Source organism: Micromonospora parva, from assembly GCF_040649675.1.
GTDB classification, from domain to species: Bacteria; Actinomycetota; Actinomycetes; order Mycobacteriales; family Micromonosporaceae; genus Micromonospora; species Micromonospora parva.
Genome location: NZ_JBEZFX010000002.1, coordinates 543872 through 657527, shown reverse-complemented (window position 1 = coordinate 657527; position 113656 = coordinate 543872). Strand labels below are relative to the sequence as shown.

Annotated in this window: 104 protein-coding genes, 2 pseudogenes and 1 riboswitch (2 of these 107 cut by a window edge); of the genes and pseudogenes, 66 read left to right on the top strand and 40 right to left on the bottom strand. The window is 72.2% G+C overall.

The genetic code is table 11. The annotated features are described in order from the left end of the window. Nucleotides 1-244 carry the end of a Pup--protein ligase gene (pafA, locus tag AB0C03_RS08245; RefSeq protein ID WP_030332925.1) on the top strand. The gene continues 1115 nt to the left of window position 1, outside the view, so the window shows 244 of its 1359 coding nt (coding positions 1116-1359); its start codon lies beyond the left edge, outside the window; it ends in the stop codon at nt 242-244. A 79-nt stretch (nt 245-323) separates the two neighbouring features. After that, complete coding sequence (locus AB0C03_RS08240) at nt 324-527, top strand: hypothetical protein (protein WP_030332927.1); 204 nt, start codon at nt 324-326, stop codon at nt 525-527. Between the two features lie 109 nt (nt 528-636). Here AB0C03_RS08240 and AB0C03_RS08235 read toward each other — a convergent pair whose 3' ends face one another. Together AB0C03_RS08235 and AB0C03_RS08230 are read right to left on the bottom strand one after the other, a co-directional pair. After that, a complete protein-coding gene (locus AB0C03_RS08235) occupies nt 637-1722 on the bottom strand; it encodes a DUF3866 family protein (RefSeq protein WP_357635454.1) in 1086 nt (361 codons plus the stop codon). A 49-nt stretch (nt 1723-1771) separates the two neighbouring features. Further along, nucleotides 1772-2776 carry a cation diffusion facilitator family transporter gene (locus AB0C03_RS08230; protein ID WP_030332931.1) on the bottom strand — a complete coding sequence of 335 codons (1005 nt, stop codon included), beginning with the start codon at nt 2774-2776 and terminating at the stop codon, nt 1772-1774. A gap of 117 nt (nt 2777-2893) precedes the next feature. Here AB0C03_RS08230 and AB0C03_RS08225 point away from each other — a divergent pair, with 117 nt between their 5' ends. From AB0C03_RS08225 to AB0C03_RS08200, 6 genes are all read left to right on the top strand, one after another. Further along, complete coding sequence (locus AB0C03_RS08225; RefSeq protein WP_030332932.1) at nt 2894-3892, top strand: helix-turn-helix transcriptional regulator; 999 nt, start codon at nt 2894-2896, stop codon at nt 3890-3892. After that, nucleotides 3889-4944: a helix-turn-helix transcriptional regulator gene (locus AB0C03_RS08220; protein WP_210865937.1), complete on the top strand. Its 1056-nt coding sequence runs from the start codon at nt 3889-3891 to the stop codon at nt 4942-4944. Before AB0C03_RS08225 ends, AB0C03_RS08220 begins: the two co-directional genes overlap by 4 nt. Nucleotides 4945-4954: 10 nt before the next feature. Next, a complete protein-coding gene (locus AB0C03_RS08215) occupies nt 4955-5200 on the top strand; it encodes a hypothetical protein (protein WP_357635449.1) in 246 nt (81 codons plus the stop codon). 159 nt (nt 5201-5359) lie between these two features. Further along, nucleotides 5360-5674, top strand: a complete 315-nt coding sequence (gene tatA, locus AB0C03_RS08210) for a Sec-independent protein translocase subunit TatA (RefSeq protein ID WP_210860995.1) — start codon at nt 5360-5362, stop codon at nt 5672-5674. Nucleotides 5675-5692: 18 nt separating this feature from the next. Further along, entirely contained in the window at nt 5693-6643 is a 951-nt protein-coding gene (gene tatC / locus AB0C03_RS08205) for a twin-arginine translocase subunit TatC (RefSeq protein WP_030332936.1), read from the top strand. 279 nt (nt 6644-6922) lie between these two features. Continuing rightward, nucleotides 6923-7807 (top strand): diacylglycerol kinase family protein, encoded by an 885-nt coding sequence (locus AB0C03_RS08200; protein WP_357635552.1) that lies wholly within the window; start codon nt 6923-6925, stop codon nt 7805-7807. Here AB0C03_RS08200 and AB0C03_RS08195 read toward each other — a convergent pair. Both AB0C03_RS08195 and AB0C03_RS08190 read right to left on the bottom strand, forming a co-directional pair. Next, on the bottom strand, nt 7770-8681 hold the full coding sequence (locus AB0C03_RS08195; protein WP_400445903.1) for an EamA family transporter: 912 nt from the start codon (nt 8679-8681) through the stop codon (nt 7770-7772). The two genes, AB0C03_RS08200 and AB0C03_RS08195, sit on opposite strands and share 38 nt — an antisense overlap. 87 nt (nt 8682-8768) lie before the next feature. Then, nucleotides 8769-9527, bottom strand: a complete 759-nt coding sequence (locus AB0C03_RS08190; RefSeq protein ID WP_357635442.1) for an HAD family hydrolase — start codon at nt 9525-9527, stop codon at nt 8769-8771. An 86-nt stretch (nt 9528-9613) separates the two neighbouring features. Between AB0C03_RS08190 and AB0C03_RS08185 the strand changes: the two genes are divergently transcribed. Both AB0C03_RS08185 and AB0C03_RS08180 read left to right on the top strand, forming a co-directional pair. Further along, nucleotides 9614-12415, top strand: coding sequence for a DEAD/DEAH box helicase (locus AB0C03_RS08185; RefSeq protein WP_030332942.1), 2802 nt, complete (start codon nt 9614-9616; stop codon nt 12413-12415). 166 nt (nt 12416-12581) lie between these two features. Next, nucleotides 12582-13466 carry an MHYT domain-containing protein gene (locus AB0C03_RS08180; RefSeq protein ID WP_030332944.1) on the top strand — a complete coding sequence of 295 codons (885 nt, stop codon included), beginning with the start codon at nt 12582-12584 and terminating at the stop codon, nt 13464-13466. 101 nt (nt 13467-13567) lie between these two features. Here the strand turns inward: AB0C03_RS08180 and AB0C03_RS08175 are convergent, their stop codons facing one another. The 3 genes from AB0C03_RS08175 to AB0C03_RS08165 form a co-directional block, all read right to left on the bottom strand. Beyond that, a complete protein-coding gene (locus AB0C03_RS08175; RefSeq protein ID WP_210858103.1) occupies nt 13568-14443 on the bottom strand; it encodes an endonuclease/exonuclease/phosphatase family protein in 876 nt (291 codons plus the stop codon). Between the two features lie 131 nt (nt 14444-14574). Further along, nucleotides 14575-15513 (bottom strand): NHL repeat-containing protein, encoded by a 939-nt coding sequence (locus AB0C03_RS08170; RefSeq protein WP_357635438.1) that lies wholly within the window; start codon nt 15511-15513, stop codon nt 14575-14577. Nucleotides 15514-15672: 159 nt separating this feature from the next. Beyond that, complete coding sequence (locus AB0C03_RS08165) at nt 15673-18006, bottom strand: beta-L-arabinofuranosidase domain-containing protein (RefSeq protein ID WP_030332948.1); 2334 nt, start codon at nt 18004-18006, stop codon at nt 15673-15675. Between the two features lie 632 nt (nt 18007-18638). Here AB0C03_RS08165 and AB0C03_RS08160 point away from each other — a divergent pair. Together AB0C03_RS08160 and AB0C03_RS08155 are read left to right on the top strand one after the other, a co-directional pair. Beyond that, nucleotides 18639-20471, top strand: coding sequence for a family 43 glycosylhydrolase (locus AB0C03_RS08160; RefSeq protein WP_435823362.1), 1833 nt, complete (start codon nt 18639-18641; stop codon nt 20469-20471). A gap of 340 nt (nt 20472-20811) precedes the next feature. Further along, nucleotides 20812-22182: a glycoside hydrolase family 10 protein gene (locus AB0C03_RS08155; protein ID WP_357635434.1), complete on the top strand. Its 1371-nt coding sequence runs from the start codon at nt 20812-20814 to the stop codon at nt 22180-22182. 92 nt (nt 22183-22274) lie between these two features. Here the strand turns inward: AB0C03_RS08155 and AB0C03_RS08150 are convergent, their stop codons facing one another. The 3 genes from AB0C03_RS08150 to AB0C03_RS08140 form a co-directional block, all read right to left on the bottom strand. Then, complete coding sequence (locus AB0C03_RS08150; protein WP_357635431.1) at nt 22275-25142, bottom strand: glycosyl hydrolase; 2868 nt, start codon at nt 25140-25142, stop codon at nt 22275-22277. 157 nt (nt 25143-25299) lie between these two features. Continuing rightward, nucleotides 25300-25674, bottom strand: a complete 375-nt coding sequence (locus AB0C03_RS08145) for an MmcQ/YjbR family DNA-binding protein (protein WP_210862356.1) — start codon at nt 25672-25674, stop codon at nt 25300-25302. 40 nt (nt 25675-25714) lie between these two features. Next, entirely contained in the window at nt 25715-26410 is a 696-nt protein-coding gene (locus AB0C03_RS08140; protein ID WP_357635426.1) for a DUF1223 domain-containing protein, read from the bottom strand. Between the two features lie 166 nt (nt 26411-26576). Here AB0C03_RS08140 and AB0C03_RS08135 point away from each other — a divergent pair, with 166 nt between their 5' ends. From AB0C03_RS08135 to AB0C03_RS08125, 3 genes are read left to right on the top strand one after another with little or no spacing between them, the layout of a single operon-like run. Next, on the top strand, nt 26577-26879 hold the full coding sequence (locus tag AB0C03_RS08135) for a GNAT family N-acetyltransferase (protein WP_210865944.1): 303 nt from the start codon (nt 26577-26579) through the stop codon (nt 26877-26879). A 32-nt stretch (nt 26880-26911) separates the two neighbouring features. Beyond that, nucleotides 26912-27049, top strand: a complete 138-nt coding sequence (locus tag AB0C03_RS08130; protein ID WP_210862352.1) for an SDR family oxidoreductase — start codon at nt 26912-26914, stop codon at nt 27047-27049. 36 nt (nt 27050-27085) lie between these two features. Then, nucleotides 27086-27802 carry an isocitrate lyase/PEP mutase family protein gene (locus AB0C03_RS08125; RefSeq protein WP_210865945.1) on the top strand — a complete coding sequence of 239 codons (717 nt, stop codon included), beginning with the start codon at nt 27086-27088 and terminating at the stop codon, nt 27800-27802. A gap of 346 nt (nt 27803-28148) precedes the next feature. Here AB0C03_RS08125 and AB0C03_RS32295 read toward each other — a convergent pair whose 3' ends face one another. The 4 genes and pseudogenes from AB0C03_RS32295 to AB0C03_RS08105 all read right to left on the bottom strand — a co-directional run bounded on the left by AB0C03_RS32295 (nt 28149) and on the right by AB0C03_RS08105 (nt 32349). Continuing rightward, nucleotides 28149-29342, bottom strand: coding sequence for a helix-hairpin-helix domain-containing protein (locus tag AB0C03_RS32295; RefSeq protein ID WP_400445914.1), 1194 nt, complete (start codon nt 29340-29342; stop codon nt 28149-28151). A 294-nt stretch (nt 29343-29636) separates the two neighbouring features. Continuing rightward, complete coding sequence (locus AB0C03_RS08115; RefSeq protein WP_210865947.1) at nt 29637-30986, bottom strand: FAD-dependent oxidoreductase; 1350 nt, start codon at nt 30984-30986, stop codon at nt 29637-29639. Nucleotides 30987-31131: 145 nt separating this feature from the next. Continuing rightward, a pseudogene (locus AB0C03_RS08110) lies at nt 31132-31458 on the bottom strand (TcmI family type II polyketide cyclase); the annotation flags it as partial. A gap of 93 nt (nt 31459-31551) precedes the next feature. Beyond that, entirely contained in the window at nt 31552-32349 is a 798-nt protein-coding gene (locus AB0C03_RS08105) for an AfsR/SARP family transcriptional regulator (protein ID WP_030332963.1), read from the bottom strand. Between the two features lie 422 nt (nt 32350-32771). Here AB0C03_RS08105 and AB0C03_RS08100 point away from each other — a divergent pair, with 422 nt between their 5' ends. The 11 genes from AB0C03_RS08100 to AB0C03_RS08050 all read left to right on the top strand — a co-directional run bounded on the left by AB0C03_RS08100 (nt 32772) and on the right by AB0C03_RS08050 (nt 43519). Then, complete coding sequence (locus tag AB0C03_RS08100; RefSeq protein WP_210861690.1) at nt 32772-33110, top strand: TcmI family type II polyketide cyclase; 339 nt, start codon at nt 32772-32774, stop codon at nt 33108-33110. Beyond that, nucleotides 33107-34861 (top strand): acetyl-CoA carboxylase carboxyltransferase subunit alpha, encoded by a 1755-nt coding sequence (locus AB0C03_RS08095; RefSeq protein ID WP_357635421.1) that lies wholly within the window; start codon nt 33107-33109, stop codon nt 34859-34861. Before AB0C03_RS08100 ends, AB0C03_RS08095 begins: the two co-directional genes overlap by 4 nt. Continuing rightward, complete coding sequence (gene accB, locus AB0C03_RS08090; protein WP_210865950.1) at nt 34858-35391, top strand: acetyl-CoA carboxylase biotin carboxyl carrier protein; 534 nt, start codon at nt 34858-34860, stop codon at nt 35389-35391. The genes AB0C03_RS08095 and accB overlap by 4 nt, the downstream gene beginning before the upstream one ends. A gap of 19 nt (nt 35392-35410) precedes the next feature. After that, a complete protein-coding gene (locus AB0C03_RS08085; RefSeq protein ID WP_357635418.1) occupies nt 35411-36841 on the top strand; it encodes an acetyl-CoA carboxylase biotin carboxylase subunit in 1431 nt (476 codons plus the stop codon). Further along, nucleotides 36838-37590, top strand: coding sequence for an SRPBCC family protein (locus AB0C03_RS08080; RefSeq protein ID WP_210862849.1), 753 nt, complete (start codon nt 36838-36840; stop codon nt 37588-37590). Before AB0C03_RS08085 ends, AB0C03_RS08080 begins: the two co-directional genes overlap by 4 nt. After that, nucleotides 37583-37987 (top strand): cupin domain-containing protein, encoded by a 405-nt coding sequence (locus tag AB0C03_RS08075; protein ID WP_030332975.1) that lies wholly within the window; start codon nt 37583-37585, stop codon nt 37985-37987. The genes AB0C03_RS08080 and AB0C03_RS08075 overlap by 8 nt, the downstream gene beginning before the upstream one ends. After that, entirely contained in the window at nt 37984-39258 is a 1275-nt protein-coding gene (locus tag AB0C03_RS08070) for a beta-ketoacyl-[acyl-carrier-protein] synthase family protein (protein ID WP_030332977.1), read from the top strand. The genes AB0C03_RS08075 and AB0C03_RS08070 overlap by 4 nt, the downstream gene beginning before the upstream one ends. Then, nucleotides 39255-40502 carry a beta-ketoacyl synthase N-terminal-like domain-containing protein gene (locus tag AB0C03_RS08065; RefSeq protein ID WP_030332978.1) on the top strand — a complete coding sequence of 416 codons (1248 nt, stop codon included), beginning with the start codon at nt 39255-39257 and terminating at the stop codon, nt 40500-40502. Before AB0C03_RS08070 ends, AB0C03_RS08065 begins: the two co-directional genes overlap by 4 nt. Then, nucleotides 40499-40816 (top strand): antibiotic biosynthesis monooxygenase family protein, encoded by a 318-nt coding sequence (locus tag AB0C03_RS08060; RefSeq protein WP_030332980.1) that lies wholly within the window; start codon nt 40499-40501, stop codon nt 40814-40816. The genes AB0C03_RS08065 and AB0C03_RS08060 overlap by 4 nt, the downstream gene beginning before the upstream one ends. 142 nt (nt 40817-40958) lie before the next feature. Beyond that, complete coding sequence (locus tag AB0C03_RS08055) at nt 40959-41786, top strand: M55 family metallopeptidase (protein ID WP_357635414.1); 828 nt, start codon at nt 40959-40961, stop codon at nt 41784-41786. A gap of 383 nt (nt 41787-42169) precedes the next feature. Next, nucleotides 42170-43519 (top strand): class I adenylate-forming enzyme family protein, encoded by a 1350-nt coding sequence (locus AB0C03_RS08050; protein ID WP_357635411.1) that lies wholly within the window; start codon nt 42170-42172, stop codon nt 43517-43519. Here AB0C03_RS08050 and AB0C03_RS08045 read toward each other — a convergent pair. After that, complete coding sequence (locus AB0C03_RS08045; RefSeq protein WP_030332986.1) at nt 43447-44133, bottom strand: 4'-phosphopantetheinyl transferase family protein; 687 nt, start codon at nt 44131-44133, stop codon at nt 43447-43449. The two genes, AB0C03_RS08050 and AB0C03_RS08045, sit on opposite strands and share 73 nt — an antisense overlap. A 15-nt stretch (nt 44134-44148) precedes the next feature. Here AB0C03_RS08045 and AB0C03_RS08040 point away from each other — a divergent pair, with 15 nt between their 5' ends. The 12 genes from AB0C03_RS08040 to AB0C03_RS07985 all read left to right on the top strand — a co-directional run bounded on the left by AB0C03_RS08040 (nt 44149) and on the right by AB0C03_RS07985 (nt 55410). Beyond that, complete coding sequence (locus tag AB0C03_RS08040) at nt 44149-44415, top strand: acyl carrier protein (protein ID WP_030332988.1); 267 nt, start codon at nt 44149-44151, stop codon at nt 44413-44415. Beyond that, nucleotides 44415-44660 carry an acyl carrier protein gene (locus AB0C03_RS08035; protein ID WP_210860253.1) on the top strand — a complete coding sequence of 82 codons (246 nt, stop codon included), beginning with the start codon at nt 44415-44417 and terminating at the stop codon, nt 44658-44660. Before AB0C03_RS08040 ends, AB0C03_RS08035 begins: the two co-directional genes overlap by 1 nt. Next, nucleotides 44653-45759 (top strand): beta-ketoacyl synthase N-terminal-like domain-containing protein, encoded by a 1107-nt coding sequence (locus AB0C03_RS08030; RefSeq protein ID WP_357635406.1) that lies wholly within the window; start codon nt 44653-44655, stop codon nt 45757-45759. The genes AB0C03_RS08035 and AB0C03_RS08030 overlap by 8 nt, the downstream gene beginning before the upstream one ends. A gap of 179 nt (nt 45760-45938) precedes the next feature. Continuing rightward, nucleotides 45939-46385, top strand: a complete 447-nt coding sequence (locus tag AB0C03_RS08025; RefSeq protein ID WP_357635403.1) for a beta-ketoacyl synthase chain length factor — start codon at nt 45939-45941, stop codon at nt 46383-46385. Next, nucleotides 46382-47998, top strand: coding sequence for a class I adenylate-forming enzyme family protein (locus AB0C03_RS08020; protein WP_030332996.1), 1617 nt, complete (start codon nt 46382-46384; stop codon nt 47996-47998). Before AB0C03_RS08025 ends, AB0C03_RS08020 begins: the two co-directional genes overlap by 4 nt. After that, nucleotides 47995-49233, top strand: coding sequence for a beta-ketoacyl-[acyl-carrier-protein] synthase family protein (locus AB0C03_RS08015; RefSeq protein ID WP_357635400.1), 1239 nt, complete (start codon nt 47995-47997; stop codon nt 49231-49233). The genes AB0C03_RS08020 and AB0C03_RS08015 overlap by 4 nt, the downstream gene beginning before the upstream one ends. Before the next feature lie 73 nt (nt 49234-49306). After that, a complete protein-coding gene (gene hppD, locus AB0C03_RS08010; protein WP_036411597.1) occupies nt 49307-50398 on the top strand; it encodes a 4-hydroxyphenylpyruvate dioxygenase in 1092 nt (363 codons plus the stop codon). Then, nucleotides 50395-51324, top strand: a complete 930-nt coding sequence (locus AB0C03_RS08005) for a phytanoyl-CoA dioxygenase family protein (protein ID WP_030333001.1) — start codon at nt 50395-50397, stop codon at nt 51322-51324. The genes hppD and AB0C03_RS08005 overlap by 4 nt, the downstream gene beginning before the upstream one ends. Nucleotide 51325: 1 nt before the next feature. Next, nucleotides 51326-52117 carry a DUF3050 domain-containing protein gene (locus tag AB0C03_RS08000; protein ID WP_030333003.1) on the top strand — a complete coding sequence of 264 codons (792 nt, stop codon included), beginning with the start codon at nt 51326-51328 and terminating at the stop codon, nt 52115-52117. Then, nucleotides 52114-53085, top strand: coding sequence for a thiamine pyrophosphate-dependent dehydrogenase E1 component subunit alpha (locus AB0C03_RS07995; protein WP_357635395.1), 972 nt, complete (start codon nt 52114-52116; stop codon nt 53083-53085). Before AB0C03_RS08000 ends, AB0C03_RS07995 begins: the two co-directional genes overlap by 4 nt. 1 nt (nt 53086) lies before the next feature. Continuing rightward, complete coding sequence (locus AB0C03_RS07990) at nt 53087-54055, top strand: alpha-ketoacid dehydrogenase subunit beta (protein WP_210860164.1); 969 nt, start codon at nt 53087-53089, stop codon at nt 54053-54055. Continuing rightward, nucleotides 54052-55410 (top strand): ATP-grasp domain-containing protein, encoded by a 1359-nt coding sequence (locus AB0C03_RS07985; RefSeq protein WP_210860157.1) that lies wholly within the window; start codon nt 54052-54054, stop codon nt 55408-55410. The genes AB0C03_RS07990 and AB0C03_RS07985 overlap by 4 nt, the downstream gene beginning before the upstream one ends. Nucleotides 55411-55544: 134 nt before the next feature. On the opposite strand, the pseudogene AB0C03_RS07980 reads toward AB0C03_RS07985, so the two are convergent. The 5 genes and pseudogenes from AB0C03_RS07980 to AB0C03_RS07960 all read right to left on the bottom strand — a co-directional run. Next, nucleotides 55545-56204: pseudogene (locus AB0C03_RS07980) on the bottom strand (SGNH/GDSL hydrolase family protein); the annotation flags it as partial. Nucleotides 56205-56293: 89 nt separating this feature from the next. Further along, a complete protein-coding gene (locus AB0C03_RS07975) occupies nt 56294-56698 on the bottom strand; it encodes an MmcQ/YjbR family DNA-binding protein (protein ID WP_357635392.1) in 405 nt (134 codons plus the stop codon). 17 nt (nt 56699-56715) lie between these two features. Then, nucleotides 56716-57639, bottom strand: a complete 924-nt coding sequence (locus AB0C03_RS07970; RefSeq protein ID WP_357635389.1) for an aminoglycoside phosphotransferase family protein — start codon at nt 57637-57639, stop codon at nt 56716-56718. Nucleotides 57640-57680: 41 nt separating this feature from the next. After that, nucleotides 57681-58904, bottom strand: coding sequence for an MFS transporter (locus AB0C03_RS07965; RefSeq protein WP_210865966.1), 1224 nt, complete (start codon nt 58902-58904; stop codon nt 57681-57683). Then, entirely contained in the window at nt 58901-60460 is a 1560-nt protein-coding gene (locus tag AB0C03_RS07960) for an AMP-binding protein (protein WP_030333025.1), read from the bottom strand. The genes AB0C03_RS07965 and AB0C03_RS07960 overlap by 4 nt, the downstream gene beginning before the upstream one ends. A 314-nt stretch (nt 60461-60774) precedes the next feature. On the opposite strand from AB0C03_RS07960, the gene AB0C03_RS07955 reads away from it, so the two are divergent. The 6 genes from AB0C03_RS07955 (at nt 60775) to AB0C03_RS07930 (ending at nt 67083) form a co-directional block, all read left to right on the top strand. Beyond that, on the top strand, nt 60775-62052 hold the full coding sequence (locus AB0C03_RS07955; RefSeq protein ID WP_357635549.1) for an SGNH/GDSL hydrolase family protein: 1278 nt from the start codon (nt 60775-60777) through the stop codon (nt 62050-62052). Between the two features lie 66 nt (nt 62053-62118). Continuing rightward, nucleotides 62119-63330: a cytochrome P450 gene (locus tag AB0C03_RS07950; RefSeq protein WP_357635384.1), complete on the top strand. Its 1212-nt coding sequence runs from the start codon at nt 62119-62121 to the stop codon at nt 63328-63330. Between the two features lie 7 nt (nt 63331-63337). After that, the gene (gene lipP1, locus AB0C03_RS07945) at nt 63338-64327 is read left to right on the top strand and encodes a LipP1 family hormone-sensitive lipase (protein WP_357635381.1); all 990 of its coding nucleotides are present in this window, start codon (nt 63338-63340) and stop codon (nt 64325-64327) included. Further along, nucleotides 64320-65423, top strand: a complete 1104-nt coding sequence (locus AB0C03_RS07940) for an alpha-hydroxy acid oxidase (protein WP_357635379.1) — start codon at nt 64320-64322, stop codon at nt 65421-65423. The genes lipP1 and AB0C03_RS07940 overlap by 8 nt, the downstream gene beginning before the upstream one ends. Before the next feature lie 3 nt (nt 65424-65426). Continuing rightward, nucleotides 65427-66755 carry an aminotransferase-like domain-containing protein gene (locus AB0C03_RS07935; protein WP_357635376.1) on the top strand — a complete coding sequence of 443 codons (1329 nt, stop codon included), beginning with the start codon at nt 65427-65429 and terminating at the stop codon, nt 66753-66755. 76 nt (nt 66756-66831) lie between these two features. Then, entirely contained in the window at nt 66832-67083 is a 252-nt protein-coding gene (locus AB0C03_RS07930; protein ID WP_030333037.1) for a hypothetical protein, read from the top strand. Between the two features lie 77 nt (nt 67084-67160). Here AB0C03_RS07930 and AB0C03_RS07925 read toward each other — a convergent pair whose 3' ends face one another. Then, the gene (locus AB0C03_RS07925; RefSeq protein ID WP_210865972.1) at nt 67161-68597 is read right to left on the bottom strand and encodes a glycine hydroxymethyltransferase; all 1437 of its coding nucleotides are present in this window, start codon (nt 68595-68597) and stop codon (nt 67161-67163) included. An 18-nt stretch (nt 68598-68615) separates the two neighbouring features. Beyond that, nucleotides 68616-68705: riboswitch (ZMP/ZTP riboswitch) on the bottom strand. 150 nt (nt 68706-68855) lie between these two features. Between AB0C03_RS07925 and AB0C03_RS07920 the strand changes: the two genes are divergently transcribed. Next, a complete protein-coding gene (locus AB0C03_RS07920) occupies nt 68856-69662 on the top strand; it encodes an SDR family NAD(P)-dependent oxidoreductase (RefSeq protein ID WP_357635371.1) in 807 nt (268 codons plus the stop codon). Between the two features lie 253 nt (nt 69663-69915). On the opposite strand, the gene AB0C03_RS07915 is transcribed toward AB0C03_RS07920, so the two are convergent. The 4 genes from AB0C03_RS07915 to AB0C03_RS07900 all read right to left on the bottom strand — a co-directional run bounded on the left by AB0C03_RS07915 (nt 69916) and on the right by AB0C03_RS07900 (nt 74791). After that, entirely contained in the window at nt 69916-70416 is a 501-nt protein-coding gene (locus AB0C03_RS07915) for a hemerythrin domain-containing protein (protein ID WP_030337907.1), read from the bottom strand. Nucleotides 70417-70495: 79 nt separating this feature from the next. After that, nucleotides 70496-71365, bottom strand: coding sequence for an NAD(P)H-hydrate dehydratase (locus AB0C03_RS07910; RefSeq protein WP_030337906.1), 870 nt, complete (start codon nt 71363-71365; stop codon nt 70496-70498). Then, nucleotides 71349-72080, bottom strand: a complete 732-nt coding sequence (locus AB0C03_RS07905) for a histidine phosphatase family protein (RefSeq protein ID WP_030337905.1) — start codon at nt 72078-72080, stop codon at nt 71349-71351. Before AB0C03_RS07905 ends, AB0C03_RS07910 begins: the two co-directional genes overlap by 17 nt. A gap of 98 nt (nt 72081-72178) precedes the next feature. Beyond that, nucleotides 72179-74791: a glycoside hydrolase family 183 protein gene (locus AB0C03_RS07900; protein WP_030337904.1), complete on the bottom strand. Its 2613-nt coding sequence runs from the start codon at nt 74789-74791 to the stop codon at nt 72179-72181. 168 nt (nt 74792-74959) lie between these two features. Here AB0C03_RS07900 and AB0C03_RS07895 point away from each other — a divergent pair, with 168 nt between their 5' ends. Further along, nucleotides 74960-75931, top strand: coding sequence for a DNA polymerase domain-containing protein (locus AB0C03_RS07895; protein WP_030337903.1), 972 nt, complete (start codon nt 74960-74962; stop codon nt 75929-75931). Nucleotides 75932-75941: 10 nt separating this feature from the next. Here AB0C03_RS07895 and AB0C03_RS07890 read toward each other — a convergent pair whose 3' ends face one another. Then, the gene (locus AB0C03_RS07890; protein ID WP_030337902.1) at nt 75942-76448 is read right to left on the bottom strand and encodes an Lrp/AsnC family transcriptional regulator; all 507 of its coding nucleotides are present in this window, start codon (nt 76446-76448) and stop codon (nt 75942-75944) included. A 105-nt stretch (nt 76449-76553) separates the two neighbouring features. Here AB0C03_RS07890 and pdhA point away from each other — a divergent pair, with 105 nt between their 5' ends. The 4 genes from pdhA (at nt 76554) to AB0C03_RS07870 (ending at nt 81875) form a co-directional block, all read left to right on the top strand. After that, nucleotides 76554-77720: a pyruvate dehydrogenase (acetyl-transferring) E1 component subunit alpha gene (gene pdhA, locus AB0C03_RS07885; protein ID WP_036412688.1), complete on the top strand. Its 1167-nt coding sequence runs from the start codon at nt 76554-76556 to the stop codon at nt 77718-77720. After that, nucleotides 77717-78721, top strand: a complete 1005-nt coding sequence (locus AB0C03_RS07880; protein ID WP_210865900.1) for an alpha-ketoacid dehydrogenase subunit beta — start codon at nt 77717-77719, stop codon at nt 78719-78721. The genes pdhA and AB0C03_RS07880 overlap by 4 nt, the downstream gene beginning before the upstream one ends. Then, on the top strand, nt 78718-80061 hold the full coding sequence (locus AB0C03_RS07875; protein WP_425339861.1) for a dihydrolipoamide acetyltransferase family protein: 1344 nt from the start codon (nt 78718-78720) through the stop codon (nt 80059-80061). Before AB0C03_RS07880 ends, AB0C03_RS07875 begins: the two co-directional genes overlap by 4 nt. Nucleotides 80062-80195: 134 nt before the next feature. Beyond that, on the top strand, nt 80196-81875 hold the full coding sequence (locus AB0C03_RS07870; RefSeq protein ID WP_030337898.1) for a right-handed parallel beta-helix repeat-containing protein: 1680 nt from the start codon (nt 80196-80198) through the stop codon (nt 81873-81875). Between the two features lie 60 nt (nt 81876-81935). Here AB0C03_RS07870 and AB0C03_RS07865 read toward each other — a convergent pair whose 3' ends face one another. Both AB0C03_RS07865 and AB0C03_RS07860 read right to left on the bottom strand, forming a co-directional pair. Continuing rightward, nucleotides 81936-84035, bottom strand: a complete 2100-nt coding sequence (locus AB0C03_RS07865; protein WP_030337897.1) for a PQQ-dependent sugar dehydrogenase — start codon at nt 84033-84035, stop codon at nt 81936-81938. A gap of 23 nt (nt 84036-84058) precedes the next feature. After that, a complete protein-coding gene (locus AB0C03_RS07860) occupies nt 84059-85012 on the bottom strand; it encodes a sugar phosphate isomerase/epimerase family protein (protein WP_030337896.1) in 954 nt (317 codons plus the stop codon). 609 nt (nt 85013-85621) lie between these two features. Between AB0C03_RS07860 and AB0C03_RS07855 the strand changes: the two genes are divergently transcribed. Further along, nucleotides 85622-86890, top strand: a complete 1269-nt coding sequence (locus tag AB0C03_RS07855) for a L,D-transpeptidase (protein WP_030337895.1) — start codon at nt 85622-85624, stop codon at nt 86888-86890. A 59-nt stretch (nt 86891-86949) separates the two neighbouring features. Here AB0C03_RS07855 and AB0C03_RS07850 read toward each other — a convergent pair whose 3' ends face one another. After that, nucleotides 86950-87966: an SMP-30/gluconolactonase/LRE family protein gene (locus tag AB0C03_RS07850; RefSeq protein WP_030337894.1), complete on the bottom strand. Its 1017-nt coding sequence runs from the start codon at nt 87964-87966 to the stop codon at nt 86950-86952. 182 nt (nt 87967-88148) lie between these two features. Here AB0C03_RS07850 and AB0C03_RS07845 point away from each other — a divergent pair, with 182 nt between their 5' ends. Next, entirely contained in the window at nt 88149-88535 is a 387-nt protein-coding gene (locus AB0C03_RS07845) for an STAS domain-containing protein (protein WP_051708890.1), read from the top strand. Between the two features lie 87 nt (nt 88536-88622). Here AB0C03_RS07845 and AB0C03_RS07840 read toward each other — a convergent pair whose 3' ends face one another. Continuing rightward, the gene (locus AB0C03_RS07840) at nt 88623-89015 is read right to left on the bottom strand and encodes an FKBP-type peptidyl-prolyl cis-trans isomerase (RefSeq protein ID WP_030337892.1); all 393 of its coding nucleotides are present in this window, start codon (nt 89013-89015) and stop codon (nt 88623-88625) included. A gap of 206 nt (nt 89016-89221) precedes the next feature. Then, nucleotides 89222-89779: a DoxX family membrane protein gene (locus AB0C03_RS07835; protein WP_030337891.1), complete on the bottom strand. Its 558-nt coding sequence runs from the start codon at nt 89777-89779 to the stop codon at nt 89222-89224. Nucleotides 89780-89968: 189 nt separating this feature from the next. Here AB0C03_RS07835 and AB0C03_RS07830 point away from each other — a divergent pair, with 189 nt between their 5' ends. Together AB0C03_RS07830 and AB0C03_RS07825 are read left to right on the top strand one after the other, a co-directional pair. After that, a complete protein-coding gene (locus tag AB0C03_RS07830; RefSeq protein ID WP_030337890.1) occupies nt 89969-90658 on the top strand; it encodes a CBS domain-containing protein in 690 nt (229 codons plus the stop codon). 176 nt (nt 90659-90834) lie between these two features. Further along, nucleotides 90835-91791 carry a TerC/Alx family metal homeostasis membrane protein gene (locus AB0C03_RS07825; RefSeq protein WP_036412683.1) on the top strand — a complete coding sequence of 319 codons (957 nt, stop codon included), beginning with the start codon at nt 90835-90837 and terminating at the stop codon, nt 91789-91791. Nucleotides 91792-91830: 39 nt separating this feature from the next. On the opposite strand, the gene AB0C03_RS07820 is transcribed toward AB0C03_RS07825, so the two are convergent. From AB0C03_RS07820 to AB0C03_RS07805, 4 genes are read right to left on the bottom strand one after another with little or no spacing between them, the layout of a single operon-like run. Continuing rightward, nucleotides 91831-92391 (bottom strand): hypothetical protein, encoded by a 561-nt coding sequence (locus AB0C03_RS07820; RefSeq protein WP_357635360.1) that lies wholly within the window; start codon nt 92389-92391, stop codon nt 91831-91833. Continuing rightward, nucleotides 92388-92909 carry a DUF6286 domain-containing protein gene (locus tag AB0C03_RS07815; RefSeq protein WP_357635357.1) on the bottom strand — a complete coding sequence of 174 codons (522 nt, stop codon included), beginning with the start codon at nt 92907-92909 and terminating at the stop codon, nt 92388-92390. The genes AB0C03_RS07820 and AB0C03_RS07815 overlap by 4 nt, the downstream gene beginning before the upstream one ends. 1 nt (nt 92910) lies before the next feature. Continuing rightward, nucleotides 92911-93282, bottom strand: a complete 372-nt coding sequence (locus AB0C03_RS07810) for an Asp23/Gls24 family envelope stress response protein (protein ID WP_210865885.1) — start codon at nt 93280-93282, stop codon at nt 92911-92913. Continuing rightward, the gene (locus tag AB0C03_RS07805) at nt 93279-93470 is read right to left on the bottom strand and encodes a hypothetical protein (RefSeq protein ID WP_156058020.1); all 192 of its coding nucleotides are present in this window, start codon (nt 93468-93470) and stop codon (nt 93279-93281) included. Before AB0C03_RS07805 ends, AB0C03_RS07810 begins: the two co-directional genes overlap by 4 nt. Nucleotides 93471-93634: 164 nt before the next feature. Between AB0C03_RS07805 and AB0C03_RS07800 the strand changes: the two genes are divergently transcribed. Both AB0C03_RS07800 and AB0C03_RS07795 read left to right on the top strand, forming a co-directional pair. Next, the gene (locus AB0C03_RS07800) at nt 93635-94513 is read left to right on the top strand and encodes a PDDEXK family nuclease (RefSeq protein ID WP_357635352.1); all 879 of its coding nucleotides are present in this window, start codon (nt 93635-93637) and stop codon (nt 94511-94513) included. A 294-nt stretch (nt 94514-94807) separates the two neighbouring features. Then, nucleotides 94808-96082 (top strand): hypothetical protein, encoded by a 1275-nt coding sequence (locus AB0C03_RS07795; protein WP_030337883.1) that lies wholly within the window; start codon nt 94808-94810, stop codon nt 96080-96082. Nucleotides 96083-96208: 126 nt separating this feature from the next. Here AB0C03_RS07795 and AB0C03_RS07790 read toward each other — a convergent pair whose 3' ends face one another. Together AB0C03_RS07790 and AB0C03_RS07785 are read right to left on the bottom strand one after the other, a co-directional pair. Next, the gene (locus AB0C03_RS07790) at nt 96209-96556 is read right to left on the bottom strand and encodes a histone-like nucleoid-structuring protein Lsr2 (RefSeq protein ID WP_030337882.1); all 348 of its coding nucleotides are present in this window, start codon (nt 96554-96556) and stop codon (nt 96209-96211) included. A 144-nt stretch (nt 96557-96700) separates the two neighbouring features. Continuing rightward, nucleotides 96701-97309: a response regulator gene (locus AB0C03_RS07785; protein WP_245233783.1), complete on the bottom strand. Its 609-nt coding sequence runs from the start codon at nt 97307-97309 to the stop codon at nt 96701-96703. Nucleotides 97310-97407: 98 nt separating this feature from the next. Here AB0C03_RS07785 and AB0C03_RS07780 point away from each other — a divergent pair, with 98 nt between their 5' ends. The 5 genes from AB0C03_RS07780 (at nt 97408) to AB0C03_RS07760 (ending at nt 103441) form a co-directional block, all read left to right on the top strand. Further along, the gene (locus AB0C03_RS07780) at nt 97408-98139 is read left to right on the top strand and encodes a sensor histidine kinase (RefSeq protein WP_051708888.1); all 732 of its coding nucleotides are present in this window, start codon (nt 97408-97410) and stop codon (nt 98137-98139) included. 83 nt (nt 98140-98222) lie between these two features. Next, the gene (locus AB0C03_RS07775) at nt 98223-99092 is read left to right on the top strand and encodes a manganese catalase (RefSeq protein ID WP_030337879.1); all 870 of its coding nucleotides are present in this window, start codon (nt 98223-98225) and stop codon (nt 99090-99092) included. Nucleotides 99093-99229: 137 nt separating this feature from the next. Beyond that, the gene (lon, locus tag AB0C03_RS07770) at nt 99230-101560 is read left to right on the top strand and encodes an endopeptidase La (RefSeq protein WP_210865880.1); all 2331 of its coding nucleotides are present in this window, start codon (nt 99230-99232) and stop codon (nt 101558-101560) included. 144 nt (nt 101561-101704) lie between these two features. Beyond that, nucleotides 101705-102103 (top strand): DoxX family protein, encoded by a 399-nt coding sequence (locus AB0C03_RS07765; RefSeq protein WP_247676006.1) that lies wholly within the window; start codon nt 101705-101707, stop codon nt 102101-102103. Between the two features lie 141 nt (nt 102104-102244). Further along, a complete protein-coding gene (locus AB0C03_RS07760) occupies nt 102245-103441 on the top strand; it encodes a right-handed parallel beta-helix repeat-containing protein (protein WP_357635345.1) in 1197 nt (398 codons plus the stop codon). Nucleotides 103442-103535: 94 nt separating this feature from the next. Here the strand turns inward: AB0C03_RS07760 and AB0C03_RS07755 are convergent, their stop codons facing one another. Next, entirely contained in the window at nt 103536-105269 is a 1734-nt protein-coding gene (locus tag AB0C03_RS07755; protein ID WP_030337875.1) for a DEAD/DEAH box helicase, read from the bottom strand. Nucleotides 105270-105374: 105 nt separating this feature from the next. Then, nucleotides 105375-106289 carry a hypothetical protein gene (locus AB0C03_RS07750; protein WP_210860747.1) on the bottom strand — a complete coding sequence of 305 codons (915 nt, stop codon included), beginning with the start codon at nt 106287-106289 and terminating at the stop codon, nt 105375-105377. Nucleotides 106290-106421: 132 nt separating this feature from the next. Here AB0C03_RS07750 and AB0C03_RS07745 point away from each other — a divergent pair, with 132 nt between their 5' ends. Genes AB0C03_RS07745 through AB0C03_RS07730 form a run of 4 tightly spaced genes read left to right on the top strand, consistent with a single transcriptional unit; the run spans nt 106422 to nt 109984 of the window. Continuing rightward, entirely contained in the window at nt 106422-107576 is a 1155-nt protein-coding gene (locus AB0C03_RS07745) for a sensor histidine kinase (RefSeq protein WP_030337873.1), read from the top strand. Beyond that, nucleotides 107573-108178, top strand: coding sequence for a response regulator transcription factor (locus AB0C03_RS07740; protein WP_030337872.1), 606 nt, complete (start codon nt 107573-107575; stop codon nt 108176-108178). The genes AB0C03_RS07745 and AB0C03_RS07740 overlap by 4 nt, the downstream gene beginning before the upstream one ends. Before the next feature lie 27 nt (nt 108179-108205). Further along, nucleotides 108206-109405, top strand: a complete 1200-nt coding sequence (locus AB0C03_RS07735; protein WP_081884184.1) for a low temperature requirement protein A — start codon at nt 108206-108208, stop codon at nt 109403-109405. A 60-nt stretch (nt 109406-109465) separates the two neighbouring features. After that, complete coding sequence (locus tag AB0C03_RS07730) at nt 109466-109984, top strand: 2'-5' RNA ligase family protein (protein ID WP_030337870.1); 519 nt, start codon at nt 109466-109468, stop codon at nt 109982-109984. Nucleotides 109985-110012: 28 nt separating this feature from the next. Here the strand turns inward: AB0C03_RS07730 and AB0C03_RS07725 are convergent, their stop codons facing one another. Continuing rightward, nucleotides 110013-110690 carry a UCP032817 domain-containing protein gene (locus tag AB0C03_RS07725; RefSeq protein WP_357635336.1) on the bottom strand — a complete coding sequence of 226 codons (678 nt, stop codon included), beginning with the start codon at nt 110688-110690 and terminating at the stop codon, nt 110013-110015. 865 nt (nt 110691-111555) lie between these two features. Between AB0C03_RS07725 and AB0C03_RS07720 the strand changes: the two genes are divergently transcribed. Continuing rightward, a protein-coding gene (locus AB0C03_RS07720) for a polymorphic toxin-type HINT domain-containing protein (RefSeq protein WP_357635334.1) crosses the window boundary here: on the top strand, nt 111556-113656 show its 5' portion. It continues 7802 nt past the right edge of the window; only the first 2101 of its 9903 coding nucleotides appear in the window; it begins with the start codon at nt 111556-111558; its stop codon lies beyond the right edge, outside the window.

The window sequence follows — 113656 nt, the reverse complement described above, 5'->3', positions numbered from 1 at the left end:
CCGCGGTGACGTCGACCGGGTGGCCACCGACCCGGAGATCTTCGAGGCCAAGGAGACCCCGCCGCAGACCACCCGGGCCCGGCTGCGGGGCGAGTTCATCCGGCACGCCCAGGAGAAGCGCCGCGACTTCACCGTCGACTGGGTGCACCTGAAGCTCAACGACCAGGCGCAGCGCACCGTGTTGTGCAAGGACCCGTTCCGGGCGTACGACGAGCGGGTGGAGCGACTGATCGCCAGCATGTGACGGGTTACCGGCCCCGGCGGTGCGCTGCGCCGACGGGGCCGGTCGGCCCGGCGCGCCGAGCGGTTAAGCTGAGCGCGCCATGACGACTTCTGGACCTTCCGACCGTTCCGAGCGCCCCGAGCGCGGCACCGAGCGGCAGAACTGGGTCGAACGCCGGCGGGAGAAGATCCGCGCCGAGATCGACCGTAACCGGCGCGGTGACTACACGGTGCCGACCTGGGTGCTGGCCCTGGCCCTGGCCCTCATCGTGGGCGGCTGGCTGGCCCTGATCTTCCTCGCCTAACCCCCCAGCGCTCCGGCCCCGCGCCGTCGCCCGCGTTGATCATGAAGTTGTTGCCCCGACACGCCGAGGCGGCGGGCACTTCATGATCACCAGGGCCGGGCCGGGCCGATCAGGGGAGGAGGCTTGTGGCGTGGCGGCCGGCGGCGGCTGCGGACAGGAAGTAGGCGTGGTCGGCGTCGAGGCCACGGCCCATGGTGGACAGCGGCACGACGCTGGCCCGCAGCGCGGCGTCGAGACCGTCGGTGCCTACCCGCACGATCGTGTGCCGGGCCGCCAGGGGCGCCAGCGCCGCGTGCACCTCGGCCGCGAGCGACGGGGTCAGGTCCTCGGGCACCACCAGCTCCGCCGGGGCGAGCGCCACCCGGCCGTACGCGGTGAGGCTGTGGTGTGACACGCCCCGGTGCCGGGGACGGGGGTCGGCGTCGGAGATGCGCAACGACCCGACCGGCCGCCCGCCCAGCGTGGCGACCGCGTTGACCGCCTCGCCGACCGCGACGCCGGAGAAACCCCAGCGGGTGCCGGTGCCCAGGTTGCCGGGCCCCTGAGCCACGATCGCCAGGTCCGCGTGGAGCACGTGCCGGGCGGCGAGCAGACCGCCGTGCACTGTGGTGGCCTCCAGGTCGCCGCCGAACGCCTGCCCGACCGTGATCGTGCCGACCAGCTCGGACCGCAGCCCGGCGAGGGTGCGGGAGAACCAGGCGGGCAGCGCGCCACCGTCGGTGAGCAGGTACGCCACCCGCGCCCGCGGGGCGTCGGCCCGGATGCCGGCCAGGATCGCCGGCAGCGCCGAGTGCAGATCGGCGGTGACCACCGGCAGGCCGCCCAGGTCGTCCGCGTCGGCCAGCACGTCGCGGTGCGGGGACGCCTCCTCGTCGACACCGAGCAGGATCGGCTGCAACGGGGTGTAGCGGGCCTTCACCAGGTGCCCGGCGTCGCGGGTGTCGGCGACCTCCGGCGGGTCCGGGGGCAGCCGGTCCGGCAGGGCGACCACCAGGGCGTACCCGCCGGTGCCCAACCCCATCAGCAGCGCGCCGGCGTTGAGCAGCACCCGGTCGCCCGGCTCGGGCGTGCCGACCAGCTCCGGGTAGGCCAGCGCGCGCATCCGTGTGCCGTCGGGCAGGTCCACGTCCAGCTCCACCGCCCCGGTCCACTGCCGTCGCAGCGTCGCCACCGTCCCCGTACGCCATCGCACCATGACGGGCACGCTAGCCGCGCGGGCCCGGCGGCCCGCGCCCGGGTGCGGTTCAGGTGGACTCGGCGCCGCCGGCGTCCGGGCTCGGTCGGGCCTGGGTGTGCCGGGCGGTGCCGGTGGCCCCGGGCAGCGAGCGGGTGGGGTCGAGGAAGACGAACCGGATCTCCGGGTAGCGGCCGGTGAGCCGTCGTTCGGCCTCGTCGGCGGCGGTCTCGATCTGCGCGCCGGTGGCCTCGTCTCGGAAGTCGACCTTCGCGGCGACCAGGATGTCGTCCGGGCCGAGCTGCATGGTCAACAAGGTGTCGATGCGCTCCACCTCGGGCAGCCCGGCCAGCTCCTGCTCGATCTCGCGGCGCAGCCGTTCCGGCACGGCCCGGCCGACCAGCAGCGACAGGTTGTTGCTGGCGAGGATCCCGGCGACGGTCAGCAGCAGCAGGCCGATCAGGATCGACGCCACGCCGTCCCACACCTCGTCGCCGGTGGCGTGCGACAGACCGACGCCGAGCCCGGCCAGCACCAGACCGATCAGGGCCGCGCTGTCCTCCAGGAAGACCGCCTTGACGGTGGTGTCGGCGGTCAGCCGCAGAAACCGCCGAGGTGTGGTCCGCCAGCGTCGCGACTCGCGGCGGACCTGGCGCACCGCGCGGGCCAGGGAGATCGACTCGATGACGAACGACACCCCGAGCACGATGTACGAGATCAGGTAGTCGCCGCTGTGCTTGTGCACCAGGATCGTGGTGACGCCGTGGGTGACGGCGAAACCGGCGCCCGCGACGAACGTGAACATCGCCGCGAAGAACGCCCAGACGTAGCTCTCCTTGCCGTACCCGAAGGGGTGTCGCTGGTCGGCCGGGCGGGCGCCGCGGCGCAGCGCCTGGAAGAGCAGCACCTCGGTGGTGGTGTCGGCCACCGAGTGCGCCGCCTCGGAGAGCATCGCGGCGGATCCGGAGATCACCCCGGCGATCAGTTTGGCCACCGCGATGGCGAGGTTGGCGGCGCCGGCGACGACGACGGTGCCGACGCTCTCGCTCGCGGGCCTGGCCTCCGGTGCCGACATGAGGATCACCCTATGACCGCGGACGGCGACGCGCCGGGGGAGACCCGATCCGAACATGTGTGCGGCACGCCCGCGTGGGTGCACGGTGTGGGCGCGTCGGCTGCTAGCGTCTACCGCGTGTCGCGGACCCGCACCGAACGCCTGGTCAACCTGGTGATCTGCCTGCTGTCCACGCGACGGTTCCTGACCGCCGCGCAGATCGCCGCGACCGTGCCCGGTTACGAGCACGATCCTGACGACGCGCGCGACCACGAGGCGTTCCAGCGCAAGTTCGAACGGGACAAGGCCGAGCTGCGCGAGTTGGGTGTCCCACTGGAGACCGGCACGGCGAGCGCCTTCGACGCCGAGCCCGGCTACCGGATCGCCCACCGCGAGTACGCGCTGCCCGACATCCTCCTCGAACCGGACGAGGCCGCCGCGGTCGGCATCGCCGCACGGCTGTGGCAGCACGCCGGGCTGGCCGCCGCCGCGTCGTCCGGGCTGGCCAAGCTGCGCGCCGCCGGGGTGGACGTGGACCCGCAGGCGACCCTCGGCCTGGAGCCGATGGTCACCGTCGACCCGGCGTTCGCGCCGCTGACCGCCGCCGCGCGGGACCGCCGCGAGGTGGGGTTCGACTACCGGGTGCCCGACCGCGACGCGCCCAGTCGGCGGCGGCTGCAACCCTGGGGCGTCGTCTGCTGGCGCGGCCGGTGGTATGTGGTCGGCCACGACCAGGACCGGGAGGCGACCCGCTGCTTCCGGCTGTCCCGGGTCGTCGGCGCGGTCCGGGTGACCGGCGCCCCCGGCGCGTACGAGCCTCCCGCCAACGTCGACCTGATCAGCCACGTGGCCCGCTGGTCGGGTCCGGTGGAGCGCACCGGCCGGGCCACGGTGCTGGCCGCGCCGGGACGGGCCGCCGGGCTGCGCCGCTGGGCGCTGGAGGTGACCGCCGGTCCGGACGGCGACCGGCTGGTCCTGCCGTACGCGGAGCCGGACGGGTTGGCCGGTCATCTCGTCGGCTACGGCCCGGACGTGCGGGTGCTGGACCCACCGGAGGTCCGCGAGGCGGTCATCCAACGACTCAAGGAGATCGCCGTGCGCCACGACGAGCTGGCCGTGGGCGGAGGTGCCCGGTGACCCGCCCGGCCGCCCGCACCGGTTCCCGCGCGTCCGCCGACCGGCTGGCCCGACTGCTCAACCTGGTGCCCTACCTGCTGGCCCGGCCCGGCATCGAGATCGCCGAGGCGGCCGGTGACCTGGGCGTCACCGAGCGCCAGCTCCGGGAGGACCTGGAGCTGCTCTGGGTGTGCGGGCTGCCCGGGTACGGCCCCGGCGACCTCATCGACATGGCGTTCGACGGTGACCGGGTGACCATCACCTACGACGCCGGCATCGACCGGCCGTTGCGGCTGACGCCCGACGAGGCCCTCGCTCTGGTGGTGGCGCTGCGGATGCTGGCCGAGACGCCCGGGGTGGCCAACCGGGAGGCCGTCGAACGGGCTCTGGCCAAGATCGAGGCCGCAGGCGACCTGGTGGGCGCCCCGGTGGCGGTCCGGTTGCCCGGAGACACCCCGCGGGTCGAGGCGCTGCGCGCCGCCGTCGAGGGCGGGAAGGCCCTGCGGATCACCTACTACACGGCCGCCCGGGACGAGACCACCGAGCGCGTCATCGACCCGCTGCGGATGCTCATGGTCGGCGGCCGGGCGTACGTGGAGGCGTGGTGCCGGCGTGCGGAGGCCGTCCGGCTGTTCCGCGCCGACCGGATCGACGCGACCACCGAGTTGGACGAGCCGGCCATGGTGCCGCCGCAGGCCGTGCCGCACGACCTCACCGAGGGCGTGTTCCGCCCGACGGCCGACCTGCCGCTGATCACCCTGCGGATCGGCCGGGGCGAGCGGTGGATCACCGAGTACTACCCGTGCGAGCGGGTCGAGGCCGGCGACGGCGACCAGTGGCTCGTCTCCCTGCGGGTCACCGACCTGGGCTGGGCCCGCCGGTTCGTGCTGGGTCTCGGCCCGGAGGTGACGGTGGTCGCCCCGGTCGAGTTGGCCGAGCAGGTGCGGGCGACGGCCGCCGCCGCGTTGGACGCTTACGCCGTGCCCGCGCCCCCGGCGGTGCCCCGACCGTCCGAGGTCGACGCGGGGCGCGCGCCGGCGGGTGACCCGGCGGTGGCCGGCCGCACCCAGTAGGCTGACCGCCGTGCTGATCTGGATCGTCCTCGCGGTGGTGCTGCTGCCCCTCGTGGTGCTCGCGCTGGCCGTGCGCCCGGTGCTGGCCCGGTTGCCCCAGCTGCGCCGCGCGGCCGTGGCGTTGCAGCGGCGTGCCGCCGAGGCCGAGGCGCTGCGGGACACCGCCGAGGCGTTGCAACAACGCGCCGAGGACGTCCAAGGTCGGCTCGACACCACCTCCCGACGGCTCGCGGTGATCAAGGCCAAGCGCGGCTGATCGGGCCCGCACCTGGTGGTGGTTGACGGATCATCGTGGGTTGGTCAAGACTTCACCCTCCCGGCCAAACCACCACTACCCAACGGGTGGCGGGCAGCCGATCCGCACGTACGATGGGCTGCGTACCACCCCTCGGACACAGAGCGACTGGAGCTTCTCATGGGTGCCCTCAAGCCGTGGCACATCGCTGTTCTCGTGGTTGTGCTGATCCTGCTCTTCGGTGCGAAGCGGCTCCCTGACGCGGCCCGGTCGCTGGGTCGGTCGCTGCGGATCATCAAGGCCGAGACGAAGAGCCTGCAGGACGACGACCGCGACCTCGCCGAGAAGGCCGACGCGCAGGCCGCCTACCAGCCGCTGCCGCCGCACACCGGGCAGCAGGCGCCGTACGCCGGTCAGCCGCAGCAGGCCCCGTACCAGCAGGCCCCGCCGCAGCAGCCGGTCGTCGACCCGGTGCACCGCGTCCGCGACAACTGACCGAAGGGCCCCACTCCCGTGGCCTTCGCCCTGCGTAAGCGCGGCCCGAGCAGCTTCGAGCGGGCCGCCGACGGCTCGATGACGCTCATCGAGCACGTCCGCGAGCTGCGTAACCGTCTCTTCCGCGCGTCCGTGGCGATCCTCATCGGGTTCGGTCTCGGTGTGTGGTTGGCCAAGCCGGTGCTGCACCTGCTCCAGCAGCCCTACTGTGACCTCCCGCAGGCCAGATTCGTCGACGGCAAGTGCGAGTTCGTGCAGCTCGGCCCCGCCGACCTGTTCCTGCTCAACCTGAAGGTCGCGCTCTGGGTCGGGTTGATCGTGGCCGCACCGGTCTGGCTCTACCAGCTCTGGGCGTTCATCGCGCCCGGCCTGCACCGGCACGAGCGACGCTACGCGTACTTCTTCACCGCCCTCGCCGCGCCGCTGTTCGCGGCCGGTGCGGTGCTGGCGTACTTCGTCACGGCCAAGGGCCTGGAGTTCCTGCTCAGCATCTCCGACAGCGAGATCAGCACCACCCTGGAGATCACCAAGTACATCTCCTTCGTCACCAACCTGATCCTGTTGTTCGGGGTGGCGTTCGAGTTTCCGTTGATCGTGCTGATGCTCAACTTCGTGGGCATCGCCAGCGCGAAGCGGCTGCTCAGCTGGTGGCGGGTGGCGATCTTCGTGTTCTTCGCGTTCTCCGCCGTGGTCACCCCCACCCCGGACCCGTTCGGGATGACCGCGTTGGCGCTCTGCCTCTCCGCGCTCTACTTCGGCGCCGTCGGCGTCGCGTTCCTCAACGACAAGCGGCGTGGGCGGGGCAAGGAGATCTACGCCGGCATCGACGACGACGAGGTGTCGCCGTTGGAGTTCGACGCGGACCCGGTCGTGGCCGGGCAGCGGGTCGATTCGACCGCGCCGATCGGCGTGCCCGAACCGGTCGCCCCTCCCGCGCCGATCGAGCGCCGCTACGACGACATGACCTGACGGCCCCGCGCCGACCGGTCCACCGACGCCGTCCCCGGGTTCCCGGGGGCGGCGTCGCCGCGTCACCTCCCGCGTCGGCGGCGGGACTGAAGGTGACGGCGGCCGCCCCGGGGAAACGGCGGGTGTCCGACCGGTACGGTGCTGCCCGTGACCGCAGACGATCACCTACCCGCCGCCGGCGGACCGACCGACGGAGCCCTGGTCGCCGGTGGACCGACGACCGGCGGCGCCCCGCTCGCCGGTGGACCGGTCGACCGCGCCCCGCTCCCCGGTGGCCCGGTGGCCGTCCTCACGAACCCGACCGCGGGCCGGGGACGCTACCGGGCCCTGCTGCCCCGGCTGTTGGACGGGTTGGCCGTCGCCGGGCGGCCGATCCGGCTGCTGCCGGCGTCGAGCCCCGCCGAGGCGGAGGCGGCGTGCCGGGCCGCCGTGGCCGACGGCGCCGGCGCGTTGGTGGCGGTCGGTGGGGACGGCACCGTGCACCGGGCGTTGCAGGCGGTCGCCGGCACCGAGGTGCCGTTCGGCCCGATCCCGGCCGGCACCGGCAACGACTTCGCGCTGGACACCGGCTTCCCGGCGGACCCCCTCGCGGCGGCGGTGATGATCGGCGAGGCGCTGCGCGACGGCCGCAGTCGACCCGTCGACCTGGCCCGGATGGTCGGCGTCGACGGCGTCGAGCGGTGGTACGGGGCGGTCCTCGCGGCCGGGTTCGACGCGATCGTCAACGAGCGGGCCAACCGGATGCGCTGGCCACGCGGCCCACGCCGGTACGACCTGGCGATCCTGGTCGAGCTGGCCCGGCTGCGCCCCCGCCGCTACACGCTGCGCCTCGACGGGGTGCCGCACGACCTGGACGCGGTGCTCGTGGCGGTGGGCAACTGCCCGACGTACGGCGGTGGCATGCGGATCTGCCCGGACGCGGACCCGACCGACGGGCTGCTCGACGTGGTGGTGGCGGGTCGGGTCAACCGGCGGACCCTGGTCCGGGTGAAGCCGCGCATCTACCAGGGCACCCACGTCAGCCACCCGCTGGTGTGCAGTTTCCGGGCCCGCACCGTGGAGGTGGCCGCCGAGGGCATCACCTCGTACGCCGACGGGGAACGGTCACTGGCCCTGCCGGTGACGATCAGCGCGGTTCCGGCCGCCCTGCGGCTGCTGCGTTGACCCGGACCGCGCCGATGCTCGCCGCGATGACCAGCGCGATGGCGACGCACTCCAGCACTGTCAGCGCCTGCCGCAGCACCAGCCACCCGGCGAGCGTGGCGACGGCCGGGCCGAGGCTCATCAGCACCGCGAACGTGGCGGTGGGCATCCGCCGTAGCGCCAGCAGTTCCAGGGTGTAGGGCAGCCCGGAGGCGAGCACCGCGAGGGCGGCGCCGAGCGCCAGCACCGGCGGGTCGAGCAGCACCGCGCCGCCGTCGACGATGCCCAGCGGCAGGGTGACCACCGCGGCGACGGTCAGCGCCAGGGCCAGCCCGTCCGCGCCGGGAAAGCGGCCGCCGACCCGGGCGCTCAGCACGATGTACGCGGCCCACATGCCGCCCGCGCCGAACGCGAAGGCCACCCCGACCGGGTTCAGCCGGTCGAAGCCGCCCTGACCGAGCAGCGCCACCCCGGCCAGTGCCAGCCCCGCCCAGCCCCAGCTGGCCAGCCGTCGGGCCGAGAACACCGACAGGGCGAGGGGACCGAGCACCTCGAGCGTCACCGCCGGGCCCAGCGGGATGCGTTCGATAGCCTGGTAGAACAGCGAGTTCATGCCGGCCAGCGCGAGCCCGAACGCGCCGGCCGCGAGCCAGGCCGAGCGGTCGTGTCCGCGCAGTCGGGGCCGGCACACGGCGAGCAGCAGCACCGCGGAGATGGTCAGCCGCAGGGTCACCGCGCCGGCCACCCCGGTACGCGGGAAGAGCAACGCGGCCACGGCGGCGCCGAACTGCACCGACAGCGCCCCGCCGAGCACCAGCCCCACCGCGACGACGCCGCCGCGCCGGGCTGGTGGCGCGTCGGCCGGTGGTGGCGTGGGCAGCAGGATCTCGGTCACGGGCACGACGGTAGGCGTTGCGCCCAGGTCACAGTGCGGCGGTGTCCACCTCAGTGACCAGCGGGGCCCGGGTCGGGCCGGTGTCGCTCAGGCCGGCAGGGCGAGGTCGAGCACCGCGCCGAGGCCGTTCTCCCGACCCGGCTCGGCGGCCGGGAGGACCAGCACCGAGCAGCCGGCGGCCACCGCGCCGGCGTCCGCGGGGGTGTCACCGACCATCAGGGTCTGCTCCGGGTCGACGCCCAGCATCCCGCAGGCCCGCCAGAAGATCGCCGGGTCGGGTTTGCACCGCCCCACCTCGTACGAGAGGACGAACGCGTCGACGAGGTCGGTCAGCCCCCAGGTGTCGAAGTGTGGCCGCAGGTCGAAGCCGATGTTGCTGACCACCGCCACCGGCACCCCGGCGTCGCGCAGCGCGGTCAGCGTGGGGGCGGTGTCGGCGTACGGATGCCAGCCGTCGGCGGTCAGCAACCGCTCGTAGAGCGCGTCGGCGAAACCGTCGATGCCGGCGTCGACGGTTTCGGCCAGCCCGGTGTACGCGCCCCGGTGAGCGTGTTGGTAGAGGTCCCGGTCGGCCCACAGTTCGGCCAGTCGGGGTGGCACCCGCGCCGGCAGTGGCCCGCCGGCGCGCCCGGCGGTCAGCAGGCGGTCGGCCAGCGAGGTGGCGCGGACCCGGTCCAGGGTGACGCCGCACGCCGCCGCGGCCTCCAGCACCCACCGCTGGGGGTCCTCCACCTGGGCCAGGGTGCCGTGGAAGTCGAAGAGCACCGCCTTGACCGGGCGTCGGGACGCCCGGCGCTCGGCGGTGCCCGGCGGACTGGTCTGGGGCGGTTCGGCATGGTCCGGCACGCCGTGCACCCTACCGACCGCCCCCGACCGCCCCTCCGGACGGCCTTGTGGGGTGCTGTGACTCGGCACGCACTAATCTTGGTGCCATGTCGAGCCCCGCCGAGCGGTACGCAGCGGCGCGCCGCAAGGCCGCACAAGCCGCACAGTTTCCGGCGTTGGACGAGTTCGCCCTTGAGCTGGGGTTCGACCTCGACGACTTCCAGCGGGAGGCGTGTCAGTCGCTGGAGCGGGGCAGCGGTGTGCTGGTCTGCGCCCCCACCGGCGCCGGCAAGACGGTGGTCGGGGAGTTCGCCGTCCACCTGGCGTTGCGCGGGCGGCCCGACGACCCGGTGCCCGCCGCCGACGCGACGACCCCGCCGGCGCGGCGCAAGTGTTTCTACACCACGCCGATCAAGGCGTTGTCCAATCAGAAGTACCACGACCTGGTCGCCCGGTACGGCGCCGAGCAGGTGGGCCTGCTGACCGGCGACAACGCGATCAACGGCGACGCGCCGGTGATCGTGATGACCACCGAGGTGCTGCGCAACATGCTCTACGCGGGCTCCAGCACCCTGCAGGGCCTCGCGTACGTGGTGATGGACGAGGTGCACTACCTGGCCGACCGGTTCCGCGGCGGGGTGTGGGAAGAGGTGATCATCCACCTGCCGGCCTCGGTCACCCTGGTCTCGTTGTCGGCGACTGTCTCCAACGCCGAGGAGTTCGCCGACTGGCTGGTCACCGTGCGCGGCGAGACCGCAGTGGTGGTCAGCGAGCACCGACCGGTGCCGCTGTGGCAGCACATGCTGGTCGGCAAGCGGATGTTCGACCTGTTCCACGACGCCGACGCCGCCCGCAAGCACGACGTGCACCCGGAGTTGCTGCGCTACACCCGGGAGACCGTGCGGCGGCTGGAGTTGGGCGAGGGGCGCAGCGCTGGCCCCGGTGCAGGGCGTCGTGGCCCGCGCTGGCGTGGCCCGATGCGCCCCGACATCGTCGACCGGCTGGACCGGGAGGGTCTGCTGCCGGCGATCCTGTTCATCTTCAGCCGGGCCGGGTGCGCCGCCGCGGTGCAGCAGTGCCTCGCCGCCGGGTTGCGGCTCACCTCGGCGGAGGAGCGGGCCGAGATCCGCCGGGTCGTCGAGTCCCGGGTCACCGCCATTCCCGGGGAGGACCTGTCGGTCCTGGGCTACTGGGAGTGGCTGGACGGTCTGGAACGCGGCCTGGCCGCCCACCACGCGGGCATGCTGCCGGTGTTCAAGGAAGTCGTCGAGGAGCTGTTCGTCCGTGGCCTGGTCAAGGCGGTCTTCGCCACCGAGACCCTGGCGTTGGGCATCAACATGCCGGCCCGCTGCGTCGTCCTGGAACGGCTGGTGAAGTACAACGGCGAGGCGCACGTCGACCTGACCCCGGGGGAGTACACGCAGCTCACCGGGCGCGCCGGGCGCCGTGGCATCGACGTGGAGGGGCACGCCGTCGTGGTGTGGTCCCCGGAGACCGACCCGCGGCACGTGGCCGGGTTGGCGTCCACCCGCACCTACCCGCTGCGCTCCAGCTTCCGGCCGTCGTACAACATGGCCGTGAACCTGGTCGGCACTGTCGGCGCGGAGCCGGCCCGCGCTCTGCTGGAGTCGTCGTTCGCCCAGTTCCAGGCGGACCGGTCGGTGGTCGGTCTGGCCCGGCAGGTGCAGCGCAACACCGAGACCATCGAGGCGTACGGCGCGGAGGCCGCCTGCCACCACGGCGACTTCGACGAGTACTTCGCGCTGCGGGTGGCGATCGCCGAGCGGGAGAAGGCGATCGCCCGGCAGGGGCAGACCCAGCGCAAGGCCGCCGCGGTGGCCTCGTTGGAGCGGCTGCGCGTCGGTGACGTGATCCGGGTGCCGTCGGGCCGGCGGGCCGGTCTGGCGGTGGTGCTGGACCCGGCGACCGGCGGGTTCGGTGAGCCCCGGCCGCTGGTGCTCACCCAGGACCGTTGGGCCGGGCGGGTCAGCCCCGGCGACTTCACCACACCGGCCGAGGTGTTGGCCCGCATCCGGGTGCCCAAGCACTTCAACCACCGGTCACCGGCCGCCCGGCGGGATCTCGCCGCCGAGGTCAGCGGGACCGGCCTGGACCGGCACGGCGGTCGGCGCGGAGGGCGTTCGCGGCAGGTGACCGGCGAGGACCACCGGATCACCCAGCTGCGCACCGAGCTGCGCCACCACCCCTGCCACGCCTGCCCGGAGCGGGAGGAGCACGCCCGCTGGGCGGAGCGGCGTCGGCGGCTGGAGCGCGACACCGAGGAGCTGCGCCAGCGGGTCAGCGGCCGTACGGGGTCCCTCGCCCGGACGTTCGACCGGATCGTGGCGTTGCTGACCGAGCGGGGGTACCTCGCCCGCGACGGCGCGGTCACCGACGCCGGTCGGATGCTGGGCCGGATCTGGACCGAGGCGGACCTGCTGGTCGCCGAGTGCCTGCGCCGGGGGGTGTGGAACGGGCTGTCCCCGGCCGAGCTGGCCGCCGCGGTGTCCGTGGTGGTCTTCGAGGCGCGCCGTGATGTCGACGAGCGGGCGTCGCTGCCGCGCGGGCCGGTGGCCGACGCGGTCGACGAGACGCTGAAACTGTGGGGGGAGATCGAGGCCGACGAGGCGGCGCGCGGGCTGACCGCGACCCGGGAACCGGATCTCGGGTTCGCCTGGCCGGTCTACCGGTGGGCCCGGGGCGAGGCGCTGGCCAAGGTGCTCGGCAGCGGGCACGAGATCGATGGTGAGATGCCCGCTGGTGACTTCGTTCGGTGGGCCCGACAGGTCGTCGACCTGCTCGGTCAGATTGCCGACTCCGGTGGCGCCGCAAGTGAGCTGCGCTCCACGGCGCGACAGGCTATAGCGGCGGTCAATCGGGGCGTTCTCGCTTACCACACGTCCGCCTGACAATGACGATCCGTCATTTTTCGTCGGCGAATCGACGCAGCGGACAGTTACCGCGACGGCACCTTACGAATAGCCGCCAAGGCGCTGTTGCGCCTGATCACGGCACCCCTGATCATTGCCGAGGCGTCGTGTTGACGGGCCGGTAACGAATGGGGAGAAAGCCGCCGTGGCGGAAATCAATCATTTTGAGTACGGGTGGATCACGCCCGCGTTGAGTTACGCGCTGTCCGTGCTCGGATCGATCCTCGGTCTGGTCTGTGCCGGACGCATTCGCACGGCCCGGACCGGCGGTCAGCGGGCATGGTGGGGTCTGTTGTCGGCCTGGGCGCTGGGCGGCACCGCCATCTGGGCGATGCACTTCATGGCCATGCTCGGCTTCGCTGTCGAGAACACCCGGATCCGCTACGACGTGCCGCTGACCGCGGCCAGCACGGCCATCGCCGTGGTGGCGGTGGGTATCGGCCTGGCCATCGTGGGCACCGGCCGGCTCAATCCGGTACGCCTGATCGCCGGCGGCCTCTTCACCGGTGTCGGCGTGGCCTCCATGCACTACACCGGGATGGCCGCCATGCGCCTCAACGGCAGCCTCGGCTACGACACCGTCCGGGTGGTGCTCTCGGTGGTCATCGCGGTGGTGGCGGCCACCGTCGCCCTGTGGCTCGCGATGACCGTCCGGCGGGGGGTCGTGATCTTCGCGTCCGCGCTGGTCATGGGGATCGCCGTCAACGGGATGCACTTCACCGGCATGAGCGCCCTGTCGGTGCACCGCCACGAGGGGACCGGCGAGGTGACCGGCACCGGGGTGAGCACCCTGCTGGTGCCGATCGTGCTGGCGGTGATCTTCGGGGTGGTCGGTCTGCTCTACGCGCTGCTGGCCGCTCCGACCGACGACGACCGGGCCGCCACCGCGTACCTGGACGGGCGGCGGCTCGCCGCACCGGAGGCCCCGGCGCCCACCGCCGCTCCCGATCCGGTCGGGTTGCGGGCCCGCTCCACCCTCGGCCAGCCGGGTACGCCGTTCCCGTCCCGCCGGGACACACCGCCGCGCTGACGCCGCTCGGCCCGGCCCGGCCCGCGCTGACGCCGCACGGCTCGGCCCGCGCTGACGCCGCCCGGCTCGGCCCGCGCCGTCCACGCCGGTGCGGCGGCGGGTCAGGCCGGCCGGCGGCTGTGGCCGACGGTGAGGGTGGCCAGCAGCCCGGGGTGATCTGTCGCCTCGCGCATGGGCACCACGGTGCGACAGCAGATCGTGATGTCCGGGGTCGCCGTGATGTGTTGCAGCCGGCCGTCGTCGATGCGTTGATGGCCGGTAGGCGTGCAGGTCCGCACGTCGGGGTCGTGGCCGGCGCGCAGGTTGAGGTCGCCGGCCAGCACGGTGGGCAGGCTTCCGGCGTCGCGGCTGATCCCCGGCAGGATGACGTCGAGCAGGTGGTGGCACTGGGTGAGCGCGACGCGGTAGCCGGTGGCCGACAGGTGCGTGGTGCAGGCGAGCAGGGCGCCGTCGGCGTCGACGCAGAGCCAGGCCCGTTCCTCGGGGTCCGCGAGGTCCTGCGTCGGATGGGTTCCGGCGTACACGGTGCCCGGGCCGGCCGCTGCCCGCGCGTGGGCCAGCAGCCCGATGCCGAATCGTTGGCCGTTGCGGCAGCGGGTGTCGTCGCCGCTCGGTCGGTCACCGGCGGCCTGGAACGCGGCCACGACGGTCCGGCCGGGGTGGACGGTCTGGAACACGCGGCGCAGGACGGCAAGGTCGTTCGCGCAGATCTCGTTGAGGGTGACCAGGTCGGGCGTCTCGGCGGTGATCACCTCGGTGGCCCTGGCCAGCGCCCGGCCGGTGTAGCAACCGGCGCGGCCACTGTTGCAGAGGTTCATCTGCAGCATCCGCAGCACGGTGACCTGCGGGGCGTCGGCCGGTGCGGCGCGCAGTGCGGTCGGTCGTGCGGCTGGCGCCGCGGTCGGCAGAGCGGCGACGGCGAGGAGGCAGCCCACGGCCAGGGCGCGGCGCAGGAAACGGTTCGAACGGGCGGCCACACGGACTCCGGATGCACGAGGCGACAGTCATCGCCGAGGTGCCAGTGATCCTACTGGCGGTCCAGCCACGATGGAGATCCAGAGCGGCGGGCCGAGGGGGCACCCGCGTGGCGCGTACCCCCTCGGGTCGCTCAGTGGGCGCGGACCGCGACGACCGTGTACGGCGTGGTGGCGGTCGGTGGTGTGGTGAACCGGGCGTTGGGCAGGTAGAGCCGGCCCAACGCCGCGGCGACGGTGGTGGGCACGTCGAAGTTCGGGTCGGTGATGGTGCCGGTGAGGGTTCCGGCGGTGCCGGCGTGGTTGAGCCGGACCACAGCGATCAGGTTGAGGCGGTTCTGCACGACGTAGAGGGTGCGGCCGAGCAGCAACAGTCCGTCACCGTTGGTGAAGGTGTGCCCCGGCACGTCCACGACGGTGCTCGCGCCGGTCTCCGGGTCGACCCGGTACAGCGTGCCGGCGGTGGACTGGACGACGATCAGCGCCCGGCCGTCCGGTGTGGTGGTGATGCCGTTGAGGTTGACGCCGGTGCCGACCTGCTCGTACGCGCCGGTCAGGGTGATCGTGGTGACGGCGTCGGCGGGCGGCAGCGACCCACCGCGACCGAACGGCAGCCGGTAGAGCACCGGCCGGTTCGAGTCGGTGAAGTACGCGGCGTCGCGGGTCAGGATCACGTCGTTGACGAACGTCGGGGCGGTGGCGAGCTGATAGCGGGCCAGCACCTCGCCGGTGCGGGTGTCGAGCACGCGGGCGTCGCCGGCCGTGCCGCCGGAGACGAACAGCCGGCCACGGGCGTCGACCTTGAGACCGAGCGACGGGGTGCCGGTGGCCGCGCCGATCGTCGTGCTCCGGCCGGTGACCAGGTCGACGCGCTGGATGGCGCCGGTCGCGCGGGAGCCGAAGTAGGCGTACCGGCCGGCGGTGGCGATGCCCTCGGGCTGGAACCCGTCGGGGAGGGCGAGGACGGCCGGTGGCCGCCCGGCGGGGTGCGCCTGCGCCGGCGCGACGGCGACGGTGGCCAGCATGGCGGCGGTCAACGCGCCGACGAGTGTGGTGCGCAGGGGGCGGTTCACTGTGCTCCTTCCGGGCGGAAGCGGCACGAGCCGACACGTCCGCCACGTTCACTGGGGCCAGGACCCTCCCCACTGTACGGCCGCTGCCGGGCGCCCGCCCGGCGTCACCGGCGCGGCCTTCGGGTGACCGCGCCGGTGAGCCCGGGGGTGGGGCGGATGTCAGGCGTTGCGGACGAGCCTCCACCGGTTGTCCGCGCTGCCGTTGTCGGAATCCTGCACGGCCTGCGCTCCCCAGGCGGTCGACCCGTTCAGGATTCCCAGCAGCTTGTTGCTGTTGACGTTGCGGATCTTGTAGGAGCCGTCGCCGTTGTCCACGAGGATCCAGCGGTGGTCGGCGGTGCCGTTGTCGGCCCACTGCAGGACCCGGGCGTTGTCCGCTGTGGACATGTTCTCCACGCCCAGGACCTTGCCGCTGTGGACGTTGCGGAACCGCACCGCGTTGCCGTCGGTCACCATCACCCAGTTGTGGTCGGCGGTGCCGCTGTCGCCCCACTGCACGGCCAGCCCGCCGTCGGCGGTGGACATGTTCTGCACGCCGAGGACCAGGCCGGTGCCGACGTTCACCAGGCGGTAGCTGCCGCCGGTGCTGCCGCCGCCGTTGGTGTTCCAGTAGACCGTGTAGTTGTAGCCGTGGGCGTCGTAGAACGGGGCGAGGTTGACGGTGGACCCGTTGGCGCTGGCGGTGAACGCGAGCGAGCTGGTGCTGGTACGCGCGATCGAGGAGACGGTCAGTGCGGGCAGGGCGCTGAGCGCGGTGTTGCCGTAGTTGCCGGCCAGCACCGTCGGGCCGTACGTGACGGCGGCGACCGAGGCGTTGTCGTTGGCGGCCCGCATGGCGACCTGCATCGGCAGTCGCACGGTGAGGGTGTCGCCGGCGGCCCAGGTGCGGGTGACGGTGGCGTAGCTGCCGGGGGTGGTGGCGACGTTCTGCACAGTGCCGTTGACGGTGATCGTCGCGCCGCTGGTCCAGGACGGGATCCGCACCCGGATGCTCCACGAGCCGCTCATCGTCCCCGACAGGGTCAGGGTGCTGGTGTCGCTGACCGGGTAGCTGGTGCTCTGGGTGACGGTGATGCCGCGCTGCGTCCAGTTGAGCACCGACGGGGTGAACAGGTTCACGCTCAGGGTGGTGCCGTTGTAGAAGTAGATGGAGTCCATCAGCCTGGTGTTGATCTCCAGGCCGGTGCCCTGGCAGCACCAGAACGAGTTGTAGTCGGTGCTCCAGGTGCCGCCGCCCCAGGCCGGGCCCACCCCGCGACGCCCGCCCGGGCGCAGCGGGGTGAAGTAGGTGATGTGGCCGTGGCTGTCGGCCGGGTTCTGCCCGCCGATCAGGTGGTTGATCAGGGCGCGCTCGTAGAAGTCGAAGTAGTCGGTCCGGTTCGGGTCGAGCAGCCACAACTCCCTGGTCAGCTTGAGCATGTTGAACGTGTTGCACTGCTCGCAGGTGTCGTTGCTGAGGTAGCCGGCGATCGCGTTCGGCGCCCGGAAGTGCTCCGCCTGGCTGTTGCCGCCGATGGCGTAGGTGTGCGCGCCGACGGTGATGTTCCAGGCGTTGCTGGCGATGTCCCGGTACCGGGTGGTCCCGGTGGCCTTGTACTCGCGGGCCGCGCCGATCCACTTGGGCACCTGCGTGTTGGCGTGCAACCCGTTGAGCTGGTCCTGGTTGGCCGCGAGGGGGTTGAACACGGCGGCGTGGTCGAACCGCTGGGCGGTGGTGAGCCAGCGGGAGTCGCCGGTCTGCTGGTAGATGTCGGTGAGCACGTCGTTCATGCCACCGAACTCGGTGCCCAGCATCGACTGCATCTGGCTGGAGCTCAGTCGGCTCGTGCGGCTGTCGACCCAGCCGGCGAGGGCCAGCAGCACGGTTCGGGCCTGGGTGTTTCCGGTGTAGCGCCAGACGTCGAGCAGCCCGGCGAGGGTCTTGTGGATGCAGTAGTACGGCACGTTGCCGTTGGACAGCGTCCGGGCCTCGAGCGCGGTGAAGTCGGACTCCGGGAAGCCGGAGAGGTAACCCGCGCCGAACCCGGCGGCGGAGTTGTTGGCCTGGCACTTGGCCAGCTCGGCCACCATGTAGTTGGCCTTGTCCCGGCAGGTGGTGTCGCCCAGCACCGCGTACGCGTACGCCCAGGCGCTCAGGAAGTGCCCCTGCATGTGGGTCCGGAACGGGAAGTTCGGCGCGTCCCAGCCGCCGTTGGTGGCGGCGCCGTTGGTGGAGAGCCGGTGGTTGGCCCGGAAGTTGTAGAGCATCCGGTCGACGTCGACGAACCGGAGGTAGTTGAGCGTGCGGTTCTGGTTGTCCATCCACCGGCCTGCGGTGAGTCGGACCTGACCGGGGTCGAACGGGTACGCCGAGACGCCGATGTCGGAGCGGGCCGGGGGCACGATGGCGGCAGACGCGCTCCCGGGCGCGACGGCGGCGCCGGTCGCGGAGAGCACCACTGTGGCTCCGGCGGCCTGAAGCAGGTGGCGGCGGCTGAGGGGCGGGGGTGGCATGGGGAACCTCCAGGTGGCCGGTATGTCGGGGCCGCCATCGATGGCGGCGGGGTCGTCGGCGGTGAACTGCCGACGACGGGTGCGGTGCGGGTGGTGGGGACGCGGTCGCTGTGGACGCCGGGTGCCCACCCCTGACGCTTATCGCGGCACATCGATGTGATCGCTAACATAGTTCGTCGTTAACATGCCCGCAACCCCCGGATCGACCCGCCGGCCCGTCCGTGCGGCGACCTGGCCCGGAGGTGTCGGGCTGGAGGACCGCAAAGGTCCGAAACGGACACCGGCTGGGCGTCGGGCCAGCAAAATGTGACCCTGTGTGACGGATGACGATGGATGAGAGCGGATGCCCGGCCGTTGACGCCCGCCGTGTCGCTCAGTACGGTGCATCGTAAATCTTGGATGTCAACGTCGATACATCAATGCTGCGATGTGGTTACGACGGTCATCCCGCGTCTCGCAAAATTCCAGGTCAGACGGGGAGGGAGGCGTCCGACAACAGCTGTTAACGCTAACACGGCCGCCGGTCGTGCTGCTTGGCGTGCGGACAGCAGAGTCCGTTCGGGCGGCAGCCAGGACAGCGGTGGCGCGTCGAGGCGGACATCGCGCACGGCACACTCTCTGTGGGAGTAATCGTGAAGGTGCAAGATCGAACCACCACCCGGGGCAGGCGCGCCATCGCCTGGCTGGCGAGCATGGCCTGCGTCCTCGCCCTGACCCCGGGCACGGCCACTGCCGACAATCCCATCGTCCAGCACATCTACACCGCTGACCCGGCGCCGATGGTGCACGACGGTCGGGTGTACCTCTACACCGGCCACGACGAGGACGGCTCGACGTACTTCACCATGCGGGAGTGGCGGGTGTTCTCGTCGGCGGACATGGTGAACTGGACCGATCACGGCTCGCCGATGAGTTTGGCGACGTTCGCGTGGGCGGATGCCAACGCGTGGGCCGGGCAGGTCATCGCGCGTAACGGGAAGTTCTACTGGTACGTGCCGGTGCGCCAGCGCTCGAACGGGCAGATGGTCATCGGGGTGGCGGTGGCGGACAGCCCGACCGGGCCGTTCCGTGACGCGCTCGGCCGACCCCTGGTCGGCAACAACGAGATCGACCCGCACGCGTTCATCGACGACGACGGGCAGGCGTACCTGTACTGGGGAAACCCGGGATTGTGGTACGTGAGGTTGAACCCGGACATGATCTCGTTCTCCGGCAGCGCCACCCGGATTCCGTTGACGACGGCGGGGTTCGGTACCCGTACCGGCAACGCGAGTCGGCCGACGTTGTACGAGGAGGGGCCGTGGGTGTTCAAGCGCAACGGCCTGTACTACAACGTGTTCGCCGCGGAGTGCTGCTCGGAGTTCCTCGCGTACTCGACGGCGACCGGGCCGACCGGGCCGTGGACGTACCGGGGAACGATCATGCCGAGGCAGGGGGCGAGTTTCACCAACCACGCCGGGGTTATCGATTTCCAGGGCGGGTCGTACTTCTTCTATCACAACGGGGCCCTGCCCGGCGGTGGCGGTTACACCCGGTCGGTCGCGGTGGAGAAGTTCACCTACAACAGCAACGGCACGTTCCCGACGATCAACATGACCACCACCGGCGCGCCGCAGATCGGGACGTTGAACCCGTACGTGCGCCAGGAGGCCGAGACGATCGCCTGGGGTGCGGGGATCGAGACGGAGGCGTCCAGCGAGGGCGGGATGAACGTCGGCTGGATCGAGAACGGCGACTACATCAAGGTCAAAGGCGTCGCGTTCGGCGCCGGCGCGACAGCGTTCAGCGCCCGGGTCGCCTCGGCCACCAGCGGCGGCCGGATCGAGGTACGCCTCGACAGCGCCACCGGCCCGACCGTGGGCACCTGCACCGTCGGCGGCACCGGCGGCTGGCAAACCTGGACCACCACCACCTGCGCGGTCAGCGGCGCCACCGGCACCCACGACCTCTACCTCCGCTTCGCCGGCGGCAGCGGCAACCTCTTCAACATCAACTGGTGGCAGTTCAGCGGCACCGCGGGTAGCGCCAACCTGCTCACCAACGGCGACGTGGAGAACGGCACCACGGGCTGGGGTGTGCACGGCAGCGGAACGCTCGCCCGGAACACCACCGTCGCGCACGGCGGCGGCGGGTCGTTGTCGATCACCGGCCGCACCGGCGCGTGGAACGGTCCCGGTCAGGACGTGACCGCCCGGCTCACCAACGGCAAGAGCTACACCACCAACGTCTGGGTACGCGCACAGAGCGGCACCCCGTCGGCGAAGGCGACCCTGTCGCTGACCGCCGGCGGCACGACGAGCTACCTCCAGTTGACCCCGGCGGTGGGGGTGACCGTCAACGGCTGGACGCTGCTCACGGGCACCACGACCGTGTCGTGGAGCGGCACGCTGTCCAATGCCACCTTCTACGTGGAGACGGCGCAGGGCACCGACAGCTTCCTCGTCGACGACGCCTCGTTCCAGTGACCGGCGCTGCCGGAGCCGTGTTCCTGCGGCTCCGGCAGCACGCCGACGCGCCCCGCCGGCCCGACCGCGGTGACCCGGCCTCGGCCCGGCCCGTTACGACTTGACGAACGGCATGTTATCGCTCACAGTCGATGGTTGAGGGCTGCCGCACCTGTGGTTCACCGGGCGAACCTGCTGTGGCCCCTCGGAACGCGACGTCCGCCCAGGGCATGCCGGACGTCGGTTCAGGATTCCCCGCACTGCTTCCGCGACGGCGACCGTTGCTGTCGTCTCCGATGTCGCATGAGCAGATTCGGGCGCTGCGCTTCCATCACCGCACCACCACAGAGAAGGAATCCGGATGAATCACAAAAGAGCCCTGCGAGCGGCGGTGACCATCGCAGTCACCGGCGTGCTCGCCGCCGGGATGACGGTGGCACTGACCTCCACGGCCAGCGCCGGCACGACCCTGGGGGCCTCGGCGGCGGAGAAGGGTCGCTACTTCGGGGCCGCTGTCGCGACGGGCAAGCTGTCCACCAGCGTCTACACGACGATCCTGAACCGTGAGTTCAACAGTGTCGTGGCCGAGAACGAGATGAAGTGGGATGCCACCGAGCCGCAGCAGGGTCGGTTCAGCTACACCGGTGGTGATCGCCTGGTCAGTCACGCCCAGGCCAACGGCATGAGCGTTCGGGGTCACGCGTTGCTGTGGCACCAGCAGGAGCCGGGCTGGGCGCAGGGTATGTCGGGCAGCGCGTTGCGCAGCGCGATGATCAACCACGTGACCCAGGTGGCGACGCACTTCCGCGGCAAGATCTACGCCTGGGACGTGGTGAACGAGGCGTTCGCTGACGGTGGTTCGGGTGGGCGGCGTGACTCGAACCTGCAGCGTACGGGCAATGACTGGATCGAGGCGGCGTTCCGGGCGGCGCGGGCGGCGGATCCGGGTGCGAAGTTGTGTTACAACGACTACAACACCGACGGGATCAACGCGAAGTCGACGGGGATCTACAACATGGTGCGGGACTTCAAGTCCCGTGGTGTGCCGATCGACTGTGTGGGGTTCCAGTCGCACCTGGGCACCTCGCTGGCCGGTGACTACCAGGCCAACCTGCAGCGTTTCGCCGACCTCGGTGTGGACGTGCAGATCACCGAGCTGGACGTGATGACCGGCGGCAACCAGGCGAACATCTTCGGTGCGGTCACCCGCGCCTGCATGAACGTCTCCCGCTGCACCGGCATCACGGTGTGGGGTGTGCGCGACTGTGACTCGTGGCGTGGCTCGGACAACGCCCTGCTGTTCGACTGCAACGGCAACAAGAAGGCCGCGTACACCAACGTCCTGAACGCCCTCAACGCCGGGACCGGCATCCCGACGACCCCGCCGCCCACGACCCCGCCGCCCACCGACCCGCCGCCCACCACCCCGCCGCCGGGGACCGGGGGATGCTCGGCATCGGTGTCGCTGAACACGTGGACCGGTGGATTCGTGGCCACCGTGAAGGTCACCGCCGGCTCCGCCGGGACGAGCGGCTGGAACGTCAGCCTCACGCTTCCCAGTGGTGCGAGTGTCACCAACACCTGGAGCGCGACGGCCAGTGGCTCCGCCGGCACGGTGCGGTTCGCCAACGTGGACTACAACGGTCGGCTCGGCGCGGGCCAGGTCACCGAGTTCGGTTTCCAGGGCAACGGCAGTGGGGCCGGCATGACGCCCACCTGCACCGCGTCCTGAGACTGACTGACTGACCGCACGCGTCGGCCGGTGTGCGGGACCGATCCTGGTCCTGCGCACCGGCCAACGTCGTGTCCGGACGAACAGATCGATCAGGAGTACGGAAGCCGCAGCACCGACTGGTTGCCGATGCCCACGGTGCTCGGGTTGTTGCCGATCGCCGACCACACCTCCACCCGGACCGTGCCGTTGCTCAGCGTGCCCAACGTGCCGGTGGCCGAGGAGAGGCCCGCGTTCTGGGTGTAGTGCTCGTAGCCGGGGACCGGGTCGGTGGCGAAGTAGCGTGACGTCTCCACCCGCTCCCAGCTGCCGTTGCCGGTGAGGTCGTAGGAGATCCGCACCTGCACGCCGTTGCCGACCGCCGTCCCGGCGTCCACGAACAGGTCGAACGCCGTCTGCCCGCCGGTGTAGGCCAGGTTGAGACCGGTCGCCGTGAAGACCTGGGCGTTGGTGGGCGTACCGTCGTGGTTTCCGTTCGCCGCCGCGACCGTCGTGGTGGCCGCGCTACCGGCGCCACCCAACCCACCCCCGGGCAGCAGGTAGCGGGTCGGCCCGCCGGTGGACGGCGGCGGGGTCGTCGTCGGCGGGGGATCGGTGGGCGTCGTCGGGGGGACGCCGCCGGCCGCGTTGCCACCACTCCAGGTGTACGCCCCGGTGGTTGCCGTCTTGCCGGCTCCCACGGTGAGGGCGGTGCCGTTGGAGAACGTCACAGTGATCGGTGTCGCCGTCGGGTTCGACGCCACGTAGGTGCGGGCCCCGTTGCGGGAGAAGACCGCCGACAGCGGGTGGTTGCCGGTCACGGTCGTGTCGACATTGCCCAGGGCCGCGAGGTTGCGGATCCAGTGGAAGGTGTGTGCCCGGCTCTCGCCCTCCTCCGGGGTGTAGCCGGGGTTCGCGCGCAGGTTCGCCAGCGCCGCGTCGGGGTCGCCGAGGGCCTGGAACTGCCAGAGGATGTCCTGCCACACCGTCGGTTGTCCGCCGTTGTTGCGGACGAGTTCGGCGTAGTTGGTCCGCACGTAGGCCGGGTTGTTGCCCAGGTAGAGGTGGCCGCCGGTGACCGGGAGCAGGTTGATGCCCTGGATCATTTCCGGCTCGGCGCTGAACCAGGTGGCGTACGCGCCGCCGTCGCCCCAGACCATGCCGACCGTCGAGTGACCGAACGCGCTGGGGAAGTTCTGGTCGCTGACGTCGAACCAGTACTCCTGGATGGCCGCGGCCTGCGTGGTGTAGAGGAAGACGCCGGCGTCCCGGACGGCGGTGTTGCCGGTCGTCTGCCCCCACTGGATCAGGGCGCTGGCGAAGTTCATCCCCTCCGACGAGGACTCCTGGTTGTTGCCGGAGCCGAAGGAGCCGTGCCCGGACGCCCAGTCGTGACCGGCGTAGATGTCGAAGTCCCGCAGGTACGGGAACTGGGTGTCGCCGCGGCGGTAGTTGTTGGCGTCCCGGATCAGCAGGTCGACCATGCCGCCGTAGCGGCTGGTGGCCGCCCAGGCCGGGTCGAACTTCGCCAGGGTCGCGGCGGCGGCGATGTAGTAGCCGTAGTGGAAGTGATGGTCGTTGAGCTCCTGGTCGGAGCCGTACGACGCCGGGTACCCGATCAGGGTGCCCCAGTTGTTGTCGTAGTAGAAGACCCGGCTGGTCTTGCCGCTGGACGCGGTGAACCAGTCGGTGAGCGTGCTGCGGATCGCGTTCAGCGCGCTGTCGCGCGTCGTGATGTCGTTGACCTGGTCGGCGATCTCGGCGATCCGGGCGGCCCGGCCGAGCCCCTTGCCGGTCCAGTAGGTGTCGTTGCCGCGTTGGTCCATCGGGTTGGCGCGGGTGGCGGCCAGGTGCCCGGTGAGCGTCGACAGGTCACCGCCGCTGCCGTCACCGACGGCCGGCAACTCCGGCAGGATGCCCTGGAACTTCATGGCGGTGCGGAACTGGTTGACGCCGGTGAGCACCTTCATCCGGCCGCGCGCCGACGGGTAGGTCGGCGTGATCGCGGTGGAGCCGCTCAGCGACTTCCACTGGTGCGGGTAGAGGCTGACCACGGTCTGCGTGGCGGTGCCCTCCCGGGCGGTCGTGGTGAACGCGTACGTGGTGGTCAGGCCGCTGGTCGCCGGGTTGTACGCGTACGACACCTGGGTGCCGGTCACGTGGGCGTGCGCGTACTGGCCGTAGGTGGCGGCCAGGCTGGCGCGCTCGGTGGTGCTCGACGTCGGCGGCAGGAGGGCGACCGAGAAGTAACCGCGACCGGCCAGCGTGGATGAGATCCGGCCGGACGCCACTGTCCAGCTGGCGCCGCTGGGGGCGAACCCGACGTAGTCGTGGCCGTTGACCCGGAAGCCGATGGTGGCGCCGCTGTTGGACCAGACGTCGGGGGTGCCGGCCGTGCTGATCTGCGCGTTTCCGCCGGTGGTCTGGAAGTAGGCGAAGGGCAGGCCGTGGCCGATGGTCGCGCGCATGGTGCGCGTGCCGTCGCTCCAGTGCGGGCTGACCGTCCAGTCCGTCCAGCCGTCGACCTTGACCAGTGGCGCGGCGAGCCCGGCCACACCGACCCTGATGTCCTGCACGTACGGGTAGTGGAACTCGCCGACGCCGGTGGCGGTGCCGCTGATCGCGGGCGTGGAGTTGGCGGAGAAGCCGAGCCCGTCGCCGAAGGTGTCGTACGAGATCGGGTGGGCGTGCAGCGGCTCGCTGAAGGAACAGTCGGTGCGCTTCCACAGCAGCGAGGACCACCAGTCGTTGGTGGGTATCGGCCCGGCTGGCGCGTTCGCGGTGGCGAACTGGCGGGGGTTGCTGGTCATCGCGCCGCAGCCACTGGGGAGCGCGCCGACCGGGGTGGTGGTGTAGCTGCCGGCGCCGACGGGCGCGGCTTCGGCCGCGTCGGTGACCGGGATGGCGAGGCCGCCGACGGCCAGGGCCAGCGCGGTGGCGGCGGCCAGGGCCCACCGGCGGTGGGGGACGGGAGGTTTCATCGTGCCTCCATCGCGCGCGCCGGTTGCGGCCCTCGCCGAGTCCAGCGCGTTGCGTCTGAATTGGGGGAAAGGTGAGGTGAGAGAGCGCTCTCTCAGTCACGGTAGTGGAGCACTGAGATCCACGTCAATGTGTCGAACGCGTTGCGTGCTGATGTCGCTATTTGCCGGCGCCCGCGGTGTCGCCCAGTAACGAGTCCGGCACGCGCATCCGCCACGCGTCCGTCACCAACTCGGTCAACCGGTCGACGTCGACCGCCGCCAGACGCAGCAACACCAGGGGCAGACCGTCGTAGCCGGGCGTGGTGAAGAAGACCTCGGGCTCCCCGAGCAGGAGCGCCTGTTTCTCGGCCTCGTCACCCACGAACAGCACCGCGATGTCGAGCCGGATCACCCGTGGCTTCCCCGGTCTGCGCTCCGGATAGGACCAGACGAAGCCCTTGTCGGCCACCCGGAAGTCGAAACCGTCGCTGGCGATCTCCACAGTGTGCGGCAGGGCCAGCGCCACCCGGCGTACGTCGTCAGCGTCAGCCACCGGACCCCCTCGCACCGCCCACCATCCGCACGTGCCGAGATTACTCGGTGGGCAGCGCGACGGCCGTCGCCCCGACGATGGCCCGTTCGCCGCTCTCCTGGACATAGCCGACCACGCTGGCGTCGCGCGGATCGAGATCGGGCGGTGTCGCCAGCTCCACCTGCCCCCGCTCGGCGTCCAGGACCACCGACCTGAAGGCGCGGACGACGTTGTCCTGCCGCAGCGTCCGCCCGGCGTTCTCGCCCCGGGCGATGTCGCTGTCCAGGCCCCGCTGCACCACCGCCACGTTCACCACCGCGCCCGCCGGCGGCCGTTCGGTGCGGTAGTCCACCAGCACCCGGTCTCCGCCGAAGCCGGCGACGGAGAGCGTCAGCGCGGTGGTGGCCCTCGAGGACATGGCGGACATGATCGTGCTGGCCGCCCGGCGACGGTCCGAACCGACGAACTCGACGCTGCCGTTGACGACCATCTGCGGGGTGTAGAGACCCCTGGTGCCGAACGCCCGGGCGTAGGCCTCCTGGCGCGCGGTGTACGCCGGGTCCGCGAACTGGTCGGGCCACCCCAGGTTGTCCCAGTAGTCGACGTGGAACCCGAGGGCGAAGACGTTCTGTCCGTGCGCCCGGGCGTCGCGTTCGATCTCGCTCAGCAACTCCTCGGCCGGAGGGCAACTGTTGCAGCCCTGGGACGTGAACATCTCGACGACGGCGAAGCCGCCGTCCGTCGACGCGTTCGTCATGGTGGCGTGTCTCCTCCCACGGTGCTCCCGGCGGGCGTCGTGTCCCCGTTTCGGGGTGCTCCCGGCGGCGTCGTGTTCCCGTTTCGGGCGCGACGATGCGTGTGACGTCGCCCTTCGCTGCCGGCCTCGCGGCGAGGGCCGTCGGCTCGGGTGGTTGGATGGCACTGTGCAGTTCACCGTGACAGACGCGCCGACGCGGGAGCGTTTCGAGGCGCGCGACGAGGCGGGCGCGGTCGCCGGGTTCGTCACCTACCAGCTGACCGGCTCGATCATCGCCTACACCCACACCGAGGTCGATCCGGCGTACGAGGGCAGGGGCGTCGGGTCGACGCTGGCGCGGGCGGTGCTGGACGACGCGCGGAGCAAGGGCCGGACCGTTGTGCCGATCTGTCCGTTCCTCGCCGACTGGCTGGTCAAGCACCCGGGGTACGAGGACATCGTGGTCCGCACCACCCGCAAGATCAAATAGAACGCGCGCAGCGCGTGCCGCCGGACCCGGAGATGCTCACGGGCCTGGTGTCCAGCCTCGCGATCCAACGGGTCAGCGGTCCCGCCGAGGCCATCGCGTTCCTGGCCAGCCCCGCGGCCTCGTACATCACCGGCGCCGTGCTTGACTCCAACGGCGGATACACCGCCTGAGCCCGCCCCTTCGCAGCCCCGCCGGGAGACCGAACGATGACCACCGCCACCTTCCGTGCCCTGCACCACGACCGTGCCGCCGGTGACCCGCTCGTCCTGCCAGGCCCCTGGGACGCGGCCAGTGCCCGGGTACTCGCCGACGCCGGTTACCCGGCGCTCGCGACCCCGAGCGCGGGTGTCGCCGCGTCGCTCGGCTACGAGGACGGCGCGACCCCGCCGGACGAGATGTTCGCGGCGGTCGCGCGCATCGTCCGCGCCGTCTCCGTCCCCGTGTCCGCCGACGTCGAGGGTGGTTACGGCCTGGCCCCTCGTGAGTTGGTCGGGCGACTGGTGGAGGCCGGTGCCGTCGGCTGCAACCTGGAGGACTCGGACGGGCACGGCACCCTGAAGGATCCGCGGCGGCACGCGGACTGGCTGGCCGAGGTGCGGGCGGAGGCGGGGGAGGAGCTCTTCATCAACGCGCGCGTCGACACGTTCCTGGTCGGGACGGGTGACCCCGTCGAGGCGATGGAACGCGCCCGCCTCTACGTGGCGGCCGGAGCCGACTGCGTCTACCCGATCCTGGCCCCGCCGCAGCTGCTCCCGCAGCTGCGGGAGGGCATCTCCGGCCCGATCAACATGGTCGCCGGCCCGGACCGGGAGTCGGTGGCCGAGCTGGGCCGGCAGGGCGCGACCCGCATCACCTTCGGCCCGGCGATGCAGCGGTACGCGATGGCGTCGATCGGCGACCTCGCCGCCGAGCTGCGGGCCTGAGGCTCGACGCCACCCGCGCTCCGCCGGTCCGGCCCAGCCCGCCACCGCTCCGGCGCGGCTGCGCGACTCCTCACGCGCGGCCGTTCACGCGGCCGCTGCCGTTCGCAAGATCACGCAACATCCTGGATGTAGTCGCATCCGCCCGCGCCCGACACCCCTACATCCAGGATCGAGCACGATCTTGGGGTGGGCGACGTCGGTTGCCGGGGTCGGGCGGTTGGCGCGGTTCCCACGATGCCGAGTCGATCACCGGTGCGGCCGGCGTCGGAGGGTGGTTCGGCAGCTACGGCCGAGCCCCCGGCGCGCCGTCCTGGTGGACGGCTGCCGGGGGCTCGAATGCAGACGATCAGGCCTGGTTGCCGTTCGGCAGCACGGCGGCCATCTCGTCGACGGCTCCGGCGAGCACCCGGGCCTGCTGCGGCCAGGTGGCCAGACCAGGTGCGGCGCGCAGGCCGGCGGCCCGGATCAGGTCGCGCAGCGCCGGCTCGTCCAACTCGCCGAGCTGGCCGTACGTGCGCACGCCAGCGTCCTGCAACGCCGCCGCCATCTTCGGCCCGATCCCCTGGATCCGGCGGAAGTCGTCGGCCGGGCCCGTCGGGTCGGCGTCGACGCTGCTGACCGCCGTGTCGGAGGACGGCCGGACCGGCGGGGCCGCCGCGGTGGTCGGCCGGACCGGAGGCGTCGCCACCGCCGACCGCTCGGGTTCCTCACTGGCATCCGCCGGCCCGGCCACGGAGCCCGCGCTCACCGACTCGGCGTGCGTCGGCTCGGCGTGCAGGGAGTCGGCGTGCGTCGGCTCAGCAACCGAAGGGTCGGCCGGCACCGCTGCGGACGTCGGGTCGACCGCCGTGGCCTTGGTCGCCTCGTCGTCGGCCGGGGTGGCCGCAACCGGCGTGTCGTCGGCCGGGGTGGCCGCAACCGGTGCGTCGTCGGCCGGCGTCACATCGTTCGGCGTCGAGTCGATCGGCGCGTCGTCGGCTGGCGCGGCTGCCGGCGCACCATCGGTCCGGGTCGCGTCGAGCGGCGAGTCGGCGGACGGGAGGTCGTCCGCGGGCTGGCGCGGAGCGACCACTGCCGCCGGGGCCGGCTGCTCGTCGGCGCTGACCGGCTCGGCGGCCGCTTGCACGGCCGGCTCCGGTCGCGGCTCAGCGGCGTCGGGCTGCTCGGCGGCAGGTACGGACGGCGGGTCCTCGGTCAGCGCCATGTCCGCCGGGTCGACGCCGCTCGGGGCGTCCGCCGGCACGGGCACCGGGGTGGGACCGTCCGGTTCGGTCGTCGCTGCCGGCGCGCTGACCGTGTCGACCGGTACCGGCTCGTCGGCGACGGCGGTGGGTGCCGGGTCGACGGCGGCCGCCGGCACCGCCTCGTCGGTGGTGGCAGCCGGCGTGGGCGTGGAGATCACGGCCAGGCCGGCGACGGGGTCACCATCCACAATCGAATTGCCCGGTACGCCCCGCCGGCCGCGCAGCAGCCAACCGGCGGCCAGGCCCAGCAACAGTGCCAGTACCACTATCAGCGAGTGTCCGAAAGACCACGCCACGGCGAACCTCCCTCTCAGCTCGTTGGAAAAGTCACGAGAAAAACTCGCCGCAGCTTCGCACACGCGTATTGCCGACGACAGACAGGATCGGTCGTCAGCGTCGCGGGTGGGCCAGCCACCTCAGCCGGTGCCTGCCGGGTGACACAGAGTCGCCCGATCGCACCGGAACCGCAGCCGATGAGACCGGGGCGGGCGTGCGGCGGGCCACCCATCGGTCGGTCGGGTGGTGCGCGCCGGACACGACGAGACCCGGGCCCGGCGGGGAGGCCGAGCCCGGGTCGGGCAGAACCGGGTTCAGTCCCGGTCGCCCTCGTAGGTGTGGAAGTCGTCGACGAACCGGCGCCGCAGCCGTGGCACCCGGCTGGTCACTCCGAAGTAGCCGCGCGCGCCGAGCAGCGCGAGCCGGCCCACCACCGGCCGGTACATCCGGTCGTCGCCGTTGGTGCCGCTGCGGTTCAACGATTCGGCGACCCGCGCGAAGCCGTACGGCGCCATCACCGCCTCGTAGTCGGCGACCGCCTGGACCAGGGTCTTGTCGCCGGCGGTGGCGCGGCTGAGCTGCTCGCAGAGCAGCCGGGCGTCGCGCAGCGCGGTGTTCGCGCCCACACCGCGACCAGGGGTCATGGTGTGGATGGCGTCACCGAGCATGGTGACGGTGCTGCTCTTCCAGGGCGGCACCGGCTCGGACGTGGACACTTTGATGGGCAGGGCGCTGGCCGGGTCCGCGTGGGTGAGCAGTTCCCGCAGGTGCGGGTGCCAGTTCGCGGTGAGGTCCAGGGCGACCTGCACCAACTCCTGGCCGCGGCGTTGCATGACGTCGGCCGGGAACCGGTTGGCCGCGCTCCAGATGATCAGATTGATGTTGTCGGTGGTGGTGTCGTGGGCCAGGCCGGGCCAGGTGCGCAGCAGGGCGGCGTCGGCCTCGCTGACGCCGGGCTTGATCGCCCGTTCGGCGTCCCACTTGAACTCCATGACGTGCAGCACGCCCATCATCCCGCCGACTCCGAAGATCAGCGAGATGCCCTGCTGGACCCGCTCCGGAATGAGACTGCGGGTGTGCGGGGTCAGCGGAACCCGGGTGGCGATGTTGATCGTCCCGGCGTCGCGGGTGACGGCGTGCGGCAGGTACTGGCGGCGTACGGCGGAATGGGTGCCGTCGGCCGCCACCAGCAGGTCGCCGGTGGCGGTGCTGCCGTCGGCGAAGTGTGCGGTGACAGTGCCGTCGTCGCGCTGCTCGTACCGGGTGAAGGTCTTGTCGAAGTGCACCACGTCCTCCAGGCCGGTCAGCAGCACCTGGCGCAGCACCATCCGGGCCACCGAGTGTTCGGTGCGCACCGGGTCGTCGCTCGGCCGCAGCGCGAACGACGCGGTCTGGCGCAGCCCCTGGGTGACCACGTTGAAGTAGTGCGGCGGACGGGCGCAGGTGGCCAGGAAGGTGGCGAACAGCTCCGGGGGCAGACACTCCCGCAGCGCCCGGCTACCGGTGGGGCCGATGCCGACCCGGTAGCCGAGCAGCCCCTCGGCGCGGTCGCGGTGTCGTTCGTAGACGGCGACAGTGATCCCGGCGCGGCGCAGGCCGTGCGCCAGGCACAACCCGCCCGTGCCCGCGCCGATGATCAGGACATGCGGCGGCGCGGCGGACATGTCAGCCGGCCGGGTGCGCGGCGGGTGCCTCGGTGCTGGCTGGGCGCGCCGTCGGTGCGTCGGTGTTGGCTGGGCGCGCCGTTGGCGCGTCGGTGTTGGCTGGGCGCGCCGTTGGCGCGTCGGTGTTGGCTGGGCGCGCCGTTGGCGCGTCGGTGGCGTCCCAGCGGTAGAAGCAGCCCGCGATCGCGTCCCGGGGCGAGCGCCAGGTCGGCAGGTACGGCGACGTGTGCGCGGAGAGTCGTTCGTTGACCTGCTGGAAGAGCGGGTGGTTGCGGGCCGCCGCGAGCGCGTCCGGGTCGACGTCGTCCGAGGTCTCCAGCAGGTGTACGCACAGGTCGTGCAGGCAGTACAGGGATCGGTGCGTGACACCGGTCAGGCTGGGGAGTTCGGTGGCGTCGGATTCGGCGAAGATCTGCGCGACCCGCCCCTCCGCTCCCGGGATGATCCGACTGACGATCAGTAGACGACTCATGGGACCCCTTCCGCCGGTGGCCTGCCCGACCCTCCCGGGTCGGTGCCACGTGCTCTGTGCGCCCACCGTGCCGCAGCGCCTGTCACGTCACCGTCACGTCCGCCGACCGGCTGGTGACGGACGGTCGGTGACGGCGGCGCGGCTGGCCTGGCGGATCGGGGCGAGGGTGTCGTCGAGCAGGGCGCTCATGGCCGGGCTCGGTTCCAGCCGCAGTTCCCGGCGCAGCAGGTCCCGGTAGACGTAGAAGGCGTGCACGGCTTCGAACGCGTTGCCCTCGGCCAGGTGGATGCGCACCACCAGCCGGTGGGGCGTCTCCCGTAGCGGCTCGGCGGCCATCGCCTCCAGCGCGGCTTCGAGGGCCTCACCATGGCGTCCCGCGGCCAGGTGGTGCCCGGCCACCTGTTCCAGCATGTGCAGGCGGAGTTGGCGCAGGCGCTCCCGGTCCAGCAGCACCCAGTCGTCGTACCAGCCGGGGAGCAGGTCGTGCCGCCCGGCGGCGAGCGCCCCGGCCGCGGTGCGGGGGTCGTCGCCGTCGCGGACCCGGGCCGCGGTGCCGACCAGGTCGTCCACGTCGAGCCGGACCGCCGGGCCGAGGCGGACGGTGTCGCCGGCCACTGTCATCGGGCAGCACGGGTCCTGTCGGAGCCGCCACAGGGCGGTGCGCAGCGAGGACAGCGCCCGTTCCTCCGACGCGTCCGGCCAGAGCAGGCCGGCGAGCTGACTGCGGGTGGCACCGGGGCGGAGCCCGATCAGCGCTATCACCCGTTGCAGCCCGCGCGGCACCACGACCGGCACCGCCTCGCGGAGGAGTCGGAAGCCTCCGAGCAGGTGCAGGGACACGCCCTCCTCGGGCGGGTCTCCGGCGGTCGGCACGGACGGATCAGCGGCCACGGCGGCACCCCCTGCGGAACGCTCGTCCCGACTGTCTGCTGTGTCCCGGATCGGTTGCCCGCGACGCCACTGTCGACCCGCCGATCACGGCGCGGCCGGGCGCGGCCCCGCCCGCCGAGTCGCCGGGCTGACCAAGCTGAAGATTATCAATGATGGTCACGGTGGGTCAACGTCGCAATGGTCGTTCTATTCGCGACAGTCAACCCGAGATCGGTTCTGAACTGCACAAACATTGGCGGGCTACGCGTGGCGGACACATAGCTGATGCACAGGTTGCGTCAACGCAGCGTCACCGTCATGCGTCGATGGCCGGCCCGGCGCGGTGACGCCGCCGTGACGAGGATCGGCGCATCGTGTCGGCAGTCGTCCAGCGCGTCCGGGGCCACCCGTCGCCGGCCGGACGCTGTGGGGGGAGGCCCAGCATGGACCGATCGCTGATCATCGCGAAGGTCGATCCGACCGCCGAGGAGCGGGTCGCCGAGATCTTCGCCGAGTCGGACAGTACGGAACTGCCGCACCTGGTCGGCGTCCGGCACCGCTCGCTGTACCGACTGCACGACCTCTATGTGCACCTGCTCGAGACCGCGCAGCCGACGGAGGGTGCGGTGGAGGCCGCCCGTGGCCACCCCGAGTTCATCAGGGTCAGTGACCGGTTGCGTCCGTACGTGTCGCCGTACCTGCCGACGTGGCGCTCACCGCGCGACGCGATGGCCCGGTGCTTCTACCGGTTCGACGCCCCGGACACCGGGCGGCGGTCGTGACGGCCACCGCGCCGCGCGACGAGCAGCTCTGGTCCCGATGCGCCGGCTGCGCCAGCCTGCTCTACCGCAAACGGCTGCGGCGCAACCTCGACGTCTGCCCCGAGTGCGGGGAGCACGCCCGACTCGGCGCGCCGGAACGCCTGCGCCAACTGGTCGACCCGGGTTCGCTGCGCCCACTGCCCGACCAGCTGCCGGAGGCCGACCCCATCGACTTCGTCGACGTGCTGCCGTACCGGCACCGGCTCACCGGCGCCCGGGCCAGCACCGGCCTGGCCGAGGGGGTCGTCTGTGCCACGGCCACCATCGGTGGGCACCCGGTGGTCCTGGCGGTGATGGATTTCCGCTTCCTCGGCGGCAGCCTCGGGTGCGCGGTGGGCGAGCTGATCACCCGGGCGGCCGAACGGGCGCTGGACGACCGCATCCCACTCGTCCTGGTCACCGCCTCCGGTGGGGCGCGGATGCAGGAGGGTGCGCTGTCGTTGATGCAGATGGCCTCCGTCAGCCAGGCCATCGCCGCGCTGCGCGAGGCGGGGCTGCTCACCGTGAGCGTCCTCACCGACCCGACCTACGGCGGGGTGGCCGCCTCGTTCGCCACCAACACCGATCTGGTGCTCGCCGAGAGCGGCGCGCGGATGGGCTTCGCCGGCCCCCGGGTGATCCGCCAGACCACCGGGCGGGCCCTGCCGGAGGGCTTCCAGACGGCCGACTTCCTGCTGCGACACGGGCAGGTCGACATGGTGGTGCAGCGCCGGTCGCTGCGCGGACGGCTGGTGGCGCTGCTCGCCGCGACCCGCGCCGGGCGTCCGGCGCGCACGCCCGTACCCCGGCAGGAGCTGGCGTCGCGCCACGAGCGCCTCGCCGACGACGGCGCGGCCCACCCGCGGCCGGCGGGCCCGCCCGTCGCCACCCCGACCCCCGCCGACCCCCCGGCGGTACGCGACGCGTGGGACACCGTCCGGATGGCCCGGCACCCCGGACGACCCACCACACTCGATTACCTGGACTCCGTCTTCGACGGGTTCGTGGAGCTGCACGGCGATCGGCTCGGCGCGGACTGCCCGGCCATCGTGGGTGGGGTGGCGCGGCTGGCCGGTCGGCACGTGATGGTCATCGGCCACCAGAAGGGGCACACCACCGCCGAGCTGGTCGCCCGCAACTTCGGCATGGCCAGCCCGGCCGGGCACCGCAAGGCGCTGCGGCTGATGCGCCTCGCGGCCCGGCTCGGTCTGCCGGTGGTCACCCTGGTGGACACCCCCGGGGCCGACCCCGGGGTGAGCGCCGAGGAGCAGGGCCAGGCCGCCGCCATCGCCGAGAACATCCTCACCCTCACCGTGCTGCCCACCCCCGTGCTCGCGGTGATCACCGGGGAGGGCGGCAGTGGCGGCGCGCTGGCACTGGCGGTGGCCGACCGGGTCCTGATGCTGGAGAACGCCGTCTACTCGGTGATCAGCCCCGAGGGGTGTGCGGCGATCCTCTGGCCGGACCGGTCCGCGGCGCCGCAGGCCGCCCGCGCGTTGCGACTGACCGCACCCGACCTGTGCCGGCTCGGGGTGGTCGACGAGGTCGTGTCGGAGCCGCCGACCGCCGCTCACGACGACCCGGCGGAGACCGCCCACCGGTTGCGCGCCGCCCTGCTGGCCAACCTCCTGCCGTTGCTGGACGTGCCCCCCGCCATGCTGGTCCGCCTGCGCCGGCAACGCTTCCGGCGGTTCGGCGCGTACCGCACCGGTGCCCGGGCGGTTCGGCGATGAGCGCCAGGGAGCCGGCGGTGTCGACTGTCGAGGCGTCCGACGACGTCGGGGCGGACGGCGAGGAGGCGCTGGCCGGGCTGCGCCGGCAGGCGCAGCACCTGATCGCCGAGCTGGCCGGGCCGGTGCGCCGGATCCGGCTGCGCAGCGGGCCGGCGGTGCTGGAGGTCGAGTGGCATCCCGAAGACGTGCCCCGTGCGCAGGTGCCCGCGGTACCGGCCCAGGCGGCGGCACCGACGCCCGTGCCGGGGCCCGGCGCCCCGCCCGCGGTGATCCGGCCGCCGGTGCCGGGACGCGCCGCGGTGCGGGCCCCGATCGTCGGCACCTTCTACCGGTCGCCGGAGCCCGGCGCGCGGCCGTTCGTCGCGGTCGGCGATCTGGTCCGGCCCGGTCAGCCGGTCGCCATCGTCGAGGCGATGAAGTTGATGAACGAGGTGACCGCCGACCGGGCCGGCCGGGTGGCAGCGATCCTCGTCGAGGACGGCCAGCCGGTCGAGTACGACCAGCCGCTCGTCGAACTGGACCCGGCATGACGACGCGGGGTGGTTGACCATGTTCGAGACCGTGCTGATCGCCAACCGGGGCGAGATCGCGCTGCGGGTGCTGCGCGCCTGCAAGGAACTCGGCGTGCGAACGGCGGTGGTCTACTCCGCGGCCGACGTCGACTCGCCGGCGGTCCGCCTCGCCGACCAGGCCGTCCGCATCGGACCCGCGTCGAGTCGGCGCAGCTACCTCAACGCCGCCGCCATCGTGGAGGCGGCCCGGCAGGTGGGCGCGCAGGCGGTGCACCCCGGCTACGGGTTCCTCTCCGAGGACGCCGACTTCGCCGAGATCTGCGCCGACAACGGGCTGACGTTCATCGGACCGCCGCCGGCGGTGATGACCGCGCTGGCCGACAAGTCCTCGGCCCGGGCCCTGATGAGCCGCGCCGGCCTGCCGCTGTCGCCGGGCAGCGTCGCGCCGGTGCCGACCGCCGCCGCGGCGGCCGAGGTGGCCGAGGCCGTCGGCTACCCGGTGATCGTGAAGGCCGCCGCCGGTGGCGGGGGCCGTGGGATGACAGTGGTGCGCACCCCGGGTGAGCTGCGCCGGGCGTACGCCCGCACGAGGGCCGCCGCGCAGGCCGCCTTCGGCGACGACCGGGTGTACGTCGAGCGGTACCTCACCGAGGCGCGCCACGTCGAGGTGCAGGTGCTCTGCGACGCCCACGGCAATGGCGTGCACCTGGGCACCCGGGACTGCTCGGTGCAACGGCGTCACCAGAAACTGGTCGAGGAGGCGCCCGCCCCGGCGCTGCCCGCCGCCGTCCTCGACACCATCGCCGAGACCGCACTGCGGGGTGCGCTCCAGGTCGGCTTCGTCGGCGCCGGCACCCTGGAGTTCCTGGTCGACACCGAGGAGAAGTTCCACTTCCTGGAGATCAACTGCCGGATCCAGGTGGAACATCCGGTCACCGAGATGGTCACCGGAATCGACCTGGTGCACGAGCAACTGCACATCGCCGCCGGGGTGCCGCTGCGCTGGCGTCAGGAGGAGATCCGCCTGCACGGCGTCGCGGTGGAGTGCCGGGTCAACACCGAGGACCCCGGACGCGACTTCGCCCCCACCCCCGGGCGGTTGGAGCGGTTCACGCCACCCGGCGGCCCGTTCACCAGGGTGGACACCCACGCCAGCGCCGGCTACCTGGTCGGCCCCTGGTACGACTCCCTGCTCGCCAAGGTGATCGTCTGGGCGCCCGACCGGGAGTTGGCCCTCAACCGGCTGGAACGTGCCCTGGACGAGTTCGATGTCGCCGGCCCGGGCGTGCACACCACCATCCCGTTCGTCCGGCGGGTGCTCGACGACGCCGCATTCCGCAAGGGCCGCTACACCACCGGCCTGGTCGACCGTCTGCTCGCCAAGCCGACAGACCAGGCGACGGCCACCCCCGCACCGCGCACCGCGCCCGCCGCAGATCCCGACGCAACACACAGGAGGACCCGATGACCGTCACCCATGGTCGCCCGATGACCGCCGAGATCACCGACATCCTGGTGGCGCACTGCGGGCTGGACGCCGACGCCGCGGCCCGGGCGCCCGCGGCGTCTCTGGAGGAGTTGGGCATGGACTCACTCGCCCTGCTGGAGTTGTCCGCCGTGGTCGCCGACCGCTGGCAGGTGAGCATCCCCGAGCAGGCCGGGCAGTTGAGCATCCCGGCGGTCGCCGACCTGGTCGCCCGCCGCACCGACCCGCCCGGGCACACCGAGAACAGCGTGGTCATCGACGCGCCCCTCGGGCTGGTCTGGGAGGTCACCAACGACGTGGCGAACTGGACCGAGCTGTTCACCGAGTACGCCGTGGTGGACATCCTGCACCGTGAGGGTCACACGGTGCGGTTCCGGCTCACCATGTACCCCGACGAGAACGGGACGACCTGGAGCTGGGTCAGTGAACGCACCGCCGACCCGGTGAGCAGGCAGGTCCGGGCGCACCGGGTTGAGACCGGGCCGTTCGAGTACATGCGCATCCACTGGCGCTACACCGAGGAGGCCGGTGGCACCCGGATGACCTGGACGCAGGACTTCGCGATGAAGCCCACCGCGCCGGTCGACAACGCCGCGATGACCGAACGGATCAACACCAACAGCGTGATCCAACTCGCGGTGATCAAGGACCGGGTGGAGCGGATCGCCCGGCAGCGCGCCGACCAGGGCGTTTCGGTGGGCGACGGGTCGACGGAGGCCGACGATGAGTGACCTGAGCACCCGCCCGATCGCCGCCCGGGACGTCCCCGCCGACCGTCGGCGCGGCGGTGAGCTGCGGGTGCTGCTCGGCCCCCGCACCGTCGGCAGCACCTCGGGCTTCCTCGGGGTGGCCACCCTCGCGCCGGGGGAGCGGATCGCCGAGCACTACCACCCGTACAGCGAGGAGTTCCTCTACCTGGTGCGCGGCGCGATCACGGTGGACCTGGACGACCAACCGACGTTGCTGGCCGCCGGTGAAGGGCTGTTCGTTCCGGTCAATGTGCGGCACCGGCTGCGCAACACCGGCGTCGAACCGGCCGAGGTGGTCTTCCACCTGGGCCCGCTCGCCCCCCGCCCCGAGCTGGGCCACGTCGACACCGAACTGGTCGAACAGCGGGGCGGATCATGACTGGGCGCCGCACGGTGGTGACCGGGATCGGGGTGGTCGCCCCGGGCGGCGCCAGCCGGGACCGCTTCTGGAAGACCATCACCGAGGGGCGGACCGCCACCCGGCGGATCAGCTTCTTCGACCCGTCGGCGTTCCGGTCGCAGATCGCGGCGGAGTGCGACTTCGACCCGGTAGCGGCGGGGCTCAGCGAGACCGAGCGACGCCGGGCCGACCGGTACGTGCAGTTCGCGCTGGCCTGCTCCGCCGAGGCGGTGGCCGACGCCCAACTGGTGCTCACCGACGCGGAACGCGACCGGGCCGGGGTGGTGCTGGGCACCGCGGTGGGCGGCACGATGGCGTTGGAGCAGGAGTACGTCACAGTGAGCGAGCACGGCCGGCGCTGGCTGGTGGACGGGGCGCGCGGCGGCCCGTACCTCTATCAGGCGTTGGTGCCCAGCAGCCTTGCGGCGGACGTGGCCTGCCGGCACGGGTGGCACGGCCCGGCGCAGGTGGTGTCCACCGGTTGCACCTCCGGCATCGACGCCATCGGGTACGCCCATCAGATGATCGTGGACGGTGAGGCGGACGTGATGCTGGCCGGCGCGTCCGACTCGCCGATCTCGCCGGTCACCGTCGCCTCGTTCGACGCGATCAAGGCGACCAGTCCGGACAACGACGACCCGGCGCACGCCTCGCGCCCGTTCGACGCCGACCGGCACGGGTTCGTGCTGGCAGAGGGTGGGGCGGTGCTGGTGCTGGAGGAGGCCGGGCACGCCCGGCGGCGGGGGGCGCACATCTACTGCGAGGTGGCCGGCTACGCCAGCCGCAGCAACGGCTTCCACATGACCGGGCTGCGCCCGGACGGGTTGGAGATGGGCCTCGCCGTCACCGACGCGCTGCGGCAGGGTCGGATCCTGCCCGAGCAGGTCTCCTACATCAGCGCGCACGGCTCGGGCACCCGGCAGAACGACCGGCACGAGACGGCCGCGTTCAAGCGGGCGCTGGGCCAGGCCGCGTACCGGGTGCCGATCAGCTCGATCAAGTCGATGGTCGGGCACTCGCTCGGCGCGATCGGGTCGATCGAGATGGCCGCGTGCGCCCTCGCCATCGAGTTCGGTGTGGTGCCCCCGACGGCGAACTGGAGCACCCGGGACCCGGAGTGCGACCTGGACTACGTGCCCAACGAGGCCCGGGAGGTCCCGGTGGACGTGGCCCTTTCGGTGGGCAGCGGGTTCGGCGGTTTCCAGTCGGCGATGGTGTTCCGTCGGATGGTCGGCGCGGTGGCGGCGTGACGTCCCGGGCGGTGGTGACCGGCATCGGGGTGGTCGCGCCCAGCGGCATCGGCGCGGACGCGCACTGGCGTACGGTGCTCGCCGGCACCCGCCGGACCGGGCCGATCACCCTGTTCGACCCGTCCGGCTACCCGACCCGCTTCGGTGGGGAGGTGCCCGGGTTCACCGCCGACTCGTACGCCGACAGCCGGCAGCTGGTGCAGACCGACAGGTGGACCCACCTCGGGTTCGCCGCCACCCGGCTGGCGTTGGCCGACGCGGGCCTGCCCGAGCGGGCACCCGACCCGTACGGCTACGCGGTGACCCTGGCCAGCTCGTCCGGCGGCAACCTGTTCGGTCAGCGGGAGCTGCAGCGCCTGTGGGGCGGCACGTCACGCACGGTCGGGGCGTACCAGTCGATCGCCTGGTTCTACGCGGCCAGCGTCGGGCAGCTCTCCATCCACCACCAGTTCAAGGGCCCGAGCGGGGTGCTGGTCGCGGAGTCGGCCGGTGGGCTGGACAGCCTGGCGCACGCCGCCCGTGCGGTACGCCGGGGCACCCCGGTGGTGATCGCCGGGGCCACCGAGTGCCCGTTGAGCCCGTACGCGCTGGCCTGCCAGCTGCGTTCGGGGCTGCTCAGCGACGTCGCGGACCCGGAGCGGGCGTACCGGCCGTTCGACGCCACGGCCAGCGGCTATTTGCCGGCCGAGGGCGGAGCGGTGTTCGTGGTGGAGGAGCTGGGGCACGCCCTGGCCCGGGGTGCCCGGGTCTACGGCGAGGTGAGCGGGTGGGGGTCCACCCACGACGCCGCGCACACCACCGCCGACAGTGCCGGCAACCCGGCCCAGTACGCGCGCGCCATGCGCCTGGCCCTCGACCGGGCGGGTGTCGCCGCGGCCGGCATCGACGTGGTGCTGCCCGACGCGCTCGGGGTGCCCCGCTACGACCGCAGCGAGGCCGAGGCCCTGCGGGCCGTGTTCGCCGACCGGCCGCCGCCGGTGACCACCCATAAACCGCTGACCGGTCGGGCGTACCAGGGCGGTTCGGCGTTGGACGTGGCCACCGCGCTGCTCGCCTTCGCCCACGACACGCTGCCCGCGTCGGCCGGCCCGGACGAGGTGGCCGAGGGCTGCGAGCTGGACTTCCTCCGGGAGCACCGCCGGCCGCGCAGCCGGCTCGCGCTGGTGTGTGCGCGGGGCTTCGACGGATTCAACAGCGCGCTGGTCCTGCGCGGGGCCGCGCCGATGAGGGGAGAGCCGTCATGACCGAGCAGCGGGCCCGGGTGGTCTTCCTGGTACGGGTGCCGGTGCCGCGCACCGAGGCGTTCCTCGCCGCGTACGAGCAGGTGCGGCACCTGGTCGCCGGTGGCGTGCCGGGGCACCTCGTCGACCAGGTGTGCCGTTCGTCGACCGACCCGGAGCAGTGGTTGATCACCAGTGAGTGGGCGAGTCTCGCCGACTTCGAGAACTGGGAACGCAGCCCCGAACACCGGGACCTCGTCCGCCCGATGCGGGAGTGCTTCACCGACGCCCGTTCCCTGCGCTTCCACATCCACGCCCAAACCCCAGCCCTAACCTGACCGTCCGCGCCCCCACGGCTCGCCTCGCCGCGATCTTGCACTTGGTGTCGCGGCATAGGGGACATGCCACCCGTTTCGACAACCGAAAGTGCAAGATCGGCGCGGTGGGGCGGGGTCGCGCGGGGGCGTAGGTTCGGGATTTATGAAGGTGCTGGTCTCTGTGGACATGGAAGGCCTCTCGGGGGTTGTGCATCCCAGTGAGACGAACCCGGATCGGTACGACTATGAGCGCGGCCGGGCGTTGATGACGGCCGAGGCGAACGCGGCGATCGCCGGCGTTCTCGACGCTGAACCCGGCGCGGTGGTGTGGGTCGCCGACGCGCACGGAACGTTCCGGAACCTCCTGCCGGAGGACCTCGACCGGCGTGCCCACCTGGTGCGGGGCAGACCCCGCCCGCTGGGCATGCTCGCCGGGCTGGACGAGGGCACGGATGCCGTCCTGCTCATCGGCTATCACGCCCGGGCCGGTGCCGGGCCCGCCGTGCTGGCGCACACGATGAGCGACGCCATCCTCGACGTGCGGGTGGCCGGACGATCGCTGGGCGAGATCGGCCTCAACGTCGCCATGGCGGGGCACCTGGACGTGCCGGTGGTTCTGCTCAGCGGGGACGACACCGCCTGCGCGGAATTCAGTGAGCTGGTGCCCTCGGTGGTCACCGTCGCCGTCAAGCAGACAGTGGGCCAGGCCGCCGCGGTGGCGCTGCATCCGCAGGAGGCGCGGGAGCGGCTGCGTCACGCCGCCGCCGACGCGATCGCCCGGCGCGCCTCGATTCCCCCGGTGACGATGGCCGGGCCGTTGCACGTCGAGGTCGACCTCTACGGCCCGTACATGGTCGACCTCGCGGTGCTGGTGCCGGGTGTGGCCCGCGTCGGCGGCGGGCGGACGGTCGCCTTCCGCGCCGTTGACGTCGCCGAGGCCTACCGGCTCGTTCAGTTGCTGGTCCAACTCGCCAGCATCAAACCGGACTAGCGCGCGTACCCGCATCGCCGAACGCGCCCACGGCGGCCGGGCAGCAGCCGGCGGGGCGCGACGCACCACCCTCGTCGGGCCAGCCGGCGACCGACGCCATCGGCCGTCCGGTTGAGGGCGCGCGACGGTTGTACGAGGCGTCATGCCTCGGTGACGCTGTGCCGGGTCACCCGCCCGATTCTGTCCGCCGAACGGGCTGTCGGCAATCCGGCTGGCCGCTGCTTTTGATCCATCCATTTGCATCTAGCAATGGCAATGGTGGCGTCGTATGGTTCCCCGCAGCACCCCGACAAGCGTACCTGATGGGCGGATTCGCCCTCTTTCGTGCTGGGCGGTGAACGGCAGTGACGGCAGAAGATCCTACGGCGACAGACCCCGGCTGGGTGGACGAAGTCCTGTTCGCGGGCCGCCCGACCGACGTTTGTCTCCGACTGCCCGAGCCGATCGATCGGGCCACCCTGCACCGCCTGGTCACCGCCGCGCAGGACCGGCTCACCGCCGCCGGACTGCGCCCCGGTGGCGCCGCCGCGCTGCGGCTGCCACCGTCCCTGGCGTACGTGGTGAACCTGTTGGCCACCTGGCGGGCCGGGGGTCAGGCGATCCTGCTCGACCACCGGCTCACCGACCACGAGGTGGACCGCGCGCTGCTCCGGTTGACCCCGCAGGTGGTGATCGCTCCACTGCGGACCGGCGGCGGCGCGCTGAAGATCTTCGTCGACGTCACCGAGGGCGTCACCCGCTATGCCGACCGTCCGGCGGTCAGCGGTCACGCCGTGATCCAGCTCAGCTCCGGCTCCACCGGACCGTCCAAGGTGATCGGCCGCACTGCCGCCGACCTGGTCGCCGAGGTGCACCGCTACACCCGGATCGACGGGGTGGCGCTGCCCGGCGAGCGGATCATCCTGCTGCCCTCGATGGTGCACGTGCTCGGCCTGGTCGGTGGCCTGCTCTACGGGCTGCACGCCGGGGTCGAGCTGGTCCCGCCCGAGCGGCTCAGCGGCGACGCCGTGCTGGCCGCCATCAGTGCCGGCACCACACCGGCCACCGTGCTGGGCGTGCCGTTCCACATCGGACTGCTCGCCTCCACCCGACCGGCCGGGCCCCTGCCGCAGCTGCGGCGGATGACCACCGGGGGTGAACTCGTGCCCGCCGCCGTCGCCCGGGCGTTCACCGACCGGTACGGGGTGCCCCTGGGCAACATGTACGGGATGACCGAGGTCGGGGTGATCGGCACCGACCTGCACGGCGCACACCGACCGTCGATCGCCCCCGCGCCCGGCATCGAGGTCCGCGAGCGCGGCGGTGAGCTGTGGGTGTCCTGCCCCGCGTCGCCGTACGTCGGGCTGAGCGACCCGACCCGCTGGTCCGACGGCTGGCTGCACACCCGCGACGCCGGCACCGTCGACGAGGACACCGGCCTGGTCACCGTACGCGGTCGACTCGACTCGCAGGTCTCCGTGGGCGGGATGAAGGTCGACCTGACCGAGGTGGAGGCCACCGTCACCGAGCTGACCGGGGTGGCCGCCGCGGTGGTGGTCTGGGACGACGGCATCACCGCGTACGTCCAACCCGACGGCCCGCTGTCGGAGGAGACGCTGGACAAGCTCCTCGCCGAACGGTTGGCCGGCTACAAACGGCCCCGGACGCTGCACCTGCTCGATCAGTTGCCCCGCACCACCACCGGCAAGCTGGTCCGCTCGACCGACGCGCTGCGCTCGGCGGTCAGCCCGTGACCGGGCCCCTGCACCACCTCGACGTCGACCCGCGTGGCCGCGTACCCGGCGACCGCCAGGACCAGGCCCTCGCCCAGCGGCGGGTGACCGACCCGTACGGGCTCGACGCCGGGCACCAGCCGCAACGACAGCCCCGGCGTCGGCATCAACCGGCGCAGCCCGCCGTCGCGCAACCCCCGCCCGAGCGCCTTACCGACCGCTTCCTTCGCGGTCCACAACCGCAGGAAGTCCACCGTCCGGCCAGCCTCGGGCCGATCGCCCAACCAGGCCAGCTCGGCGGGCGGGAACCAGCGGTGGGCCAGCGCGAGCGCCGGCAGCGGGCGGATCCGTTCCACGTCCACCCCGACCGCGCCGCCCCGACGGGCGGCGACCACCACCAGCCCGGCGGTGCGGCTGACGCTGACCGCCAGCTCGACCGGTCCGGTCACCTCGTCGACCCGGACCACCGGCCGTCCCGCGCTGTCGTGCGTCAGCACCACGGCGGTCTCCGCGCGGCCGAGCAGCAGAGCACCCGCCCGCCGCAACAGCACAGCGGCCGGATCCGGCTGACCGCCGGTGTCCCGGCCGACCCACACGTAGGCGGTGTCCCGACCGGACACCGTCAGCTGGCCCACGCAGAGAGGGTATCCATGAGAGCCGAGGTCCGCGCCTTCGTCGTCGAGCAGCTCGCCGACATGAACTACGACGTCGAGGGGCTCGACGACGACACCACACTCGGCCCGTCCGGCGTCGACCTGGAATCTCTCGCCCTGGCCGACCTGTCCGTCCGAGTCGAGGACCGCTACGGCGTGACGTTCGCCGACGACGAGTCCGAGCAGCTGGCCCTGATGACTGTCGGCGAGTTCACCACAATGGTCGCCAAGCGTGTCGCCGAGGCCACGAGCGACCCGGTCTGATGAGCGGTCAGCCCGATCTGGGGCGAGCTGACCTGCTGAGCATGCTCGCCGAACTCACCGCGAAACCAGCCGCCGAGGTGTCCGACCGGATCGGCTCGATGGAGCTCGCCTGGCTGGTGCACCTCGTCGAGCAGCGCTACGAACGCCGACTCGACCTGGCCGACGACGAGCTGGCCGGCATCCGTACCGTCGACGACGCCCTGGCGGTGTTCCGGGCGTCGCTGACCGCCCCCACAGATGGTTGAGGCGCGCGTCGCCCAGCTCACCGGTGTGTACGCCGTCAGCGCCCTCGGTCGGGGCGCCGACGCGCAGCTTGCCGGCGTGCTGGCCGGTGTGCCGGCCTTCGGCCCGGTACGCCGGTTCGACACCGCCGCCCGTCGGGTCACCGTGGCGGCCACAGTGCCCGAGGTCGGCACGCTGCCCGACGAGCTGGCCGCCGCGATCGACGAGGCCTGCCGGGCGGCCGGCCTGGACCGCGAGGGCCGCACCGGGTGCGCCCTGCTGCTCGCCGTCCACGGCGGACCGGCCACCGGCCCGGCCCCGGCCGTGCTCGCCGGTCAGCTCGCCGCCCGATGTGGCCTTTCCGGGCACACCCGGGTCTACACCAGCGCCTGCGTGTCGGCGAGCACGGCGGTGGCCGACGCCGCCGCTCAGATCACCCGCGGTGACGTCGAACGGGTGGTCGTCGCCGCCGGCTACCTGGTGGAGCCGGACCAGTTCGCGCTCTTCGACGCCGGTCGCGCCCTCGCGGTCGACGGGGCGGTCCGCCCGTTCAGCGCCGGCCGGCGGGGGCTGTTGCTCGGCGACGGCGTGGCCGCGGTCGTGCTGGAGTCGAGCAGCGGGCGACGACCCGGTGGCGCCGATCCGGTGGCCACCGTGGCCGGTTGGGGACGGGCCGGTGACGCGTTCCACCCCTGCCAGCCGGAGCCCGGCGGCACCGGGCTGGCCCGCGCGGTCGGCGGCGCGCTGCGCCGGGCCGGGCTGACACCGCAGGCCGTCGGTTACGTCAACGCCAACGCCACCGGCACCGCGCAGAGCGACGCCGCCGAGGCGGCCGCACTGCGCCGGGCCCTCGGCGGGCGCGCCACCGAGGTCCCGGTCAGCTCCACGAAGTCGGTGCACGGGCACGCGCTGGAGGCGTCCGGGCTGCTCGAACTGGTGGTCACCGCCCTCGCGCTGCGCCACGGTGAGCTGCCGGTCAACGCCGGCTGGCGGGGCCCCGACGAGGCGTGCCCACTCAACGTCATCACCACCGCTCCACGCCGCACGACGGCAACCCACGCCCTCACCCTCAACGCCGCCTTCGGTGGCGCCAACACCGCGCTCCTGGTCGGCGTCGGATGACCGCCGCCAACTCCCCGCGATCGTGCACTTTCTGTCCCGACGAATCCGACCAAGCGCCCGAAACGACGACCGAAACTTCAAGATCGCCGGGGGAGAGGGAGAGGGAGAGGGAGAGGGCGAGGGCGGGGGCGGGGGAGCGGGCGAGGGCCTGGTGGCCGGAGGTCGGGGACGAGGGCGGCGTGGCGGGGGTGCCGGGGTTCGTGCACTCGGACTTCGCACCGGTGGTGGTGGCCGTCGCCGAACGGTGCCTACGGCGGGGGTACGGCACCCAGCAGGTGCCACCCGAGGTGCGCACGGGGATCGTGCTGGTCAGCGCCAGCGGCGACCTGGCCAGCGCCCGACACGTACGGGCGACCGTCGAGGCCGGCGGGCAGGTCGGCCCGCTGTTCTTCTTCCAGTCCGTGCCCAACAGCGTCGCCGGGCACATCGCCGCCCGGTGGGGCCTGCGCGGTCCGGTGGTCTGTCTCAGCCCGACCGGCGACCCGTACACCGACGGTGTCGCCGAGGCCGACCTGCTACGCGACGACGGTGACGCCGACGAGGTGTTGCTGATCCTGATCGAACAGGCACCCGACGGGCCGACCGAGGCGGTCGCGGTGCTGCTGGGGGGAGGAGCACGACCATGAGGAAACGGGGACTGCGCGGCGCACTGGCCGCCGACACCGAACTGGGGGCGGGCAACGTCCTGGCCCGGGTGCTGGCGCACGGCGCCGACCCGGACGGGCCCGGCCTGACCTTCGACACCGCCGTCGACGGGCACCCCGCCGAGACGCCACTGACGCTGGGGCAGCTCGACGAACGGGTCGCCGCCCGCGCCGCCTGGCTGCACGAACACGGGGTACGCCCCCGCGACCCGGTCGCCGTCTGGGCCACCGCCGCCGCCGACATGGTGCTCAGCTTCCTGGCGCTGGCCCGCCTCGGCGCGATCCCGGCGCTGATGAACGGCAAGCTCCGCCCGGAGATCGCCGCCGAGTACATCCGCCGCCTGCGGGGCGTCGGGGTGTTGGCCGACGACGCGCACACCGCGCTGCTGGCCGGGCACGACCTGGGCGTGCCGCTGCTCGGCACCCCCGCGCAGGCCGGCACGGGCGACCCGGCCGCCGCGCCGGCGCACTACCGGCACCACCCGGACGACCCGATCGTCATCACCCACACCTCCGGGACGACCGGGGTGCCCAAGGCGGTGCTGCACTCACACGCCAGCCTCTTCGCGGCCACCCGGCACCTGCTCACCATGCCGCAGGCGCAGGGCACCACCCGGATCCTCAACGCGTTGCCCGCACCGCACACCGCGACGGTGCTGATGGTCAACCAGGCGCTGGGCAACCGCGCGCAGATGTTCCTGCTGTCCGAGCAGGGCGGCGAGCAGGTGCTGGACGCGATCCAACGCTGGCGCCCCGACGGGGTGTTCGGCTTCTCGGTCACCTGGGCGGAGCTGGCCCGCTTCGACCTGTCCGGGTACGACCTGGACTCGGTGCGGCTGTGGTTCAACACCGGAGACGCCTCGCACGAGCCGCACATCCGCCGCCTCGTGGCGGTCGGTTGGCACGACACCGTCACCCGTGACGGGGTGGCGAAGGTGCCCGGGTCGGTCTTCATCGACGGGCTGGGTTCCAGCGAGATGGGGCACTCGATGTTCCACATCACCCACCGCGCCGACACCGACCGGTACGGCCGGTGCATCGGCCGCCCGTACCAGTTCGCCACAGTCGCGGTGCTCGACGCCGACGGTGAGCCGGTGCCGGTCGGCGAGGTGGGTTTCCTGGGCATCGACTCGCCGTCGCTGTTCCGGGGCTACTGGAACGACTCGGTCACCACCTACCGCTTCCGCCAGCGCGGCTGGTACCTCACCGGTGACCTGGTCCGCGCCGACGCCGACGGCCGCTACTACCACCTGGACCGGGCGGTGGACTCGGTCGACGCGGGTGACGGGCGGCGCTTCTACACGGCGCTGTCCGAGGAGCGGATCCTCGCCGCCTGCCCGGACGTCACCGACTGCACAGTGGTGATCGTCGCCGAGGCCGGGGTGGTGGTCACCGACGTGCTGCTGGAGTTGGCCGCCGGCGCGGACGAGGCGCAGGACCGCACCGAGCGGGTCCGCGCCGCCCTCGGTGCCGACGTCGGCGCCACCCTGCGCCGGGTCGTGCCGGTACGCTCCGCCGACATCCCGGTCACCGTGACCGGCAAGGTCCGCAAGGTGGTCCTGCGGGAGCGCTACCTCACCGAGGCGCGTTCGTGACCGCGCTGATCACCGGGATGGGGCTGTTCACCCCGGTCGGGCGGGGGGTCGAGGAGACCTTCGACGCCCTGACCACCGGCCGGTCCGGGCTGACCCGTCCGGCCGAGGGGCACCCGGCGCGGGAGTCGCTGGATGTCGCCGGCGTGCTGCCCGACATCGACCCGCGTACCGTCGCGTCCGGGCCGGAGGCCCGGGTCCTGGACCGGATCGTCGTGCTCGCCCTGATCGCCGCCGCCGACGCCCTCGCCGACGCCGGCATCGAGGTGGGCCGCGACGTCGATCCCGACCGGATCGGTGTGATCGTCGGCGGGGTCGGCGGGATGGCCACCCTGGAGTCGCAGGTGCTGGCCCGCGCGGCCCGGGGGCGGGCGGCGGTCAGCCCGTACCTGCTCACCGGGATCCTGCCGAACATGCCGGCGGCGCGGATCGCCATCGCCCACGGCATCCGGGGTTACAGCTCGTCGGTCGGCACCGCCTGCGCCTCCGGCGCCCAGGCGATCGCCGACGGGGTCCGGCTCATCGCGACCGGGGAAGCCGACCTGGTGCTGTGCGGGGCCAGCGAGGCACCGCTGTTCCCGACCTTCGCCGACACCTTCGGCAACGCGCGGGCGTTGGCGCGCGCCGGCACCGACCCGGGCCGGGCGAGCCGACCGTTCGACACCTCCCGCAGCGGTTTCGTCCTGTCCGAGGGCGCCGCGCTGCTGGTGCTGGAGCGCGCCGAGCACGCCGCGGCGCGCGGCGTCACCGGGTACGCCGAGGTGGCCGGGCACGGCGCGACGACTGACGCGTACCACCCGACCGCCCCCCGACCGGACGGTGCCGGCGCGGCGGCGTGCATCCGCCGGGCCCTGCGCAGCGCCGGTGTGCCGGCGGCGGTGGTCGGTTACGTCAACGCGCACGGCACCGGCACGAAGCTCGGTGACATCGCGGAGACCACCGCACTGGCGGACGTCTTCGGCGTCGGCGGCGTGCCGGTCAGCTCCACCAAGGCGCTCACCGGTCACCTGCTCGGCGCCTCCGGGGTGGTGGAGGCGGCGGTCACCGCTGTGGCGCTCGGTCGGGGGCTGCTGCCGCCGACGTACCACCTCGACGACCCGGACCCGGCCTGCCCGGCGGACCACATCCGTGGCGCGCCCCGCAAGGCCGACCCGGAGTACGCGGTCACCAACTCGTTCGGGTTCGGCGGCCAGAACGTGAGCCTGGTGCTGGCGCGCGTCGCCGAGCCGAGGGGGTGATCGAGGCGGCATCCCGGGCGGGCGCGCCCGGACGGCAACGCGGGGGGAACTGTGTGGGAGGGGTTTCAGGGGCATGGACATCAGTGGTATCGACCACATCGAACTCTACGTGGGGGACGCCCGGCAGGCGGCCTTCTACTTCAGCACCGCCGTCGGCTTCGAGATCTGTGGCCAGGGTGGCCCGGAGACCGGGCTGGAAGGGCAGCGTTCACTGCTGCTCTGCCACGGCGACATCCGACTGCTGCTCACCTCCGGCCTGAGCGCAGAGCATCCGGCGGCCCGGTACGTGCAGCGCCACGGTGACGGCATCGCTGTCGTCGCGGTCGGGGTCGACGACGTGTCGGCCGCGTACGCCGAGCTGGTGGGTCGGGGCGCGACCGGCGTGACGCCGCCGACCACCCGCACCGGCGCGGACGCCGAGGTGGTGATCGCCGAGGTGGACGGCTTCGCCGACGTGCGGCACCGGCTGGTGCAGCGCCGGGGCGACAAGGCTGAGTTCCTGCCCGGCGCCATCACCCCGGCGGCCTCGGCGAACGACAACCACCCGCCGGTGCTCGCCGAGATCGACCACCTGGCGGTCTGCGTGCCGCCCGGTCAGCTCGACGAGACGGTCCGGCACTTCGAGGCGCTGTTCGACTTCGCGCAGATCTTCGAGGAGCACATCGAGGTCGACGGGCAGGGGATGAACTCCAAGGTGGTGCAGAGCCCGTCCGGGCGGGTCACCGTGGTCCTGCTCGAACCGGACCGCACCCGGCGGCCGGGGCAGATCGACGCGTTCCTCGACCAGCACGCCGGTGGGGGAGTGCAGCACCTGGGGTTGCGCACCGAGGACATCGTCGCCGCCGTGGAGGCGCTGGGCCGGCGCGGGGTGCGCTTCGCCGGCACCCCGGCCAGCTACTACGACGCCCTGGAGGCGCGGGTCGGCCGGGTGGACGCCCCGCTGGACCGACTGCGCGAGCTGGGTGTGCTTGTCGACTCCGACCACGACGGTCAGCTGTTGCAGATCTTCGCCGAGTCGATGCACGTGCGCCGCACGCTCTTCCTGGAGCTGATCGAGCGGCGCGGCGCGCGGGGCTTCGGCAGCGGCAACATCAAGGCGCTCTACGAGGCCAAGGAGCGGGAACTGGCCGCCGTGGCGGCCACCCCACAGGGGGTGGGGGCATGACCGCTACGGAGTACGAGCCCACGCTGACCGCCGAGGAGCGGGAGCTGCTGCCGTCCGACGATGACGTGCGGCACTACGCCGAGCACGGCTGGTACCTGTCGAAGAAGATCTTCACCGACGACGAGGTGGACGCCCTCGCCGCCGCGGCGGCGCGCTACTACGACGGTGAGCGGGACCGCCGGCTTCCGGTACGCCCACCGAAGCTCGCCTACTGGGACCCGTCCAGGGGGCCGGTGCAGCGGCACAACGACTACGTCCACCACGAGCACGACGGGCTCGGCGCGATCCTGCGCAAACCGTTGATCGGCGCGGTCGCCGCCCGGCTGGCCCAGGCCGACGAGATCCGGGTCTTCCAGTCCACCCTGATCTACAAGCCGCCGATCGACGGGGAGCCCAGCAACATCGTGCCCTGGCACTTCGACAAGCACTACTGGGCGTCCTCGTCGTCGGAGAAGATGCTCACCGCGTTCATCCCCTTCCACGACTGCGGGGAGGAGATGGGCACCATCACCATGGTCGACGGCTCGCACCGGTGGAAGGAGATCGGCGCGGACGACACGGTGGTACGACACTTCGCCGACCGGGACCGCAGCCAGCTGGAGGAGATGCTGGCCGAGAACGCCGCGTACAACGGCGCGGAGATCCGCAAGATCCCGATGGTGATCCCCAAGGGACACGTGAGTTTCCACCACTGCCGCACCTACCACGGCAGCGGCCCCAACGTCAGCGGTCGCCCCCGACAGGCGATCTCGCTGCACCTGCAGGACGGCGACAACGCCTGGCGGGAGTACCCGCTCTCCGACGGCACGCTCGCCGCGTACAACCACGACGTGCTGGTCCGCCGCACCCACGACGGGCGGCCGGACTACGCGGACCCCGACTACTGCCCGGTCATCTGGCGCCACCGCGCCCAGCAGGGAGGCTGACATGTCACGGTACGACTGGGGTAGGACGCACCCGGGCATCGAGCGGTTGGAGCGGGCGGTGACCGACCGCCGCGACGCCGTGGTCAAGCACCCGCTCTACACCAACCTCGACACCCACCAGGCGCTCGTCACCTTCATGGAGCACCACGTCTTCGCGGTCTGGGACTTCATGTCCCTGCTGAAGTCCTTGCAGCGGCAGCTGACCTGCGTCAGCGTGCCGTGGATCCCCACCGGCCCGACCGGCAGTCGTCGCCTCATCAACGACATCGTCATGGTCGAGGAGAGCGACGAGCTGGGCGGCGGCTACATCAGCCACTTCGAGCTGTACGTGCGGGGCATGGCCGAGGCGGGCGCGGACACCACGGCGGTGAACGCCCTCATCGAGCTGCTGCGCGCCGGTCGTCCGGTCACCGAGGCGCTCACCGAGGCGGGGGTGCCCGCCGCGTCGGCGAGGTTCGCGGCGACCACCTGGCAGATCATCGAGTCGACCCCGGTGCACTGTCAGGCGGCGGCCTTCGCGTTCGGCCGGGAGGACCTGATCCCGGACATGTTCACCCAGGTCGTCTCGGTCAACGAGGTCAGCAACCGGCTGCACACGTTCGTCGACTACCTGGAACGCCACATCGAGGTCGACGGCGAACAGCACACCCCGATGGCCATGCAGATGCTCGCCGACCTGTGCGGCGACGACGACAGCAAGTGGCAGGAGTGCGCCGACACCGTCAACACCGCGCTGGCCGCTCGGGCCCGGCTCTGGGACGACATCCTCGCCGCCATCAAGGGGCCGGCGTGACCGACGCCGACAGGGTCCGGCTCTACCGCACGGTCCGGCTGATCCGCCGGTTCGAGGAACGGGCGGTGGAGCTGGTCCACGGCGGGCAGATCGTCGGCGGCATCCACCCGTACCTCGGCCAGGAGGGGGTCGCCGCCGGCGTCTGCGCGGCGCTGGGTGCCGACGACGTGCTCGCCGGCACCCACCGGGGGCACGGGCACGTGCTGGCGCGCGGCGCCGACCCGGCCCGGATGCTCGCCGAGCTGTGCGGCCGGGTCACCGGCCTCAACGCCGGCCGGGGCGGTTCGATGCACGCCGCCGACCTGAGCATCGGCGTGCTCGGCGCCAACGCGATCGTCGGCGCCTCCGGGGCGATCATCACCGGCGCGGTCTGGGCCCGGCGACGGCAGGGCCACGACACCGTCGGGGTGAGCTTCTTCGGCGACGGCGCGGTCAACGAGGGGATGCTGCTGGAGGCGTTCAACCTGGCGGCGCTCTGGCGGGTGCCGGTGCTGTTCGTCTGCGAGAACAACGGCTACGCCACCACCATGCCGGTCGCCGGCGCGGTGGCCGGCAGCATCGCCGGCCGGGCCGCCGCGTTCGACATCCCGGCCGTCGAGGTCGACGGCCAGGACCCCGAGACGGTACGCGCCGCCGCGGCCGCCGCCGTCGACCGGATGCGCGCCGGCGGTGGCCCCGAGCTGATCGAGGCCCGGACCTACCGTTTCGACGCCCACCACACCTTCGAACACGCGGTACGCCTCGACTACCGGCCGCCGGACGAGGTGACCCGGGGCCGGGCCCGGGACCCGGTGGACATTCAGGGCTCACGGCTTGCCGACGCCGACCGGGCAGCAGTGGACGCCGAGGTCGAGGCGACAGTCGACGCGGCGGTGCGGTTCGCCCTGGACAGCCCCGAACCCGACCCGGCCGACGCGTTGGCCTACCTGTACGCCAGTGGCCTGACCGTACGCACCGGAGGTGGGTGAGGTGCCGCGACTGTCGTACCGGCGGGCGTTGACCCGGGCGCTCGCCGACGAGTTGGCCCACGACGAGGCGGTGTTCCTGCTCGGCGAGGACATCCAGGTCGGCGCGTCGCTGGTGACCACCGGGCTGGCCAAGCGGTTCGGGACCGAACGGGTCCGCGACACCCCGCTGTCCGAGCAGGCGTTCACCAGCTTCGCCACCGGGGCGGCGCTGGCCGGGCTGCGGCCGGTGATCGAGTTTCAGATCCCGTCGCTGCTGTTCCTCGTCTTCGAGCAGATCGTCAACCACGCGCACAAGTTCCCGCTGATGACCGGTGGGCAGTGCCGTGTCCCCGTCACCTACCTGGTGCCCGGCTCCGGCTCGCGGACCGGGTGGGCCGGGCAGCACTCCGACCACCCGTACAGCCTCTTCGCGCACGTCGGCGTGGTCACCGTCGTGCCGGCCACCCCGGCCGACGCGTACGGGTTGCTGGTCACCGCGATCCGCCACGACGACCCGGTGGTGGTGTTCGCGCCGGCCGCGGCGATGGACGTGCGCGACGACGTCGACGACCTGGCGCCGGTGCCGTTGGGCCGGGGCCGGATCCACCGCAACGGCTGCGACGTCACAGTGGTCGCGATCGGGCACCTGGTGCACGACGCGCTCGCGGTCGCCGAGGAGATGGCCGATCAGGTCTCGGTGGAGGTGTTCGACCCGCGCACCCTGTACCCGTTCGACATCGACGGTCTCGTCGAGTCGGTCACCCGCACCGGGCGACTCGTGGTGTTCGACGACGGCAACCGTTCCTGCGGCATGGCCGCCGAGATCATCGCCTCGGTGGTGGAGCGGGTCCGGCTGCTCGCCCCGCCGCGCCGGGTCACCCGACCGGACGGGGCGGTGCTGCCGTTCGCCCCGGCGCTGGACCGCGCCGTGCAACCCGGCCGGGACCACCTCGTCACCGCCATCCACCTGACCGTGAAGGACTCATCATGATCGACCCGAACTATCAGTGGCCGGCGGTCGGCCGGGCCTGGGCCGAGCTGCCGGAGCCGGCCCGTCGGGCCATGGTGGCCAGTGGGGCGGCGGCCTGGGAGCAGGTCTTCCACGGCCGGGCCACCTACAACAAGCAGTGGCGGTTGGCCCGGCCCCCGGTGCTCACCGCGGACGCCTGGCGGGAGCTCAACGAGGTCTGCGACCGGTTGGCGCAGCTCATCCTCGACGCCTGCCGTCGTCGCGCCGGTACCGCCGGGGAGCTGCGCCGGCTGCTCGGCGTGCCGGCGGGGGAGACCCGGTTGCTGGACGAGGCCGAGCCGCTGACCGAGGCACTGCTGGCCGCGTACCGACCGGATGTGATCTTCTCCGGCGGGGTGCCGAAGTTCGTCGAGTACAACATCGACAGCAGCCTCGGCGGCGGGTTCGACGCCGACACCGTCATCCAGCGGTACGCGCGCCTCTACCAGGACCAGGGCATCCTCGACGAGCTGCCGGTGCGGGCCGCCCCGTCCCTGCTGGACCAGCGGTTCGTGGCGATCCGCGACGAGCTGCGGCTGCCCGAGGGCGCCCGGGTGGCGCTGCTGATGGACTTCGACGCCGACTACCCCGGCCTGGACGACCCGCAGACGTTCATCCGGATCCTCGACCCCCTCGCCGTACGGGCCCGGGACTTCGGCATCGACCTGGTCATCGCCCCGGTCTCCACCGCCACGGTGGACGCCGATCACCGCCTGGTCGTCGACGGCGCGCCGGTCGACGCGCTGTTCCGGCTCTTCGTGCCCAACCGGGTCACTCCGACCGCCGGCCTGGACGCGGTGGCCCGGGCCCTCGCCGCCGGCACGCTACCGATGTTCGTGTCGGCGGCGGCCTGGCTGCTCGGCAACAAGGTCACCTTCGCCTGGCTGTGGGAGGACGTGGCCGGGCTGCCCGCCGACGACCAGGCGCTGATCCGCCGGCACGTGCCGTACACGGTGCCGTTGACCGCCGCGGTGCTCGACCGGGCCATCGCCGAGCAGGCCACCGTGGTGGCGAAGCCGGCCGACGGTTCGGCCGGGCACGGGGTGCTGCTCGGTCCGGAGCTGAGCGCGACGGACTGGGCCGACGGTGTGCGGGCCGCCGTCGGCCAGGGCGGCGCGATCCTTCAGGAGTACCTGCCGACCGACCGGGTGTCGATGGACTTCGTCCAGATCGAGACCGGTGAGACGGTCACCGCCGACGTCCCGTACTCCCTGGCCCCGTACCTGTTCGGCCGCAGGGCCTCCGGCGGCCTGGCGCGGGTCGGTTACCCCGGCTGCGACGGAGTCCTCAACCTCGCCCACGGCGTCCTCCTGACCGGAGTCCTCCTGAAAACCTGACCCCCCTCCTCCCGGTGATCAAGAGGTTTCGGTCACGACACGCCGGGCTCGGTGACCGAAACCTCTTGATCACCGGTGACGGGCGCGGGTCCGGGGCGGTGGGGGGAGTGGGAGCGGGAATGGGAGAGGGAGAGGGAGAGGGCGCGGAGGGTTTCGGTTGTTGCTATGGCGTCGCTGCGGGCGCTGCCGTGGCGGCCGTCGGTGCTGTAGAGGGTGGGGTCGGCCGTCAGGGGATGGTCGGTCAGGTGGACGTGGACCGTGCCGAGGCGCTCGGCCAGGGTGGCCGTGTGGGCGGAGAGGCGGCGCATTCGTTCCCTGAGGCCGGCCCGCAGGTGCTCGGGCACCGCCGGGCTGTGCGAGACGTCGAACATGCCCACCGTGATCACGTCGGCGCCCACGTCGCGCAACGCGGTGATCATCGCGGTCAGCTCGACGTCCACCGCCGCCGCGTCGTACGCCGGGTGGAAGGCGTCGTTGCCCCCGCAGACGACCAGGGCCAGATCCGGTGCGAAGGCCAACGCCGGGGCGAGCTGGGTGGCCCGCACCTGGTGGGCGCGCAGCCCCCGTCGACCCAGATTCCGGTACGCCAACTCGGGGCGCACGGCGGTCAGCTCGGCGGCGACCCGGTCGACCCACTGCACGTCCGGGTAACCCGGGGTCGGCTCACACATGCCCTCCACGACGCTGTCGCCGAGCGCCACGAACCGCCGCCACGGGTGCCCGTGCAGCAGTTGGGCGGCCTCCCCGGGGCGCAGACAGTACGGGTCCGTCGATTCGGTGAGCGTCGATGGCATGCCGGCACGCTAACCGACCATTGGGCGGCCCGGCCAGCCTGACCTCGATCCGGTGACGCGGGCCCGCCAGTGGTGGGCGCAGCGGCAGCTCACCCGGGCCTGGTCGGCTCCTGGTCGGCGCGGTGGGCGGCGGCCAGCCGTTTCGGGGCCCGCGCGTACCACGCGTCGGTGATGACCTCGACCAGCTCGGACGGGCTGATCCGGTCGAGTCTGACCAGCACCGCCGGGTAGCCGTCGAAGTGCGGGGTGGTCAGGTAGACCGACGGATCGTCGGCGAGCAGGGCCTCCTTGACGCCGAGGTCGGCCACTCGGACGCCGAGCAGCGGGCCGTCAGGTGCGGCCCCGAGCGCGTCGAGATCAGGCCGCCGCAGCGGTCGCTCCCAGACGAACGGTTTGTCGCGCACCCGCCAGGCCGGCAGCCCATCGTACGAGGCCCGCTCGGTGGCCTCGGGCAGCGCGAGCGCGATCCGACGGACGTCGTCCCAACTGGCCATGGCCACACCGTACGGGTTCAGCGGGCCACCGTGTGTTCGGCGAGGAGTTCGCCGAGTACGTGCCCGGCCCGCTCGGCCTTGGCCGGGTCGTGATCGTCCAGGGTGATCAGCGCCTTCCACAGCGCCCAGCCCCGTCCGCGCGCCCAGGTGCCGTCGTCCAGACCGAGCGCCGCCCGGAAGGCCGCCCGGCTGGGGCCGCGCAGCAGGGTCCAGGCGATCACGGTGTCGCAGGCCGGGTCGCCCACACCGCAGCAGCCGAAGTCGATGACCGCGGCGAGCCGACCGTCGCGGACCAGCAGGTTGCCCTCCGCGACGTCGCCGTGGAACCAGAGCGCCGGGCCGGTCCAGGTGGCGTCGAGGGCGGCCTGCCAGATGCCGGTGACGACGTCGGCGGGCAACCGGTCGCGGTGCGCCTCGATGGCGGCCCGGGTTTCGCTGTCGTACGTGGACAGCGGGCCGCCCCGCCAGGCGCTGTGCGGGCCGGCCTGCGGGCCGTCGGTGGCGTCGATGCCACGCAGGGCGCGCAGGAAGGCGGCGAGGTCGGTAGCGAACCGGGTCAGGTCGTCGATCCGCTCAGCTGCGGCGGTCTGCCCGTCGATCCACCGGTAGACCGACCACGGGTACGGGTAACCGGCCCCGGGTCGGCCCTGAGCCAGCGGAACGGGGATCCGCACCGGTAGCTGTGGCCCGAGCACCGGCAGCCAGCGCTGTTCCTTGTCGACCTGCAGGGCGTACCCCGCGCCGCTGGGCAGCCGCACTGTCATCTCCGCGCCCAGGTGGAAGGTGCGGTTGTCCCAACCGTCGACAGCGACAGGGCGGACCGGAAGCGACGCCCACCGCGGGAACTGCTCGGCCACCAGTCGGCGGACCAGTGCCACGTCGATCCGGTCGGCCACGGCGGCGTCGGTCACCGGGACGCCGGGTGTCGGTTGCGTGTTCATCAGCCCGAGCCTGCGGCAGCCGGCCAGCCCCCGCAACGCGTTTACCGGGTGGCGACGGGGGCGGGCCGCGCCGGGGTTTCCGGGCCGGACGCCCTGTTCACCAGCGGGTACGCGGTGATCACCAGGCACGCCGCCGCCATGGTCAGCAGGGCTGGGGTGAGCCCCAGAGCGTCCACCGACCAGCCGCCGAGCAGCGCGCCGACCGGCAACCCGACGAACGCCAACGAGCCGGCGATGCCGATCACCCGGGTCTGCAACTCCGGCGGCACCCGCTCGTAGAGGGCCACCCCGAGCAGCGGGTTGACCGCCGCGATGCCGATCCCGGACAGGAACGTCACCACGAGCACGACCGGCAGTTCGTCGCTGATCGCGAGCGCCACCAGCCGGGGTGTGCCGGCGACCAGCGCGCCGATCAGGAACGTCAGCCGCCGCGGCAGCCGGGGTCCGAGCGCGGTGAACACCAGGTTGCCCAGCAGCGCGCCCGCCGAGAACGCCGCCAGCACCAGACCGAGACCGCTCGGCCCGGGTAGCTCGCGGGCGACCCAGACCGGGATGTAGACGGCCACGCTGGCGTTGGCCACCATGTTCAGCGCCGAGATGACGGCGAGCATGCCGAGCAGCGGCCGGTCCCGACCCAGGTAGCTGAACCCACCCCGTAGCGCGCTCAGGTAGCTCTCCGGCTGGGCCGGTGGGGTCGGGGCGGCCGGTGGGCGGACCAGGACACCGATGAGCAGCGCGCAGACGCCGAAGCTTGCCGCGTCGATGAGGATCGCCTCGGTCACCCCGAACACGGCGATCAGCAGACCGCCCACCGCGGCACCGAAGAGGGTCACCACCCGACTGAGCCCGTCGTAGGCGGAGGTCAGCCGGATCAGCGGCACCCCGGCGGCCTCCGCGACCGGCCGGAACATCACGTGTTTCACCCGGTCCCCGATGCCCCGCAGCGCGCCGGCCACCGCGACGAGCGCCACCAGCGGGGCGAAGCCCAACCACGGGGTCAACGCGACGACGACCATCGCCACCGCGCTGCCCGCGTCGCAGAGGATCGAGGTACGACGCAGGCCGATCCGGTCCGCCCAGGGCGTGCCCAACGCGCTGGACAGCAGGTACGGCAGGGTCTCGGCGAACGCGACGAGGCCCATCTTGGTGGGGCTGCCGGTGGTGACCAGCACCAGCCACGGGATGGTCACCACCGAGATGCGGGTGCCCAGGTTCGAGATCAGGTCGGCGCTGACCAGGACGACCAGTTGCCGGCGGGGGGTCACGCCCCGACCGCCGCCGCCCGACCGGCCGCGTGGCGGGCGCGCAACGCCCGCTTGTCCACCTTCATCGACCGGTTCACCGGCAACCGGTCGACGAACTCCACGGCGGCCGGTGCCCACATCTTGTTGAGTTCGGTGGTCACCAGGTCGATCAGCTCCGCCCCGGTGACCGTCGCGTCCGGCCCGAGCACCACGTACGCGTACGGCACCTCGCCGACCGTCTCGTCCGGTACGCCGATCACGGCGGCGGCGCGGACCTGCGGGTGCCCGACCAGCGCATCCTCGATGGGACGGCAGAAGATCGCCCAGTTCCGCCGATGCGTGACGATCATGTCGTGCGCCCGGTCGACCAGGTAGAGGTAGCCGTCGTCGTCGAGGTGGCCGATGTCGCGGGTCCGCACCCACCCGTCGACGAGCGTCTGTGCGGTCAGCTCCGGCTGGCCGTGGTAACCGGCGAAGCTCAGTCGGGTCCGCACCCACACCTCGCCGTCGCGGCCCGTCGGCAGCACCACCCCGTCGTCGTCGCGGATCTCGATGCGCACGTCGCCGTAGGGCCGCCCGCAGGAGCGCAGCCGCTCCGGGTGGTCCGGGTCGTCGGTCAGCCCGGGCAGCGCGGTGATCACGACCGCCTCGCTGAGGCCGTACACGATGCGCAGCACCGGGCCGAAGCGCGCGATGGCCTGGCGCAGCCGGGCGGGCGCGGCGGGCCCGGCGCCCACGTTGAACATGAACATGGCGGAGAAGTCCGCGCCGACCAGCGCCGGGTGGTCCAGCACCTCGTAGAGCATCGGCGGGGTGACGAAGGTCGAGTTGATCCGCTCCCGCTGCACGGTGTCCACGAAGGCCACCGGGTCCCAATCGTCACGCAGGAACAGCACCCCGCCGGTGAACAGGTTGAACAGTGTGGTGATCTGGCCGCTGGCCAGCCACATCGGCGAGTGCGACAGGTGCCGCAGCAGCGGGAACCCGGCGGCGCGGAAGTCGGCGGCCAGGGTGAGGATCTGGGCGTAGAAGCTCTCCCGGTGGTGCACGAGCTTGGGACTTCCGGTGGTGCCACTGGTTTGCAGGAACGACTCGGGTGCCGGCACTGACGCCGGCAGCTCCGTCGCGTCGGCGTCGGCGGTGAGGTCGGGTCCGGCGCCGCCCGCGCCCAGGCAGCACACCGGTGTGCCGGGCAGCGCGGCGGCCAGTTCCGGGCCCAGGCTGGCCCGGTCCCGGGCGTCGTAGACCAGGGCGTCGGGGCGGGCCAACCTGATGAACTCGTCGACCTCCCGGCGCGCGGTCACCGGGGCGACCCACATCGTCCGGCAGCCGAGCAGGTGCAGGGCGAGTTGGAGCAGCGGACCCTCCACCGCGTTCGCGACGGTCACCAGCACCGCCGACCCGGGCCGTACGCCGTGCCGGGTCAACGTCGCGGCCATCGCCCGGACCCGGGCGGCGGCTTCGGTGTAGGTGAGTCGCCGATCGGCGCCGACCAGCGCCTCCCGATCGCCGAATCCGGCGAAGAGGTCCAACACAGTGTGCACGTACGTCGTGGTGTGCTCGGGTCCGTCAGTCATCCGGCAGCCCCCATCCGAGAAAGCGGCGGTCCCCGGGCAGCTCCCGGTGACGACGCGACGGTGGCGCGCTTGGGCGACCGCACCGCCGCCGCCTGGAAGCCTAGGCCGGAAACGACTGGTCGGAACCGTGCCGAGTGGGCGATCCGGGCGGCCCGCCGGACATTTGATCGCGTCGATCAGGTTGATTGACGCCCGTCAACGGCGGCGGCTAGGTTTCTGGACCATCGTCCAGGCGGGCGCCGTCAGCGGACGGCCCTGGGCTGCCACACGATGGAGGTTCCATGGCAACGGCAACCCCGAAGAGATGGCCTGTCATCGCCGCCGCGGCCGCGCTGTTGGTCGCCGGCGCACCCGCCGTCGTCGCCAGCGCCGGCCCGTCCGGCACCACCGCCAGCCGACCCGACCGCGCCGAGTGGGCGGGCAGCTGGGCCACCGCTGTCACCCGGGGCAACTCGGTCGGTTTGACCAACACCGGCCTCAACAACCAGAGCGTCCGGATGATCGTGCACGTGTCGGTGGGCGGCCCGGCGCTGCGGGTCCGGTTGAGCAACCTCTACGGCGAGCAGGCGGTCCAGGTCGGCCGCGCCACCGTCGCCCGGCCGAACACCGCGACCCCCGACGACCTCTCCGACATCGACGCGGCGTCGGTGCGCCCGCTGACCTTCACCGGCGCCACCACGGCGACCATGAACCGCGGCGCGGAACTGCTCAGCGACCCGTTGCCCTTCCCGGTCGCCGACGACAGCGACCTGGTGCTCACCGTGCACTTCCCGACGCCGACCGGCCCGACCACCTTCCACGGGCAGTCCCAGCAGGCCAACTTCATCGGCGCCGGCGACCTGACCGGGGCGGCCGAGGGCGCCGGGTTCACCACCCGTCCCACCTGCTGCTGGTTCTTCCTCTCCGGCGTCGACGTGCAACGCAAGGGCAGCCCCGGCGCGCTCGTCGTGCTCAGCGACTCCATCGGTGACGGCAACGGCAGCACCGTCAACGCCAACCGGCGCTGGCCCGACCTGCTCGCCGACCGGCTGCTGGCGGACCGGCCGGACAAGCGCACCCCGGGCGTGCTCAACCTGAGCCTGGCCGGCAACCGGCTCAACCACGAGGGCACCGAGCCGGGCGACGGCGACTACCCCGGCTACTACCAGCTCGGCCCGAACGCGGCGGCCCGGCTCAACGAGGACGTCTTCGGCCAGACCGGGGTGCGGACCGTCGTCACCCACCTGGGCATCAACGACATCTGGATGTCGAACGACACACCCGAGGCGATCATCGCCACCCTGCGTCAGATCAACCAGCAACTCCAGCAGCGCGGGCTGACCAGCCTGGTGGCCACGCTGACGCCGTACGAGGGGCACGGCGCGCCGGGCGTGTGGACGCCGCAGAAGGAGGCCACCCGGCAGGCGGTGAACGCGTACCTGCGTGGCAGCCGGGAGTTCGACGGGCTGTTCGACTTCGACCGGGTGCTACGTGACCCGGCCCGGCCCAGCCAGTTGCTGGCCGCGTACGACTCGGGGGACCACATCCACCCGAACGACGCCGGCAACCAGGCACTGGCCAACGCGGTGCCGCTGCGGCTGCTCGACCTGTGACACCGGCCGGGGGCGGCGGGTGATCCCCGCCGCCCCGGCCATCGACATCCTGGGGAGGAGTTGGCCGTGGACGTGGCGGAGATACTGACCGGCCTGTACAGCGAACAGGGCAGACAGGACCCGTACCCGTGGTACGCGCAGCTGCACCAGCTCGGCCCGATCAGCGCGGTGCCGCCGCGCGCCGAGCACCGCACGGTGGCCGCGGTGGCCGTCGGCTACGACCTCGTCGACGAGTTGCTGCGCGATCCGCAGTGGACGAAACAGCCGCCGCCGGGCTGGGAGGAACAGGAGATCCTGCGCACCTTCCAGACCTCGATGATGTTCGTCAACCCGCCCGATCACACCCGGATGCGGCACGTCTTCTCCCGCACCTTCACGCCGCGCCGGCTCGGCGCGCTGGAACCGGTGATCCTGCGGGTGGTCGACGAGCTGCTGGACCGGATGGCGGACGCCGGCCCGGGCGTCGTCGACTTCGTGGCCGACTTCGCGTACCCGATCCCGGCCCTGGTGATGGCCGAGTTCATCGGCATCCCGGCCGCCGAGTTGCCGTGGTACCGCGAGCGGGTGGAGTGGATCGACGAGTTCCTGGACGTGGCGGGCAAGACCCCGCAGCGGCTGGCCGCGGCCAACACCGCCGCGCGGGAGTTGCGGGGCTTCTACCGGGAGCTGCTGGCACACCGCCGCCGGGCACCCGGGGACGACCTGCTCAGTGGGTTGGTCGAGGCGCTCGACTCCGGGGAGGTGGAGCTGACCGAGGACGAGTTGATCAGCAACCTGATCGTGCTGTTCAACGCCAGCTTCGTCACCACCGTCTACATGTTCAGCAACGGGCTGCCGTTGCTGCTGGCGCAGCCGGAGACGGTCGCGGCGCTGCCCAGCGACGCCACACTGGCGCAGGGCTGCGTCGACGAGGTGTTGCGGTTGGCGAGCCCGGTGCACTTCCTGGCCCGCGCCGCGCCGGCCGACACCGTGTTGCACGGCGTGCCGGTCGCCGCCGACGACAACGTGCTGATCATGATCGGGGCGGCCAACCGGGACCCGGCCCGCTTCCCGGCCCCGGACGCCTTCGACCCGACCCGTGCCGGCCCACCGTCGCTGGCCTTCGGTGTCGGCCTGCACTTCTGCCTGGGCGCGGCGGTGTCGCGGTTGGAGGGTCGCCTCGCGCTGCCCCGGCTGTTCGCCCGGTTCCCCGCGCTGACCGTCACCGAGACGCCGACGTACAGCGGCAGCCTGTTCCTGCGCGGTATCGACAAGCTGCTGGTCAGCACCGGTGGATAGGAGCGACATGACGCTGCATCCGGAGGTGGCGGCGTACCGGGCGGCCCGTGCCGCGGCCGGCACCCCGCCGCTGTACACGCAGACCCTCGCCGAGGCGCGCGCCGCGGACCTGGCCGCGATCCGCGCCGGCGGCGGCCCGGTCGAGCCGGTGACCGAGGTACGCGACGAGCGCATCCCCGGCCCCGCCGGGGAGCTGCCGCTGCGGGTGTACCGGCCGAGCGGGCCGGGTCCGTTGCCCACGGTGCTGTACTTCTTCGGCGGCGGCTGGACGCTCGGCAGCATCGACACCGCCGACGGCATCTGCCGGCGCCTGGCCAACGCCGTGCCCTGTCAGGTGATCACCGTCGGCTACCGCCTCGCACCGGAGCACCCCTTTCCGGCGGCGGTGCACGACTGCCACGCCGCCACCTCGTGGATCGCCCGGCACGCCGACCCGCTGGGTGTGGACCTGACCCGGCTGGCGGTGGGTGGGGACAGCGCCGGCGGGAACCTGGCCGCGGCGGTCACCCTGCTCAGCCGGACGGACGGGCCGCCGCTCGCCGCGCAACTGCTGATCTACCCGAACACCGACCAGAGCGGCGACCCGGCCGGCGACGACGACCCGGCGCTGTTCAACAGGCATTCGGTCGCCTGGTACCGGAGGCACTACCTCTCCGACCCGGAGCACGCCCGGGATCCGCTGGCCTCGCCACTGCTCGCCGACGACCTGTCCGGGTTGCCGCCGGCGTTGGTGATCACCGCCGAACTGGACCCCCTGCGCGCCGAGGGGCAGCGGTACGCCGAGCGGCTGCGCGACGCCGGTGTGTCCACCCGCCTGGCGCACTACCCGGGCATGATCCACGGGTTCTTCGCCATGCCGGGAACCTTCACCGACGGGCGGCGGGCGCAGGAGAACGCGGCCGCCTTTCTCCGGGAGCGCTTCGGGCTGTCGGCCGGGCCGGAAGCCGCCCAGGTGGACGAGCCGGCCGTGACGGGCCCGGGGATGGCCGATGGCTGAGCGGGTGCTGACCGACCTGCCGGCCGTCTCGCTCGCCGACTACGCCGAGCGGGCCCGGACCGTGCTGGCGCCGGACGTGTGGGACTACCTGGCCGGCGGCAGCGCGGCCGAGGTGACCCTCGCCGCGAACCGGCACGCGCTGGACCGGATCGCGGTGCTGCCCCGGGTGCTGCGTGGCGTGGACACCGTCGACCTCGGCGCCGGCCTGCTCGGCAGCCGGTACGCCATGCCGGTCGCAGTGGCGCCGATGGCGTACCAGCGGCTGGTGCACCCGGACGGGGAGCTGGGGCTCGCGGCGGCGGCCGGCGCGGCCGGCATCCCGTACCTGGCGAGCACGCTGGGCAGCACGCCGATCGAGCAGGTGGCCGGCGTGGGCGCGGACGTCTGGTTCCAGCTCTACTGGCTGCGCGACCGGGCTCTCGTCCGTGACCTGCTGGACCGGGTCGTCGCGGCCGGGTGCCGGGCACTGGTGGTCACCGTGGACGTCCCGGTGCTCGGCCGACGTCCCCGGGACCTGCGCAACGCGTTCCGGCTGCCGGCTGAGGTGGTCGCCGCGAACCTCCCCGAGGGTCGGGACGCGCTGGCGCACTCCGGTGCTCCCGGGGTGTCCGCGATCGCGGCGCACACCGCCGCGTCGTTCGCGCCGGCGCTGCGCTGGGCGGACCTGGCGTGGCTGCGCGAGCAGATCGACCTGCCGCTGGTGGTCAAAGGGCTGCTGGATCCGCGGGACGCGACCGAGGCGGTACGGGTCGGCGCGAACGCGGTGGTCGTCTCCAACCACGGTGGGCGGCAACTGGACGGTGCACCGCCGAGCGTCACCATGCTGCCGGAGGTCGTCGACGCGATCGGGGGCAGCTGCCAGGTGCTGCTGGACAGCGGCATCCGCAGCGGCACCGACGTGCTGCGGGCGCTGGCGTTGGGTGCGTCCGGGGTGCTGGTCGGCCGGCCGCTGCTCTGGGCGCTGGCCGTCGGCGGCGAACCGGCGGCCCGGGACGCGTTGGCGCTGCTCGCCGCCGAGCTGACCGACGCGCTGACCCTGGCCGGCTGCGCCGATCCGGTGGCGGCCGGCGAGCTGCGTACCCTCCGGGTGGGTTGAGCGGTGACCGCCACCGAACCTGTCGACCTGGCCGTCGCCGACCTGCACCCCGCGCTGGGCGATCCGGCGTTGACGTCGATGAACTTCCTCAACGAGGTGTCCGAGCGGTACCCGGCGGCGGTGTCCCTCGCGGCCGGCCGGCCGTACGAGGAGTTCTTCGACCTCGCGGCGGTGCACCGGCACCTGGACACCTTCCACCGGCACCTCGTCGACGACCTGGGGCACCGACCCGAACAGGCCCGGCGGCTGCTGCTGCAGTACGGCCGGACCAAGGGCATCGTGCACCACCTGATCGCCCGTAACCTCGCCGTCGACGAGGGGATCACCGTCGACGGCGAGGACATCGTGGTGACCGTCGGCTGCCAGGAGGCCATGTTCCTGGTGCTGCGGGCGTTGCGGGCCGGGCCGACGGACGTGCTGCTGGCGGTCGCACCGACCTACGTCGGGCTGACCGGCGCGGCCCGGCTGGTGGACCTGCCGGTCTGGCCGGTGGCCGGTGGGCCGTCCGGGATCGACCTGGCCGACCTGGCCGCCCAGGTGCGCCGGGCCCGGGCGGCGGGGCTGCGGCCGCGCGCCTGTTACCTGATGCCGGACTTCGCCAACCCGTCCGGGGTCAGCATCGACACCGCCCACCGGCGGCGGTTGCTGGAACTGGCCGGGCAGGAGGAGCTGCTGCTGCTGGAGGACAACCCCTACGGCCTGTTCCCCGTCGACGACGGATCGCGCCCGCCCACCCTCAAGGCGTTGGACACCGGGCGGCGGGTCGTCTACCTCGGCTCGTTCGCCAAGACCGTGCTCCCCGGGGCGCGGGTCGGGTACGTGGTCGCCGACCAGCGGGTGGCCGGCCCGGACGGGCGGGTCGGTCCGTTCGCCGATCAACTCGCCATGATCAAGAGCATGGTCACTGTGAACACGTCGCCGATCGCGCAGGCGGTGATCGGTGGCCGGCTGCTGGAGCACGGTTGCAGTCTGGTGGCCGCGAACACCCGGGAGCGGTCCGCGTACACCAGGAACCTGCGCCACCTGGTGGCCGGCCTGGCCCGGCGGTTCCCGCCCGGGGCGGACGGCGCGGCGGCCGTGCGGTGGACAGTGCCGGCTGGCGGGTTCTTCGTGGTGGTGACAGTGCCGTTCCCGGTCGACGACGCGTTGCTGGACCGCTCGGCGCGCGACCACGGGGTGCTGTGGACGCCGATGGCGCACTTCTACGACGACACCGCGCCGGTCCACGCGTTGCGGTTGTCGGTCAGCGCGGTCACGCCGGAGCAGATCGACGTCGGGTTGGACCGGCTGGCGGCACTGATCACCGACGAGCGGGCCCGGCGGGCGGGTTGACGCACCGCGTTCACCTGATGGCAATGCGCGACGACCCGTGTGCCGCCGTCCTGGTTGGACGGACATAATAAGGCCCATGGTTGCCTGGGAGTACGCCCTGCTCGTCCGTCGCTATCAGGGACAGGGCCGCAATTTTCACGTCTCGTTCGTCTGGTACGCGCCGGACGGCTCACGCAAGGACATCACCGCGTACGGCGACACGGCCATCGCGCACCTCAACCGCGCCGGCCGGGAGGGGTGGGAGCTGGTCTCCGCCGCCGAGGACGTCAACAACGTCCAGGGCAGCACCGAAGTCCACCGCTACCACCTGAAGCGCCCCATCGTCTGAGGGTGTCGGCCCGCCGCCGGTGCCGCTCACCGTGAGTGAGCGGCACCGGCGGCGGTGCCGTCGGCGGGTGCCGCCGCTCAGGCCAGGTCGATGCCGGGGTAGAGCGGGTGGGTGGCCAGCAGGTCGGTGGCCTGACGGGCGACCTTGTCGGCCAGGCCCGGGTCCAGGGTGTACTTCGCCTTCGACGGGGTGCCGTCGGCGTTGGCGCCGGCGGTGGTCTGGGTCAGCACGGTGTGGATCAACTCGGCGGTCTGGTCCATCTCGGCGGTGCCGAGGCCCCGGGTGGTCAGCGCCGGGGTGCCGATCCGGATGCCGGACGTGTACCAGGCTCCGTTCGGGTCCTGCGGGACCGAGTTGCGGTTGGTGACGATGCCCGAGTCGAGCAGGGCCTGCTCGGCCTGCCGGCCGGTGAGCCCGTAACCGGACACGTCGATCAGCACCAGGTGGTTGTCGGTGCCACCGGTGACCAGCTTCGCGCCCCGGCGCAGCAGGCCCTCGGCGAGCGCCTGCGCGTTGTCCACGATCCGCTGGGCGTAGTCGGCGAAGTCGGGCCGGCGGGCCTCGGCGAGCGCGACCGCCTTGGCGGCCATCACGTGCGGAAGCGGGCCGCCGAGCACCATCGGGCAGCCCCGGTCCACCTGGTCGGCGAGCTCCGGCTGGCAGAGCACCATGCCGCCGCGCGGGCCACGCAACGACTTGTGCGTGGTGGTCGTGACGATGTGCGCGTGCGGCACCGGATCGAAGTCACCGGTGAAGACCTTGCCGGCCACCAGGCCCGCGAAGTGCGCCATGTCGACCATGAAGGTGGCGCCGACCGAGTCGGCGATCTCGCGCAGGATCCGGAAGTTCACCTTCCGGGGGTACGCCGAGTAGCCGCCCACCAGGATCAACGGCTTGAACTCCCGGGCGGCCTCGGCCACCCGGTCGTAGTCGATCAGGCCGGTCGCCGGGTCGGTGCCGTAGCTGCGCTGGTCGAACATCTTGCCGGAGATGTTCGGCCGGAAGCCGTGGGTGAGGTGGCCACCGGCGTCCAGCGACATGCCGAGCATCCGCTGGTTGCCCAGCTCGCGGCGCAGCGCGAACCAGTCGGCCTCGGTGAGGTCGTTGACCTGGCGGACCTGGGCCTTCTTCAGGGCGGGGGACTCCACCCGGTCGGCCAGCACCGCCCAGAAGGCGACCAGGTTGGCGTCGATGCCCGAGTGCGGCTGCACGTACGCGTGCGCGGCGCCGAACAGCTCCCGGGCGTGCTCGGCGGCGAGCGCCTCGACGGTGTCGACGTTCTGGCAGCCGGCGTAGAAACGGCGGCCGACGGTGCCCTCGGCGTACTTGTCGCTGAACCAGTTGCCCATCGCCAGCAGGGTCGCCGGGGAGGCGTAGTTCTCGCTGGCGATCAGCTTGAGTGACTCCCGCTGGTCGGTCAGCTCGGCGCCGATGGCGTCGGCGACCCGCGGCTCGACAGCCCGGATCACCTCAAGGGCGCTGCGGAATGCGGTGGACTCGGCGTTGCGGGACATGCGACCTCCTACAGACGTGCGGAAGGCCCAGGCGCTCGGCAGACGTCCTCATGACGGGGCCGCTCCCCGATGGTTATCCATCCCCACGCGCCAGTAACGGCCCGCGACGATCGTACCGGGCCGGGCCCGGTCGTTCGGGCCGCCCTCCGGGAGGCGACCCCCGCCGATGTGGTTGGGCGCTGCGTCGCGGGGCACACGGTAGGGGACCACCGCACCGTCACGGGTGCGGCCAGGGTTCGCACAGAAGGAGTCGAGAACATGACCACACCCACCTCCGACCGGCCGCTCGCCCTGGTGACCGGGGCCTCCAGCGGGATCGGGTACGAACTGGCGGCGCAGTTCGGTGAGCACGGCTTCGACCTGGTCATCGCCGCCGAGGACGAGGGCATCGAGTTGGCGGCACAGCAGCTGCGCCGGGACGGCGGACCGCAGATCTGGTCGGTCCGCGTCGACCTGGCCCGCGAGCAGGGCGTGACGGAGTTGGTGGCCGCCGTCACCGCGACCGGACGACCGCTGGACGCGCTGGCGCTCAACGCCGGCCGGGGTGCCGGCGGCGCCTTCGTGGGCGGCACCGACCTCGCCGACGAGCCGGAGATCGTCGACCTCAACGTGCGCTCGACGGTGCACCTGGCGAAGCGACTGCTGCCGGGGATGGTCGAGCGGGGTGCGGGCCGGGTGCTCTTCACCTCGTCGATCGCCTCGACCATGCCGGGGCCGTTCCAGGCGGTCTACAACGCGTCGAAGTCGTTCGTGCAGTCCTTCGCCGAGGCGCTGCGCAACGAGTTGAAGGACACCGGCGTCACGGTGACCTCGCTCATGCCTGGACCAACCGACACGGAGTTCTTCGACCGCGCCGAGATGGAGGACACCCGGGTCGGCTCGGGTAAGAAGGACGACCCGGCGAAGGTCGCCGCCCAGGGCTTCGAGGCGATGATGAGGGGCGATCAGACGGTCACCGCCGGGTCGCTGCTGAACAAGGTGCAGACCGCCGCCGGCAAGATCATCCCGGACAAGCTCAAGTCCGAGCAGCACCGCCGGATGGCCGAGCCAGGATCAGGAAACTGACCCCCCCGCCCGCACTGACCCCCCCCGCCCCCCGCCCCCCGCCTCCGCGATCTTGCACTTTCTGTCGCGACAAAACCCACCAAACATCGCTAACCAGCAACAGAAACTGCAAGATCGCGTGGGCGTGGGCGTGGGCGTGGGCGTGGGCGTGGGCGTGGGCGTGGGCGTGGTGTGGGCTTGTGCGGGCGGTGCACGACGAAGGGCCCGGCGTGAGCCGGGCCCTTCGTCGTGAGCTTCGTGGTGAGTGGCGGCCTCAGGCGGTCACCGCGTCCATCGCCTTCTTGATCGCCTTCGGCGCGGTGGGGGTACGCGGCGCGTCCGCCCGCAACGCGATCATCTTCTCGCCGATCTCCTGCAACTGCTTGCGGCCCAGCGCGTCGCGGACCTTGGGGAACCACTCCTGCTCTTCCTCCTCGACGTGGTGGGTGACGTTCTCGATCAGCACTGTCGTCTTGGCGGTGAACCGCTCGTCGTCGGCGTCCATGGCGGCCAGTTCGGCGCAGAGCACGTCGGCGACGTGGTGTTCCTCGTACGACTCGAGAATGTCGTCCTCCAGGTCGGGCAGCAGCCGGCGGACCTCCGGATACATCACCTCGTTCTCCAGATAGGTGTGCACCGTCAGCGCCTCCAGGATCTGGTCCACCAGCTTCTGCCGCTGGCTCGCCGGCCCCTCCTCGGCGTCCTGGAAGGCCTTGAACAGGCGGCGCATTTCCTTGTGGTCCTCTTTGAGCAGGACGATGGCATCGGTCGACACCGGTATGACCTCCCTGAAAAGTCTCCGCTGGTGGGTTTTCGGTACCCCCACGCCGACTGCGGAAACAGATGAAACCGTCTCAGACCATCGCCAGGGTGCGGGGGATCTCGTCGAGCAACTCCCGAGCCAGAAAGCCGATCCGGCCGTAGCGGGGAATCAGCCGCTGGCCGCTCACCGAGTGCGCGAACGAGCCCCAGCAGGCCGCCTGCGCAGGGTCGGCACCCCGGGACAGCAGCCCCGCCAGCAACCCGGCGAGCACGTCCCCGCTGCCGGAGGTGCCCAGCCCGGCGTCGCCGCTCTCCTCCCGCCAACCCCGCCCGTCCGGGGCGGCCACGTGCCCGTACAGCGACACGACCGCCTCGTACCGGGCGGCCAGCTCGGCCGCCTCGGCGTCCAGGTCGTCGCCCGGGTCCCGCCCGAGCAGGTGCCCCGCCTCGGTGACGTTGGGGGTGAGCACCACCGGTCGACCGGAGCCGACCAGCAGGTCCGGTGCGTGGCTGAGCGCGCCGAGGGCGTACGCGTCGAGCACCAGCGACGTGTCCGGGCGGGCCGCCTCCAGGACCAGGCCCAGCAGGCGGTTGGTCTCTTCGATGGCCTTCAGACCCGGGCCGAGCGTCACCACATCGGCCTGCGCGACCAGGTCGCCGAGTTGTCCGTCCCGGTCGGCGGCCACCGCGCCGTCGGCGGTCTCCGGCAGCCCGACCACCAGCGCCTCAGGCACCTGGATGCTCAGCGCGGCGGCGCTGGACTCGGCGGCGGCCAGCTGGAGCACCCCGGCGCCGGCGCGCAACGCGGCCACCCCGGCGAGCAGCACCGCGCCCGGCGTGAAGCGGGAACCGCCGACCACCAGCACGGTGCCCCGGCTCTCTTTCCCACCGACCGGCACCGGCAGCGCCCAGTCCCGCAGCAACGCCGGGGTGATCACCTTCACCTCAGACCGGCTCGGCATGGATCTCGTCCTCCCTGGTGGGCTGGGCGCCCTGCTGACGCAGGTGCGCGACATCGTTGAAGGCGGTGAGCGCCAGGCGGTCGTCACCGTCCGCCGACCACTCGGTGATCGAACAGTTGGCGATGACGTCCTGCCGCGTGAGCGCCATCAGTTCGTCCTCGGTCAACCCCTCCACCAGATAACGAAGCAGGAAGACCAGCGCGTCGTGGCCGAAGAGCAGCACCCGGCAACCCTCGTGATCACGGCGCAGGTCGCCCAGCAGCGTCCGCAGCCGCAACGCCACGTCGGTCCAGGACTCCCCACCCGGCGGCCGGTAGTAGAACTTGCCCAACCGCTCCCGACGCTCGGCCTCGTCCGGGTAGCGCCGGCGCACCCCGTGCCCGGTCAACCCGTCGAGGATGCCCAGCTCCCGGTCGCGCAGCCGCTCGTCGCGGTGCACGGGAATGTCGGTGCCGTCCAGCGCCAGCCGCGAGGTCTGCACCGCGCGCAGGTAGGGCGACACCACCGCCACGTTCGGGCGCTTCGCGTCCGGCAGCTCGGCCAGCCAACGGCCGGTCGCCCGAGCCTGGTCCTCGCCGGTCGCGGAGAGCGGCACGTCCGCGTCGCGGTGGGTGAGGTCGATCAGCTCCGCGCCCGACGCCTCGGCCTGCGTCGCCGCGACGTTCGCGGTGCTCTCGCCGTGCCGGACGATCCAGAGGGTTGCCAGTTCCGCCATGCGGCCCCCCTACCCGGGCGCCGCCGACGGTAACCGTGTCCGGCTCGCCGGCCCTCAGTCGAGGGCCGGTGGGGTAGGAGGGCCGGTGGGGCGGAGCCTCACGGCTGATATGCGATCTTCGGCACCCAGTTGGTCGTGTCGTAGGCGCTCGTGCCGTTCTGGTGTTGGTGGAAGCGCAGGGTGTCACCCGCGGCCACGCTCAGCTCGATCATCGGGAACGGGACCCGGTCCACCGGACCGACCTTCTGCCTACCGGTGGATGGCCAGACGTTCGTCCCGTTCCGGGTCAACCGGACCAGCACGCCGTCGGCCCCCGAGCCGTTGTCGGTGTAGAGGTCGCCCAGCGCCGAGGTGATCCGAACCCTGCCGGCACGCGGAGCGACCCAGGCCCGCACCGACTCACGGTTGCCGTCGGCGTGCTGCGAGACCGGCCCGATCTGTAGGTACGGCGCTGTGCCGTGCCACAGCTGTTGGGCGGCGTCCCACGTCATCGGGGTGCCGCCGGCACCCTCGTCGTACTCCTCGTACGACCACTGGGCCGCGCCCTGAACGCCGCCGAAGTCGCCGTTACCGGACCAGCTGACCCGGCTACCCCCGGTGTAGGTCAGGGTCGGGAGCCAGAGGGTGGTGTCATAGGCGGAGGTGACGTTCTGGTTGACGTGGAAGGCGATCCGGTCGCCGGCGGCCACCGTCATGTCCACGGGTTCGAAGGGCAGGGTGCTGGCTGGCTCGACCGCCGCGTAGCCGGTGGCCGGCCAGACGGGCAGCCCATTCTTGACGATCTTCACACGGACGCCGTCGGCGCCGGAGCCGCCGCCGGCGCGAATGCCGTCGAGGTCGGCGCCGACGCGCACCGTGCCGGCTCGTGGCGCCGTCCAGACCCGCACCGAGTCGCGGTTGCCATCCGGATGCCAGCCGATGGAGTCCAGCAGTGAGAACGCCGAGGTGCCGTGCCAGCGCTGGTCGCTGTCCGACCACGTCATGTCGGTGTACGCGGTGCCGTCGTACTCCTGGTAGCGCACTCCGTTCTCACCCTGCTTCTTGCTGGCATCGGTGCTCAGGCTGACGGTGTTGCGGTCGAATCCGGCGGCGTTCAGGGTCACCTTCTGCCGGTACAACCAGCGCATGTGCTTCGGGAGGTCGACTCCGTCGTGCGGCCAGCGGAAGAAGTAGCCGTAGTAGACGTAGAACTGCTGGCCCACGACGCCATTGGTGGAACCGTCGACCCCGACGATGGTCTCGTAGGGCTGAAGGGTGGCCTTGCTGTTCGCGTTGCTGCTCAGGAGCCACGACGGGGTGTCGAAGCGTGCCGGGTCGTCGCCGAACGCGAGGAAGATGCCCTGGCCCTGGCCGCCGCTGCCACCGGTGAGCAGGTACTTGCCGAGGTAGGTGCTGTAGGCGGCGCCGGCGTGGGAGTCGTAGGAGTTCGTCGGGCTGGCAGCGACGACCTCGGTGGCCTGTCCGTGCATGCCGGGCTCGTTCCAGGCGCCTCCGTGGTATTTGGTCCACGGGCTGACCGTGCCGCGTTTGGCGGCGTCGATCACCTCGGCGACCGGGGCGCGGGCGACGACCGGCATGCCGAACTCGGTGAAGTACACGTGGAAGAAGCCGTCCTTGAGCACGAATGGCATTCCGCCGATGTTGTCGGTCGAACCGTCGGGTGCCTTTTTACGGGCGGCGAGTGTCTTGCCCAGCAGGGTGAAGTGCTCCCCGTTGTCGGTGGAGTACGCCAACCCGCCGGCCCACCACCCCGACGTCTGCGGGTCGGCGTTCTCGATGTGGCAGAACGCGAGTAGGTGACCCTCCTCGGTGCGGTACACGCTCGCGATCCACCACTGCCCGTCGAGGCCGTGCGGATTGCGGAACCGGTTGGCCGTCGTGTCGGCGTACACCCTTACCTGCGCGGGACGGGCGAGGTCCCCGCGGAACTTCTGCACCTGCCGGCCAAAATCCGAGGAGTGGTAGAAGTCGAACTGGCTGCCGTTGGGGACGACCGACAGGCTGGCATCCAGGGCGGTGCGCTCACCGATCCGGTCGAAGTCGGCGGGATTCATGACCAGTTCGGCCTGGTCGAGAGTGAACTTCGGCTCGTAGTCGTAACTGATCCGCGGATTCCACGAGAGCCCGTCGTGCAGCCCCGTCCCTGCCCGGTTCGCGTGGAACAGGAGCGTGTCGCCGGCGTTGACGGCGGTGGTGAAGACGTGTTGGGCCATGAAGGCGGGTCGCAGGTGCTGGAAGTCGGCCGACGGCCACACCTTGCTCGTCGTGCCGCCGCTACGCTTGCGGACGAAGGTCCGGACACCGTCGACGTTCGTGATGTCGGGGTCGATGTAGGTCTGGTGGTCCATGGTGCCGCGCACCGTGACCGCGCCACCCCGTGGCGCCGTCCAGGCGATGACCGCGTCATTGGTGTCCGGGTGAAGCCCGCTGCGGCTGATGACGCAGAACTCGCAGTTGCCCCGCCACCGGTCCCGCGTCGGCTCCCACACCATCGGTGTGTAGGCGACACCGTCCCACTGCAGGTAGGACCACTGGTTCGCGCCCTGCGTGTTGGAAAATCCCAGAGCGAACTGGTAGTCGTCCGGCACGACGGTCGGCGCGGCCTCGGCGGGTGTCGGGCGCAGCGCAGGTGTGCCGACGAGGTTCGCGGCGGCGAGCACCAGCGCCAGCGCCAAGACCCCGTGACGCAGTGGGTTCCGAAGCATGATCACGTGGTCTCCAGCGGCTCGTGGACAGTCCGGCACACGCTAGAGGATCACCCCGCTCCGCGGTGGCCCATGCCCGGAGCGAGGGGGCGCACGCGGCGACAGGGTGTCGCCGCGAACCCGCGGGCCGTCAAGTGCGGCACCGACACCCCACCTCGTCGTACGGTGTGTGGCGTGGCCACGGCGGCGGAGGAGATCCAGGTTGGCGAGCGGCTGGTCCGCGTCTCCAGCCCCGACAAGCCCTACTTCCCGGAGCGTGGGCTGACCAAGCTGGACGTGGTCCGCTACTTCCTGGCGGTGGGTGACGGCATCCTGCGCGCGCTGCGGGATCGGCCGACCATGCTCGAACGCTGGCCCCGTGGGGTCTTCGAGGGCGCGACGATCGCCACCCGGCAGACCAACCGGGGCGACGCGTTCTACCAGAAGCGGCTGCCGGCGGGCGCTCCCGAGTGGGTGCGGACCGCGCACATCACCTTCCCCAGTGGCCGTACCGCCGACGAGGTGGCGCCGAGCGAGCTGGCGGTGGTCATCTGGGCCGCCAACCTGGGCACCCTGCGGTTCCACCCGTGGCCGGTCACCGCCGCCGACGTGGAACGCCCCGACCAGCTGCGCATCGACCTGGACCCGATGCCCGGCGTCGGCTTCGAGCAGGTGGTACCGGTGGCGCACGAGGTGCGGGCGTTCCTCGCCGAGCTGGGCATGACCGGCTACCCGAAGACGACCGGCGGCCGGGGCCTGCACGTCTACCTGTCGATCGAGCCGCGGTGGAGCTTCGGTGACTGCCGTCGGGCGGTGCTCGCGTTGGGTCGGGAGATGCAGCGCCGGCTGCCGGACCTGGTCACCACGACCTGGTGGCGCGAGCAGCGGGACCGGCCGGTCTTCGTCGACTACAACCAGATGGCCCGGGACCACACGGTGACCTCGGCGTACTCGATCCGGCCCACGCCGGCCGCGCTGGTCTCCGCGCCGCTGGACTGGTCGGAGCTGGACCGGGTCCGCCCGGAGGACTTCGACGTGCTCAGCATGCCGGCCCGGTTCGCCGAGCGCGGCGACCCGCACGCCGGCCTGGACGGTGACCGGCACTCGCTGGAGCCGTTGCTGGAGTTGGCCGACCGCGACGGGCTGGAGGCCCCGCCGGAGCGGTGAGCCCAGCCGGTCACGCCCAGGGGCTGCCGGCCCCGTCGAACTCCTCGAAGACCAGCCAGGTGCGGGTGGACAGCACCCCGGGAATGCTCTGCACCCGGCCCAGCACCACGTCGCGCAGCGCGGCGTTGTCCGGTGCGCGCACCAGCGCGAGCACGTCGTGGTCACCGCCGAGCAGTGCGGCGTGCTCGATGTAGCGCACCCGGGCCAGCTCGGCCGACACCTCCCGCCAGGTGTTCTGCTCGATGGTCAGGGCGATGTACGCCGACGTGCCCAACCCGGCCGCCTCGGGCGCCACCTGGGCCCGGAACCCGGTGATCACCCCGTCGCGCAGCAACCGCTCCACCCGCGCGTACGCGTTGGTGCGGGAGATGTGGATGCGTTCGGCGAGGGTGCGCACCGACGTTCTACCGTCGCGGACCAGCTCGTCGAGGATCCGCCGGTCGACCTCGTCCAACGCTCGGGCCGATCGTCCCGATCCCGCGCCCCCGCTCGCTTCGTCGGCGGTCTCCTGGCTCACTACTGGGCCCTCCGCATGCCAACCGTCCCGCCTTCTGTGTCGATCTTGAGTCAATCATCCACAAGCGGAAGCATAGGCTCACCACACGTCCCAGGAGGTTCCGCCGTGACGACCACTCCCCAGGCGGTCCGCAGGGCATCCCCGCGCGCCCGTCGAACGGTCACCCCGCCCGACCCGGCCCGCTCGTTGCTGCCGGACGCCGAGCCGGTCCGCCTGCTCGCCCAGGACGGCATGCCGCTGCCCGCCCGCGCCGACTACCCCGAACCAGCCGCCGAGGTGCTGCACGAGCTGTACCGCCGGATGGTGCTCGGCCGGCGATTCGACACCCAGGCGACCGCCCTGACCAAGCAGGGCCGGCTCGCCGTCTACCCGTCCTCGCGAGGCCAGGAGGCGTGCCAGGTCGGCGCGGTCCTCGCAGTCCGCGACACCGACTGGGTCTTCCCCACGTACCGCGAGTCGATGGCGCTGGTTGCCCGGGGCATCGACCCGGTCGAGGTGCTCACCCTGCTGCGCGGCGACTGGCACTGCGGCTACGACCCGACCGAGGTACGCACCGCACCGCAGTGCACCCCGCTCGCCACCCAGTGCGTGCACGCCGCCGGGCTGGCCCACGGTGAGGCGTACCAGGGTCGCGACACCGTGGCGCTGGCCTTCATCGGCGACGGCGCCACCAGCGAGGGCGACTTCCACGAGGGGGTCAACTTCGCCGCCGTGTTCAAGGCGCCGGTGGTCTACTTCGTGCAGAACAACAAGTACGCGATCAGCGTCCCGCTGTCCCGGCAGACCGCCGCGCCGTCGCTGGCCTACAAGGGCGTCGGCTACGGCGTACCCAGCGAGCAGGTCGACGGCAACGACCCGGTAGCGGTGCTCGCCGTGCTCACCCGCGCGGTCGCCCACGCCCGGGCCGGCAAGGGACCGTTCCTGGTCGAGGCGCACACCTACCGGATGGAACCGCACACGAACGCCGACGACGCCAGCCGCTACCGCGACGGCGCCGAGGTCGACGCCTGGCGGGACCGGGACCCGATCGCCCGGCTGGAGACCTACCTGCGCGCCCGCGGCGTGCTCGACGACGCGGCGGTCGCCGAGATCGCCGAGCAGGCCGAGGCGTACGCGGCGGACCTGCGGACCCGGATGAACGCGCAGCCCGCTGTCGACCCGCTGAGCCTCTTCGACCACGTCTACGCCGAACCCACCCCGCAGCTGATCGAACAGCGTGAGCAGGTCCGCGCCGAACTGGCCGCCGCCCGCGCCGAGGAGGGTGACGCCTGATGGCCACCACCATGGCGAAGGCGCTCAACACCGCGCTCGCCGACGCGCTCGCCGCCGACGACCGGGTCGTCGTCTTCGGCGAGGACGTCGGCGCGCTCGGCGGCGTCTTCCGGATCACCGACGGCCTGCAGGCCCGCTTCGGCGACAAGCGCTGCTTCGACACCCCCCTCGCCGAGGCCGGCATCGTCGGCTTCGCCGTCGGCCTGGCCATGTCCGGCCTGCGCCCGGTGGTCGAGATGCAGTTCGACGCGTTCGCGTACCCGGCGTTCGAGCAGATCGCCTCGCACGTGGCGAAGCTGCGCAACCGCACCCGGGGCGCGCTGAGCGTGCCGATCGTCATCCGGGTGCCGTACGCGGGCGGGATCGGCGGGGTCGAGCACCACTGCGACTCGTCCGAGGCGTACTACGCGCACACCCCAGGGCTGAAGGTGGTCACGCCGGCCACCGTCGACGACGCGTACTCGCTGCTGCGCGAGGCGATCGACGACCCCGACCCGGTGGTCTTCATGGAGCCCAAGAAGCTCTACTTCGCCAGCGCCGACGCGTCTCTCCCGGCCCGCACCGAGCCGTTCGGCCGGGCCGTCGTGCGCCGCCCCGGTCGGGACGCCACGCTGGTGGCGTACGGGCCGGCGGTGCCGGTCGCGCTGGAGGCCGCCGAGGCCGCCCGCGAGGAGGGGTGGGACCTGGAGGTCGTCGACGTGCGCACGATCGTGCCGTTCGACGACGCCACCATCACCGCCTCGGTCCGGCGGACCGGCCGGTGCGTGGTGATCCAGGAGGCGCCCGGCTTCGCGGGCGTCGGCGCGGAGATCGCCGCCCGGGTGCAGGAGCGCTGCTTCCACGCGCTGCACGCCCCGGTGCTGCGGGTCGCCGGGCTGGACATCCCGTACCCGGCGCCGATGCTGGAGCACACCCACCTGCCCGGCGTGGACCGGGTGCTCGACGCGGTGGCCCGCCTGCAGTGGGACGACCAGCCGGACGCGCGTTGGGCGGCGGCATGACCACCGTCGAACGGACGCAGGTCTTCCTCCTGCCCGACCTGGGCGAAGGGCTGAGCGAGGCCGAGATCGTCGAGTGGCGGGTCGCCGTGGGAGACATCGTCACCGTCGACCAGAGCGTGGTCGAGGTGGAGACCGCCAAGGCCGTCGTCGACGTGCCCTGCCCGTACGCCGGGCGGGTGGTCACCCTGCACGGCGCGGCCGGTGAGGTACGCCCGGTCGGCCAGCCGCTGATCACCATCGCGCCGTTGGACGGGGGCGACGAGCCCGCCGGGCACGCCACCTACCGCGAGGAGGAGCGGGCCGGGTCTGGCAACGTGCTGATCGGGTACGGCACGGGCCACGGCACCACCACCCGCCGTCGGCGTCGGCCCCGCCTGACGGTCGCCCCCGAACCGGCCGACACCGCACCGACCGGCGCGGTTGCCGGTGGCCCGACCGGCGACCCGGCACCATCGCCCTCCGCTCTGGTCATCTCGCCGATCGTGCGGCGGCTGGCCCGCGAGCACGGCGTCGACCTCGGCACCGTGCGGGGCACCGGGCCCGGCGGGGTGATCCGCCGCGCCGACGTGGAGGCCGCGCTGGCCGCCCCCGCCGCCCGGCTCGCCGCCGTGCCCGACCCGCACGTCGCCCTCGCGCCGACCGGGGACGGCGACGTGATCGTGCCGCTCACCGGCGTGCGCAAGGTGATCGCCGACAAGCTCTCCCGCAGCCGGCGGGAGATCCCCGAGGTGACCATCTGGGTCGACGTGGACGCCACCGGGCTGCTGGAGACCCGCGCGGCGATCAACGCGGCGACGCCCGACGCGCCGGTCAGCATCCTGGCCCTGCTGGCCCGGATCTGCCTCAGCGGGCTGCGCCGGTTCCCGCAGCTCAACGCCCGGGTCGACACCGAGGGGCAGCGGATCGTCCAGTCCGCCGGGGTGCACCTCGGCATCGCCGCGCAGACCGACCGGGGGCTGCTGGTGCCGGTGCTGCGCGACGCCCAGCGGCTCACCACCGCCGAACTGGCCGCCGAACTGGCGGCGACCACCGCCGCCGCGCGGGCCGGCAGCCTGCCCCCGGCCCGGCTGACCGGTGGCACCTTCACGCTGAACAACTACGGGGTGTTCGGCGTCGACGGCTCCACGCCGATCATCAACCACCCCGAGGCGGCCCTGCTCGGGGTCGGGCGGATCGTGGACAAGCCGTGGGTGGTCGACGGGCAGCTCGCCGTCCGCAAGGTGACCCAGCTCAGCCTCACCTTCGATCACCGGGTCTGCGACGGCGGGGTGGCCGGTGGCTTCCTGCGCCACGTCGCCGACTGTGTGGAGCGCCCGGTGCTGCTGATCGCCGCCGTCTGACGCGTACCCCTGGCCCCGGTGTCGCCCGTGCGGCGCCGGGGCCGGCGCACGCCCGGGGGTTTCCCGGCGGTGTCAGGGGGAAGTCGGCCCCGCCGGAGCGCACCGAACGCGTCGAAGGGAGCCGGCCTGTGGCCGTGGCGAACGAGCTGCTACTGAACTCGGTCCGGGTGCGACGGCCCGCCGCGGCCGGCGCGCCGCTCTACTGCGACGCCCTGGAGTACGGGCTGACCGGCGACGGCTCCACCAACGACCAGCCGGCGCTGGCCGCCCTGGTGGACCGGCTCGGCGCCGGGTACGCCTCCGACGGGCGGGCCCGGGTGATCTACTGCCCGCCGGGCATCTACTCGATCCGCGACGCCGGCACGGTGTGGCGCAGCGGGGTGTCGCTGATCGGGGCCGGCCCGGCGGCGACCCGGTTCATGCTCAGCAACGAGGGCAACCGGGCCGACCCGACCCCGTTGGCCTTCTGGACCACGGTGCAGCACGGCGCCGACCGGGACCGGCACATCGCGGACTGCACCTTCGCCGACTTCCAGATCGACGGCTCCGCCGTCGCCATGGCCGAGTACAACTACCTGGCCAAGGGCCTCGGCCTGCAGTACGTGGTGCGCGGCGTCTTCCGCAACCTCTACATCCACCACACCGCGGCCAGCGGCCTGGGCTGCGACTTCCTCCAGGACTCCCTGATCGACGGGGTGGTGGTGGTCGGCTGTGGCCGACTGGACAACGGCGAGCAGATGGGCGGCGCCGGCATCGGGATCGGCATCGGTGGCTGGGGACCGGTGGAGCGGTTGACCATCGCCAACTGCACCGCCCTGGCCAACGGCACCAACGGCATCTTCCTGGAGCTGCAGAAGGACTACTGGACCCCACCGCGCGGCTACCGCATCATCGGCTGCCACAGCCAGGGCAACCGCTTCGGCATCTCCGACTGGGGCGCCGACGGCCTGATCGTCTCCGCCTGCACGATGACCGGAAACCTGGAGGCCGGCTTCGACGTGTCGTCGCAGGGCACCTCCACGGTGGCCGGGCGGGGCGGACTCGTCACCGACTGCGTCATCGACGGCAACCTGCGCGACGGGATCAGCATCGGCAACAGCCCCGGACCGTACCTCGTCCGGGGCAACCGGATCAGCGGCAACGGCCAGCACGGTTACCACTCCCGCGATCTCGGGCGCGGTTACCAGGGCCCGGTCCGGGACGTGGTGATCGAGAGCAACGAGTTCTGGGGCAACGGCCTCGACGCGGTCCGGATCGACCACCAGATGAGCGACGCGGTGCTGCTCAACAACCGGATCCGCAACAACGGGCGGCAGTACGGCCGGGCCGCCGGCGGCGCGGGCGAGGCCGTCCGCTACAGCGAGCGGAGCCTGGTGGACCGCACCGCCGACTGGCCGCACGACGGGCACCGCGGCAAGATCCTGCGGGTCGGTCGGTCGGTGGCCACTGTCGCCGCCAACACCGGCGACGAACTCACCCTGGCCCCGGTCCGCCCGGACGCGTTCAGCGCGTGGAGCGGAGACGTGCCGCCGCCGGGCTGTGCGTACGAACTCGACCCCGCACCCGGGCAGCGGGCCGGCATCACCATCAACGCGCCGTTCGACTCGGCCACCATCCGCGGAAACCGGATCTGGGACAACCACGACAACCAGACCCAGACGCACGGGCTGTGGATCACCGATCGGGGCAGTTGCGTGGACTGCCGGGTCGAGGACAACGACCTCGCCGGCAACGCCGAGGAGGGGATGCGGCTGGACACCCCGCCAGTGGGTGGACGCTGGCGTGACAACCACGTCGACAGCGACTGGAGCTGACCGACGGGCGGCGGCGGCCGGAACGCTCCGACCGCCGCCGCTGTCACGCTGTGGAACTGGTCAGCCGGCCAGGCCGGCCACCGGGGTCGGGTCCAGCACGACCGTCGCCGAGCCGGACTGCGGGGGTACACCCGGGTCGGTCGGCGCGTCGGTGTACTCCGCGACGAACACCGCGGTCAGGTTGTCAGCGCCGCTGTGCCCACCGTCCAGGAAGGTGGGGATGGTCCCACTGCAACCCGTCGAGGTGGAGAGCGGGTGCCCGTGCTCGTCGTGCCCGAGCACGTAGGTGACCTTCACCCGGGAGCAGTCCACCGGCAGGTCGTCGGTGACCTTCACCTCGTAGGCGACCGTCTGCCCGAACTCGAACGGCTGACCGGCCACCGGGGCGACGAACTCGACGATCGGCGCGGTCGGCCCGACCACCAGGGGCAGGGTGGCCGAGGCGGAACGGCCGGTGCGGTCGGTCACCTTCAGCGTCGGCGTGTACGAGCCGTTCTCCGGGAACGTCCAGCTCGCGTTCGGCGCGGTGCTGTCCACCGAGCCGTCCGCGTTGAAGTCCCACGCGTAGCTCAGCTTGTCGCCGTCCGGGTCGGTCGTGCCGGCGCTGGAGAACGCGACGGTCAGCGGGGCCTGGCCCACGGTCGGCGTACCACTGATCTTCGGGATCGGGGTCCGGTTGCCCCGGACGAAGTCGATCCGGGACAGCTGCGCGTCCGGGTTCTCGGCGAAGTAGCCGTCGCCGTACTCGAGCACGTAGAGCGCGCCGTCCGGGCCGAACTCCATGTCCATCGGGTTGTCCACCACCAGCGACGGCACCACCGGGCGGATGTCGGTGACGTCGCCGTCGGAGTCGAGGCGGAACTCCTTGATGTAGTCGCGGGTCCACTCGTAGAACAGCGGAACCCCGTCGTAGTAGGCCGGCCAGCGGGTCCGTGAGGTGCTGGTCCCGTCGTAGTCGTACGCCGGGCCGCCCATCGGACCGATACCGCCGGTGCCCAGCTGCGGGAACTCAGCCGAGGCCGTGGACGGGTACCAGACCTGCGGCTGCTCGACCGGCGGCAGCTGCCGCTTGCCGGTGTTGTGCGGTGAGTCGTTGACCGGGCGCGCGCAGTTGAACTTCTTGCCGGACTGGCCGGTGGCGAAGTCGTAGTCGCGGTAGGCGATCGTCGGCGTCACGCAGTACGGCCAGCCGTAGTTCGCCGGCTTGTCGATCATCATCCACCGGCCGTGTCCGGCCGGCCCGCGCTCCGGGTTCGGGTTGGAGGCGTCGGGGGAGTAGTCGCCCAGGTACACGTTGTCGGTGCGCCTGTCGACGGCGAACCGGAACGCGTTGCGCAGCCCCATCGCGTAGATCTCCGGGCGGGTCTGCGCCGTGCCGGGCTTGAACAGGTTGCCGGCCGGGACCGTGTAACCACCACCGGCCTTCGGCTTGATGCGCAGCAACTTGCCGCGCAGGTCGTTGGTGTTGGCGGAGGTGCGCTGGGCGTCGTACGCCGGGTTACGGTCGGCCCGCTCGTCGATCGGGATGTAGCCGTCGGAGGCGAACGGGTTGGTGTCGTCGCCGGTCGACAGGTACAGGTTGCCCTTGCTGTCGAAGTCGATCTGACCACCGACGTGGCAGCAGATGCCCCGGTCGGTCGGCACCTCGATGATCTGCTGCTCGCTGGCGAGGTTCAGCCGCATCCCGTCCAGCTTGAACCGGGACAACCGCAGCGCGCCCTTGAACCGCTGCCAGTCCGCCGCGGTGCCGGTCTCCGGCGCGTCCCCCTCGTTGACGTCGGGGGTCGCCGGGTCGTCCACCGGGGTGTCCATCGGCGGCGAGTAGTAGAGGTACACCCACTTGTTCTGGGCGAAGTTCGGGTCGATGGCGACCCCCTGCAACCCCTCCTCGTCGTGCTCGTACACCGGGATGTCGGCGGCGAGGGTGTTCAGCCCGGTGCGCGGGTCGTGGATGCGGACCTCACCGGTGCGGGAGGTGTGCAGCACCCGCAGGTCGGGCAGCACGGCGAGGCTGATCGGCTCGCCCGGGAAGTCGTTGAGTGTCACTTTCTGGAAGCTGCTGTCCGGCGGCGCGGCCGGCGCGGCGGCCGCCGCCGACGGCGGCACGGCCAGGCCGGCCGTCACCAGCAGCAGGGCGGACGCGAGTGCGGTCCTGTTCATCAGGTGTGTCCCCCGAGGTGTTTTCAGTACCGGAGTGAGGCGAGGTAGTCGAAGCCGACGCGGGCGGTGTCCAGGGCGTCGGCGGGGGAGCGCGGCGCGGTGCCCGCGTCGTCACGCTCCACGATGTACTCCTCGATGCCGGCCTCCCGCTCGTGGGCGAAGATCCGGCCGAAGTCGATGACGCCGTCACCGAGGTCGGCGAAGCCGGCCTCGACGTCGAGGTCCTTGACGTGCACCTGGCGGATCCGGCCGCGGTTGGCCCGGATCACGTCGACCGGGTCGTGGGCGCCCCGCCACGTCCAGTAGAGGTCGAGCTCGAAGTGGACGAGCCGGGGATCGGTCTGGGAGCTGAGGATGTCGAACCCGGTCGAGCCCCCGGTCAGCGGCACGAACTCGAGTTGGTGGTTGTGGTAGCCGAATTCGAGCCCGGCGCGCTCGGCGAGCCGTCCGGCCTTGTTCAGGTCGCGAGCCAGGGCCCGGTACACGGCGGGGTCGCGGATCGGCTGACCGGCCGCGTCCCGACCGAAGTACGGGTGGACGATCTTCTTGCAGCCCACCACGTTGGCGTCGGCGAGGGCCTGCTCCCAGGTGGCGGCGTCGAACGGCTGTGGGATGCCGACGTGCCCGGAGGTGGAACGCAGCCCGGCGTCGTCGAGCGCCGCCCGGAACTGCGCCGCGGTGCGGCCGACGAAACCGGCGTGCTCCACCCGCCGGTAGCCGATCCGGCGCAGCGCGTCCAGGGTGCCGGGCAGGTCGATGGCGAGTTGGTCACGCAGGGTGTAGAGCTGAATGCTGATCCGGTCCACCGGCACCCGACGGCGGCCCTGGGCCTGCGCCCCGGATGCGCCGGGTGCGGCGGTGGCCGGGCCGGCGAGCAGACCGGCGGCGCCGACGGCAGCCGCGGAGACGGTCGCGGCACGCAGCACGCCACGGCGGCTGACCGGCTCGGATGCCGGTGTGTTGAGTTGTTGATCCATGGTGGTGGTCCCTTCCTGACGGCTGGTACGCCGTCGACGGAGGTCGACCTGACTGCCGTCTGCCGGGCGCGCCGAACCGGCCGCGGTGGGCTTCGGCGGGACGGTGAGGGACGGCTCGTGGGTGCGGCCCGGACCCATCGGGGGCGGATCGCGGCGACCCGGCACAGGTGGCGGCAAGTTGATCGACGAATGGGCAACCCTCTATCTGGATCGTGACCTTACCCTTGCCTTCGGACGAAGGCAAAGCTTTGTCGCGTTCGGCAGAAGCTTCGCTCCAATTGACAAAAGTCCGCCCCCGAGGTGCGCCACCGGCCGTGACCTCCTGCCTCCCGCGCCCCGCACCCGATGGCCGCGCCCGGTCCCGGCCGGCCGTGCCGCGAGGCCGCCCTCGGGGACCGGCGCCCGCGGGCATCCGGACAGTCGACGTCGCGTCGCTCAAGCGGCGCGAAGCGCACGACACCGGTCGGTTGCGCCCCTGTTCCGGCCAACTGGAGCATTGTCGGAAAATGCGTCGATAAATGCGCGGCCAATTATTTCCGAATGCCGCTAATGGCTCACTCGGGCAAGCGAGAATGTGACGGAGGGAAGTCGAAACGGGGGGACTGAAACATGACGTCTAGGCGGCGATTGACGCTGTTGGCCGTAACCATCGCAGCCGCACCACTCGTCCTGGGTGCGTGCACCGCAGAGCGGGAGTCGGCGACCGGCTCGGCCAAGAAGCACGCCGCCCCACCGGAACTCGCCGTGACACCGGGGGACAAGGCCCGGGACGTCCCGGTCAGCGCCGAGGTGGGCACCGTGGTCAAGGGCGGGCGGGTCACCGCCGTACGCCTCACCGACGACAAGGGCAAGCAGGTCAACGCCGAGCCGCGCGAGGACGGCTCCGGCTGGGTGCCGAACGCTCCGCTGCAGCCGAAGCGGACCTACACCGCCGAGGTGACCGCGACCGGTGACTCCGGTGCCACCACCACGCGCAGCACCACCTTCACCACGATGGCCAAATCGACCAAACCGCAGATCACCAGCACACTCTATTTCAACGGTAATCGGACGTACGGCACCGCGATGCCGGTAACGGTGGCGTTCGACCCGGGAATTCCGAAAGAGGCCAGAGCGGATGTGCAGCGGCGGTTGTTCGTAAAGACCAATCCGCCGCAGCCGGGCACCTGGTCGTGGCTGGCCGACGGCACTCAGGTCTATTACCGGGCGCCCGATTTCTGGAAGCCGGGAACCACCATCAGCGTCCGGGCAGGTCTGGAGGGTCTGCCGATCGGCAAGGACAAGGTCGGTGACGCCGAGCGGACCGCGACCTCCAAGATCGGGCGACAGGTCTCGCTGGAGATCGACAATGCCACCAAGCAGATGACGGTGCTGCGCGACGGCAAGCAGATCCGCCGGATCCCGGTCAGCCTGGGCAAGCCGAGCACGCCGAGTTCCAGCGGCAAGATGGTGATCATGGAGAAGCACGAGCGGACCACCTTCGACACCCGGGGCGAGCCGAACGGTGGCTACGTGGTCGACGTCGACGACGCCCAGCGCTACACCTGGGGCGGCGAGTTCATCCACTCCGCCCCCTGGTCGGAGGGGGACCAGGGCAACACCAACGTGTCGCACGGTTGCGCGAACGTCTCCGCTGCGGCGGCCGACTGGCTGATGGGGGTCACGCAGGTCGGTGACCTGATCACCGTCAAGGGCACCGAGGTGGAGCTGCAGCCGGGCAACGGTTGGACCGCCTGGAACGTGAGCTGGGACGAGTTCGCCCGGGGCAGCGCCCTGCCGGTGCCGCCGGGCCTCAAGCCCGCGCCGGTCGCCCCGGCGCACCCGGGCGCGGTGGCCGGCGGATCGCCCGCACCGGCGCCCTCGGTCAGCGGTCGCTGAGTCACCGATCGGCAGCACAGGGCCGGCCCGCCACCATGGCGGGCCGGCCCTGTCGGCCATCACCCCAGGGGTACGCGGGCCACCGCGGACCCGGTCAGGCTGCCCAGCCAGAGCTGGTCGCCGTGCTGGCGTACTCCGGTGATCATCGAGTAGTGCCCGCTCGGGCCGTGCAGCGTCCGGCGGACCGCGCCCGCGCCGTCGACGAGCGCGACCAGCCCGTAGCGGCGGGGCTGCGGTTGCAGGGCGTCGGGCAGCAGAGCGGCGATCTGCCGTAGCCGCGGATGGGGCAGCAGCCGCTCGGCGATCGGCACCCGAGGGCTGGGCAGCGCGATCCAGTACGTCCCGTCACCCACCGAGGCGAGATTGTCCGGGTACGCGGGCAGGTCGGCGAGCACCCGCACGCCGCCGCTCAGCTCGACGCGCAGCAGCCGGTGGGTGCTGGTCTCCACGACCATCAGCGCCGACTCGTCCGGGGTCAGCGCGATCCCGTTGGGGAAGTACAGCCCGTCGGTCACCACCTCGGTGCGGCCGCTGCCCGGCTGGTGGGCCAGCACCCGACCGTTGGGGCGGTGCTCCAGCAGGTCCCGCTTCCAGTGCGAAACCGGAAACCGGTCGGAGCTGTCGGTGAAGTAGATGGTGCCGTCCCGGCCCACCGTCGCGTTGTTGGCCAGGTGCACCGGCGGTGCCGTTCCGGTGAGTTCGCGTACCGCGCCGTCCGGCGTGACCCGCAGCAACCCGCGGTACGCGTCACAGACCACCAGGGCCTCGCCGGACGGGTCCAGCTCGATGCCGAGCGGACGGCCACCGGTCTCGGCCAGCAGGTGGGGTCGGGTGCCGGCGCGCGCGTCGACCGGCCACCACCAGAGCCGACCGTCCTCGTCACCACTGATCACCCGCCCGCCGCCGTCGACCAGGACGTCCTCGGGGCCGACGGCCCCGGCGGGGAGGGGGAGCAACTCGGCCTGGTCGAGCCGCCGGTCGGTGGGGGCCCAGGCGCCGGCCAGCGCCGGAGGGCTGGTCGCCGGTTCGCGGACCGGGCGGATCAGCCGGGGCGGCCGGGGCCGGGGGATCAGCATCGACCTATTCTCCACCCGCGTGCCTGCCGACCCGCGAACTCCGCGTCCGGGCGGCGCGCCGCCCGAGCCCCTGACTCCACCCCGAGAGGGAGACGGTGCAGCTCGGGGTATGCCCCTGGGCGTACCCGGAATCACTGCGTGGAGGGACGAAAGTGTCGGTGGTGGCGGCTAGATTTCACTGCATGGAAGAGCACAGCGACCGGTTCGACGTGCAGGTCAGCGTGGGTGACGAGCGGGTCCTCATGCGGGTGGCCGGCGAGATCGACATCGCCACGGTGGCCGCGTTCCGGTCCGCGCTGTGGTCCGCGCCGGCCCGCCCGGTGCTTCACGTCGAGTTGTCGCAGCTGCGGCTGCTCTCGGCGGCTGGCGTTCGCACGCTGCTTGCCGCGCATCTGCGCGTCCGGGCCCGCGGTGGCGAGCTGGTGCTGGTCGACCCGAGCCCGGTGGTGGCGCGGGTGCTGCGGGTCAGCGGGCTGCACCGCGTGATGACGATCCTGGAGCCGGCCACGGTGATCGAGGCCGCGCGCCGCCCGGTGGTCGCGACCACCGACCTGCAACTGGCCGCCTGACCCCGCCCGACGAGGCGTGCTCCCACCCGCCGCGCCCGAGGTCGGCGCGGGGCCGCCGGCGGGTGGGCCGGCGACCCCGACAACGACTCAGCGCACGTCGAGCAGGTCGACGACGAAGATCAGCGTCTCACCCGGCTTGATCACGCCGGCCGCGCCGCGGTCGCCGTACCCCAGGTGCGGCGGGATGGTCAGCCGGCGGCGACCGCCGACCCGCATGCCGGCGACGCCCTGGTCCCAGCCGGCGATGACCTGACCGCCGCCGAGCGGGAAGTCGAACGCCTCGCCCCGGTTCCAGGACGAGTCGAACTCGCCGCCGGTGGAGTGCGACACGCCGACGTAGTGCACGCTGACCAGCTGGCCCGGCTCGGCCTGCGGGCCGTCGCCCACGGTGATGTCCTCGATCACGAGGTCGGCCGGCGGTGCACCCTCGATCGGACCAACCTCGGGCTTACCCGATCGGGCGCCTGCTGCCTGGTTCATGCGGGGATCTCCTGCCGTGTTGGGTGATGTGTCCGGTCACCGTCGATCCTGCCGGATCACCCCCCACCGATGTGCGGCGGACCCGCCACCTGCTCCGCAGCCCATCCGTCGATCGGGAGGCCGACGGTCCCGCTGGTGCTGGCTGACCCGACGGAGCGGCGGGCGTCACCGGTATCGGTGACGCCCGCCGAGGGGTGTGCGTTGGTTCACCGGAGCCAGGGCATCCGCCGGACGATCGGCAGGGCCGCCCACACCCGGCCGAGGCCCACCGTGTCGCCGGCGTTGACCAGGGCCAGCACCGCCAGCACCGCGGCGTAGATCAGGTGGTCGTCCATGAAGGGGTTGTTCTCCGGAGGCAGCACGGCGGTCCACATCAGGACCAGCAGCAGCCCACCGGCCACGGCGGCGATCCGCATTCCGATGCCGAGCAGCAGGGCGACACCGATCCCGGCCAGGCCGATCATGAAGAGCCAGTCCGCCCAGGCGGCACCGGCGATCGAGGTGTAGACGTCCTTGAACGGCCCGGCCACGCCGAAGGTCAGGAAGCCCTTGGTGGGGCTGCCCCCGTTGATCCAGGCGTTCTTCTGCTCGGTGCCCATCCCGAAGCCGAACAGCTTGTCGACGAAGGCCCAGAGGAAGATCCAGCCGAGCGCCAGCCGGGTGCCGGCCAGGATGTACCGGACGGCCCGGTCGTGCACGGTGCCGGCCTTCGCAGCGGTGTTCTCGGCGGTGACCCGCTCGATCGTCGCGGTCATGGTCTCCACGTCCCTTCTCAGCTTCGCACCGCGCTTCCCGGTGGCATCTCCAGTGGACGCCCACGGCGCTTTCGGCGGCAGGGCCGACAGACCGCAACGGCCCGGGACGTTCGACCCCCTCCGGTCCGGTCCGGCGACCCTGACGACCGTCGACACCCCGCCGTAGCGTCCGAGATGGACCAGGAGAGGGAGGCCGTGATGAGGACCTGGCAGGTGGGTGACGTGATGACCCGGGAGGTCGAGACGGTGGTTGCCGACACCCCGTACCGGGAGGTCGTCGACGTGCTGTTGCGCCGCGGGGTCAGCGCGGTGCCGGTGATCGACGATTTCCGTCGGGTGCTGGGGGTGGTGTCCGAGGCCGATCTGCTGCACCGGGTCGAACGCGCCGGTGAGCCGGCGCTGCGACGGGTCTTCGAGAGCCGCCGACGGCGCGGTGCCCGGGGCAAGAGCGCGGCAGTGCTGGCCGGTGACCTGATGACCGCGCCGGCGATCACCACGAATCCGCAGGCGGCGCTGTCCGCCGCCGCCCGGCTGATGGACCGCGAACAGGTCAAGCGGCTGCCCGTGCTGGACGACCTCGGTCGGTTGGTCGGCATCGTCAGCCGTGCTGATCTGCTGCGGGTGCACCTGCGGTCGGACGCCGAGATCCGCGAGGACGTGGTGCAGGAGGTGCTCCGCCGGGTGCTCGCCGTACGGGACGGACTGGTGACCGTGGAGGTCCGTCACGGTGACGTGACGCTGGCCGGTAGGCTGGACCGCCGCTCCGCCGTGGACCTCGCCGGTCGGCTCGCGGGGCAGGTCAGTGGCGTCGTGCGGGTGATCAACGCAATCGCCTACGACGCCGACGACACGGTTCTCGACCCCGGCCAGGTGATGCCGGTCGCCTGAGCGCGGGTCGCGCGCCCGACCCCGACCGCGCGCACCGACTCCCGCTGCCGGTCGCCGCCCGGGTCGAGCGGGCCGGCCCGGCGACCCGGACTTCGTCGGACCGCCCGATGCCGGGTCGGGCGGTCACCTAGGCTCGAAAGAGGGCCGGCCTAGTGACGGGCGGTGCGCGGTGGTCGATGCGGAGGGCGTCGGTGGCTGAGGCGACGGTCGCGGTTCCGCTGTGGGCCTGGGCGGCGGTCGGCGTGGTGATCGCGGTGATGCTCGCCGTGGATGTGCTCCTGCACCGGGACAACCACGTCATCGAGCTCCGCGAGGCGGTGCTGTGGAGCGCCGTCTGGATCGGCGCGGGTCTGCTGTTCGGGCTGGTCGTCTGGTGGGGCCTCGGCGGTGACCCGGCCATCGCGTACTTCTCCGGCTACCTGCTGGAGAAGGCGCTCTCGGTGGACAACGTGTTCGTCTTCGCGCTGCTCTTCGGCTACTTCCAGGTGCCGCCGGGCTACCAGCACAAGGTGCTGTTCTGGGGTGTCGTGGGCGCGCTCGTCTTCCGGCTGCTGTTCATCCTCGCCGGTGCCGAGCTGCTGGACCGGCTCACCTGGGCCGGGTTCGTGCTGGGCGGGTTCCTGGTCTGGACCGGCTGGCGGCTGGCCGTACGCGGAAAGCCGGACGTCGACCCGGAACGCAACGTCGTGGTCCGGCTGTTCCGCAGGTTGGTGCCCACCGACGCCCGCTACCACGGCGACCGGTTCACCGCCCGGGTGGCCGGCCGGCGGGTGGCGACGCTGCTGCTGGTGGCGCTCGTCTCCATCGAGGCCACCGACGTGGTCTTCGCCATCGACTCGGTGGCGGCGATCCTCGCCATCACCACGAACACCTTCCTGGTCTGGACGGCCACCGCGTTCGCCGTCCTGGGTCTGCGCAGCCTCTACTTCTGCCTCGCCGGCCTCCTGCGGCACTTCGGCTACCTGCGGTACGGGCTCGCGCTGCTGCTGGCCTTCGCCGGGCTGAAGCTGATTCTCGCCGAGACGCCGGTGGGCAAGCTGCCGGTCTGGCTGACCCTCGCCGTGGTGGTGCTGACCCTGGCGGTCTCCATGGGCGCCAGCGTCCTGGCCGCCCGCCGCCGCGCCGACGGCTGACCCGCCGGCACCGATCCGGCCGGTCGGTGCGGCGGCGGGTCACTGAGGGGCGGGCTCGATGCGGGCGGTCACGTCGAGGTGCGCGGGCTGGCAGTGGGTCGTCGCCGCGAATCGGCGGACCGCCGCGTGCACGTGCTCGCGTACGCCGGCGGCCGGCGCGTCGGCGGTGAGGTCCACCCGGATCCACACGTCGGGGTGCGGTGCCGGGCCGGTGAGCACCACCCGGGCCCGGCGTACCCCGGGGTTGCCGCTCAGGTCGCGTACCAACGCGTCGGTGAGAACGTCGGCGGGCAGCCGGGTCCGGCCCGGCCGGCGTCCGGGATGGCTCAGCGTGCCGCGCAGCGTGCCGCCGGGGCCCCGCAGCTCCCGGGCCAGCAGGCGCTGCCCGGCCAGGGCGAACAGCGCCCCGACCACGGCCACCGCCAGGGTGCTCCACGGCGCGGCCGTCCGCCACCGGTCGACCAGATCGGCGCTGAGCAGCGCCGCCGCCGGGTCGACGCCGGGCAGGGTGCCGAGGCTGGCCGCCAGCGCCACCGCGCCGCCCGCCACCAGCAGCAGCGCGATGACGGTCCACAGCAGTCGGTGCGCGGCGTTGGTCACGCCGGCCGCCGTCGGGGCAGCAGCCGGACGTCGACCCGGGCGGGGCGGGGCGCGGTGAGCCGGTGCAACTCTTGGTGCACGGCGAACTCGATCTCCGTCCGGGCCGCCGGGTCGCCGCTCGCGCGGACCCGGGGGCGCCACTGGCCGTGGTGCCGTCGGAGCCGGGCGCGGGCGCGGCGGACGCCCGGCACCGCGGCGGCGGCGTCGGCGAGCCGGCGTTCCACACAGCGCCGGTGCAGGTACCAGCCGTCGTGCTCGTCGGCGCGCAGGCGGACCGGCGCCCAGCGGCGCAGCTGGGCGGCGAGCAGCGCCAGGCCCAGCAGGAGGCTTGCAGTGGCCACGGTGCGGACCGTGGGATCGCGCCACCGGGTGGCGCTCAGCGCGTCCCACCAGCCGGTGGTGTCCAGCGGTGCGCGGCGGTGCAGGGTGAGGAGCACCGCCTGCACGGCCGTCACCGCGCCGCCGATGAGCAGCGCGGCGCCCAGCAGCACCGACGCGATCCGGTTGGCGGTGCGCATCTCAGCCGTCCTCGGGCGCGGCGGCGCCGGCTGCGGAGGAGTCGACGCCGGGGACGAGCAGGTCGTCCACGGTGACGGTCACCACCGCCACGGTGAGCCCGGTCTGGGCGGCTACCTGGTCGGCGACCACCGTTCGGACGGTTTCGGCGATCGTCGGCACGCTGTGCCCGTACCAGGTGATCAGGTGCAGGTCGAGTCCGACGGACCGGTCATCCAGGCGGACCGCCGCCGGGCGGACCACGGACACGCCCGGCACGAGGCTGGCCGCCTGCGCCGCGATCCGCGCGACATCGGCCGCGTCGCCCGGCAAACCGGTCGTCCCGGCGGCCATCCCGGTGCCGGGGTTCGGCCCGGTGGACGGACGGGTGGTCATGGGCGTCGCCGAGCGTCGCCGCGACGGTCACCGAGCCCGGTCACCGCGAGGTCGCCGTCGAGCACCCGGACGACCAGCCAGCCGAGCAGGCCGGCGAGCACGGCGAGGGCGGCCGCGCCGGCGCCGGCGAGCGCCCAGACCGCCACGGCGAGGAACCCGGCGAGGAAGCCGAACTGCTGTCGCGACATGCGCACCTCCGGGCCGGTCCGGTACCGGCGGTCGCTGGATACACCCGGCGGCCACCCCTGGAACATCGGCACTGCTGTGATCCCGGTCACATCAGAAGTCGGTGGCCCATGATCGACCACCTAGACTCGGCCCGGCTCGACCGACCGGCGGATGGATCAGGCAGATGACGAGCACCGGGAGCGACGACCGCGGCTGGCTGCGGGCGATGCCCGCCGAGGCGGGGCACGACGCCCTGCTCAGCCGTGCCGGCCACCTGGCCCTGCCGGCACGTCGGCTCAGTGATCTGGTCCAGGGCCGGCCGGCCGGTGTCACCGGCAGCCAGTGGACCTCGGCGAGCCGCGCCAGCTTCGACTTCGTGGTCTACGCCGCCGACACCGGCCGCCCAGTCGTCGCCGTGGAGATCGGCCCGGTGCCGAGCGCCGCCTCGGCGGAACAGCGCGTGCAGCGACTCACGGACGCGGTGAGCGCCGCCGCCGGCCTGCCCGTGCTGCGGATCGGTTCGCCGACGCTACGGGCCGCCAAACACGGCCGCCGCCTGGTCGAGTACGTGATCGACGCGCGCGCGTACGCCGCGGGCGCCGGGGCCACCGTCGCCGGCACCGAGCCCGCGCCGGTGGGCTTCCGGGACATCCTGGGCCGACTGCCCGACGGGCGTACCGGGTCGGTCAACGACCTCGGCGCGCTGACCCGCGCGGCGGCCGTCGAGGCGTACGTGGCTGGGCAGGTGACCGACCCGATCGTGCGAGGGCTGCACGTGCGCTGGCTGGACGGGCCGGCCCAGGGGTGGAGCTGGGTGCAGGTACGCCCCGACGCGTGCCTCGTCGAGATGGTCTCGGTGACCGAACACCGCTTCTCCTGCGGCATCGACGCGGCCCGGCTGGCCGAGGATCTCGCCGCCGTCGCCGTGGGGGAGCGACTGCGGGAGAACGCGGTGGCGAACCTGCTGCCGCGCGCCGAGTGGACCGCGCGGATCGCCGCGCTGAGCGAGCGCCGCCACGAACTGGTCGGCGGTTTCGCCTTCGACCATCTCTGCGCCGACTGACCGCACCCGTTTCACCTGCTCTTCCCCGCCGCGTACCGGCTCCGTGTCGGGTCGCGGCAATTTCCTGTGCGTCAGTTGAACCTTCCCGGCACCCGCCCCGTACTCCTGCGCGAATGAACAGGATCTCCCCATCCGCGTCGACCGGCGCGGGAGACGGTGCGGAAAGGGCATCGTCGGCCATCGACGCATTACCGGGTGGGTCACGGTGGGTCCCTGCCGCGGCCGTGCCCCCACACATCCGTCGGTCCGCCGAGGGCAGAAATCCACTACCGGATCGAGAAGGAGAGCAATTCGATGCGCAGGTCCACTCGGGCGCGCCGGCCTTCCGGCAACGCGCGGAGCAAGCGTCTGCTGGCAGTTGTCGGCACGCTCGCGGTCTTCGGCGGAGTTGTCGCCGTGACTCAGATTTCGTCGGCCCAGGACCGGCGGACAAATAAGCCACGTCCGGCCGCCGGGCAGTGTGTGGAGCCGAGCCCGGGCGCGACCGCGCCGACCGGCGCCGGTTCGACCAGCCGAACCTGGCAGAACGGTCGGTGGGTGCGTAATCACTGGGGTGACGGACAGCAGTCGGTCCCCGAGTGTGAGGACGGCAAGGACGGCACGGTGGGCACCGGCACCGCCGTCGCCTGTCCGGATGTGGCGGCCAAACTGCCGCAGGTGCCGAACCGGGCGCGGGCCGAGGTGGACCGCAACCTCGCCCAGTTGCAGACCCAGATCGCCGAGGCGGACCGCCGGCTGGCCGCCGAGGGCAACAAGGGTGAGGCGTTCATCCGCAACGCGATCCTCCAGCCGTTGGCCGGTAAGCGCCGCGCCGTGCTGGACCGGATCACGACCGCCATCGACCGGGTCGGACCCCGGCCGCAGGGCCTGGCCCAGCTCGCCGAGTGTCAGGTGCAGCCCACCGGCAACACCGGCGGCAACAACGGCGGTGGCAGCACCCCCACCACCACGCCCGGTGGCGGTAACAACGGCGGCGGTAACAACGGCGGCGGTAACAACGGTGGTGGCACCGAGCCCGGCGCCGGGCTCGGCGTGCTCGCCAACGACTGCGACGAGAGCCGGCTCCAGCCGCACGACGGTTTCCAGAACGGCAACCGCTGCGTGAGCACCGAGTTCGGTGAGGTCGGCGCGGCGGCCAACAACCCGTCGCTGCTGATCACCCAGTTCCCCGAGCAGGTTGGCCAGAACCAGCCCTTCACCCTGCGGGTCAGCACCCGCAACCTGGTGCGGGACCGCTTCCTGGCCGCCGGTCAGGGTGGTTACTACGTGGAGAGCTCGCTGCTCAACGACCAGGGCCTGGTCCGTGGGCACTTCCACACCGCCTGCCGGATGCTGGACAGCCTGACCGCGCCGCCGGAGCCGCAGGAGGTGCCCGCGTTCTTCGTCGCGACCGAGGACGGCCGCGGTGGTGCCCAGCCCGACGAGGTGACGATCCAGATTCCGGGCCTGCCGGAGTCGGGTACCGCCCAGTGCTCCGTCTGGGCCGGTGACGGCTCGCACCGCCTGCCGATGATGGAGCGGGCCAACCAGACCCCCGCCTTCGACTCGGTGCGCATCGACGTCAACTGAGGTAGCGACGATGGCCGGCCACCCCGGGGCAACCAACCTGGGGTGGCCGGCCATCGCGTCGCAACGGGCGACCCGGACACACGACGGGGCCCCGCCGTGCTGGCGGGGCCCCGTCGTCGCGTCGCGTCAGCGGTTCTTGTACGCCTCGACAACCTCCACCGGGATCCGGCCGCGCTCGGAAATCTTGTAGCCGTTCTTGACGGCCCATTCCCGGATGGCCCGGTTCTGCTCCCGATCCATTCCCGCGCCGGCGGGTCGGCCCGGCCGTCGGACTGAACGGGCGCTCTCCACCGGACCGCGCCCGATCCGCCGACCCGCATTGATGTACGGGTCGAGCGCCTTGCGCAGGACACCGGCATTCTCGTCGGAGACATCGATCGTGTAGGCCACGCCGTCGAGACTGAACTCCACCGTCCGGTCGGCCTTCCCACCGTCGAGGTCGTCGGTCAGGACCGTGATTACTTTTCTCGCCATTGCCGATTACTCCCTGTGTGCGGCGGGATGTGTCCAAAGTCTGACCTATCACCCCGGTAATCCGCAACAATATGCCTTCCATTCATTCGGCGCGTCGCGATTCCGTTACAGAGCAAAACCGTGAATCGGTCCGATGACCGGGCTTCATTCCCCGAGGACCCCGGCGTGACCGGCGACGGCGGCGGCCTCGGCCCGGTTGGACACTCGCAACTTTCGCAGCAACGCGGCGGTCATACGTTTCACCGTCCGTTCCGAGACGTGCAGTTCTTCGGCGATGTCGACGGTGCTGCGGCCGGCGGCGATCGCCCGCAGCAGCCGCCGTTCCTCACTGTCGAGGTCGACCGACGGGAAGCGCGTGGGCGGCAGCAGAGTGCGCAGCAGTTCGGCCGGCAGCACCGCCCAGCCGTCGAGGATGGCCAGCAGCGGGGGCAGCAGCTCCTCCGGTTCGCTGGTCTTGGGCAGGAAACCCTCGGCGCCGGCCCGCAGCGCCTCCACCGCCGACTCGGGAGCGGCGGAACCGGACATCGCCACCACCCGTACCCGAGGGGTGGTCCGCCGGATCGCCGCCACCGCACGGACGCCGCCGGGCGCGGGCATGTGCAGGTCGACGAGGGCCAGGTCGGGGCGGCAGCCGGCGACGAGAGCCGCCGCCGCGGCGGCGTCGCCGGTGGAGGCGACCACCTCGGCGCGGCCGTTGCTGGTGATCGGGAGCAGCAACTCCAGGCCGCGGACGAAAAGGGGGTGATCGTCCACGACAACGAGTCGCAAGGTGGAGCTTCCCGGCATGTCTGGGCCGTTCCCCAGCGGGTACCGATCATGCGGGTTCGCACCGAACGAGGGGAGTCGGGTGGATGCGCGCACGGCACGGTTTGCGGGACCTGCTGCGAGGGTTGCGCCCCATCGCGCCGACACCCGCCGAGCGGCGAGCGGCGGAGGCTGATTCGGAGTTGCTGCTGCGGGTGTTGTGCCACGAGTTCCGGACGCCGGTGAGCACCCTGACCTCGTTGACCCGCGCTCTGGCCGACGAGCGTCGCGAGCTGACCAGTGCCGATCGGCGGGCGATCACCGAGCTGGCCCGCGACCAGGCCGCACACCTGCAGAGTCTGCTGCGCGACGCGACCGCCGGCACCGGCGCGCTGGCGCTGGCCGCGCAGCCGGAGCCGGTCGTCGCGCTGGCGGGCATCCTGCGGGAGGCCGCCGCGTTGGTGCCGGCCGGTCGGCGGCGGGCACGGGCCACCCGGCGGGCCGCCTCCTGCCCGGTGCCGGCCGGACGCACTCGACAGGTGCTGGTCAACCTGGTGCAGAACGCGTTGCGGCACGGGCCGCCCAACGGGCAGGTCGGGCTCTACGCCACGGTGCGCGGTCCCGGCGTGAGCATCCTGGTCACCGACGAGGGCAGGGTCGACGACGCGCTGCTGGTCGCGCTGCGGCGTCCGACGCCGGCCGTCGGGATGTCCGGTCTGGGCCTGTGGATCGCGCGGCAGCTCGTCGCGACCGACGGGGGAGCGCTGCGGGCGCACCGGCTGCGGCCCCGTGGAGTGGCGCTGGAGGTGCTGCTGCCGGTGGCCCGCCCGCTGGGCTGACCCGGGCGGGCCACCGGTTGGCCCGCTCGGGTCAGCCCAGCGGGAACGGCCTCGCTACCTGTTTCCGGTACCGAGGAGGTCGGATGTTCAGTCACGTCAAGGATCTGCAGTTCGAGGCCAAACCAGACGGCCCGGACGCGGCGTTCGCCCGTCGGCTGCAGGAGGTGCTGGGCGGCAAGTGGGGCGAGATGACAGTCGCCAACCAGTACCTCTTCCAGGGTTGGAACTGCCGGCTGCCCGGCAAGTACAAGGATCTGTTGCTCGATGTCGGCACCGAGGAGATGGGCCACGTCGAGATGATCGTCACGATGATCACCCGGCTCTTGGACAATGCGCCGCTGTCGCTGACCGAGGGGATCGCGGAGGACCCCGGTGGTGCGGCGACCTACGCCGGCGAGAATCCGGCGCACTTCATCCATGGCGGTGGTGGTGCCCTGCCCGCCGACTCCAACGGGGTGCCCTGGAGCGGCGCGTTCGTCACCGCCAGCGGCAACCTGTTGGCCGACTTCCAGCTCAACGTCACCGCCGAGGCGCAGGGTCGGCTCCAGGTCGCCCGGTTGTTCCACATGACCGACGACCCGGGTGTCAAGCAGATGCTGCGCTTCCTGCTGGCCCGCGACACGATGCACCAGAACATGTGGCTGGCGGCGATCGAGCAGCTCAAGGAGGACGGGCTGGAGGAGATGCCGGTGCCGGAGGCGTTCCCGGACTCGGGCGAGTTCACCGAGGAGTACGGCTACACCTATCTGGGTTTCTCCTCGGGCACCGACGCCGCCCAGGGGCGCTGGGCGTCCGGGCCATCGCCCGACGGCAAGGGCGAGTTCCGGTACGACGACAACCCACGCGCGAACGCGCCGGAGCCGGTGCTGCCGCCGGGTGACCCCCGCCTGTACGGCACCAATCCGGGGGTGGCCGGCTCGGTGGTGAACACGGTGAAGAGCAAGCTCACCTGAGGTGTCCCGTCGGGTCGCCCACCGGTCCTGGGCGACCCGACGGAACCGGCCGGGGAAGTGGTCTGGGTCACAGATCGGAACAAGGGGAACGCTTTGTTACTTGAGTGAGACACGCTCAACTCAACGCGAGGTGTTCGATGGCAACTCTTCCGGTACTTCCCCTGACCGACGCCGTGCTGCTGCCCGGCATGGTCATCCCGGTGACCCTCGACCCCACCACCCAGGCCGCGATCGACGCGGCGCGGGCGACCGGCGACCGCAAGCTGCTGGCCGTGCCGCGCATCGACGGCGAGTACGGGCCGGTCGGCGTGGTCGCCACCATCGAGAAGGTCGGCCGGCTGCCCGAGGGTGAGCCCGCCGCCGTCATCCGAGGCCTGTCCCGGGCCCGGATCGGGTCCGGCGTGCCCGGCCCCGGCGCCGCCCTCTGGGTCGAGGCGACCGAACTCGACGAACCCGCCTACGCCGGTCGGGCCCGTGAACTCGCCCGCGAGTACCGCGCCCTGGTGACCTCCGTGCTCCAGCAGCGGGGCGCCTGGCAGGTCATCGACGCGGTGGAGCGGATGACCGACCTCTCCGAGCTGGCCGACTCGGCCGGTTACGCGCCCTGGCTGACGCTGGAGCAGAAGACCGAGCTGCTCGCCGCGCCGGACGTCACCGCCCGGCTGGAGCTGCTGGTCGGCTGGGTGAAGGACTACCTGGCCGAGCAGGAGGTCACCGAGCAGATCAACAGTGACGTCCGCGAGGGGCTGGAGAAGTCCCAGCGCGAGTTCCTGCTGCGTCAGCAGCTCGCCGCGATCCGCAAGGAACTGGGCGAGGACGAGCCGGACGGCTCCGCCGACTACCGGTCCCGGGTCGAGTCCGCCGAGCTGCCGGAGAAGGTCCGCGAGGCGGCCATGCGCGAGGTCGGCAAGCTGGAGCGGGCCAGTGACGCCTCCCCGGAGGCGGGCTGGATCCGTACCTGGCTGGACACCGTGCTCGAGATGCCGTGGGGCACCCGTACCGAGGACAACACCGACCTGGCCGCGGCCCGGGCGGTGCTCGACGCCGACCACGCCGGTCTGTCCGACGTGAAGGACCGCATCCTGGAGTACCTGGCGGTGCGCAACCGGCGGGCCGAGCGCAACCTCGGCGTGGTCGGCGGTCGTGGCTCCGGCGCGGTACTCGCCCTCGCCGGCCCTCCCGGGGTCGGCAAGACCAGCCTCGGCGAGTCCGTGGCGCGGGCGCTCGGGCGCAACTTCGTCCGGGTCTCGCTCGGCGGCGTCCGCGACGAGGCGGAGATCCGCGGGCACCGGCGCACCTACGTGGGGGCGCTGCCCGGCCGGATCGTCCGCGCGCTGCGCGAGGCCGGCTCGATGAACCCGGTCGTGCTCCTCGACGAGGTCGACAAGCTGGCCGCCGGCTACGCCGGTGACCCCGCCGCCGCCCTGCTGGAGGTGCTCGACCCGGCCCAGAACCACACCTTCCGGGACCACTACCTGGAGGTCGATCTGGACCTGTCCGACGTGCTCTTCCTGGCCACCGCCAACGTGGTGGACGCCATCCCCGGCCCGCTGCTGGACCGGATGGAGCTGGTCATGCTGGACGGGTACACCGAGGACGAGAAGGTCTCCATCGCCCGCGACCACCTGCTGCCCCGGCAGCGGGAGCGGGCCGGGTTGACCGCCGAGGAGGTGACGGTCGCCGACGAGGCGCTCGCGCTGATCGCGGGGGAGTACACCCGGGAGGCCGGCGTGCGGCAGCTCGAACGGGCCCTGGCCAAGATCCTGCGCAAGGTGACGGTGACCCTGGCGACCGACCCCACGCCGGTACGCGTCGACACCGGCAACCTCACCGGCTACCTGGGGCGGCCGAAGTTCACCCCGGAGTCGGCCGAGCGCACCGCGGTGCCCGGCGTGGCCACCGGCCTGGCCGTCACGGGTGCCGGTGGTGACGTGCTCTTCATCGAGGCGACCAGCATGGAGGGCGAGCCGGGGCTGACCCTGACCGGCCAGCTCGGTGACGTGATGAAGGAGTCGGCGCACATCGCGCTCTCCTACCTGCGCTCCAACGGGCGGCGGCTCGGCATCGACCCGAACGCCCTCGCGGGACGCCGGATCCACGTCCACTTCCCGGCGGGCGCGGTGCCCAAGGACGGTCCGAGCGCCGGCATCACCATGGTCACGGCCCTGGCGTCGCTGGTCACCGGGCGCCCGGTCCGCCCCGAGTTCGGGATGACCGGTGAGGTGACGCTCTCCGGTCGGGTGCTGCCGATCGGTGGGGTGAAGCAGAAGCTGCTCGCCGCGCACCGGGCCGGTCTCACCGAAGTGATCATCCCGGCGCGCAACGAACCGGACCTGGACGACCTGCCGACCGAGGTGCGCGAGGCGCTGACCGTGCACACCCTGGCCGACGTGGCCGACGTGCTCGCTCTGGCGCTGCGCCCGGCCGACGTGAAGACGCTGGACGGTCCGGCGCTCTTCACGGTCTGACGTACCAGGCGACAGGCCCCCGCCGCTCACGAGACGGCGGGGGCCTGTCGCTGTGCCCGGGTCCCGGAGGACCGTACTGTCGTGCTTGAGACGTCAACTACCTCTCCGCCGTAGGGCGGTCCCCCGGAGGAAACCCCTGTGAACATGGTGCTGTGGATCGTTCAGATCCTGCTCGCTGCCATCTTTGGCGGTATCGGCGTGGTCAAGCTGACCCAACCCAAGGAGAAGCTGCACGAGACGATGGGCTGGACGAAGGCCGCCACGCCGATCCAGGTCAAGGCCATCGGCGCCCTGGAACTGCTGGCCGCCATCGGGCTGCTGCTGCCCGCCCTCACCGGCATCGCCACGGTGCTCACCCCGCTCGCCGCGCTCGGGCTGGTCATCATCATGATCGGCGGCACCGTGGTGCACCTGCACGGGGTGCGGACGGCCACCGTGCCGGAGCGGCGCACGGTGGAGATCCAGGGCATCGTGACGTGCGTGGTGCTGCTCGTCCTCGCCGCGCTTGTGGCCTGGGGCCGCTTCGGGCCGTACCCCCTCTGACCCGCAGCGCCGGCGACCGTCCCACCCGGACGGTCGCCGGCGGCGTTCTCCGCGCTCGTCGGAGCCCGCACCCGTGCCCCCTGCGGGCCGCTGATCGGCTATAGGGTCGGCCTCCGCACAGTGTTCATCACGGGGAGACGCATGGAAGCGAACGCCAACACGCCCGGTGCCCTGCCGCCGACGGTGCCGCACCGGCCGGAACCAGCGGGCCGAGGGCTGGGACGACGGGCCCTGTTCGCCGGCGGAGCCGGCGCTGCGGTCGTGGCGACGCTTGCCACACCGGCCAGAGCCGAGCCGACGACGGTACGGGAGGGCGCGCTCAGCCTGCGTGACCCCCGGGTCGGCTGCCTGCTCGACGGCAGTGACGAGGCGGCGAAGGTCGAGGTCGCGCTGAAGCTGCTGCCGCAGGAGGGTGGGGAGATCTTCCAGCCGGTGGGCCGACTCGGCCTCGGATCGGAGGTCACCTTCCCGACCAGCCTGACCTGGACCGGGGAGAACATCGGCGCGGCGATCATCCAACCGGCCCCGGGTTACACCGGTCGCCTGGTCTCGTCGGGCATCTACAACCAGATCTCGAACGTGCACTTCTACGGCAGACGCACGTCGGGGGTGCTGCTGACCATCCGTGCCCCTCGGTCGACCTTCCACCACCTGCACTTCAGCAACTCGGGCAGCCACGCCATCGAGTTCGTCGGCACGGCCGAGGCCACCAGCGCCCACGCGAACAAGATCACCGACATCAACGTCGAGGACTGCGTCGGCATCGGCATCTTCGTGAACGCCTGGGCCTACGACAACGAGTTCCTCAATGTCTGGATCGGTGAGTGCGCGACCGGCCTACGACTGCACGACGGTGCCTGCTTCTTCGACAACCTGCACGTCTGGGGATGCGTCGGCAACGGCGTTGAACTGCGGAACAGCGGGCACCGGAACACGTTCCAGAACGTCTACCTCGAGTCGAACGGCACCGGCGGCACCGGGAACGGAGTCGACCTCTGGCAGGTTTGGGGCAACCAGTTCATCGGTGGCCGCCTGTGGCGTAACGCCTCGAACGGCATCGGTGTCTTCTCGTCCGGGCGTACCCGGATCATGGGTCTGGAGATCCACGAGAACGGTGAGAGCGGGATCCGTGGCGGCGACTCCGGCCTGTGCCAGGTGATCGGCAACCAGATCTACTCCGATTCGACGACCACCCGCCGGCAGGACCGGCCGATCGTCACCGTCGGCACGAGCGACAACTGGATCATCAGCAACAACGTGATGCGCGCCTTCGACCACGCGGCGGGCGGTGCCTCGCTGGTCGGCGGCAAGAACGTGGTCACCGGCAACATCGAGTAGAGCCGGTGGGGCGGCGCGGTCACCGCCCCACCGTTCGCACTCCCGTCGCGCGTCGCCGGCGACCGTCGTACCCCGGCGGTCGCCGACGACGCGCTCAGCGCTCGTCGCCGCCGCGGTCCCGGCGTACGGTGGCCTTGCGGCCCTTGATGGTGCTCTGCCGCAACCCGGAGATCACCTCGTCGGCCACCCCCTGCGGCACCTCCACCAGCGAGAACCGGTCGGCGATCTCGATCGAACCGATGTCGCGGCCACGGATGCCGGTCTCCCCGGTGATCGCGCCGACCAGGTCCTGCGGGCGCACCCCGGCCCGTCGGCCCAGACCGACGAAGACCTGGACGGTGTTGCCGCCGCCGGAGCGCGGCCGACCCCCGCCCCGCCGGTCGCCGCCCCGGCCGCCGGACTCCGGACGACCCTCGCGCGGGCCGCGCACCGGAACCTGCGGGATCTCCTCCTCGTCGTCGGAACCCGGCGACGTCACCTCGTGGGCCAGCTTCACCGCGGCGAGGGCGACCTCCATCAGGTCGAACTCGTCGGTCAGCGTCTCCACGATCACCCGGTACGGGTCGAGGTCGTCCTCCAGCAGGCTCTCGCGCAGGGCCGCCTGGGTCAGCTCCAACCGGCGGGTCCGCATGTCCGCCACGGTGGGGATCTTGTCGATGGTGATCCGCTGGCCGGTGACCCGCTCGATGGTCTTGAGCATCCGGTGCTCGCGCGGCTCGGCGAGGGTGATCGCCACGCCCTCGCGGCCGGCCCGACCCACCCGACCGATCCGGTGCACGTACGACTCGGGGGCCGACGGCACGTCGTAGTTGACGACGTGGGTCAGCTGCTCGACGTCCAGCCCCCGGGCCGCCACGTCGGTGGCCACCAGCAGGTCGGCGGTGCCCGCCCGCAGCCGGCCCATGACCCGGTCGCGCTGCTCCTGGCTCATGCCACCGTGCAGCGCCTCGGAGCGGTAACCCCGGCCGTTCATCGTCTCGGTCAGCCGGTCGACCTCTTCGCGGCTGCGGCAGAACACGATCGCCGCGGTCGGGGACTCCACGTCCAACACCCGGCCCAGCGCGGCCGGCTTGTGCGCCCGGGTCACGATGTACGCGCTCTGCCGCACCCGGGGCGCCTCACCGGCGACCGGCTGCTCCCGGCCGATCTCGATCCGGACCGGCTCGCGCAGGTGCTGGCGGGCCATCCCGTCGATGCGCGACGGCATGGTGGCCGAGAAGAGCACCGTCTGACGTTGCGCCGGGGCGTGCTCCAGGATCGCCTCGATGTCCTCGGCGAAACCCATGTCGAGCATCTCGTCGGCCTCGTCGAGCACCACCGTGGCCAACCCACCGAGGCGCAGGGTGCCCCGGGCGATGTGGTCGAGGGCCCGCCCGGGGGTGGCCACCACCACGTCGACGCCGCTGTCCAGTGCCCGCAGCTGGCGCCCGATCGGCTGCCCACCGTAGATCGGCAGCACCCGCGCGCCGAGGTCCTTGCCGTAGCGGTGGAACGCCTCGGAGACCTGCACCGCCAGCTCCCGGGTCGGCACCAGCACCAGCGCCACCGGGTCACCACCCTGGCGGTGTGCCGCCATGAGGTTCAGCAGCGGCAGCGCGAACGCCGCCGTCTTGCCGGTGCCGGTGGCCGCCTGACCCAGCAGGTCCCGACCTTCCAACAGCGGTGGGATAGCCTCCCGTTGGATGGGGGTCGGCTCCTCGTACCCGAGGGCGGCGAGCGCGCCCAGCAGTTCGGTGCGCAGCCCGAGCTCGGTGAAGGCGCTCACCTCGTCGGTGCCGTCGGGGGTGGCGTCAGTCGGTGCGTCGTGCTGTGCAGGTGCGGAACTCATGCGCCAAGCCTTTCATCACGCCGTCCGGGCCGTTGCGGCGACTGCCACAAGAACTGTCTCCGGGCCCGTGCTGTGCCCGTTCCCCGGTCCCGGCGGCGGCCTCGGTCAGCCGTCCGTGGTCAGGATGGCCAGCACCATCACCGCGGCGAGGGCCACGTCGAGCACCATGCAGAACTCGGTGTAGCCGCGCGGCACGACCCGGGCGCGGCGGTGGTGCGCCAGGTCCCAACCGGCGTGCGCCAACCAACCGAACGCCACCAACCAGGCGGCGGTCCGCCCGCCGACCACGACCGCGGCCAGTGTCACAGCGACCCAGCCGGCCAGACCGGCGAGTTGGGTGGCGAGCACCCCCGGCCCGCCCAGCGTGCCACGGACCGCCCCGATCAGCAGGTAGCCGCCGGGCAGCACCAGCATCGTCCACGGGCTGAGCACGGTCGGGTCGACCCACATGTCAACTGTCATCAGCAGCGCCAACCCGGTCGGCCAGCGGTGGGCGAGCGCCACCACGGCCGGGTGCCGGCGGACCGGCGCCGACGTCTCGTGTCGGTGCCGGACCGCCACCAGCACCATCGCCGGGATCATCAGCAGGTGACCGCCGAGGACCATGGCGTCGGCACCGATCAGGCCGGCCCGGAACGGCACGAGCAGCAGCAGGAACGGGACGTACATCGCGGCTGCCATCTCGCCGACCGCCAGCCAGCGGTGCGCCCGGTAGCGCATCACCACCGTCATCCCGACTGTCATGTTCGTGGCCATCACCAATGCGGCGACCTCCGGCCGGGCCAACGTGCCGCCGACGCCCAGAGCGGTGCCGGCCAGCTCCCACAACGGCGCGAGCAGCAGCATCCCGGCGACCATGGCCAGCGCCATCTCGCCCAGGTGCCACAGCAGTCGCCGCCGGCTGTGGGCCGCTGCCGCGCTGGTCGGCGTCGGGCCCGGAGGCGTCGGGTCGTCGGTGGGCAGCGGCGCTGGTGACGGTACGGCGGTGACGCTGTCCGCGTACATCCTGGTGTTTTCCATGCCTCGACCCTGCCGGTGTCACCGGGGTGGGCGGCAGACCCGTTCGTCACGGGAAAACCGTGCGGATTCCACGGTTCGACAGTGACGATTCGCCGGGGTGGAGCAGGCGCGCGGCGGTCCTAGGATCGGTGCGTGTCGAGCGAGGCGGTGACTCCCCGGGCGGACCGCCGGCTGCGCCGCGCCCGGCAGGCGACGCTGGTGTCGCTGGCCACCGGCGTCTGGGCGAGCGTCCTGCTACCGGCGGTCGGCCTGACCCGCGAGCCCGACCCGGGCCGGGTGGCGCTCGGCGCGGCCGGCATTCTCGCCTTCGTTGTCGCCCAGACCGTCGTGCTGTACACGGCGGTGACGCCGTGGCTCGACCGGCGCTGGCGGCGTCGGGCCGAGCTGAGCCTGGTCGGGGTGGCGGTACTGACCGTTCCGTTGGTGGGTCCGGTGGCGGCCGGCAGCTGGCCGACCTGGGCCTGGCTCGGTGCGGCGCTGATCGGCATGACGCCGCTGCTGGTGCGGTGGCGGGCCGCCCTGGCGGTGACGGCCGGTGTGCTGGCGGTGACGGTCGCGGTGGCCTGGTGCACGGGTGGTTCCGTCCCGCGCCACCTCGGCGTGACCGGTGGGATCGGCGTGGCCGTCGCCGCCGTCAACGGGTTCCAGGTCTGGTTCTGGGACCTGCTCGTGGAGGCCCGGCAGGGCCAGGCCGCGCAGGCTCGGCTGGCCGCGGCCGAGGAGCGGTTGCGCTTCGCCCGCGACGTGCACGACGTGCTGGGGCACCGGCTCACGGTGATCGCGTTGAAGGCCGAACTCGCCGCCCGGCTCGCCCCGGTCGACCCGCAACGGGCCGGGCGGGAGGCCGCCGAGGTGCAACGGTTGGCCGCCTCCGCGCTGAGCGAGGTGCGCGAGACAGTGCACGGCTACCGGGCCGTCGACCTCGACGAACAGCTCACCGCCGTGGTGGGGGTGCTGCGCTCCTGCGGGGTGCGGTGCACGGTGGTGCCGCCACCGACGGACCTGCCGCAACCGGCCGCCGTCGAGTTGGCGGCGGTGCTGCGCGAGGCGAGCACCAACGTGCTGCGGCACAGTCGGGCCGACTGGTGCCGGATCCGCATCGACTGGGAGGATGACGTGGCCAGGATGACAGTGGCCAACGACGGTGCCGACGACAGCGGCCCGGACGCGCACAGCCACGGCCTGCGGGGGCTGGCCGACCGACTCGCCGCCGCCGGGGGAGAGTTGCGGGTACGCCGGGAGGATGCGATCTTCACCCTCGAAGCCACAGTGCCGGCGCGGTCGTGATCCGCGTCCTGCTCGCCGACGACGAGGAGCTGATCCGGGTCGCCGTCGCCGCGCTGCTCGACCTGGAACCGGACGTCGAGGTGGTGGCACACGCCGCCGACGGCCCGGCAGCCGTCAGCGCGGCGCTGGCGCACCGCCCGGACGTGGCGGTGGTGGACCTGGAGATGCCGGGCCTGGACGGCATCGCGGTGGCCGCCGAGCTGACCCGGGTCCGGCCTGACTGCGCGGTGGTCGTGCTGACCGGGCACGGCCGGCCCGGGCACCTGCGCCAGGCGTTGACCGCTGGCGCCCGAGGGTTCCTGCCCAAGGGCGCGCCGGGTGGGGCGCTCGCCGACGTGATCCGCCGAGTGCACGCCGGAGGTCGCTACGTCGACCCGTCGTTGGCCGCCGACGCGCTGACCCTGCCCCCGTGCCCGCTGACCCCACGGGAACTGGAGACCCTGCGGTTGGCCGAGGTCGGCGCCCCGGTCGCGGTGATCGCCCGCCGGGTGCACCTGTCCACCGGCACCGTGCGCAACCACCTCTCCGCCGCCGTGCAGAAGCTCGGCGCTGCCGACCGGGCCGAAGCGGTCCGCACCGCCCGGGACAACGGCTGGCTCTGAGTATCGGCCGGCTGTCAAGATGGGCAAATGCCCAGGAAAGTCGCAGCGGGTCCGGTCGACCCGGTGCGTTCCAGTGCCGTCGAGCTCTTCTTCGACCTTGTCTTCATCTTCACCCTCGGCCGGCTGTCGGCGACCCTGGTCGAGGAGCCCAGCCTGCTCGCCGACGCGCAGGCCGTGATCTTCCTGCTCGCCTTCTGGTGGATCTGGTACAACACCAACCTGGCCACCGACAGCCTCGACTGCGAACGACCCACGGTGCAGATTCTGATCATCTGCGTGATGCTCGGCAGTCTGCTGATGTCCATCAACGTTCCGGACGCCTTCGGTGACCAGGCCTTCGTCTTCGTCAGCGCGTACCTCGGGATCCACCTCGGCCGTACCCTGGTCATGGCCCTCTACCTGCGCGGCACCCCGGCCTGGCGTCGGCCGGTCCGGGGAATCGTCTGGTATCTGCTGTCCGGGACGGTCTGGTTCGCCGGAGCCGCGGCCGACGGCGACGACGCCCGGGTCGTGCTGTGGGCGTGCGCGCTGGCGATCGACTACTCGGGGCCGGTCCTGGGGTGGCCGGTTCCGGGGCTCGGCCGGGCGCGGGCCACCGAGTGGCACCTCTCGGGCGAACACCTCAACGAGCGGTACCGGCAGTTCATCATCCTGGCCCTCGGCGAGACGATCCTGGCCACCGGCAACTTCTACCGGCTGTCGACGCGGGACCTGGCGGACACCACCGCGTTCCTGCTCACCTTCTGGACGGTGGTCTTTCTCTGGTGGACCTACTTCTACCGCACCACGAGCAGCCTCGCCGTGAAGATCGACACCGCCGTCGACCCGTACCGGCTCAACCTGCGGGCGAGCTACACCCATCTGGTGATGGTGGCGGGCATCCTGCTCACCGGCATCGGCGGCGAGTTGATGCTCAAGGAGCCCGGCGGGCAGCGCTCGGCCGGCAACGTCGTGGCGATCCTGATCGGGCCACTGACCTTCCTCGTCGGGCGGATGATCTTCGAGATCTGGGTGTTCGGCCGCCTGACGAGGCACTGCCTCGCGGCCGTGGCGGCGTGCCTGATCCTGAGCCCCGTGGCGGCGCGACTCCCGCCGCTGGCGGTCGGCCTGCTGGGCGCGGCCACCATCACCGTCGTCGCCATCTTCGACCTGACCCACCGGGCCCGGATCGCGGGTGAGGTCAACCCGGTGCCGGACGGGGACCGTTCCCGTCGTCACGCGGTGTGACGCGGCGGCCCGCTGCCCATCCGGGGAGGGCGGCCTGGGCACTGCGGCTAGCGTGGGCGCGTGCGTACGGTGGAACTGCTCTGCTCACCCGGTCTGGAGGTCGCGGTCCGGGCGGTCTGGGGCCGGCTGGCGGCCGCCGGGCTGCCCAGCCTGGACCGCAACGTCCACCCCACCAACCGGCCGCACCTCACCCTCGCCGCCGTCGACGAGTTCCCGCCGGGGGTCGAGCACCGCTTGGCCGAGATGTTCGACGCCACGCTGCCGGTGCCGGTGACCCTCGACCGGGTGGTCGTTCTCGACGGCAGCGCCCCACTGGTCTGGCTGGTCCAACCCAACCCGGCGCTGACCGCGCTGCACGCCGCCGTCTGGGATGTTCTCGCCGAGGCTGAGGGGCAGCGTCCGTGGCACGCTCCCGGCGCGTGGGTGCCGCACCTGAGCCTGGCCCTGCGGTTCCGCAACGCGGACCTGCGGCTGGCCCGCGCCGTCGCCGGTGGACAGCGTCCGACGGGCGCCTTCGCCGCCGCCCGCAGCTACGACGGCACGGACCGGTCGGTGACAGCGCTGACCCGGCTCCGCTGACGCAAGCGCCGTACCGTCCGGGCGGGCCTCAGTTGCTGCCCCCACCGCCATCGCCGTCTCCGCTGAACTCGCCGCCACCGCTGCCGCCCGCACCGCCGGCGTAGCCGTGACGGCCGTCGTTGAAGGGCAAATCGCCACGAATGCCGGGTGGTTTGGGCCGCTTGCCCGGCCCTGCGAGGTGTTGCAGGCAGACCCGGTCGGAAACCGGGAAACACTCGCCACGGCCTCCGCAGTCCGCGAGGTAACGGTTGCCATTGTGGATGTGCAGTTCTTGGTCCACCCGGAACAACAGCGGAAGGCTGTCCGAGCCGCCCCCCTCGTCCCGGCGGCCGTGCCTGAGCGTGGAGAGCAGAAGGGAACGGCGACTGTCGTCGGTCGTGTCGTCGCTTGTCGCCGACCCTGGCCGGTGCTGCGGGGGGCGCCCGAACGCGGTGTCGCAGAACGTGGCGTAGTCCTGCGCATGCAGGGTCAGCTGCTGCCACAGATCGTCCACCACCACCGACGGCATCGACAGCTTCGCGCCCGGCTGGCGGGCGATGATCCGGAACCACTGCCGGGTCGCGGTTTCGACGAGAGCGATGTCTTCGTCGCTGAGCTGGGGATGCCGGTTTCGTAGATGCTGACGCCCGCTGGCGGGAAACCGCAGATCGGACACGGCGCGGAGTCGGCGAGGGTTGCGGTCGCTGCTGAACTTCGTCCAGATCATGCGGTTACTTCCATCCGCCCGGGGGTGCAGGCGCTAGGGCCCCGACTTGCCGAAGTGGCGCCGCGGCTCCTTCAGGGTAGGGGCAGTAGGCAAACCGACGCTGCTGTCGAAGGCCCCGCCCCGGTTGCCCAGCGGATTGAGGCCGCGCCGGTCAACGCAAGCGTCGACGCCGAGAAGGCGTCCCTATTGCGGATTGCCTGGACAAATACGACACGTTCACGTAATCCTCAACCGAAAGCACAGTATTGACTGTGATGGATTTTGTGGCCGTGATTGCCGGCTGGTTGACGGGTGGATTCACCCGCCATGACAGGCTCGTCGTCAGTGACCGTGGATCTCCTGTCAGGCGTGGCCGGCGGACGGAAGCGTCGTTCGATGGTGGAGTCCGGCGGCGTCCATGATGGACGGCCAACGAGCCGGACGGCGTGGGCGGCAAACGGACTTAAGCCATCAAATGACCTGCCGCTTAGCGGAAAGTAATCATCCCTGGTCGCAGTGCTGATCAGCGAGCTTTCTGTGGCCGTGCCTTGACAGCCGATGGGCGGTGCTGCAACCTACAGCGGCATATCGATGAGTAACAGCACACGGGGGTGTGAAGCTGTGACCGTTGACCTGGCGGCATTGTGCCGTGCCGAGTCGTTATTGATTGTGTTGGGCGATCCGCTCCGGCGTGAATTCGGTCCGCCCGGATTGCCTCTTCCTATCTCCTGAAATTCTCGTCGACCGATGGGTCGATGCGCGCCGCCGTGCCCGTAGAGAGGTACGGCGATCACCCGTCCGACTGTGTGGGGCCTTCGCCGGTCTCGCGGTCCGTGCGTGCCTGTCTCTGCCGCTCCGCCCGTCCTCGATCCAGGGGTGACCAACCATGTCCTTCAGCACTCGGCATCTGCCCGACCCGCGCGGTCGGCTGACCGATCTGCGTGGTCGGCTCCTCCGGCACCGCTCGGTGTTCGGCTCCGGCACCACTCGATCCCTCCTGGCCGCGGCCCTCGCCGGTGTGCTGATCCTCAACCTGGGTGGCAGCGGGGTGACCGCGTTGCCGGCGGGCGGTAGCCGGGACCGTGACGGTGTCGCCTCCACCGGTCGGGGTGGCGGCGCGAAGCCAAGCCAGGCCTGGGGTTCGGCGGCGGGCAAGGCGCACGTGACGTCCGGACGACCCAACCGCGACCTTCCGAAGTCGCTGCGCGGGCAGTACCCGCCGCACAAACTCGCCGACAAGCCGGCCCCCGGGCGTAACAAGGCGTCGGTGGCCACCGCACCCGTCGACGACACCCGCGGCTTCGACAAGCGAACCAGCCGGGAACGACCGGCCGAGCGCGCTGTCGACCAACGCGTCTTCGACAACGCCGACGGCACCCAGACGACCGAGTTCTCCTCCGCCCCGATCAACTACCGCAAGCCCGACGGCAGCTGGGCGGCCATCGACCACACTCTGGTGCCCGCCGCCGACGGGTGGCAGACCACTGCCGACTCGGTCGGACTGCACCTCGCCGGGAACGGCGCGGCGAGTCAACTGGCCCGGCTGAGCTTCGACGGTGACACCGAGTTCGGCTTCGGCCTGGCCGAGGCGACCAACGCACCGGGACGGATGAACGGCACCGCCGTCACCTACCCCGGCGTACGCCCCGAGGTCGACCTGCGCCTGGAGCCGCGAGCCGGTGGCGTGAAGGAAACCCTGGTCCTGCACTCGGCCAAGGCGCCCACCTCGTACGTGTTCCCGCTGAACCTGCGCAACCTCACCGCGAAACTGGTCGACGGCCAGATCGTCCTGACCGACCGGGCCGGGCACCAGCGCGGGGTCATCCCGCCGGGTTACATGGTGGACGCCGGCTCGGGCACGGCTGGTCCCGCCACCTCGACCAAGGTCGCCTACGAGCTGATCACCACGGGTGGGCACACCGCGCTGAAGGTAACCCCCGACCGGGCCTGGCTGGCTGACCCCGCCCGGCGGTACCCGGTCGAGGTCGACCCGACTGTCGGCCCGCCGGTGGACGCGCTCAACTCCGACAGCAGCATGTCCGTGCACGGGGGTAGCTCCACCTCCGGCACCAACGAGTTGCTCGTCGGGCGCTTCCCCTCCACGGCGTGCCCCGGGGGCAACTGCGGCGGCGATTTCAACGCCGCGGCCTACCTCAAGTTCGGCAACCTCGTGAGCCGGCTGCAGAACCACACCATCCACGGCGCCGCGCTCTCCGCTGTCAACTTCGACGCGGCCTCCTGCAAGGCACGCGCGGTCACCGTCCACCCGGTCACCGGGTCGTGGTCGGCCGGCACCGGCTACTCGTACCCGGGTCCGTCGGTGGGTGGCGCGCTGGTCAGCCGCTCGTTCGCCCACGGGTACGTCGCTCTCGGCCAGTCCAGGTCCGCCTGTCCGGCGGCCGGGGAGATGTTCGACCTCGGCGCCGGTGGCCGTAACCTGGTGCAGCGGTGGGCCAACGGCCAGCAGGCCAACAACGGTCTCTCGCTGCGGGCGTCCACCACCGACACGTCGGCGTGGAAGAAGTTCGCCGGCACCGGCACTGCCAACCCGCCGGCGCTCTACGTCACGCACAGCCCGTACAACGCCGGGTACGCGATCCCGAAGCCCACCCCGGAGCCGCCCGTCCTGCGAAACCAGGACGGCAAGGTGAAGGTGACAGTCACCAACCTCGGCGCCGAGGCGTGGACGCCGGCCAACTACTACCTCGCCTACCGGGTCTACAACGCGCAGACCGGCGCCGCGGTGACTCAGCAGCGGGCCGCCAACCTGCCCACCACCCTGGCTCGTGGCGCGAAGGTCACCCTCGACGCGACAGTCAAGCGGTTGGAGCCCGGCTCCTACTTCCTCGACTTCACCATGGTGCGTACCGGCGGAGCGGTCTTCACCGACCACCAGGTGCCACCCGGTCGGATCGTGCTCCAGGTGTTCGACGTGCCGCCGGTGGTGCAGGAGCTGTACCCGGAGAACGGGTACCAGGCGCCCACGC

Excerpts from the sequence above, each read along its gene's own strand:
- AB0C03_RS08240 (WP_030332927.1), top strand. The coding sequence starts at position 324 with ATGACGACTTCTGGACCTTCCGACCGTTCCGAGCGCCCCGAGCGCGGC.
- AB0C03_RS08235 (WP_357635454.1), bottom strand. The coding sequence starts at position 1,722 with ATGGTGCGATGGCGTACGGGGACGGTGGCGACGCTGCGACGGCAGTGG.
- AB0C03_RS08230 (WP_030332931.1), bottom strand. The coding sequence starts at position 2,776 with ATGTCGGCACCGGAGGCCAGGCCCGCGAGCGAGAGCGTCGGCACCGTC.
- tatA (WP_210860995.1), top strand. The coding sequence starts at position 5,360 with ATGGGTGCCCTCAAGCCGTGGCACATCGCTGTTCTCGTGGTTGTGCTG.
- AB0C03_RS08185 (WP_030332942.1), top strand. The coding sequence starts at position 9,614 with ATGTCGAGCCCCGCCGAGCGGTACGCAGCGGCGCGCCGCAAGGCCGCA.
- AB0C03_RS08165 (WP_030332948.1), bottom strand. The coding sequence starts at position 18,006 with ATGCCACCCCCGCCCCTCAGCCGCCGCCACCTGCTTCAGGCCGCCGGA.
- AB0C03_RS08155 (WP_357635434.1), top strand. The coding sequence starts at position 20,812 with ATGAATCACAAAAGAGCCCTGCGAGCGGCGGTGACCATCGCAGTCACC.
- AB0C03_RS08150 (WP_357635431.1), bottom strand. The coding sequence starts at position 25,142 with ATGAAACCTCCCGTCCCCCACCGCCGGTGGGCCCTGGCCGCCGCCACC.
- AB0C03_RS08140 (WP_357635426.1), bottom strand. The coding sequence starts at position 26,410 with ATGACGAACGCGTCGACGGACGGCGGCTTCGCCGTCGTCGAGATGTTC.
- AB0C03_RS08130 (WP_210862352.1), top strand. The coding sequence starts at position 26,912 with ATGCTCACGGGCCTGGTGTCCAGCCTCGCGATCCAACGGGTCAGCGGT.
- AB0C03_RS08125 (WP_210865945.1), top strand. The coding sequence starts at position 27,086 with ATGACCACCGCCACCTTCCGTGCCCTGCACCACGACCGTGCCGCCGGT.
- AB0C03_RS08115 (WP_210865947.1), bottom strand. The coding sequence starts at position 30,986 with ATGTCCGCCGCGCCGCCGCATGTCCTGATCATCGGCGCGGGCACGGGC.
- AB0C03_RS08100 (WP_210861690.1), top strand. The coding sequence starts at position 32,772 with ATGGACCGATCGCTGATCATCGCGAAGGTCGATCCGACCGCCGAGGAG.
- accB (WP_210865950.1), top strand. The coding sequence starts at position 34,858 with ATGAGCGCCAGGGAGCCGGCGGTGTCGACTGTCGAGGCGTCCGACGAC.
- AB0C03_RS08085 (WP_357635418.1), top strand. The coding sequence starts at position 35,411 with ATGTTCGAGACCGTGCTGATCGCCAACCGGGGCGAGATCGCGCTGCGG.
- AB0C03_RS08080 (WP_210862849.1), top strand. The coding sequence starts at position 36,838 with ATGACCGTCACCCATGGTCGCCCGATGACCGCCGAGATCACCGACATC.
- AB0C03_RS08075 (WP_030332975.1), top strand. The coding sequence starts at position 37,583 with ATGAGTGACCTGAGCACCCGCCCGATCGCCGCCCGGGACGTCCCCGCC.
- AB0C03_RS08070 (WP_030332977.1), top strand. The coding sequence starts at position 37,984 with ATGACTGGGCGCCGCACGGTGGTGACCGGGATCGGGGTGGTCGCCCCG.
- AB0C03_RS08060 (WP_030332980.1), top strand. The coding sequence starts at position 40,499 with ATGACCGAGCAGCGGGCCCGGGTGGTCTTCCTGGTACGGGTGCCGGTG.
- AB0C03_RS08055 (WP_357635414.1), top strand. The coding sequence starts at position 40,959 with ATGAAGGTGCTGGTCTCTGTGGACATGGAAGGCCTCTCGGGGGTTGTG.
- AB0C03_RS08040 (WP_030332988.1), top strand. The coding sequence starts at position 44,149 with ATGAGAGCCGAGGTCCGCGCCTTCGTCGTCGAGCAGCTCGCCGACATG.
- AB0C03_RS08035 (WP_210860253.1), top strand. The coding sequence starts at position 44,415 with ATGAGCGGTCAGCCCGATCTGGGGCGAGCTGACCTGCTGAGCATGCTC.
- AB0C03_RS08030 (WP_357635406.1), top strand. The coding sequence starts at position 44,653 with ATGGTTGAGGCGCGCGTCGCCCAGCTCACCGGTGTGTACGCCGTCAGC.
- AB0C03_RS08020 (WP_030332996.1), top strand. The coding sequence starts at position 46,382 with ATGAGGAAACGGGGACTGCGCGGCGCACTGGCCGCCGACACCGAACTG.
- hppD (WP_036411597.1), top strand. The coding sequence starts at position 49,307 with ATGGACATCAGTGGTATCGACCACATCGAACTCTACGTGGGGGACGCC.
- AB0C03_RS08005 (WP_030333001.1), top strand. The coding sequence starts at position 50,395 with ATGACCGCTACGGAGTACGAGCCCACGCTGACCGCCGAGGAGCGGGAG.
- AB0C03_RS08000 (WP_030333003.1), top strand. The coding sequence starts at position 51,326 with ATGTCACGGTACGACTGGGGTAGGACGCACCCGGGCATCGAGCGGTTG.
- AB0C03_RS07985 (WP_210860157.1), top strand. The coding sequence starts at position 54,052 with ATGATCGACCCGAACTATCAGTGGCCGGCGGTCGGCCGGGCCTGGGCC.
- AB0C03_RS07975 (WP_357635392.1), bottom strand. The coding sequence starts at position 56,698 with ATGGCCAGTTGGGACGACGTCCGTCGGATCGCGCTCGCGCTGCCCGAG.
- AB0C03_RS07970 (WP_357635389.1), bottom strand. The coding sequence starts at position 57,639 with ATGAACACGCAACCGACACCCGGCGTCCCGGTGACCGACGCCGCCGTG.
- AB0C03_RS07960 (WP_030333025.1), bottom strand. The coding sequence starts at position 60,460 with ATGACTGACGGACCCGAGCACACCACGACGTACGTGCACACTGTGTTG.
- lipP1 (WP_357635381.1), top strand. The coding sequence starts at position 63,338 with ATGACGCTGCATCCGGAGGTGGCGGCGTACCGGGCGGCCCGTGCCGCG.
- AB0C03_RS07940 (WP_357635379.1), top strand. The coding sequence starts at position 64,320 with ATGGCTGAGCGGGTGCTGACCGACCTGCCGGCCGTCTCGCTCGCCGAC.
- AB0C03_RS07930 (WP_030333037.1), top strand. The coding sequence starts at position 66,832 with ATGGTTGCCTGGGAGTACGCCCTGCTCGTCCGTCGCTATCAGGGACAG.
- AB0C03_RS07925 (WP_210865972.1), bottom strand. The coding sequence starts at position 68,597 with ATGTCCCGCAACGCCGAGTCCACCGCATTCCGCAGCGCCCTTGAGGTG.
- AB0C03_RS07920 (WP_357635371.1), top strand. The coding sequence starts at position 68,856 with ATGACCACACCCACCTCCGACCGGCCGCTCGCCCTGGTGACCGGGGCC.
- AB0C03_RS07910 (WP_030337906.1), bottom strand. The coding sequence starts at position 71,365 with ATGCCGAGCCGGTCTGAGGTGAAGGTGATCACCCCGGCGTTGCTGCGG.
- AB0C03_RS07905 (WP_030337905.1), bottom strand. The coding sequence starts at position 72,080 with ATGGCGGAACTGGCAACCCTCTGGATCGTCCGGCACGGCGAGAGCACC.
- AB0C03_RS07875 (WP_425339861.1), top strand. The coding sequence starts at position 78,718 with ATGACCACCGTCGAACGGACGCAGGTCTTCCTCCTGCCCGACCTGGGC.
- AB0C03_RS07865 (WP_030337897.1), bottom strand. The coding sequence starts at position 84,035 with ATGAACAGGACCGCACTCGCGTCCGCCCTGCTGCTGGTGACGGCCGGC.
- AB0C03_RS07860 (WP_030337896.1), bottom strand. The coding sequence starts at position 85,012 with ATGGATCAACAACTCAACACACCGGCATCCGAGCCGGTCAGCCGCCGT.
- AB0C03_RS07855 (WP_030337895.1), top strand. The coding sequence starts at position 85,622 with ATGACGTCTAGGCGGCGATTGACGCTGTTGGCCGTAACCATCGCAGCC.
- AB0C03_RS07850 (WP_030337894.1), bottom strand. The coding sequence starts at position 87,966 with ATGCTGATCCCCCGGCCCCGGCCGCCCCGGCTGATCCGCCCGGTCCGC.
- AB0C03_RS07845 (WP_051708890.1), top strand. The coding sequence starts at position 88,149 with ATGGAAGAGCACAGCGACCGGTTCGACGTGCAGGTCAGCGTGGGTGAC.
- AB0C03_RS07840 (WP_030337892.1), bottom strand. The coding sequence starts at position 89,015 with ATGAACCAGGCAGCAGGCGCCCGATCGGGTAAGCCCGAGGTTGGTCCG.
- AB0C03_RS07830 (WP_030337890.1), top strand. The coding sequence starts at position 89,969 with ATGAGGACCTGGCAGGTGGGTGACGTGATGACCCGGGAGGTCGAGACG.
- AB0C03_RS07825 (WP_036412683.1), top strand. The coding sequence starts at position 90,835 with ATGCGGAGGGCGTCGGTGGCTGAGGCGACGGTCGCGGTTCCGCTGTGG.
- AB0C03_RS07815 (WP_357635357.1), bottom strand. The coding sequence starts at position 92,909 with ATGCGCACCGCCAACCGGATCGCGTCGGTGCTGCTGGGCGCCGCGCTG.
- AB0C03_RS07810 (WP_210865885.1), bottom strand. The coding sequence starts at position 93,282 with ATGACCACCCGTCCGTCCACCGGGCCGAACCCCGGCACCGGGATGGCC.
- AB0C03_RS07805 (WP_156058020.1), bottom strand. The coding sequence starts at position 93,470 with ATGTCGCGACAGCAGTTCGGCTTCCTCGCCGGGTTCCTCGCCGTGGCG.
- AB0C03_RS07800 (WP_357635352.1), top strand. The coding sequence starts at position 93,635 with ATGACGAGCACCGGGAGCGACGACCGCGGCTGGCTGCGGGCGATGCCC.
- AB0C03_RS07795 (WP_030337883.1), top strand. The coding sequence starts at position 94,808 with ATGCGCAGGTCCACTCGGGCGCGCCGGCCTTCCGGCAACGCGCGGAGC.
- AB0C03_RS07790 (WP_030337882.1), bottom strand. The coding sequence starts at position 96,556 with ATGGCGAGAAAAGTAATCACGGTCCTGACCGACGACCTCGACGGTGGG.
- AB0C03_RS07780 (WP_051708888.1), top strand. The coding sequence starts at position 97,408 with ATGCGCGCACGGCACGGTTTGCGGGACCTGCTGCGAGGGTTGCGCCCC.
- AB0C03_RS07775 (WP_030337879.1), top strand. The coding sequence starts at position 98,223 with ATGTTCAGTCACGTCAAGGATCTGCAGTTCGAGGCCAAACCAGACGGC.
- lon (WP_210865880.1), top strand. The coding sequence starts at position 99,230 with ATGGCAACTCTTCCGGTACTTCCCCTGACCGACGCCGTGCTGCTGCCC.
- AB0C03_RS07765 (WP_247676006.1), top strand. The coding sequence starts at position 101,705 with ATGGTGCTGTGGATCGTTCAGATCCTGCTCGCTGCCATCTTTGGCGGT.
- AB0C03_RS07760 (WP_357635345.1), top strand. The coding sequence starts at position 102,245 with ATGGAAGCGAACGCCAACACGCCCGGTGCCCTGCCGCCGACGGTGCCG.
- AB0C03_RS07755 (WP_030337875.1), bottom strand. The coding sequence starts at position 105,269 with ATGAGTTCCGCACCTGCACAGCACGACGCACCGACTGACGCCACCCCC.
- AB0C03_RS07750 (WP_210860747.1), bottom strand. The coding sequence starts at position 106,289 with ATGGAAAACACCAGGATGTACGCGGACAGCGTCACCGCCGTACCGTCA.
- AB0C03_RS07735 (WP_081884184.1), top strand. The coding sequence starts at position 108,206 with ATGCCCAGGAAAGTCGCAGCGGGTCCGGTCGACCCGGTGCGTTCCAGT.
- AB0C03_RS07725 (WP_357635336.1), bottom strand. The coding sequence starts at position 110,690 with ATGATCTGGACGAAGTTCAGCAGCGACCGCAACCCTCGCCGACTCCGC.